The following is a 110,771-nucleotide window of genomic DNA, read 5'->3' as shown; positions in this document are numbered from 1 at the left end:
CTCATCTATTCAAACTTCAGAAGCTCCCTACCCGAATCATCAAGTATTTCAAACATCCATTCATTGCTTATGCTGCTTGAACAGATGTAGTCTCATTTATTGCCAGGTTAATAAAAACACAGTGGCAAAGAAGGGACCGAAGATTGCATTTTGCGTCATTGCTTTAGGACAGTCTTGAGATCAAAGCTAATATTAGGCAGAGTCTTTTACTGCTGCTAGTCCTCAATCGGGTACTCTTCAGTCCACATGATCTATGACAAGTTCTTTAAAGCTGCTATTTGAAGCGATTAGTCAGACCCAGAGTGAGCAGGACATGCGATCGCAAATCGTGCCAAAAATTGGTGAGTATTTTGCAGCTACACGCTGGGGAATTTTCTTCTTTGATCAGCTTCCGTTGGTAGATCGTAATCTTCAAGAGGCGCTCAAAGTCGGACTCTCAGTCAAACACAATCCCATCGTGCGATACCTGGTAGAACGTCATGCTCCTGTCCATGAAGCCTTGGTGACATCGCCAAAGGCTTGGTCAATCATCTGTCCTCGTCCCGATCACTGGCATGTAATGGCAGGACCCATTATTAATCGAGGTCAGCTTGTAGGGGTTGTAGGTTGCACTCGTGAAAAGTCAAAGTCTGCTTTTGATACGCAGAATTTAGCCGATCTAAGTGCGATCTGTTTGCACTTATCAGTCTGGGTCACAGCGGTGCGATCGCAAAGTACTTCCCCAGAACGGGCATCACTTTCTCGCGGCAAAGCTCCAAAAAACTGTTTAACCCCTCGTGAATTGCAAATTGCCGAACTGGTTGCCTTAGGGCGAACTAATGCTGAAATTGGCAGTGAACTTTGGATTACTGAAAACTCTGTCAAGCAGGCTTTAAAGCGGATGTTTCGCAAGCTTGAGGTTTCGTCACGGGCAGAGATGGTTGCACAGCTTACCGATTTTGCGTCCCCTCGCCTGGGGTAATAAACAACATCGAACTGGGCGAATGAACCTCGGCGGTATGCCACGTCCCACGCGGCACCAGCACAAAAGCTCCTGGAGTATCCAGGTGTATCGTCTTCTCAGCTTCGTTTTGTTTCAAAATTAGATCGACTTGACCTGAAAGTAGACACACAAACTCCTCACCCGCAGGATGCATTTCCCAAGTATCCCAGTCGCGGTCAAAGGTAAAGTGTGAAACCAGTCGCTTTCCCTTGAAGTCACCAAATTGGTTTTCTAAATCTGTAAAGAAGCGATCGCTCACAGCAATTGGAATCGTAGCACCATCTTCCCCAAGCACAACATAGGTAGAACTGATAGTGAATTGATTAGTTTCAGGGTTCATGAGACTTGGAAATGTGGGTTTTGAATAATTCCAAAAATGTTGCCCCAGGGGTCAGTGACAGTAGCCACTAAGATTTCATCACCGACATCTTGGATATCGGTATGTGGTTTTGCTCCAAGTTCTATTAGACGACTGTGTGTGCCGTGAATATCTTCCACACCCCAATAAGCAAAATTGCTGCCGCCTGGAGTGCTGTTTGACAAGTCAGGATTGAGTCCTAGCTCATAGCCACCTACGTTAAAGCCAACATAAAACGGCTGATCAAAGTAGGGTTGATAGCCCAGAATCTGAACGTACCAATCTTTGGCTTTGTCGAGATCAGCAACGTGATAAATGACCGTTCGTAATCCTAAAAGCATTCGCTTTGCCTCACTGTTGATTCAGCTTTCAGGTGAACTCGCGTTGTCTTGTGCTAGATGAAACTAATTCATTTGTACCACTCAGTCGCGGTCGCTTGCTACTTTAATTAATAGACTTGAAGTTCCGTCCTAAAGTCTTAAATAAAACTTATGCCAGTCTAAACCTGACTCACATAAGTTTGAAGCTGAGTTGCAAAGGATTAATGCTGAGTCATTAAAACTTACAGCCATTTTTAGATGGGTAAGCCATAGCGTAGGGGCGGTTCGCGAACCGCCCCTACCTACACCAACATTTTCAAATCAAATTGATATCACTTAGCACTAGATCTCCTGCCCAAAAGCATTTTGCTCTAGAATTTGCTCTCGGCGGTATAGAAAGAAGGGTAGAGAACAGGAAAGCCCTACTCCAAAGGTCAGTCCAACATAGAGGATGAGCCAGAGGCGAGAAACATTCAATCGTTTTAACTCTACCCAGGCAAAGCAAAAGAAGGCGATCGCCGAAATAATCAAATCATCGGCCAAGGCAGTCGTAATGTTGTTTGCAAAGGTCGCCTGTAGAAACAGAGTGGGAGACAGGAGTGCATCTAGGTCTTGTAACAGCCAAAACCAGGGCCCGACCGAACCCACAATTGTGAAGAGTAAATAGATCGGTTTCAAAGGGCTGGATGAACGTTTTACCGGAACCTCTGTTGATTTCAGCATCGTGATTTACCTCAATTGGGATGCTTCAATCGTGCCAACAGAAGATAATAGAAGCAATTACCTCCCAGGTAATAAAGGTTAAACGGATGGTTGTTTGTGGTAGTCAAGCACCAAACCGACTAGGTAATGAATCAGCCGTTCTTTAGAGGCGGGTATGATCAGTTTGCCGTGCAGAACTTCCTGACTGAGGATAAAGGAAATGAGAGAGCCGAAGAAAACCTGACAGGTCATCGCTGGGTCAGGTACGTCTAGTTCAGGACTTGACTTGAAATAGGCGCTCAAAACTTCTGTACCATGCTGAATCACTTCTCGTACGTAGAGTTGAGCCAGGTCAGGAAAGCGCCCTGATTCTGCGATCATCAGCCGCACAAAGGCAATGTATTCTGGGTCATCCATCCGAGCCAGGAGGATTTCGGCAAATCGCCGCAGAACTTTTTCGGGTGGCGCAGTCTCAGGCAAACCACAGCCAAATTCCACTTGAAAATGACGCAGCACTAACCGCTCGATTAAGGCAATAAACAGTCCTTCTTTTCCCTGGAAGTGATTGTAGATGGTGTGTTTGGAAACGCCTGCCTGAGCAGCGACCCGATCCATGCTGGTTCCGGCATAGCCGTGCTGGAGAAATACCTGAAAAGCACCTTGCAAAATCTGTTCGGGTTTGCAACTAGTCTCGGTTTCGTTGGTTGATTGATTGCTCAGCATGATTTTGAAGGCGATTTGTAAAAATCTTGAGGGCTTGGGGCATCAGAAGGGGCGATCGCCAGTCATTCTGGCAGCGGCAATTGTTAGTTGCTTTGCAGTGCAACAACTCTTCCAAGAAAACCAGTGCAGGAAGATTAATTTACACAGCTAATCTACAAAGTTTTATAGACAGAGCCAGACTGCACGGTGTAGTCTAATGGAAGGAAAGAATTACACTATACCGTGCAGTATACTCGCCTGAAGTTAGGAATCTCGTCCTCCCAGGCAAGAGACTCTCAATATTTCCTTCACAAAGAGCAAATCGCTCAAAGGTTGTACACCGTCATACGTCACTCCATCTAGCCTCAAAGAACGTAAGCCTTAATTGACGTAGCAATTAGATTGGAAAAATCTATAAATTTATGAGTGCAAGTAATGCTCAGCGCCCCTGGCAGGGACGGGGGCTATGGTTAGGAATTGCTGCATTAGTTTTGCTAGGAACAGGTTTTCTTGCCGTCAGGATGTTTCAGCAGTCTGCCCAGCAAGCCGCGATTGAGGAAACGGCTCCTGCTCCTCGTCAAGTGACAGTGGCAGCCTTGGGGCGGTTAGAGCCAGAAGGAGAAGTCGTTAACGTCAGCGGACCGCAGGGCGATCGCATTAGTGAGCTACTGGTGGCAGAAGGCGACTACGTGCGTCAGGGTGAGATTTTGGCTTACCTAGAGAGCCATGAAGAACGGCTGGCAGAGCGTAACTACGCCGCCAGTCAGCTTGCTGAAGCTCAGACCCGTCTAGCTACCGAAGCTCAATATGGCACTGCTCAGGTCGAAGAAGCCCGCACCCGTTTAGGGCAAATTGACCGCCCACAATCGCTAGAAATTGAGGCGCAGCAAGCAACAGTGCGCCAGCTAGAAGCAGAGCTAGACCTGGCAGAAACTGACCTGGAACGGTCTCGAAGCTTGCGAGCAGAGGGGGCAATTTCTCAGCAGGAGTTAGACCAGCAATTTACCGAAGTTCGGCGATCGCAAGAAGAACTGAACAACGCCAGAGCTAGCCTAGTACGTCTGGAAACGGCTCGCACCCGCGATTTAGAAAATGCGCGGGCACAGGTACAGTCTACTCAAGCCGAATCGACGCGATCGCAAGCTCAGATCGAAGTAGATTCAGCCGCGCGTAACCTGGAACTGGCAAATGCTAGCCTTGATCGCACAATTATTCGCGCTCCCAGTGATGGAGAAGTTTTGCAGATTATTACCCAGACCGGGGAAGCGATCGCTGAGACAGGCATTTTAGAGATGGGCGATACTCGCCAAATGTATGTGGTTGCTGAGGTGTATGAAACTGATGTGGGTTTGGTAGAGCTGGGGCAAAAGGCAACGATCACCAGCCGCAACGGAGCCTTTGACGAAACCCTAACGGGCACTGTTGAGCGAATTGGCACTCAAATTTTCAAAAACGATGTGCTGGATGATGACCCCGCTGCCAATGCTGATGCTCGTGTGGTTGAGGTGAAGATTCGCCTCGATCAGAGTGAACCCGTTGCCCGACTCACGAACTTGCAAGTTGACGTGCGAATTGATGTGGATGCATCCAATGGCAACTCAGCCCCATCCGTTGCCCCTGTAACCCCAACCCCCTCTCCCACAGAAGAGTAACTTGCACTACCCATGAGAACGCCTCTCGCCTGGTTAAACCTGCTGCATGAAAGGACTCGTCTGCTGGTGGCGATCGCTGGAGTCGCCTTTGCGGTACTGCTGATTTTTATGAATCTGGGCTTTCTGGGGGCACTCTCACTCACGGCAACCCAAATTTATAACCAGATGAATGCAGAAATTTTTCTGCGATCGCCCCAAACGCTAGAGATTAGCACCACGGAACCCTTCCCCATTGAGCGGCTGTATCAGGTGGCGGGTGTGGAAGGGGTCGATCAGGTGATGCCGGTGTATGTGGGCTACCAGCAGTGGCGCAACCCTGAAACGCGGCTGAGCCGTGCCATGTTTGTCTACGGCATCAATCCTCGCGACCCGGTGTTTCACCTACCAGAGTTGCAGACTCCAGAGGCGATCGCTGCCCTTCAGCGTCCCAATACTGTTCTGATTGATCAGCTTTCGCGGCCAGAATTTGGGCCGCAAACGATCGGACTGGAAACAGAATCCGACCGCAGGCGCGTAGAAATTGGCGGACAGTTTACTCTGGGAGGCGGTTTTGCCTCTGATGGCACGCTGATTGTGGGCGACCAAAACTTCTTGCGACTCTTCACGCCCCGTACCTTAAACCGAATTGATATCGGTTTGATTAAGCTTCAGCCTGGAACCAATATAGAAGCCGTTGCTAAGACTTTGCGGGGAATGCTGCCGCAGGATGTGGAAGTGTTGACTCAAGAGGAAATTATTGGGCGCGATCGCGACTTTTGGATCGGCACCACTTCTACTGGCTTCATCTTTAGCATGGGGGTAGTGGTTTCCTTCATTGTCGGCACGGTGATCGTTTATCAGATTCTTTACACCGACATCTCTGAACACATGCCTGAATATGCCACGCTCAAGGCAATGGGCTACCGCAGCCGTTACCTATTCCAAGTGGTGTTGCAAGAAGCAGTCATCTTGGCAGTGATGGGCTATGTTCCCGGTTTGATTCTCTCTTTAGGACTGTATGAACTCACCACTAACGCCACGAATGGGGGTTTGCCAATGGCAATGAACCTTGGACGACTGGTGTTTGTGTTACTCCTGACGGTGACGATGTGTGCGGTTTCAGGATTGATTTCTGTGCGTAAAGTGATTACGGCTGACCCAGCGGAGGTGTTTTCATGAGTCTTTTAAAGCGTACTCCGCTAGCCTGGCTAAACCTGACTCACGATCGCCGCCGATTACTCACTTCTCTGGGTGGAGTAGCCTTTGCGGTGTTACTCATGTTTATGTTCAACGGCTTTAAAAATGCCTTGTATGACAGTCAGGTACAGCTTTTACAGCTTTTGAATGCAGATATTATTATCACGAATACGCAAAAGTACAACATGTTTGTACCAGAGCCGTTTGCCCGTCGGCGGCTCTATCAGGCGCGAGCTTTTGAAGGGGTTGAGGATGCTTACCCGCTCTATATCAATACGGCAAACTGGAAGAACGCGGAGACGAAAGCTACCCGCCCGGTTCGAGTTTTAGCCTTTAATCCACAAGATCCGGTGTTGCGCTTACCTGAAGTGCAGACACAGCTTGCTAAACTGCAAGCGCCTGAAACGGTATTGATTGATTTGAAGTCCCGCCCAGAGTTAGGTCCAATTACCGCTGGTGTTGAAACGGAGTTGGGCGATCGCCATGTACGCGTGGTTGGCAACTATAGTTTGGGAACCGATTTTGCTTCCGGCAACGGCAACCTGATCATGAGTGACCAAAACTATCTCCGATATTTTGCTCAGGTTGACCCAGAAGATGAGGAACGTGACCTCAGTACGGTAGATGTTGGGCTGGTCAAAATTGCCGAAAATGCAGACCCGGAGAGGATCGCAGCAATTCTTAGTGAGAACTTGCCCAAAGATGTAAAAGTGATTACCCAAGAAGGGTTTGTACAGCAGGAACTCACTTATTGGCAAGAAAACACCAACATTGGCTTTGTGTTTAGCCTGCTAACTACAATGGCGTTTATCGTTGGAATTATTCTGGTCTACCAGATTCTCTACACTGACGTATCTGACCATTGGGCAGAATACGCCACACTCAAAGCGATGGGCTACCGAAACTTCTTTTTACTCGGTGTAGTTTTGCAGGAAGCTACGATTCTCTCGATTCTGGGCTTTATTCCAGGTTTTTGCATTAGTGTGTTGCTTTATAACGCGACTGCTAATGCAACCGGACTGTTGATGCAAATGACGACTGATCGCGCTCTTTCAACCCTGGTGGCGACATTTATCATGTGCTTGATCTCAGGGGCGATCGCCGTTCGCAAGGTTCAAGCTACTGACCCAGCGGAGGTGTTTGGATAATGGAAGCCAATGGCGCAAAACCAGTCACGCAGCATGGAAGTGTTGCGATCGCCGATAATTCTGATCTAGCGGTACAAATTCGTCATCTCAACTACTACTTTGGTCAGGGCGAACTTCGCAAACAGGCTTTGTTTGACATCAGCCTCGATTTTCCGCGTGGGCAAATCGCAATCATTACCGGACCTTCTGGTTCTGGTAAAACAACTTTCTTGAGTCTAATTGGGGCACTGCGGACGCTACACGAAGGGAGCCTCAAAGTCATGGGACGCGAACTCGTTGGCATGAACAATAGCCAACTGGTAGGGGTGCGGCGTGGCATCGGCTTTATCTTTCAGGCACACAATCTGTTTGAATCACTCACCGCCTGCCAGAATGTCGAAATGGCCGTTGAGCTAACGGGTAGTGGCTCCAAACGAACACAGGCGATCGCCGTCCTGGAACAGCTTGGTTTAGGGCAACGAGTGGACTACAAACCCAATTCTCTCTCTGGTGGGCAAAAACAGCGGGTGGCGATCGCCCGTGCCCTAGTCAACCAACCCCAACTCATTCTCGCAGATGAACCAACCGCCGCCCTTGATAAACAGTCTGGGCGCGATGTCGTCAACCTGATGCAACAGCTAGCCCACGAACAGAAATGCACCATTCTTATGGTGACGCACGACAACCGCATTCTCGATGTCGCTGATCGCATCATCAACCTGGTAGACGGTCGGCTTGAGTCAGATACCAGCATGACTGAGTTCGTCAGTACCCATGATCCTAAGAACCTTGATCCTCGCATGTTCATGCTTTGAGGATGGGCAAGAGGAATAAGCTGCCGTAGGGGTGGGTTTTGGCGTTTAATCTCCGCTTCATTCAGGTTTTGTCTGCTAAACCCACCCCTACCGTGTTGCTTACGCATCCAGATTGGTGAGATCAACTTGACGATTTCCTCGGTTTGGGTAGGTGCGTTCTGGCAGCAGTCCCCAAGCGGCAGCATCAGCAGCCCAGTTGCGAAAGATTTTTTGGCGAGCAAAGCACTGGGCAAAGTGCCAGTTGTAAGCCTGCTTTAAAGTCGGTGACCAGTCGGACGTGCGATCAGTGGATTGAAGCGATCGCACTTCTGCCTCCAGTGCCGCTGCGTGCCGCTGCATAATTTCCTCTAGCTGATGGAAATGATCTTGAGGAACCGTCAATTTTTCAAACCTCCAGGTACAAGGGACTAAATCGGCTAAAATCCTTTAGGAGTTGCTGCCAAAGTCGATAGATTGCGGATCGTAGCTGTTTAAAACTATTAATTAAATCCCATAACTAGAATTTGGACGAGCAGAATTCACAAATCAGAGATATCATCACTTCAAATCTGGTATGAAAACCATTACAGACAAGAATTGCATCGAGCAATTGCTCCCGCTTCTATATAAAGCTTCATATTTTAGAACCTTGAAGAAAATGGGTGTAAAAGGTTTTAGCAAAGTGGCAAAATAGCTGGGCAAAGCGATAGCAGGGTTTGTAAGATTTACCCAACGCGGTTTTTGGTCAATACGCTAGAGGTTGCAACTGATGGGGCGGCTAGACAATCTACCCGAAAATTCTGGCGCGGCTGATCCGAATGCAGCGCAGGACATCCTGAACACGGTGACACAAGATTTGCGTCAGCTTCAGCAGGAGTTAGTTTCTCAATTGCATCAGGACGTGCAGCGGCTTCAGGCTGAAAAAGCGCGGCTCCAGGGCGACATCGACAACTTGCAATCTCAACAGCAAGTCGCCCTATCGCAGCAGCAGCGTGCTCAACAGCAGCTTTGGGCCAAGCAACTGGCGCAAGCACTAGCCCAACACCTCCAGGGGGCACTGGTGCAGCGAATGGAGCAAACCAACTTACCCCAGCGCGTTGGGACAAATTTGCCTGCCGCTCCAGCCGCCAATAGTCATCATGAAAATGCTTATCGGCTGTTGGCTTCTCTAGACGCAACGCTAAACCGTACCCTGACCTCATTGCGGCAAGACCTGACGAGCTATCAAAGCTCCCTATCCCAGCAAATTAGCCGGATGCACAATCTGGAGCAGCAGGGAGAAGCAATTTTAGAAGCGCTAGTCAGTCGGCTCAGTCAGCAGCTTCAGGCAGAAATTGTCAGGGAACAAACGGGAGAATTTCAACCGCCGACTGGAGGAGCGGGAACAAACGGAGACCATAGACCGCCTTCCGGTGAGCAGCTTGTTCAAGGAAATGGGACTCAAGGAAATGGGATTCAAGGGAATGGGAATAGTGCAACGGGGTATCCTCGTGCCAATTTGCGCTCCTCCCATGAAGTTATGCAGTCTCCTCGGCAGCGCCCACCGTCAGTTTTGCCAGTTGCGCCATCAACTGCACCTGATCCGGCGGTTGCCCCGATGCGTCTGACGAGTCCGATGGGTCTGTCTCAGTTTCAAATTGGGCTGGCGTTGATTTTGCTCTCGACGATCGCCCTTTCCCTCCACAATGTTGTCGTTGGTGTAATCGGCAATCCAACTAGCGTTCTGGGAAGCTTTGAGCTTGGCGGATTTCTAAAGCTAGGCTTGGGCAATGCACTGCTGATTTTGCTGTTGCGGATGATGATCGTTGTGCCGCTGATGATCTGGATGGCGCAGAGGCTCTATCCGTCTGTGTGGCAGGACATTAAGAATTTTCTAACCTCTAACGATCGCCGCTTGCTGATGACGGTGATTGGCAGTGGTGGCTGTTTGTTTTTGTCGCAAGTGCTGATCTATATTGCGATCGCCGAAATTGGTCCTGGTGTTGCCGTGACAATCCTATTCATGTATCCGCTGATCACGGTGCCGCTAGCCTGGTTGTTCTTTGGCGATCGCCCTACCCTGTTGCGGTGGGTCGTGATGCTGGTCATCTCTATCGGCATTGTTCTGGCTGCGCTACCCCGAATTACTCAAACCAGTAGCGTGTCTGGAGCAGGAGTGGCGATCGCTGTTGGGTCAGGGATTGCCTTCGCCTGCTACCTGATTTCCATGCAGATTTGCTTTAGAAAGCTGCATCCTGTGCCTGTCAGCCTGGCCCAATTTTTGACCATTGGCTTTCTAGCAGCCGTCAGTCTGATTTTTCTGCCCGCTCTACCGTTGCCCGATCGCTGGTCTGCCCAAGTGAGCATCGACCAACCGTTGGGCTTTGCCATTGGCGGCATTTTTCTGGGTGTTTTAACTCTGGTTGGCTATCTTTCAAACAACTTTGGGGTGCGGTTTTTGGGAGCAGCCCGCACTTCGATTATTGCCTCAACAGGTCCAGTGCTGACTGCGCTTCTGGCTTTTCTGCTTACCCCTGGACCCTTCACTCAACTTCAAGTCGTGCAATGGCTAGGAATTATCGTGGTGACCTTTGGGGTGATTGCACTGAGTTTTGAGAGAATGTCTACGGCTCAAGCCAAATCTGTAAGACCTGTCAAAGGCTAGATTGCTGCAAATTAGGCGAAACCTGACCTCATTCGCACCTCAATGAATTTTTCTCCTGACTTTAATTCAGCCCCTTTACCTACAGCCGATACGCTCATGTTTTGGGGCTTCATTATCGGTAGCGGTATTCTGGTTGCTCAAATTTCTACAAAGCTGAGTGAACGGTTCTTTCAAGACGAAGACGAAGAGCTTGAGGATGTTACCGAAGCAGATGAGATAGGTGAAGCAGAGCAGCAAGCGGATCAGGAAAGTGAGAACGAAGAAGATGAGAATGAAGAAGAGACCCCTCAAATTGAAAGTGTTGGGGAAGATGGACTAGACAAGGATGCCTAGTGCTCGACCGCTTCTGTAAAGTTGTGCTGCGATCGCCTTGCAGATTTCCAATAATAGAAGGGGGAGTTGGTGTCATCCCGAAATTCACCGAGTTGAAGTGCTAAATTTAGCAAACAAATCCGGAGAATTACAGCGCGAAGTCGTAGCCTCTGTTAGATCAAATAGATGCGGCTGATGGGATTGGTGCAAACTACCGCAAATGTCAATCATCCTCAGTCCGAACGTTCTTACTGTTAGAGGAACACCCATGACTTCATTCAATGATAAGTTGTCTGCTTTTGAACCGCCTATCACACCTGGGACTCCTGCCCCACCGCCCCAGACTGGTTCATCTGCTGATAACCCCTCAGCGCCAGCATCGCCCGATTCGGAAGTGGCTGTACCCCACACCACTGCTTCAGTGCCGTTACGATCTGCAGCAGAGATTGACCTACAGAAGTTTAACCAACTGGTTGGCGATTGGGCTGGAAAACCTGTCGATGATTTGAAGCGGCTGTTCACCAAGCAGGTCATCTTGGATGATCAAACGACTGTCAACTCTGAAACGATTAAAGTGCCTGGATTCATCGGCATTACAGATGATTTACAAGTACAAAATGCCAATGGACAAACCGTCTCCGGGCATGAAGATATCACCAAGTTTCTAGACAGGGATGGACTATATATCTGCACCTACCAGTGGCATAAAGAACGGTATGGTGTGCCGCTAGATTTGCGTCAGCCCTTAGCCCAAGACATTTTTACCGAAGCGTTCATCAAGAATGAGGGACACCACTCTGGTGCAGTGGTACCTGCTCAGCGCAAAGACTCAAGCGGCAACTTGACCAAGTCCTACGCGACGTACAATGAGCCGGACAGCTATCACGGTGGGCTATATGGCAGCGATGGCTATGTTGCAGTAGCTCAGCGGCTAGTGTTTCCTGAATTTGTCACGCCCAAACAGGCACGCGGTTACACGGATTCGATCGTTTGCTGGATGGGGCTGTTAAATCCCTTTACCCAGTTTCCTAGCAATTACAATGGCGGTGACCCGACTCGCGTTTCTAATCGGGCAGCACTGACTGAAATTTTAAAGAATGGTCTGCTGGCAGCGTTGGGAGATCCAGGGGCGATCGCCTTCTTCAAAAATCCTGCCAACCTGACCTATTGCGCTGAGTTCATATTTGTCAACCTGAACACGCCGGTCTATCCTTTCAACAAACGCGGTTTGGCAAAACTGTTGAATGGAGACGAAGCAAAAGCAGCCAAGATCCTAGAACTGCGCGATCAGCACAACAGAGGACAGTCAACCGTTCTAAGTCGTCAAACGGGCAACCCAGAATTCAAGAAGTTCCACATTCAAATGCCCGTTGTGCCAGAAGAGCTGCTGCCTCTGGATGAACTGCTAGCAGCAAATGGGCAAAACGTTAAGCCAGACACGATTCCCGTGCCGCCTTTCAAAGTGTCGCAACTGATTCGCCGTGCTTTCCGCGTATTGCTCAAGCCCGAAGAGGTCAACAACGACCGGAAGCTAGCCGAAGCACGGGCAAAACTGTTTAAATCAATGGAGCCAGCCATCATTCAACAGCTTGGGTTGGAAAGCCTGCCGCCCAGCGCGTCTGAGTTGGTCGCAGTGCGTCAGTTTCTTGACATCGTGGTGCAAACTCTGTCCCAGCCAGCCTCTAACCGTGAGGAATTTGACCAGCAAATCAACGGGTTGTTGGCTAAAGCGGATGAGATGTTGGTGGGAGCAGGCGATCGCGCCTACTTCGTGCCCCCTCGCATCTACGTTGATTTGGGTCAACGGGATGGCGATCAAACCATGCCCAAGGGCTGGGGCTTCCGTTTGGAGACAGTCGGTGCTCTGGTTGCTAGAGGTGTAATTAAGGGTTGATTCTGATCCGTTGAGGACTGCCGAGATCTGCGAGTTCTTATAACCTCCTGCATGAATCGTTGCGCGGCGGAGCCGCGCAACGATTCATGCTTTTAAAACAGGATTCATGCAGGAAGTCTTCTAAGAAGTTGAGGACCTTGACCTGGTCAGTTTTGGAGCAGGCGTTAATCAACCAGGCAGTCTTTGAGTGCGTAGACAACCTGATCCTGCTGCTCGCTGGAAAGCTCTGGGAACATGGGCAGCGAGAGAACTTGCTGCGCCACCTGCTCTACAATCGGAAATTTTCCAGTCTGGTCGTTTAACCTGGCAAAAACGGGTTGCAGATGCAGCGGTACAGGATAGTAAATCATCGAGCCAATGCCCTGCTGCTGAAGCTTTTGACGCACCTGATCTCGATAAAGCAACTCTGAACTAGTAGCTGAATCTTGGGTTAGCCGGATCGTGTACTGATTCCAGACGTGCTGCCCACCTGCGAGCGGTTGGGGCGTAATAATTCCTGGCAGGTGTTTAAGCAGTTCGGTGTAGCGGTTGGCGATCGCCCGTCGCTTTTCATTCCACTCGTCTAAATAACGCAGCTTCAGCAGCAATATGGCTGCTTGCACCGCATCCAGACGGCTGTTTACGCCAATCTCCTCGGAGACATAGCGCTGCTGCTGTCCGTGATCGCGCAGGACACGAATTTTCTGAGCGATCGCTGCATCATTGGTTGTCACGGCTCCACCATCGCCACAGGCTCCTAGATTTTTGGTGGGGTAAAAGCTAAAACAGCCAATATGCCCGATGCTGCCAGTCTTCACGCCTTGCCATTCGGTTCCGGTGGACTGGGCACAGTCTTCAATCACAAACAGATTGTGGGACTGGGCGATCGCCATGAGCCGAGTCATGTCTACAGGCTGACCAAACAAGTGAACTGGCATAATCGCTTTGGTACGATCGGTGATTGCTGCCTCAACCTGATCTAAATCCAGGTTGAATGTGTATGGATCAATATCGACGAAAACCGATTTTGCTCCGGCTGCGCTGATCATTTCAGCCGTTGCGATGAATGTGAACGTCGTAGTAATGACTTCATCGCCCGCGCCAATGTCGAGCGATCGCAGCGCCAGGTAAAGCGCATCTGTACCAGAATTGCAGGCTATGCAATCCGCAGCACCAATGTAACTGGCAAACTGCTGCTCAAATTCTTTGACCGCCGGGCCATTGATGTACTGCCCAGAAGCCAGCACGTCCGAAACCGCTGTACTGGCTTCAGCTTGAAGCATTTTGTACTGCTGCGTTAAATCAAAAGGGGGAATGTGGGTCACTCGCTTACACCAGAAAATCTAAGAATTTTACGTAGAGGCGAGGTTTAGCTGCCCCTACAGCCAGAAATTAGACAAAATCTAAGTCTATTTAGAAAAGACTTGAATATCATCTTCCCTCAACTCCTAAGATTGATGAAGCCCTGTCGTTGTTTCAGGTGAAAATCGACCTAGAAGATGAAGAGAGGTCGGTGGGCAATGCCTCCCACGTATCCGACTCCTAGGTATTGGAGAGTTCTCAAGCAAGGTTGAACCCTTGTAGGGGTGAACGGAGTTTGCTCCTACCAAAGCCTTGCTAGTTGTGCGCCGTCACTTTATAGAGCTTTAACTGTGAATTCACTCATTCAACTGGATTTAGTTCAACTCAGCTGGGCGTTAGGAATGATGGCGGTCGCAATTGGTCTGTCAGCATGGCAAAAGCTGGGTTTGGAAGGCAGTTTGGCGATCGCCACTTTCCGCACGGTGGTTCAGCTTCTAGCGGTGGGTTACGTTCTCTCTTTTGTCTTTGAACTACGCGATCCCTGGTCGGTGCTGGCAGTGGTGCTGGTGATGCTGACGATTGCTGCTGTCGTTGCCCGTAACCGCATCAGCAAAAAGGTGCCCAATCTGCTGCCAATGGTGGGCGGCTCAATTTTCGTTGGGGCAGCGCTAACCCTGGCTTACACTAACCTGGTCGTGATTCGCCCTGAAACTTGGTACGAACCTCAGTACGTGATTCCCCTAGCGGGAATTCTTTTGGGCAACGCAATGAATGCGGCGGCTGTTGCCGGAGAACGGTTTGTCAGCACGCTCAATAACAGCCAGCTTGAAATCGAAACGCATCTGAGTTTGGGTGCAAAACCCTCGCAGGCGATCGCCCACTATCGTCGAGATGCAATCAAAGCAGGCTTAATTCCTACGATTAACTCCATGATGGTTGTCGGCGTGGTGACGCTACCTGGCATCATTACCGGACAGATTTTGAGCGGAGTTAGTCCTTTTGATGCAGCGCTTTACCAGATCTTGATTATGTTTATGCTGGCGATCGCTACCCTGATCACAACGCTACTAACCATTCAAGGAATATACCGACAGTTTTTCAACCAAGCGGCTCAACTCGTGCTGCATTAACGGAGGCAGGATGAAAAAAGAAGCAGTACAAATCAAATTTGCACTGCTTCTTCACAAGAATATGATTAACGAAAGTCAATTCAATCTAAGCTGCTGCCAAACCATAAGCAGACATTCTCATGATGTCGCGGGTCGTAAAGCCAATATTGCTTAGGGCTTCGCCATAGCTGATCATGAAGTCTTCGACTAACGCTTCTTTCTCCATGCCGAGTACATGAGCGTCGTCTTCAACCTGGCTTAGCATTCGCCAAACTAGAGGAAGGTTTTGCCGATTCGCTTCTTCCAGTTCAGCTCTAGCAGTTTCAAAATTTGCCTTAAGCCACTCTTCTCCGAAGTTTAGGTGCAGGTATTCATCCTTCACCACACCCTCAGTGATTTTGCGGGCAAAGTCATCTGCAACCGGAATGTAGATGTTGTAAGCCGAAATTGCAAAGCACTCAATAATCAAGGACTGAATCAACAGGCAGGTGACAACTCGCCCTGCCGCTGCTGCCTTCTGGAAGTTGCCATGCAATTCAGCAAAGAACTGCTGCCCAAACTCCATATCAGCAGTTACGGCTAAATTGCGACCGCAAGCCTGAAAGCCTTTTTTGTGGCGGTTTTCCATCTTTGCCAAGCTTAAAAGCTGATCTTTTAGCTCAGGCAGCATTTCAGCAAGCCGCTGGTAGTTGGCGTAGGCTTCTTCCTCGCCTTCAATTACAATCGCATTAATTCGGCTGTATGCGTCTTTATAGGTTTCACTACGAAAATCAAGTTCTGGGCTGACTTCAAGCTGCTGCATAAGTCGGTCATCTCCTCGCTGCTGTGGATGAGTCGATCATAATTTATCGACCTCAATCAAGTCGTGAGGGCACACACGACTTGGTAACTTCTAATCTACACCCTACTGTTTTCAAATAGGAATTTACAAGCGATCGCTCCCAAGAATAGGAACATTCCATCTTTGGACAGAATTTTAGGGGATGCTTGTTATCAGTGCCCAATTCTATCACCCATGCTAGATTCAACCCCAAAGGAAGCTCAACCTAGTCTGACTAGTCTGAATGATTGGCTATCCTGGCTAAACCCTCTGCTGCTGCTCGTTGGGGCAGGAGTGGTACTGGCTCCGCTGCTGATTGTGTTTCTCACCTCGCTAACGCCACCAGGCAGCGTTGCAGGCGTAGATTTGGCTCAAAGTGAGTGGACTTGGGCAAATTACCAGGAAGCCTGGAGACGCGGCAATTTCTTACTGGCGTTTGCAAACTCTACGCTGGTGGCGCTGGCAGTCACCGCCTTTCAGATTTTCACATCAGCTCTGGCGGGTTATGCGCTGGCGCGACTCCAATTCTGGGGACGAAGGGCAGTTTTGCTGATTGTGCTAGCAACGCTGGTGCTGCCATTCCAGATTTTAGTCGTACCAATTTTTTTGGTGCTGCGCTGGGGGAATTTAATCAACACCTATGGAGCGCTGATTTTGCCGACTGCAGCAAATGGGTTTGGCATTTTTTTGCTACGGCAATATTTTCAAACCATTCCGGTGGAGCTAGAGGAAGCGGCAGCGCTAGATGGGGCAAATCGACTGCAAATTCTTTGGCGGGTAATTTTGCCGCTGGCTCGTCCGGCACTGGTGACGCTATTTTTGTTTACCTTCATCGGCGAGTGGAATGACTTATTTAAGCCACTTGTGTTTACGACCCGACCTGAACTGCGAACCGTGCAGTTAGCGCTGGCAGAATTTCAGGAGCAGTTCACTAATGAATGGGCGCTGTTGATGGCGGCAGTGGTGATTGCGACGGTTCCAGTTGTGGTGCTGTTCTTAGTTGGTCAGCGTCAGTTCATTCGTGGCATTGCCGCAACGGGAATTAAGAATTAGGGCTTGTACTGTATTGATGCTCAGCTTCATATAGAAGCTGAGCATCAATCCTCTCTGGTCTTTAACTGGAGCGCAATTGAGACTCTTCTGTACTCAGAGATAAGCTGTACAAGCTGAGCTTCTGTGTTTTCTGTGGTACCCTGACGAGCAAGTTTCTCTAATTCTGCACACAGCTTGGGCAGCCGAATTGCACCCAGGGTTGCACTACTAGACTTGAGCGTGTGACTCGCATGACGGAGCACGATCGCATCTTTTTGGGCGATCGCCTTCTGGATCTTCTCCAACAGTTTAGGAGCTTCTATCAAATAGCAATTCACTAGCTCTACCAGTAAGTCTGGATCGCCTGCTTCGCTACACAAGGCTTCTAGAGCAGGTTCATCAATTGTTGTAGACAGCTTCAGCGAAGTCGGAAGATGGGTGGATTGCTCAGAGGCAAGGGAAATTGGGGCGATCGCCTCAACATAGAGATGGCACTGCTGCAAAGCCTGAACTAGCTGCTCATTCCGAATAGGTTTACTGATGTAATCATTCATGCCTGCGGTCAAACAAGCTTCGCGATCGCCCTGCATAGCATTAGCCGTAATCGCAATGATGTAAGGTTGCTGCGCAGCTGACCAGCGCTGGCGAATTTGCTCCGTGGTCATCAGCCCATCCATCTCTGGCATCTGCACATCCATCAACACCAGATCGTAGAGTTGCCGAGATAGCGCATCTAAGACTTCGAGTCCGTTGTTGGCAATATCTGCCTGATATCCCAACCGCTTTAGCAAATGCAAAATCACTTTTTGGTTGACCAGATTGTCCTCTGCCACCAAGACTCGGAGTGAATGTTGAGGCGATCGCTGAATCGGCTCTAATAGAACCGCTTTGTCGATCTGAGCCGACTCATCTGTCGCAGTGAAAACGTTGACTAACGCCTGATAAAGCTGAGCCTGTTGAATCGGTTTGTTCAGCATAGCGGCACACTCGACCGTTGTTTCCCATCCCTCCATTGGCTTGCTTGTCGTCATCAACAGCAGCGGCAACTGATTTTGAAACTGCTGTTGTATGACACCCGCAAGAGCCCAGCCATCGATCTCTGGCAACTGACTGTCTAAAATTGCCACATCAAACTGCCTTCCCTGACTAAGCGAAGCCAGAGCCTCTAGCCCTGACGCAACCGCACAAACACTCATGCCCCAAGCTCTTGCCTGAAGGGTCAGGTTTTGCCGATTGGTTGAATTGTCTTCTACAATTAGCAGTCGCTTTTGAGCGAGAGGCGTAGGGGCGGGTGACTGAGCCGGGTTGGGGGCGATCGCCTTGACTCGAATCGCACAATAGAATGTAGAACCGCTGCCCAACACACTATCTACCCAAATTCTGCCGCCCATCATCTCGCTCAAGCGCTGACTGATCGTCAACCCTAAGCCCGTTCCCCCATGCGTGCGGCTAATCGAAGAGTCAACTTGGCTGAAGGGCTTAAACAGGCGAGGCAACCGATCTGAAGGAATACCAATGCCTGTATCCTTGACTGCAAAACGGAGAGCATAGGTTGTCAGAGATGGATCGCTGTCTGACGAGGACGTGTTAGGTAGCGGACGAGCAACCACCGAGACTGTCACCTCTCCCTTTTCCGTAAACTTGACGGCATTGCCCAATAGGTTCACTAGAATTTGACGCAGTCGCGTTACGTCGCTCACAATCACCTCAGGCACCTGTGGGTCAATCAGGTAGGCGAGCTCCAGCCCTTTTTCGATCGCTTTAGGGGCCAGCAGATTTAGCGCGCTCTCAACACAAGTCCGCAAATCAAACGGATTTTCCTCCAGGTCGAGCTTGGCAGACTCAATTTTAGAGAAATCAAGAATGTCATTAATAATGCCCAATAGCGCTTCACCACTGTTGCGAATGGTGGCGATAAAATCTTGTTGCTGAGGGGTTGGGTTGGTATCCAGCAGCAGTTCAGTCATGCCGATCACCGCATTCATGGGTGTACGGATCTCATGGCTCATCGTGGCAAGGAAATCACTCTTTGCCCGGTTTGCGGTTTCGGCTTCCCATCGTGCCTGTTCTAGCGCTGCATTTTTCAGGATCAGTTCTGCTTCTGCCTGTTTTTGCTGAGTGATGTCAAAGATAATTCCGTCTAACCACATCAGGTTGCCCGCTTCATCCCAGGCTCCCCGCCCCTTTTCATAAACCCAACGAATGCTACCGTCTGGTCGAATGATGCGGTATTCCACTTCGTAGGGCTGTCGTTGCTGCAAGCTCTGCTGCACCAGTTGACTGATGCGAGGCGTGTCTTCGGCGTGTTCGATGCTGGCAAACGATCGCACCCGATCATCAACAAAATCAGAAGCCGGATAGCCAGAAATTTCCTCGATTACGTCGCTGATGAATTCTGTCTTCCAGGTTGGATTCTGCAAACAGCGAAAGACAGCCCCTGGAATATTCGCAATGAGCGATCGAAATCTGGCTTCCTGACGCAATGCTGCTTCATGAAGGGTATTGGGGTAGCGCCCCTCTTCTTGAGTTTTTGCCTCTGGCTGTTGCCATGCTTGCTCAGTCCGCTGAACTTCACTCATACCATTCATGCTGACTACCTCACTGCTTAGGGTTCCACAAACTGACCCAAAAGCATCGGTGTAGAGTGGATTGCGCCAGCAAATATGTTGATTTTGTGAGTACTGCTGATTTGAAGCATGAATTTTAGTGGGAATGTCGCACGGCACTTCCACTAAAATTCATACCTGGATTAAGCAACGCCAATTTTTTACTCTAAGGCTTGTGCAGGGTTTGCCCAGGGAATGAGTGGGTCTTGGGCAAGTCGCTTAGAGACTTCATAAGCTCCATAGCGGTTGAGGTGGCTGGGGTCAGAAAAGTAAGCATGTTGCTCTAGCCAGAGTTGTCCCAGATCTCGGAAGATGAATCCGGGTTGAGACACAGATAGCTCTAGCATGTACTGCTTAAATTCTTGCTCGTAGCCTGCCCGAACTGGGTCGAGATACTCCTGAGATAAGGGCAAATTGACAAAAACAATCGGAATGCTGCGTGATTGGGTGAATTGCAGCAGGGATTGCAGTGCTTCTGCCTGATTGCCCGCAATTCTAAAGGATTCGTAATCGTTGTCATAGTCTCCAGGAACTCTGGCATATTCCTGGTAGTAGGTGGCTGGATTAAATTGAATGGAAAGGGGTAAGAAGCCATCAAAATCCATCAGCCCTTGAGAATCGGCATTTGCGGTTTGAGGGCTGTTTTGCTGCTCCCCTCCCAGGGGTTCTGTTTCGGTCATCACCCCAATGGCTGTAGTGGGTTCGGGTTCTGGCAGGAGGGTGCTGACCTGCTGTTGAAAGAGAGATTTGAGGCGATCGCGTTCCTGATAAACGGTCGAAACGGTTCCTACTCGCTGACTGAGCCAGCGGTCAAATGCCTGATAGTTTGCGGTCAGGGTTGCAGCAATGCCGCCTGTCTGCGGTGTGGCTCCAATGCCGTTACCCGCAAATCGATAGCTGCTAGAGGTCGGGCTGGGCAAAGCGCCGCTGACCATCTGGCGGTAGCCTTCTGAGGCAACAATTCCGTCGTAGGTGACATCAACGCCGCCGCTGTTGAACGCACGAGCGCCATCTGCCCACAACACTAGTTTGGGCAATTGGTCTGGGGTTAGCATTTGCTGAAGAATCAGGTTGACCACCTGAGCAGTTGCGCCATTGACACCAAAGTTAAACACTTCGATGTCGGAGTAGCCGAGTTCTGCAAGCGATCGCCGCAGTGCTTCCGGATCAACTCCTCGCAATGCTCTAGAGCTGCCAATCACCAAAACATCAGGTGGGCCAGATTCGACCAACCGCTGATGATAAAGCGCAATCTTTTGGTCAAACTGTTGACTGTTGAAGGTGGGGTAGGGTGAACCATCCGCAAAGGTTAGCGCCATGTCTGGACTAATCAATGGGGCTGGATCGCTACTGGGTAGGTTAGCTGACCCATTGCTGGGTAAGTCATTGGGTAAACGGTTCGGCTCGATTGATTCAGGGTTAGCTTGGGTTGCTGCACTGACAAAGCTGGAAGTATCAAAAATATTCTGAGCATCTTGGTTCTCAGCATCTTCGCCTGCTTCAGGTAAAGGTTCTGCTGCATCCGCTTGTGCGTCAACAGCCACAGTTGGCAGATTAGATGCAGGAGGAACAGCAGTAGGAGATGCGGCAACGGGGGGCGTAACGGGAAGGGCTGGGGATTCAAGTAATTCGGGCGATCGCGCTTCTACAACAGACGCAGGAGCCGATTGCAGGACTCGACCTAGCATCCAGTCTGCCTGCACCATCAACAGTAAGCCGACCGCTCCCCAAACCAGGGCAATGCCAACTTGCCGGGCTGGGCTGGTGTCATGCAGCGCTGCGCCCTCTTGAGGAATGAAAAACTGAGAGCGCAGGAGTGTCTGCTGAATGGCATGAACGGCTTCCTGACGTAGCTTTGTCCAGGCGGTTTGAATATCCGTCGGGGTCAGGTCGGGACGGATGATCAAGTCGTCGGAACGGGTAATCAGGTCGCCTACATACGCATCGGTTGCAGCAAACTCTGGAGCCGCTTCGGGCACCAGGCGATCGCGCAAATTAAAGTCAGCCCCATAGCTCCAGCGCGGGCGCTTTTGCCCTGATCGCCGTCCATAGACACGCACTCCGGTGATGCCAGGAATTTCTAACGGACGCAGGAAACGAGCGATCGCTGAGCCAACCTGTTGCTGCTGTGGGCAAACCGGGGCATCGCTCATGATGTGCAGCAGATCTTGCTTGAGCAGAACCTGGAGCCGAATGCCGCCCGTCGCAAGTTGCTGGTCTAAATCGGGGTTGAGCAAGCGGCTGAGCAAAAATGCAATTGCGGGGCGATCGCCTTGCTTAGCCAGATCAAGCGTTGATTCAGCCAGGGCAGGATGCTCCGCCGCAGGCAGATTTAGCCAATTGACCCAGGCAGGAGCCTCCTGTCCTGGCACCTGACCATAAACTGTCACAGCGTGAATGCCTTGAGGGGCAAGAGTCGCTAACAGGGGTCCAACAGTCGCATTAATCGCTTCCTGGCTGGGAGCCGTTTCGCCAACTGCCGCCTGAGACTTCTCAGAATAGCTGAAAGACAGATGCAGCGTTGCCTCTTTTAGCGAAGCCGTCGCAACGTGAATGTTTGACTCTACCAGCGCCCGATTAACCAGTCGGGTTATCGCCTCGACGTCTCCCCAGCGCGCCCACTCTCGCAGCATTTCTTCGGGCGGAGTCAGGTCTACGCGCAAGACCCAATCTGGTTTCGCTTCTCCCTGCACCTGAATGCTGGTCAGCGCATCTCGATATCCTTCTAGCTGCAAGTCTCGCAGTAGTTTGGCGATTGGTTCGGCAATGAGGGAAGGAGAAGGACTGTAAGCCGCTTCACAGGTAATCCAGAGTCGCTGGGCAGGGTGAGCCGGAATTGCCGTCACTGCAGCAGGAATGGAAGTGGCGGCACGGCTGGAGTAAGGGCTGGCTTTAACGTGAACTTTGACTGCAATCCCCTGAGCACTGAGGGTTTCGCTTAAATAGCGGGCGATCGCATCAGGTTGTCCTTGCTTAGCTAGACTGCGATTTGAAATGGCGATCGCCGAACGCTTTGCAGCAGAAACGGGTGGCTTCAAGACCGTCGAAGTTCGCCCTGATATTCCTGAGCCTGAGTCTGGGCTAGATTTGGCAGCGGAGGACTTGCGAACTGGCTCAGCCAGCTTGCTGGGCAGCGTCGAAAATTCAGGAACAACAGGAGCAGGTTCTAGGGGGACGGGTTGAGAGGGATGCTGCTCTTCGGGAGGGCTTTCTGGGGCAGGGGGATACTTTTCTGCTAGTAGCGCTTCAAGATGCTGGTCAAGCTGATTGAGATGAATCGTAAACGTCCATTCAGGGCGATTTTGTCCTGCAACTCGACCATCCAGTGAGATTTGGTAAATTTGCGGCTGATCAACTGGAACCAGCTTGTTCAGGTCGGTGTGTTTGAGCGATTTGACCAGGCGAATTAGGGTGTCTATTCGTTCGGTCTGAGGCAATCCTTCACAGAGAATATAGAGACTGTTGCCCCGCAGCCGAAACTGAGTCCGAACTGGGATCTCAATCGTCTGATGAAACCACTGAGCCAGGGGCGATCGCCCTTTTGAACGAGATGCGTCTACTGGATGTGCCATCAGAACGTTACGTTAGTCTTACTAGTCTTAACCGATTCAAAACTTCTAATAATCTTGCTCTCAGGGATAGCATACTCTCACGCAGGTCAATTCAACAGTTCTCAACTGACCGAGCCACGAAATCTGTACCGCTCTAGTACCGCTAAACCCCCGTGAAGCCTGGTCTGTTGCAGAATTGTTGTGAAGCTGTGCTCCATTCAGTAATCTCAACTTTTGGCAATGTTCTAGCATAGGTTTAACTACACCTTGTAGTTCCAGTCGCTTGAGCACCAACTCTTCTCTCCTTGAGTTTTCTACAGTCCGATTCCCAAGCCTTGAATAGAGGTTTTGCTTTGCTATCTAGTCTGATCTTATCGATCACGCTTCAGAATCTTGGAGAATGCAATTGAGAATGCAATTTTTGTAAACTCAGCAGATTAACTCCAGTCGATCAACTTCGTTGACTATTTCGTAGACTAACTTGCGATCGCCCACAAATCTTTCCTTGACCATTCTTCCTCTGATAAACAGTTGGCTTAGATAATAATATGTTGAACCTTAAAATTTCTTCAGAACTTTTGCTTGGGTTAGCTACAGCACCTTTACTAGTCGGTCTATTAGCAGGTAAAGCACTGGCTGAGTTGATGCAAGATCTAGGACAGGCAAGCGAAGAGGTGTTTCGGGGCGATCGATTGCCTGTGCTTGACTTTTCTACTACTGCAGATAAATCTGACGTAGATGTAACAGAAGTCTAAATCTGCGATCGGTCAGTATTGACACAGTTGGGATTGCCAAGCCTGAAGAATCTGCTGTCAGGCTTGGATTAGCTTTTGATGCAACAAGCTGTTGAGTTCAATCCTCCGAATTCAGGATTAACTTATTTCGGAAAATGGCGTATGCCGTTTCTTATGCTGAAAAACTAGAATTTATCCCGCTAAAACCCATAGAATTATCGAGTATTCTTGCCAGGACAGACTATGAGTTCAACACTCCACTCATCTGATGATGCTTTTAGTTCCGGCACAGCAACAGAATCAAAGGCAGAACAGCCCGTTGCGCTGACCTCTACTTCAGATCTGTTTCTACGTCATCGCCTCAAGGTCGTAGAAGATTTGTGGGAGGCTGTTCTCTTGCAAGAATGCGGTCAGCAGCTTGTCGATCTGCTGCGCCAGCTGCGGGACATGTGCTCCCCCGAAGGACAAGCTCCCGAGTCCGTCGAATCTGAAGCTTTAAAGGTCGTCGAAAAGCTTGATTTGAATGAAGCAATTCGGGCTGCTCGGGCCTTTGCGCTCTACTTTCAGTTAATCAACATCGTTGAGCAACACTATGAGCAGCGCGGACAGCAACAGCAATATCGAGCCGCTTATGAAAATGCCAATGGCGCTAGAGAGACGATTCCGGGTTTTGCTGCCGAATCCTCTCTTTTGCCACAAGCCGATGAAACGAAAAGTGGTGGACCCCAGGCAGACCTGTTAGAGAAGAGCCTGCAAGAAATTTCCTCACGGCGAGAATCTGCCAGTCTCCAGGGGCTATTCCCAAAACTGAGGCAGCTCAATGTGCCGCCTCAGCAGATCCAGCGGCTGATCGACAATTTAGATATTCGGCTCGTTTTCACGGCTCACCCGACCGAAATTGTGCGTCATACCATTCGCGACAAACAGCGACGCATTGCTAAAATTTTGCGGCAGCTTGACCAGGCAGAAGAGGGTCTACAGGCATTTGGGGTAGCGTCTTCATGGGAAGCGATGACCCTACGTGAACAGTTGACCGAGGAAATTCGCCTGTGGTGGCGCACGGATGAGTTGCACCAGTTTAAGCCGACGGTCCTGGATGAAGTAGACTACACGCTGCACTATTTCCAGGAAGTGCTGTTTGATGCGATTCCCCAACTCTATCGGCGGTTTCGCCATGCGCTGCACACTACTTTTCCACGGTTACGGCCGCCTAGCTATAACTTCTGCAAGTTTGGCTCCTGGGTTGGCTCTGACCGAGATGGAAATCCTTCTGTCACTCCACAAATCACCTGGAAGACAGCTTGCTATCAGCGCAATCTGGTACTGGAGAAGTATGTTCAGTCGATCAAGCAACTGACGAATTTGTTGAGTCTGTCCCTGCACTGGAGTGATGTTTTGCCAGATCTGCTGGAGTCGCTGGAGCAAGACCAGATGCAGATGCCAGAGGTGTACGATGAGCTGGCAATTCGCTATCGGCAGGAACCCTATCGGCTAAAGCTGGCTTACATTCAAAAACGCCTAGAGAATACGCGCGATCGCAGCCTTCAGCTTTATAAAGGCGACTGTTTCCAGGATGAAATTCCAGAAATCAACCCGGCTGCAATTTACCGCTTTGGTACAGATTTTCTGGCAGAACTGCGGCTGATCCAGCGCAACCTGGAGGAGACGGGGCTAAGTTGCAAGGATCTGGAAAATTTAATCTGTCAGGTGGAAATTTACGGGTTTAACCTGGCTTATCTGGATATTCGTCAGGAAAGCTCACGCCACTCGGATGCGTTGGATGAAATCGGCAACTATCTACAGATTTTGCCTCGCGCTTACAACGAGTTGTCGGAGGAGGAGCGATCGCTCTGGCTAGCGACCGAACTGCAAACCCGTCGCCCCCTCATTCCAACGGAACTGCCCTTTTCTGAAAAGACTTGCGAAACGATTAAAACCTTCCGCATGGTGCGAAAGCTGCATCAAGAGTTTGGAGCAGAAATTTGCCAAACTTACGTCATCAGCATGAGCCACAACGTTAGCGACCTGCTGGAAGTGCTGCTGCTTGCTAAAGAAGCTGGACTTTACGATCCCTCAACCGGATCGGGTAGTCTTCAGGTCGTGCCGCTATTTGAGACAGTTGAAGACTTGCAGCGAGCCCCAGGTGTAATGCAACATCTGTTTGAGTTGCCGCTCTACCGATCCTATCTGTCGGGGGGCTACAAGCAGAATGAAGAAGGAGAAGAAAGCTCAGCTCCGGCAACCCAGCCGCTGTCGCTGCAAGAAGTGATGTTGGGCTACTCTGACAGCAACAAGGATTCTGGTTTTCTTAGCAGCAACTGGGAAATTCACAAGGCGCAGCAAGCATTACAGCGAGTGGCTGAGCGTTATGACATCTCCTTACGCATCTTTCATGGACGGGGCGGTTCTGTAGGTCGGGGTGGCGGTCCAGCCTATGAAGCGATTTTGGCGCAGCCCGGACGCAGTATTGATGGGCGAATCAAGATCACTGAGCAAGGCGAAGTGCTGGCCTCTAAGTACAATCTGCCAGAACTGGCGCTGTATAACCTGGAAACGATCGCCACTGCCGTGATTCAGGCTAGCGTGCTGCGAAACGGCTTTGATGATATTCAGCCCTGGCACGAAATTATGGAAGAAATCGCGGCGCGATCGCGTTCTCACTACCGCAATTTAATCTACGAACAGCCCGATTTTATTGACTTCTTCCATCAGGTCACCCCGATCGAAGAAATTAGCCAACTGCAAATCAGTTCTCGCCCGGCAAGGCGTGGCGGCAAAAAGGATTTGTCTAGCCTACGGGCAATCCCCTGGGTATTTAGCTGGACGCAGACTCGCTTTTTGCTGCCTTCCTGGTACGGCGTAGGCACGGCAATTCAGTCCTTTTTAGCAGAAGAACCTGAGGAAAACCTGAAGCTATTGCGCTACTTCTACTACAAGTGGCCCTTCTTCAAAATGGTGATCTCTAAGTGTGAGATGACCCTCTCTAAGGTGGATTTGCAAATCGCCAGTCACTATGTGCGAGAGTTGACTCATCCTGAAGATCGCGATCGCTTCCAACAGGTGTTTGAGCAAATCGCTACTGAGTTTCACCTCACCCGCGATTTGGTTCTGACTATCACCGGACATAAGCGTCTGCTAGATGGCGACCCTGAGCTTCAGCGATCGGTCCAGCTTCGCAATGGCACCATCGTACCGTTAGGCTTCCTGCAAGTCTCTCTGCTCAAGCGTCTGCGGCAGCACAAAACCCATGCAGCTTCCGGTGTGATTCGCTCTCGCTATAGTCGGGGCGAACTGCTGCGCGGCGCACTACTCACCATCAACGGGATTGCCGCTGGCATGAGAAACACAGGCTGATTCAGATAAACGCAAAATGGATGTGTGCTATGTCAGTCGTGCATCGCACGGCTGATATGGCGATGAGATGGTTTAAGATAGAACCGCTAAAATCAATCCAGCGTCATCAGGAGAGAAAAGGTGCCCCTGCCCACTCAGCGAACCTTGATCTGTACCTTTGTGGCTTTGGCATCGGGAGCGTTTGGCTTTTTGATCGGTGGACAGATGAGTGTCAACGCTCAGACCCAGCGCTGTCAAACTCAACCCTGGAGCTTGCGAAACATCTGTGAAGCCTGGGTCACTCCCGGAGCCGCGTGGCAGGGCAGCTTTACCGGGCTCTGGACGGGTATGGTTTTAGGTGGCTTTGCAGGTGGGTTGGCAACTCGGAAGCCGCAGCAAGAAGCGCCTATGGATGCTGCAAATCCTTCTGTCCAGGCTAATGAATCTGCTTTGCAGGCTAATGAACCTGACACGACAACTTTGGGAAACACAGGTGTAGAAGTTCCGCTTTCCTCAGATCTGAAGCTGACTCAAATGCAAAGAGAGGTGCTTCAGTGCCTTCTGATTCTGCTGGCAGCAACTTCCGATCACCAAAACCTTCCAAAACTGCCGTCTAGTAGCTCCGCTCACGCGCAGATCCTTTCCCCCGAACTGCAGGAATGGGCTAAAGTGACGGCGCGATCGCATTTCCTAGCAACTCAAAACATCACACTGGCTCAGGCAAAACAGCTTTTGGTCGAACTGGGCTTCTCAGAGAGGGCGATCGAGCAGGCGTGGCGAATTGTGCAGGTGGGAAGTTGAGGGTAAAGACTGATTAATCTGAATCCTTTGTTTAAGTATGCACTTTTGGAGGAAGTCTCTAGAGAATGTCATCATTGAGATGAATTGATATAAGTTAAGAACGCAATTTTGCGATCGCCCCACCTTATTTCTTTGCCATACTGTGCCGGAACTTGAGCCAGTGAATTTTCAAAACTCTGTTGAACTTGATCTAGAAACATTATTTCCGTTTGAGCTGGATGACTTTCAGAAGCAAGCGATCGTCGCCCTAAACGAGGGGCGATCGGTTGTTGTGTGTGCGCCTACGGGTTCTGGGAAAACGTTAATTGGTGAGTATGCAATTCATCGGGCGCTAGAGCAGGGTAAGCGAGTGTTTTACACTACGCCACTCAAAGCCTTGTCAAATCAGAAATTGCGAGACTTTCGCGATCGCTTTGGTGCGGAACAAGTCGGGCTGCTGACTGGAGATGTCTCCGTCAACCGGGATGCCCCCATTGTGGTGATGACCACTGAAATTTTCCGCAACATGCTTTACGGTACGCCAATTGGTGAAGTTGGCGTTTCCCTCACTCATGTAGAAGCAGTCGTGCTGGACGAATGCCACTACATGAACGACCGCCAACGCGGGACGGTCTGGGAAGAATCTGTAATTTACTGTCCACCCGAAGTCCAGCTTGTTGCCCTGTCTGCCACCGTTGCCAACAGCGATCAGCTCACCGACTGGATCGATCGCGTTCACGGACCAACCGAGCTAATTTATTCAGACTTCCGCCCAGTTCCGTTGCAGTTTCACTTCTGCAACCCCAAAGGGCTGTTCCCGCTGCTCAATCGTAACCAGAAGAGCATTAACCCCAACCTTAAGCACAGAGGCAAACAACGAGGACGGCAGGATACTCCTAGTTTGGCGTATGTTGTCAGCCAGCTTCAGCAGCGAGATATGCTGCCTGCTATTTACTTTATCTTTAGCCGCAAGGGATGCGATGCTGCCGTCAACGAGCTACAGCAAATGTCGCTGGTGAATGAGGCAGAGGCACAAGCGCTCAAAACCCAAATTGATAGCTTCCTGCATCGCAACCCAGAAGCCGGTCGTAGCGGGCAGATCGAGCCGCTATATCGCGGAATCGCAGCTCACCACGCCGGAATTTTGCCAGCCTGGAAAGGTTTAGTTGAAGAACTGTTTCAGCAAGGGCTAATCAAGGTTGTGTTTGCCACCGAGACATTGGCTGCCGGAATTAACATGCCTGCCCGTACCACGGTTATTTCCAGCCTGTCAAAACGTACCGATCGTGGTCATCGTCTGCTCAACGCTTCCGAGTTTCTGCAAATGGCAGGACGGGCAGGACGACGCGGCATGGATGAATTGGGACATGTGGTGACGGTGCAAACCCGTTTTGAAGGCGCATCTGAAGCGGCTTATCTGGCGACATCAGGGGCAGACCCGCTAATTAGCCAATTTACGCCCAGCTATGGCATGGTGCTAAATCTGCTGCAAACGCACACTCTGGGAGAAGCAAAAGACCTGATCGAGCGCAGTTTTGGGCAATATTTGGCAACGCTACACCTGAAGCCCCAGCAGCAGGCGATCGCTGACCTTTTTGCTGAGCTAGAACACCATCAGGCTCAGCTAGCCGCCTTTGATAGCACTCTGCTTGCCAACTACGAAAAACTTCAGGAACGGCTAAAAGAAGAACGCCGTTTGCTCAAAATTTTGCAGCAGCAGGCGCAGGAAGTGCAGGCAAGTGAGCTTGGCACAGCGCTATCCTTTGCGATCGCCGGAACGGTTCTCAGCCTCAAGGGAAAACACGTCCCCGTGTCGTCTCCCTTGCCTGCGGTGCTAGTCACCAAAGTGCCTGGGGCAGGTCAGTTTCCCTACCTGGTTTGCCTGGGTAAAGACAATCGCTGGTATGTGGTTACGGTTGCTGATGTGGTCCGGCTGCACGGTGAATTTCCCCGATTGGCAGGCGTAGACCACCTCAACCCACCCGCTGAAATGCCACCTAAACCGGGGCAGAGCCGCAGTGGCAATGAGGAAACAGAGGCGATCGCCACCAAAATTCCCCAACCCCCCTCTATGCTTGACGTTGCCCCCGAAATCCAGGCACAGCTAGAGCGAGTTCAAATGGTTGAGGCTCAGATTCAAAGTCACCCGGCACAGGAATGGGGTAACCCAACGGCACTGCTCAAACGGCAGCACCGAATTGAGCGAATACAGGATGAAATTGGCGATCGGCAGGGCAAACTCGGCAAACAATCCCAGCGCTACTGGCAAGAATTTCTCAGCTTGCTAGAAATTTTGCGGCACTTTGGCTGTGTCGAAGAAGTTACCCCCACTCCCATGGGACAGGTCGCCGCTGCTATTCGGGGAGACAACGAACTTTGGCTAGGGCTTGCTCTAGCATCCGGCGAACTCGACGACTTAGACCCTCACCATCTGGCCACTGCCTGTGCTGCCTTAGTCACAGAGGTATCGCGTCCTGACAATTGGATTCGCTATGATCTCTCGCCAACCGTTGAAGAAGCACTCAGCGGACTGCGAGGCATTCGTCGTCAGCTTTTTCAGCTTCAGCGGCGCTATCAGATTGCGCTACCCGTCTGGCTAGAGCTGGAATGGATTGCTTTGGTCGAGCAGTGGGCATTGGGTGTAGAGTGGGCAGAGCTTTGCACCAACACGAGTCTGGACGAAGGCGACATCGTTCGAATTTTCCGCCGTACCCTCGATTTTCTTTCCCAAATCCCCCATGTTCCCCACCTTCCCAGTGCGCTGAGAGCCAACGCTAACCGAGCGATTCAGCTAATCGATCGATTCCCTGTGAATGAGGGAATTGAGTAAGTTTGTGGTGATGCCGGATGACGAGGCTTTGCTTTGTACCCCTAGTCGCAAAGCTTTACTCCATTCCTCTTACTTAAGGCAGAACTGATTCCTTCATAGGATTTTTCAATTGCCTAAGCTACAAATTTTTTGCTGTGTGCTGCGCTCAGCAAGGTGCACAGCAAAAAACTAAACCTGCTCAAGCGCAAAGCGCGGTAGGTGAAGATTACTCTAAGTGAAGATTATATGTAACGACAGGTTGCAGGGTTTTCAGCACAAGGTGGAGACGGTAGGATCAGTGACGACGTAGCTCAAGGCTTATTTACTCTGCTGCAATGGGAACAATCAAAAGAATTATTCACTTTGCTGCAATCAAGCGCTTAGATTCCTGATAAAACTTTCTACCCCAGTAAAATCTTGTATCAGGGACATATCCAACTATGACTTTCCTGAAATAACTTCTCCACCACCAAGCTACTCACAAATTTCACTGATTGTGGCTGGCTTTGTATGGACTAGTTCACCATCCAGTATTTTTAGCAGATAGACCGGTTGCCTAAATATGAGATCATCCTTTAAGCAACTTCATATTTGGTTCAATCAGTTAACTGAAGCCTAAGACCCTATTCGTGCCCTGCAGATCACCATCTAAAAACTCAATCTTCAAAAGCCCAATTGAGTTTTAGATGGATTCCCAGCGCAGGAAGCCAACGAATTTAGCCATGCTTCTGCAAGGTGTTGACCGCATTTGGACGTGAGGAGTAAGTTTCATTGATTCATCGCTTTAGTCAGCCGCTCCGTCAAACCCAAGCGCGGCGCAACCATCGTACTGCCAGATGGAAGAGAGTTTTAGCCGGAACCTTATCTGGAACTCTGTTGTATGCTCCTACTCTGTTGTTGAGCGTTCAGGCTGGGACGGCACCCAGTTCTCGTGTAGCACAGGCACGGCGATCGCAGCCCCTCACGCTGGGCGTTGTTCGCAGTCAAGACAATGCATCCCAGTGGAATCAAGTGACAACTCGGCTGCAAGCCGCAGAACTGCCCTATCAGGTGATCGATTTGCAGCAGGTGCAGCGAGCTGCTGACCTGGAAGGCTTTACGGTAATTTTCTTGCCGAACGTGCAGACGATTACGTCGGCGCAGCTTTTGGCCTTAGAGTCTTGGATGAATCGGGGCGGCAGGCTGATCGTCAGTGGCCCGGTGGGTAGCTCTTCGTCTTATGGGGTACAGCAGGCGTTGCGATCGCTCCTGGGAGCCTACTGGGGCTTTCAGCTTGAGCAGCCTGCTGCACTGGAGCCAACTTCTGACGCAAACCAGGCATGGGTGAATGAAGCGGAAACATCAAGCTCTGTCCTGGGAGCAGCCGTTATTCCCGATGGGTTGTCGAGTCAGACGGTCGCCACCTGGAAGAATGTTGCGGGTAATGGTTGGTTTGAGCATTCCCAATCAACGGGCGGCAGAGATACGGTTCCAGCGGTGGTGATTACAGAGCGAACCACCTTTTTAGGCTGGCACTGGGGCGGGGATAGCTCCGGTTCAGTTGCGTTGGATAGCACCTGGTTGCGGGCGGCACTGGGTCGTCATGGCGATGTCGCCTCGATGTCTGATGAAGCACTTCCTGCCCCATCTGCCGTTAATCAACCCGATCAGGCTAACTTTCCAGCCGAGTTTTCATCTCGCACAGAGGCTCCAGCCGCCCCTGTTGCTGAGATGGCTCCTAACCCCACGCGACCTGGGCGATCGCCTTCTCCTAGTCCAGTCACTCCTAACTCTTTAGACCCGGCTGAGCAGGTTGCCCCGGCAGGCGTGCCGGTTGAAATGAGCGCTTTGCCGATTACGACGCTAGAGGCGATCGCCATGCGTCAGGAGCTAGAAAATCTGATTGGTCGATTTGAAAGTGCTTTGCTGTCGGCAAACTCAGCCAACAGCAGCGTCAGTCTGAGAGACGTTGATGCTGCCACGAATAGCGCTGGAAGTAATCCTGTGCTGACTGCCAGTGCCGACAGCACTGTTCTTGCGGAGAGACTGTCTAGCAATGGTGAATCGGTCAATGAAACGGTGCGTGAAGCGCAGCAAATTCTAGAAGAGTTTCCTCAGCTTGTTGCGGCACGAGACTATGCAACTGCACGACGGCAGTGGCTTCGAGCCAGAGAAATCTTGTGGGAAAACTTCCCCACCGATCGCCCCTCAGCACAGCCCGAAATTCGCGCTATGTGGCTTGACCGAGGCACGATTGTACGAGCGGGTTCGCGACGTGGACTAGAGCAAATTTTTGATCGCCTCGCTGCCGCTGGAATTAATACTGTCTTCTTTGAAACGGTGAATGCGGGCTATCCCATTTACCCCAGCGACGTTGCGCCTGAGCAAAACCCACTTACCCGTCATTGGGATCCCCTGGCAGAAGCGGTTGATCTGGCGCACGAACGTGACATTGAGCTACATGCCTGGGTATGGGCGTTTGCAGCAGGCAATCGTCCGCACAACACGTTACTCAACCAACCCGCAGACTATCCCGGTCCAGTAATTTCAGCGCATCCCGATTGGGCAAATTATGACAACCGGGGCAGTATGTTTCCGCCGGGGCAGGGCAAACCCTTTTTAGATCCTGCTAACCCTGCGGTGCGGCGATATTTGCTGCGCCTGTATGATGAAATCGTGACGCGCTATGACGTGGATGGCTTGCAGCTTGACTACATTCGCTATCCCTTTCAAGACCCTAGCGCTGGTCGCAGCTATGGCTATGGACTGGCTGCTCGTCAGCAGTTTCAGCGGTTGACAGGGGTTGACCCCGTTGAGATTTCACCCAGCGATCGCCAGCTTTGGCAGCGGTGGACAGACTTTCGCACTGAGCAGATTAATTCGTTTGTTGCAGATACTGCCCGCCAACTGAGGCAACGCAACCCTGACCTGGTTTTATCGGCTGCCGTCTTTTCCATGTCAGAACATGAGCGGGTGCAAAAGATTCAGCAAAACTGGGAAGTTTGGGCGCGGCGTGGCGACGTTGATCTGATCGTGCCGATGAGTTATGCAATGGACACCAACCGTCTACAAAGGCTGGCTGGTCCCTGGCTAGATACAGACGCAGATCTAGGTTCCATCCTGGTATTGCCAGCAATTCGCCTGCTTAATCTGCCCGAGTCGGCCGCCCTTGACCAGATTCAGGCCTTGCGTGACCTACCGGCCGGGGGCTATTCGCTATTTGCGGTTGAGAATCTGAACGAGAATCTGCAAGGCATTTTCAGCCGGACTCAGGGCGAAACTGATACTCCCATTCCCTATCGTCAGCCGTTTGCCACAGCAGTAACCCGATATAACGCCTTGCAGCGAGAGTGGAGCTATTTGCTAGAAAACGGGCAGCTTTGGATGCGCGACCAGCAGCTTGAGGAATGGCGCACCGAGGCAGAAGCTCTGGAACTAGCACTCAACGAGCTAGCGGATCAGCCCTCCCGACAAAAGTTAGAACGGGCTAGAGCCCAGTTGAACAGCTTCCGTTCTAATTTCAATCGGTGGATGTATTTGCAATCGTTAAACCACAGCTATCGGATTAGCACTTGGGAAAACCGACTAGCCGTTTTAGATACGTTGCTGAACTATGGGGAAAGGGTGGTGATTGAGCAAAGAAATTCCTCAACGACTCAGGCTACTTCAACTCCCTAAACTAAAAAGAAGGAGGAAAGCTTTGCCTTCCTCCTTCCCTTTAAAGAATTAGGGATGCACCCCCGCGTCGCGGGGGTGCATCCCTAATTCTTTTAGTGAGAAAGAAGTAAATCAGGTTTACAGAATTAGCGAACTCTACGCTTACGAATAGCAGCAGAAGGGTGAGGACGATTTTTGCGGCGACGGGTTGCTGCTCCGCCACTCACTAACCCCAATAGGGCAAGCGGTTGAAAGTTGCGGCTTGCGTGAGGTTTGTCGGGCTGGGTGATGCTGGCAGTTGGGCGATTGCCCTCCCTCATATGATTGGCATACACCTGATCCGCCAGTGAAAGTGCGCCTGTTGCAATGACAATTCCCAAAAACATGGGATTGTGTCCAGTCGATACTCCTTTCTTGATCACAAAAGAAGCATAGACAAAGTAGAGCGAAATTAATAAACAAATAACCAGCAAAATACCAATGACAACCGGACTGTTCGCAAAGGTGTAAATTGGACCTTCTGCTGCAGAAAACTCTTCAAAAGTCTCAAATGGACTAATCATTTTCATTCCTCCTTACTCAGGCGCTAGCTCTGTAGAACCGGAAACTGGTCGTGCTGCGGCAGTTGGAGCAGGTATTCGCTGCGTCACATAAGACATCATGGCGTACTCTGGATAGCCCTCAACGCCTAGATCTGACAGATCTAACCCCTCGATTTCTTCTTGACGAGAGACCCGCAGTAGATTCAGCTTCTTTAGAATCCAACTTGTGCCGTATCCCGGGATGAAGCCCAATAGAACGGTGCAGATAAACGCACCCAGAATTTGTCCACCCAAGTTGATTGCTGGAACTGACTCTCCTTGAGGGAAGCCCGCCGCTGCAATGCCGACAACCACAGAACCAAATAGTCCAGACCAGGCATGTACCCCAACGGCTCCTACCGCATCATCAATGCCAGCTTTCTCGACGAAAAGCGCCACTTTCGGCATGATGAAGGCACCGATGAAAGCAATGATAATAACCAGAGCTGGATGGTAGAGATCCATCCCGCCACCTGCTGAAATGATGCCAGCTAAGCCGCCTGAAATGGTGAAAAACGGATCTGCTTTAGAGGAGATGTAGGCAGCTATAATTCCTGCTGCTAGTGCCAAAGTGGTATTCACACCAATCGATGCCAGTGTCATCGGTGTGCCATAAATAGTTGTCTCCGCAGAGTAGCCGGGTAAGAAAATTAAGCAAGCTGCGAGGAATGCATAGAAACCCACAAAGATGAGTAACAGCCCCACCATTGTTAGCGGTAAGTTGTGCGGGAGAATGGGTCGAGGATTTCCTTGAGCATCATATTTTCCAATTCTTGGACCGAGGTTGATCAACACGCCTAGCGTGAAGAAACCTGCGATTCCATGTACCACGGCAGCGCAGCCAAAGTCGTGATAGCCAAAGGAGTTAAACAACCAGCCAAAATAATTCCAACCCCAAGCGGCTCCCACAACCCAGGTGAACCCTCCCAAGACAATCGACATGACGACGTATGCACCAATCTTGACCCGCTCAATGAGCGCACCCGAAAGGATGGAGGCAGTCGTCATAGCAAATAGCGCAAAAGCAAACCAGAATACTCCGGTGATATGGTCGGCTGTGTTAGGACCAAGGGCTGGCGACCAGGGGTAGGAAGCCTCTACGTAGGGCATTGCTGCAGCGATGGTTTCGCTGGCTTCTGGGTTTGTCCACGGACCTAAGATTCCGCCACTGACTGGAAATAGGGGAAAGGCATTGTAAACCCACCAGCCGAAGAAGAAAAACGCTAAACCTACGCTCGATAGCGTGATCAAGTTTTTGACCATCGTTGCCAAAACGTTTTTGGTTCTGGAGGCTCCCCCTTCGTAGGCAAGGAAACCTGCATGGATAATCAGCATGAATACAGAAGCCCAGTAGTAGTAGGATTCTGCAACAAAGGTTTCTAGAAATTGAGTTGATTTTGGCAAATCCTCAATGGCAACTTGTGCCAGAAGCAATGCATCAGAAAACATCAGCGGTTTCGCTCCTTCAAGAAATATTGGCTGGTCTGGGATTGCCTCATTTGGATATGTTTTCGCGGATGGAGAACTGATCCTCCAACACCAAAACATTTCCGAAGTGAGCGAAGTTGCAACTCCAGATAGATGATTTAAAGGTTACGGTGAGTAAGTTTGAGGATTAGTTTGCCGCCATTGTTATAACAAGTTTGTAGCTGCTACTACCGAACCCAGAGAAAAAATTGCACTCTCGGATGCATGAATGGATGTTTATTCTGCTCCATTGGAATTATGTTTCAGTAGGGGTAGCTTGCTAGGATGAAGAGGCAGTTTTGCTAGCAAGGGATTCCTGATAATGAGCGTATTTGAGGATTTCAGTCGGTTTTTAGAAACTCGGCTGGAGGAGTTTCTACGCAACAACCCGCATCTGGAACTGCAAGCGTTAGAAGAAAAATTGCGGGAGCAGGAAGAAGAAACAGTTCGCTTGTTGGCAGATTTGCGATCGCGCGAAAAGCGGCTGCAAGATCAAATCCTGGAAACGGCTCAGGAAGTGCAGCGCTGGCACATTCGGATTGAGAAGGCAAAAAATGCCGGAAGAACTGACTTAGTAAAACCTGCGGAAGAAAGGGAAGCGGCTCTACTGAGTCAAGGCAATCAGCTTTGGGGACAAATGGAAGTGCTCAAAGATCGCAGCAAGCAAACCATCGAGCTACAGCGGCAAATTCAGCTTCGGCGCAAGGAAGTGCAGACGAAAGTGGCAGAAGCGCAGGCAACCCGCGCCACTCAGCAAGCTGAGCAACGTTGGCAAACCGCTGGATGGAATCAAGATTACAGCTTTAGCAGTACTTCTACGGCGTATGATCCGCTGGAAAAAAGCTTTCAACAGTGGGAAACAGAAGAAGAATTGCAGCAGCTCAAGCGGAATATGGGGATGTAGCGGTGATGATGTCGTCGTAGCGGGTGGCGATCGCCGCCACCGACAGCAGACAGCTTTCTAACTCCAGCAAATCCATGTTTTCACCACCCAAAATGCTGTGGACAAATAGGATTTGTCCCGCTTCGTCAAGCTGGAATGCACCGAACCGCATTTTGCGATTTTCGGATAGCAAAAACTGAATCAAATCAGCATCTACGGTGCTGCCAACGGTGATATGGCTGGAGGCTCTGACGATCGCCACCTCCGAATCTTCCCAGGGGTGAATCTCCCAGGGCAGCACCTCTACCTCAATCAGCGTTGTCTCTTTGTAGAGCAGATTAAACTTAGGTTCGTCTTCCAGGACATGCATTGAGTCCTTGAACATGCTGGACTTGAGGTAGTCTAAGGTGCGGTTGTAGGTCAACTCTTGGGCGTGATTGACAAATGAGATTGCCATAAGGGTGTGAGGTGCAGAGATTATATTCTTAGTTTACAAATGTTTACTTTGGTTTAACATCGCCTGGGTGGACAGAGTTTCTCACCCTACTAGACAATTTTTGGGCAACAGTTTTGAACTAGGACTGGCGATCGCCAAATAAATCATTGAAGCTCACGGGCAGCTAACCAGTTTCACCTGTGCAGTGAGTTAAGGTTTTACCTTTTGATTAACCTGCCGCTGTAGGCTGTTGTCTTAATGATTAGTGAGGCGATCGCCCTTCCTTTTTTTACCTTTCTGGTCTGCGATCGCGGGTCAAGATGCTCATCACTTCACCGGAACTGGGAGCGGGTAACAGAGGACTCCACGCTCCCGCTTCGGCAAAGCCACGTCCATGTAAATCGTGAATCGTTTCGATTACACCATTGCGTGAGCCGATGATGAGAACTCGCAGTCGTTCGCGCTCAGGGAATTGAGCAGGAGATGTGTTCTCAACGGTTGGTGAGTTGAGATCTAGAAAACACTCAGGCATCAGTTGTGACTCCGTTTAGGGTTTGCAAGGAAACCCCAAAAACCTAGCCACCCCGCACGCGCTGCCGATGAAAGTTAGCAACGCTTTTTTGACATCACAAGTCGGGGTGGCTAGGGGAGTGTTAAAATTCTCCGTTAGCCGCCAGACTGCCGTTTCAGTTTGGGGGTTAGTCGCTCATTGCTGGGCCAACAGCTTTGAGCGGCGCTAGATTTTTGGGCGTAGTGAGGTTGTTTGCGTATAAAAAGACAACCTTAGCGTGACAGCATATCTGAGCAGACGGTATCTCGTCAAGGTGGAAAGTTACAGAGTTTTTGAGGAAATGGTAGTGGCGATCGCCCTTCGCGCAGGTATTTTTGCTTGAAATTGTAAACAAAAACAGGTTTAAGAGTTTAAAACCTTGTTTTTAAATTCAAAACAAGGTTTTGCAAGTTTTAAACCTGATTTTTAAATTCAAAACAAGATTTACAAGTTTTAAATCAAGTTTTGCGACTTTAAAACCTGGTTTTTAAACTCAAAATAAGGTTTTCAAGTTCTAAATCAAGTTTTTGAGTTCAAAACCTAATTCACAAACTCAGAATCAGATTTACGAGTTTGAAATTTCCTCCTATCCCCTCATTCTCAGGCTCCGCCTGGAAATGCTGATCATGAGGCTCTGCCTCATCCTCAATCACTAGAACTGCCAATGGGACGTAGCCGCTACCGCTTTTTAGACAAACAGCCTCATTTCCTGAGCTGTACTGTGGTCAACTGGCTTCCCTTGTTTAGCAATCCAGAGTTAGTTCAAATTCTGCTCGATTCTCTCACTTTCCTACACACTCACCACCGTATTGCGATACACGGTTATGTGATTATGGAAAACCATCTTCATCTGATTGCATCCTCCAGCAACTTGTCAAAAGAAATAGGCACATTCAAATCCTTTACCGCTCGTTCTATTGTTGACTGGCTCAAGGCAAATAACAGACGGCACTGGTTGTCTCAACTTGCGTTCTATAAGCAACTCCACAAAACCGGGCAAGATTACCAGATTTGGCAGGAGGGGTCGCATCCACAAGCCCTGTTGACGGCAGAGATATTTCAACAGAAGTTGGAGTATGTGCATCAGAATCCTATCCGTAGAGGATATATCGATGATCCGGCACATTGGCGCTATTCAAGCTACCGGGATTACCTGGATCAGCAGGGACTTTTGCCGATTGTGCAGTTAGAGATTTGATGAAAGGTGGAGGCAGAGCCTCCGGGTAGCATTTCCAGGCGGAGTTTGGAAACGAGAAAACACACGCGAGTTTGAACGGGTGGAAGGGTTGCAGGTTGAAGATTGGGAGATCGAGATCTAAACGCCCTAGTTAACTTGAGTCAAAGTAGGATGGGTCAAGCAAAGCTTGCCCATCAGGATGAGTCAATTATGAGGGATGGGCATAGGCGATTACCCCAAAGGGGGAACTGCTTCGCATCGCCCTGTGCCCATCCTACATTTAATTCTGCTGCATAGAATCAGGCGACTGCCTTCTTAAACCCCATAAACCAACCTTATAATTAAGTCAAAAGCAGAATTTATCTTCGCTGAAAGAGACTGAGATTGTGGTGGAAGAAGCGCTGAAGCTGTTTTTCTCTTACTCGCATAAAGATGAAGCGTTACGGGATGAGCTTGGCAACCACTTGAAAATCCTGGAGCATCAACAGCTAATTGCAAGCTGGCACGATCGCAAAATTTTGCCAGGGGATGAGTGGGATCACCAGATCACAGTCAATCAAGATACCGCTGATATCATTCTGCTGCTGATTAGCTCAGACTTCATTGCCTCTAAATATTGCTGGGATATTGAGATTAAACGGGCTATGGAGTTGCACGATTCGGGTAAAGCTTGCGTGATTCCAGTCATTTTGAGGAGGGCTGACTGGAGAGGTGCTCCTTTTAGTAAGCTTCAGGCTGTTCCTAAAAATGCCCAACCCGTAACCAGCTTTTCTGATCGGGATGAAGCTTTTGAGTTTGTCACCCAACAAATTCGACAAGTAGTGGAAGGTTTAATCGAACACCGCAGAAAGCTACGAGAGCAGCAGCAAAAAGATATTGCGATCGCGCTCTATCGCCAGAGATTTGAAAAATTTGCAGCTGATGGTGAGATTTCATTGGGTGAGCAATTCTTGCTAGACGAATTGCAGCAAGAATTAGGGCTGACCGATGCAGAGGTACAGGCAATCAAACAAGGCATCCTCAACCCTGTTGCTAATCCTCAACAGTTAGAGCGGTATCGTCAATTGTTGATGAAAGCGATCGCTCAATACGGCTATCCGTTTAATGACAAAGTTCGGGCTGACTTGAAGCTGGTGCAGACCCATCTGAAACTGAGTGACACTAACATTGCTCAGGTTGAAGCACCGATTATTGCCCAAAAAGTAGCAGAACAGCAGGAGCAACAACGGCAACCAGAAGCCCTCAAACAACAATCTCTGGAACAGCAGAATGCAGCAGACCTGAATCTGGGGCAACCTTCTAGTCCGTCACGATTTGTAGATCATGCGGGGTCAGAAGTTGGTACGGCGGAGCTAGACAGTTTAGCTGACCTGTTTAAAGGGGAAGTTCCCGATTTGGGGATGACCTGGCAAGCAGAAGCCCTTAAACAACAATCTCTGAAACAGCAGAGCGCAGCAGTCCTAAAGCACGAGCCAATTGCTCAAGAATCTATAACTGATGACCTCAGCTCAGAACGAGGAATCGACTACACCCTGTTGCGCGACCTGTTGAAAGCCCAGAGGTGGCAAGAGGCAGACCAGGAAACTTACAAGGTCATGATTCGGGCAGTAGGCAAAAATGAGGGTGATTGGTTTGACCCAGATGAGCTTTTGAACTTTCCGTGCACGGACTTGAAGACCATTGACTCTCTCTGGGTGAAGTACAGCAACGGCAAGTTTGGCTTTAGTGTACAAAAAGAAATTTATCTGGAGTGTGGCGGCCTTCCAGACGGACAGTATCATAGGGAGGCATTTAAGAAGTTTGGCGATCGCGTTGGCTGGCGAAAGAACAAACAATGGGTTCGTGTAACATATAGCACCTCATCCGGAGAAAGGGGATACCTCCCATCCTACTGGTGGTTGTGGGTGGGAAAGGGAGGAATAGGGTATTCTTCTCTCGCATCGAGACTTGTAAACTGTAGCAGATAAACGTTTAGCAGATAAACCTAGATAGAGCCAAAGCTCAACGGCAAAACCTACCCTACGGAAGCTCCGTCTCTAAATCATGAGGTAGAGCCTCAAAGGCAGCATCCCTGGTCAGAGTTCGGGAACGAGGAGTTTAATGTTGCGACTAATCGAATTACTTTTGGGCGATCGCCACTCACAAATGAATCAGGCGACCGACCCTCATCAAGCAACCTCAGCAAAAACTGGTGAAGGCGGACTGATACCCTCATGCTCATAGTATTCTAGATAGCTGGCGATCGCCCCTGGCTGAGCCTGCACTGCCATCTGAATTTCCTGCGCTGCCTGCCGAATTTCTGAATCTTCCTGAGCGGCGGCTTCGACTTTTGCAACCAGTGTCGCTACTCCATAATCCTCTGGCTTTTGCTCTGCCAGTTCCGGGGTTTTTGCTACCGTTGCGATCGCCGCTGCGGTTGCCTGATCCTTTCGCCTCAGCGCACTAAGAAATTTGCTTACCAACTTCCAAACTCCCTCACTAAGCTGCTCACCCGTCTTCTCAAAAGCTTTGGTGGCAATGAGAGTAGCGATTACTGTTGCGGTTAAAGGTTCCATCGCGACTCACATTTTATCCGTAATTTCCGTAGCCAACCTAACTTATCTTCGGGTTAGTTAAGAGCGATCGAGATCACGATATGTTGTGTTTTCAAATTCTAAAAAGGCTAGACGTACCTTACAATTCTTGCCCGTTCTGGTGATGCAATCTCGAATATGAATGATGTAAACTCTTAAATCTTTCATAGCGAGACAGCTTCTTGAAGAATACAGTCTTTCAAAAAGTAGTGCAGCGATTTTGCTGTTACAACATCTACTTTGCGGTGCAGCAGATTCTCCAAATCATGAATTAGCCCAACCGGGAACCAGGGAGTTATTTTCTCCAGTTTATAATCCACTAGAAAGTCAATATCGCTACTTTCTGTTGCTTCTCCCCGTGCAACTGAGCCAAATACCCGCACGTTGTAAGCTCCATGTTTTTCGGCAATAGCGAGAATTTGCGGTGCGAAGCAGTTCCCCTTTGGGTAATCGCTGCTCATCCAGTAATTCTTCAACGCCTAAGCCCATTTTCTCAGTATTACGGAAACTAATTGAGTCAAATTTACATCTATAAGAGTTATCGATGTTGTAATTCACCTCTGGTTTAAGTGGTGCTTCAAGGTAATTTGGTTTTATAGATGACTAGGAGCTAGGCATGAAAAATCGGATGATAGTTGGGTTAGTAGGTGCAGTTGCTTCTCTAACGATTTTGGGGCAAACGGCGATCGCCCAAACAGAGTTGCGGAGTGGCGTTGTGCAGCTTGTGCAGCTCAGAGAATTTGCTCAGCAAGGCACCAATACCGTTTCATACGGCACGCTAGCTGACCTTCAGGTTGACCCAAACTTTACAGGTGACTTTCAGCTCATGGTGAATACTGCTGCCACCATTCTGGATGGCTACACGATTGTGAATCGTGGCGGATATTTCCCTGAGAATGCTGGAATTCCCCGCAACCAGCAGTTAACTCCCTCGGAGGCAGTTTATCGAGTTTATTCACTAAACAACGACTACGAACTCGTGCTGTTCCGTACCCCAAGTGAGAATACGTCTGAGTATTTCATTCGCACGACTAACACTAGATTTTAGGAAGGGCTAGGTGCTGTTTTAAAGGTTGAATTTTCGTGCATTTCACCCACGAAAATTCAACCTTCTCATTAAGCTAAAAGGCTTACCTGCGACCCCTGTTGTGTTTTGCAAACCTCAATGCGGGTTTGGAATGCCTCTTTAAAGTGGGGCATGTGGGTAACGGTGAGAATGCAGGCAAAGTCAGGGGCGATCGCTTGGATAGAACTAATGAGGCGATCGCACCCTGCTTCATCCTGGGTACCAAATCCTTCGTCGATGATTAGCATTTGCAGAGCAGTGCCAGAGCGTTGAGCCAACAGTCGCGCCAGCGCTAGCCGAATTGCAAAATTAACGCGAAAGGCTTCCCCGCCAGAATAGGTTTCGTAGGGGCGAGTGCCCTGCACGTCACCAATCAGAATATCTAGCGTATCGATCAGCTTTGATGGATTGCGGCTGGTACTTTTACGTCGTCCTGCCCGCTGCGTGACAAACTGGACATGAAGCTGATTGGCGCTGAGTCTGCCTAAGATGCGGTTGGCTTCGGCTTCAAGCTGAGGCAGCACGTTTTCGATCATGAGTGCCTGAATGCCATTTTTGCCAAAGGCTTGAGCAAGTTCCTGGTAAACGCGATATTGCCGCTGAAGGGTTTTGCACTGCTGCTGCTGTTCCTGCTGCTGCTGTTTTAGTAGTGTGAGCTGCTGCTGCTGCTGTTCTAATCGTCCCAGGTGCGCCAGATGTGAATCTAACTGCGCTCGTCGATGTTGCATTTGCGCTTCGAGGGACTGCATCGCGGCGGTGCAGTCAGGAATTTGGGTGAGGTGTGAGTTTAGGGTGTTGATTTGAGTGGCGATCGCTTCTAACGCCTGCATTCTGCCCTGCAAGGTCGCTATCAGTTCACCAATACGCTGCTGCACCTGGGGATAGTGCTGTTGCGCCTGCCCCCATTCCTGGTAGCGCAGTTGCCAGGTTTGCGCCTGTCGCAGAGCATTTCGCAGGGCGGTGTGTTGCTCTAAATCGTAAGCAATTTCTGCAATGTGGCGATCGAGACGATTAATTTGTTGCTGAAGAGGTGATTTAGGAATTGCTTGAATTTCACCTTCTAGTGCCGCAAGCTTGGCTTCGAGTTCCGGTTTGCGTTGGGTAAGCTGTAGTTGTCGCCGCTGTGCCTGCTTGATTTCTGCCTGCTTGATTTCTGCCCAACGCCAGCGATCGACCTGCCCCCGTGCCAGAGCATGATCTTTGTCGTCATAGTGAAGCTGCTGCACGCTCTGGTCAAGTAGCCGCAGTTCTTCTTGCAATTCGGCGGCGTAGTCGTTGGTGTGGAGCGATCGCTCGATCTTTTGCTTTTCCTCCATCACCTGCTGCAGCCGAATTTGGCTGTCGGCACTGATACTGAGCTGTTCCTGCAACTGTCCTCGCCGCTCTAGCGCCGTCCCATAGCCTGCTAACTCTTGATCTAAATCGCGGTATTCTTGCCGCAATACCTGAATTTCCCGCTCGGAGACCGCCAACTGTTCCCGCACCACCCAAAGCTGGTCGCGCACTTCCTTTTGCTCTGCCAGATGTCGCTCCAGAACGAGTTGAAGGTGGTGTTCATCCAGAGGGCGATCGCAAAGGGGGCAGGGGGGGAAGGGAGATTGGGGATTGGGTGGGGATTGGGAGAGGAGAAGGGAAGGGGCAGTGGGAGTCGTATGACCATTTCTCCGGTCTAATTCTTCCAGGAAGCTGAGTTCTTCTATCTCTGCTACTCCCTCACCTCTTAACTGTCCTACTCCTTCTCGCCTCAGCATTTGAATCTTGTGATCCAGTTCTGCTAGCTGTAGTTCGCAGTCGCGCTGGCGTTCCTGGAGGCGTTCCAGGAAGCTGCGTCGCTCCAGTCCTTTTTCGCGCACGCGCTGCTGGTAGGTGCGCCGTCTTTCTAGATGCTCGATTCTTTCGGCAACGGCGATAACAGACTGCTGAAGTTGGGGCTGTCGCTGCTGTTGGGTTTCGAGTTGGCGTGAGAGAGAGTGCAGTTCTTCCAGTCGGGCACTTAGGCGGGTTTGGATGCGGTCAAGCTGGCTCTGAACCTGCTGCCGCCGCTGTAACAAGGGGGCAACTTTGACCTGAAGCTGGTCGAGTTCGCTTAACCTTAACCGTGCCTGGTTTAGCTGCTCTACAGCGGCTTTGACATCATCGGCTTTGCTCAGGGTGTGCTGAATTTCCTGCTCCTGCTGTTGCAGGGCTTCCAATTTTGCCTGCACCTGACGCAACTGATCTTTAAGTACATTTAACGCCTCGGATTGCTGCTGCTGAAGCTTCTGCCGCTGGGATTGGGCTGCCTGGTGCGCTTGAAATTTGGCGGTTTGTCGTTCTTCTTCCGCCTGAAGTGCCTGAAATTGAGTATATCCGGCAGCGATCGCCTCTCCTTCTGTTAGCACCAGTTCAAGCTGCTGTTGCTGCTGCTGTAGAGTCGTCAAATCCTTCTGCAAGCGCTGGCAGTCTTGGGTGAGATGGCGCTGCTGTTGCTGCTGCAAGGTGAGTTGCTGTTGCCAGGTTTGGCGCTGCTGCTGCTGGTTTGTGTAATGCTGCAAGGTGTTTGCATCGACTTCCTGCTGCTGCTGCATTTGAGACAAGGTAGCTTCGAGGTTGGCTTGCTCGACCGCCAGCCATTCTCCAGTTTGAAGCTGCGTTTCAATTCGCTCCAGGCTTTGTTCTAATAGCCCTAACTCGGCTTTGATTTGGCGCGATCGCTCCTTCGCCTGCTCTGCCAGGTCATCATACTGGTCTAGCTTGAGCAAGTCCGCCAAAATCTGCTTGCGCTCTCCTGGACGCTTTAACATGAATTCATCGGCTCGCCCCTGCCGCAAATAGGCAGAATTAACGAAGGTTTCGTAGTCCAGCTTCACATGCTGCAAAATCAACTGCTGCGTTGCCCGAACCCCTTTGCAGGTCAGCGCCCGAAAGCCTTCTGGAGTTTGCACCTGAAACTCTAGTGCTGTCGTTTGCCCCCTATAGCGCGTGCGAATGATGCGATAGATCTGCTGCTGACAGTGAAACACAAAATCCACCTGCGCCTCTTGAGTGCCCAGGTGAATCATGTCATCCTCAGCAATGGCGCGGCTTTGCCCCCAAATTGCCCAGGCGATCGCCTCTAGCAGCGAAGACTTTCCGGCTCCATTTGCGCCACAGATACAGGCAACATGCAGACCCCGAAAATCCAGGGTCGCCTCCCGATAGCTCAAAAAGTTTCTCAGCGTCAGTTGTTGCGGAATCATGCCGGTCAAGTGCGTTGCTTGATCTTAAATTAACAGTACGCTCGCACTTTAGTACCTCTGAACTTCAGTACATTCGCACTTTTTCCCATCATTTTCTGCAAATCATGTCAAACTCGATGCCCCATTCACTGCAAATTGCTTCCTATCTGGCTCCCAATTTGATGAGTCTTTATGCAGCGGTAGGGCAACATCTGGAACGGGCATTGAAGGTGAAGACACAGATTTGGCAAAGTGAGTTTGACCCCCTCGAAGACCCAAAATTACTGCACGACCAGATCGATTTAGCTTTTGTTTGTGGCTTGCCGTTTGCCAGACACACTCAAGTGATGCCTGATCAATTTGTGGCGATTGCTGCTCCAGTGATGCAAGCAGAGCGCTATCAAAATCGTCCTGTTTATTTCTCAGATGTGATTGTGAGTGCTACTAGTGAACTCACCTTGCTTGATCAATTGGCGGGAAAAGCCTTCTGCTATAACGATCCTGGCTCTAATAGTGGTTATAACTTGTTGCGCGATCGCCTGATGCAATCAGGATATCCTTCTCACTTTTTCGGCAAAGTAATTCAGTCCGGTTCTCATCAACACTCTATTGCCTGGGTTGCTGAAGGAAAAGTAGATTGTGCCGCGATAGATAGCACCGTGTTGGAGCAAGAATTTCGGAATTCACCGGAGCGATCGCTCCAACTACGCATTATCGAGTCGATTGGCCCATGCCCAATGCCACCCCTTGTTGCCGCCCAACGACTTGGTAACACTTTTCTTGACCAACTCCAATCTGTTCTATTAAATCCTGATGCGGAGTTACAGTCTTACATACAACAGGTTGGAATTCGTCGTTTTGCAGCAGTGAAGAGTGAGGATTATGAGGCGATCGCTCACATGTACAACGCTGCTCTTGAAGTAGGCTACGAAATAATCTGTTGATGAATTCTAGGCATAGTGTTACGGCTCCAAAGTTTTGACCAGAATGCAAATCAGGCTTTCTAAATCATCTGGCACTCGGTAAAGGGTAAGCCCCTACTCAATCTGCTTTTGCTCTCGGTGCAAAATTCCAAACTGCCAAATATCTCTAGAAATGGCTTCTTGCAGAATAGGTTGAGCCTCATCTGTCCACTTATTTAAATGTATAAGACTGTCCGGGTTGAAGAATGGCAGGTCTAGCCATAGAGAACTCTCTAGATAGCGCTGCTTCCAGCGTACCGAATAAAATGATTGAAGCAAGTTCTCATGAGGTATAGCAATAAAAGAGCAATAAAAGATAGACAGCGAGTAAAAAAGCCTTGTTTATCAAAGCTTATCCCTCATTCCTATTTCCCTGGAGGCAAAATGATCCAAACTTCCACCCCCTCCCTCACCCTAGAAGCATTTTTGCAACTGCCAGAAACTAAACCTGCCAGCGAATTTATTCATAATCAAATCATTCAGAAGCCAATGCCCCAGGGAGAACACAGCACTTTACAAGGGGAATTGGTTACTGCAATCAATGCAGTTGCTAAAGCTGAGAAAATTGCGATCGCTTACCCTGAACTACGCTGTACCTTTGGAGGAGCTTCCATCATTCCTGATGTTTCGGTATTTCGCTGGCAAAGAATCCCCCGTTCTCCATCCGGTCGGGTTGCTAACCGATTTGAGCTTCATCCTGATTGGGCGATCGAGATTCTTTCGCCTGACCAGTCGCAGACCAAGGTTTTAGAGAATTTGCTGCACTGTTCTCAAAATGGGACGGAGTTAGGCTGGTTACTTGCCCCAGATGATGAAAGCATTTTGGCAGTATTTCCTGAGTCTCGCGTCAAGTTCTACCGAGGATCAGAAATGCTACCAGTCTTAGAAGGCATTGCCCTTTCTCTATCTCCTGCTGAGATCTTTAACTGGTTAGCCTTACCTGAGTAGAGGCCTCAAACGATGAAGAATCTCTATGAAAGTGATTTCTATGCCTGGACGAAAGAGCAAGCCGAATTGCTTAAGAATAAAACCTGGGAACAGATAGACCTACCCAATCTGATTGAGGAAATAGAAAGTTTGGGACGGCAAGAACGGCAGGAACTCAGAAATCGTCTAGGAGTGCTATTAGGACATTTACTCAAATGGCAATATCAGCCGTCTAATCGAGGAAATAGTTGGTTGTCAACTATCCGAGAGCAGCGCCGTGAAGCTTCTCTTGTGTTGCGAGAAAATCCCAGCCTCAAGCCTTATCTTTCAGAAGCAGTGTGCTTGGGTTACGAATCAGGAGTAGATTTAGCTGTTCGAGAAACCGGAATGGACTACGATGTGTTCCCGGCAGAATGTCCCTACACTGAGGAACAAATTTTAGAAGAGACTTTTTTACCGGACTAACATAGTGCTAGTTCCTGGAAGGTTCTAGTGATCTATTTACTTAGTGCTGATTACTTGAGTGAGAACAAGAAGGAGAGGATTTGGGTATTGAATGAGAGTGCCAATCCTGATGGATACTGGAGTCTTTTTTGCTGCAATATTAACTCATTTCACTTATCACTCCGAGCAGGTATAAATTCCGTTGTTGTCATTTATCCAACAGCTTTGCTTACGGTGTATTGGGCGAAGGAGGGAGAGTAGGTAGTGCGGCTTTTTTCTGCTTGGTGCAGCGCGTGCAGGTAAATTTGTTGGAACAAGTGCCTTTGAGCATGACTGCCACCAACTGACCAAAGGTGAGGCAAAACGGGTTTGAGGAAAGCGATCGCCCCTTTCCAATCTTTGCTAGCGTGAGCTACCATGCCGTGCGCGGCGGGTAGGGTGACATTGAGCCAGGTATTTCGCTGAGTTGGTTCTAGCGTGTGGGCGTGAGCTTCCATACTCAACAGCATTTCGTGCGTTTGGCTAAACCATCCGGCTCTTGCCAAAGCATAAATGTAGTGCAAATCCTGAAAGGGTAAGGCGTGTTCGTGAACGCGAGGCAGCAGGTGAGTAACCAATTTCTGCCAGCGATCGCCCACACTCATTCCCTTTAACTCTAATCTGGAGAGTAGCGCGATCGCCCCGACCTGATCTTTTGGAGTTGATTTGCGAGCGCGGCCCCAGATGTGAGTGTCATAGAGCGATAGCACTTTTTGCCTATCTGCTTTTGCCAAGTAATACAATCCGACGTGCCACCAGTTGTGGGTATAAAGCATCGAGTTGCACTGTTCCCATGTGTCGGACAGGCTTTCCATCCAGGCAATGCCTTCATCGATTCGCCCCTGCATTTCCATCACATGAGCAACAGCATGGTGCGCCCAAGGGTTGTGGCGATCAAGAGCAGTTGCCTGTCTGCCAATTTCCTCAGCTTCTTTCAAGCGATGGCACTGCTCCAGACCAAAGGCAATCATGCTGTAGAGACAAGGATGCTCAGGGTTTGCGGGTAAGACAGCTTCAGCAATTTGAAGCAAGCCTGCTGTGTCGCCTCGATAAAAGTAGTGATATTGCCCCTGTTGCACAGAGAGTAAGTCTTGAGGAAACTGCTCAGCGATCGCCCAATGTATTGCAATCGCCCGCTCGATTGCTCCTTTCGCCCAGGCTGCGATCGCTTGAATGTAAAGCTGTTCTCGCTGAGTGACTTGGGGTAGAAGGCGTTGGGCAGATTCTAGATAGGGTCTTGCCTGTTTACGGGCAGCGGCACTTTCCAGCGAAAGATAATAGGCTGCGCTGTAGGCATGGGCAATTGCACAAGTTGGATCTGCGGTAATGGCGGTGAGAATAGCGGCTTCTGCTTCACGCCCATAGGTGAGAGACTGCTGCACGAATTGATTGATTGCGGCGATCGCCTTACTAGAATCGGTTGTAACGTCTAACCCCTGAGCGTCCTTCAATGGTCTAACTCCTCTGAATAGTCCAACAGCAAAAACAAATTTATTAATCTACGGTAAGTCGGTCAATTTTTAGTATTTAGTTTAAGCTTGAGTATGTCACAGCTTCTTTACAAAGGTCAAGAAAGACCAAAAAGGGAGGTAAGAACAAGATTCCTACCTCCCATTGGGTCCTAACCAGCAGGGCTAAAGCTACAGAGTTTGACTTAAGAGAAGTTCATGAAGGATTGAGGAAGACTTTGGACAATTGCCTCCAAAATTTCTTGCTTTCTTCATGACGAAACAGATATGAGCCTTGTTTAAGAAGGCACCATAGAAGCATCCTTTATCCTCACCTTATGAAAATTCAATTATTAATGGTGGGATTGCTAGCGATCGCCTCGACTAGCTGTGCCCCTGGAATTGCTACAAATGCTACGCCATCCGCTTCAACTACGACTTCACCGGCAACTGCGGCTCTGACCTCTGCTACAAACCCAGACAATCTTTCCCTTAAAGAAGAGCTAGAAGGTACTTGGTCAGCGGGCTTTATGACCGTTACATTTAATTGGGATGCTGGCACTTATTCTGGTGTAATGCTAGACGAACCATTCTCTAAAACTCTAGAGTTTGTCAGCGAAACAGGTAATGAAATTGTTTTTAAGGCAGACGGTTCTCTCATGGTGGGGCGATTTGATCCCAATGGAGAAGTGAGGCTGACTGAAAGCGCAGACAGCTCCTCAACGCTGAGACTAAAACGAATTTAGCTTGTAGTGGGTTTCAGTCAATTATCAAAACAAGTTTAAAGAAGCGCACTCTCTTATAGGGTGCGCTTTTCTCATAGCTTAAATTTAAGGAAATGAGTACAAAAGGCGAATGGGAAGAGGGACAAAGCTAATTCAGTGAAATTCCAGATAAGATCGATATCGGACTTCATAGCGATTGCAGCAATAGATTCTTGTACGCGAGACAGATAATATGCCCCATCCTCCAACCGTTGAATTTCAGGACTATTTTGATGTGGTGGTGGTGGGCGCTGGGCACGCTGGCTGTGAAGCCGCTTTAGCCGCGGCTCGATTAGGCTGCCGCACCCTGTTACTAACGCTGAATTTGGATAAAATTGCTTGGCAGCCTTGCAATCCAGCGGTTGGCGGACCAGCCAAATCACAGTTAACTCATGAAGTAGATGCGCTGGGCGGCGAAATTGGTAAGGTAGCCGATCGCACCTATTTACAAAAGCGAGTTCTGAATAACTCACGAGGTCCAGCGGTTTGGGCTTTACGGGCACAGACGGACAAGCGCGAATATGCCGCTGTGATGAAACAGATCGTTGAGAATCAGGAAAACCTGACCATCCGTGAAGGCATGGTAACGGATCTGGTTTTGGGAGCTAACGATGAGGTAATTGGTGTCCAAACTTACTTTGGCGTAGCGTTTCAGTGCAAATCGGTGGTGTTAACCACAGGAACGTTTTTGGGTGGCGTAATTTGGGTTGGTAATAAGTCGATGCCCGCTGGACGTGCTGGAGAATTTGCAGCAGTGGGTTTAACCGAAACGCTAAATCGGTTGGGGTTTGAAACTGGGCGACTGAAAACGGGAACGCCAGCACGGGTAGATCGGCGATCGGTAGATTACACTCACCTGGAACTGCAGCCTGGGGATGAAGAGGTGCGCTGGTTTAGCTTTGACCCAGAGGTGTGGGTAGAACGGGAGCAATTGCCTTGCTATTTAACTCGCACCACTGCGGAGACCCATCGGCTAATCCGGGAGAATCTGCACCTTTCTCCGGTGTATGGCGGTTGGGTAGATGCAAAAGGGCCGCGCTATTGTCCCAGCATTGAGGACAAAATTGTACGATTTGCCGATAAAGAGTCGCACCAAATTTTTATTGAACCTGAAGGACGAGATATTCCAGAACTTTATATCCAGGGGTTTTCGACTGGGCTGCCAGAGGGGCTGCAGATCCAGATGTTGCGATCGCTTCCCGGTCTAGAAAACTGCGCTATGCTTCGCCCTGCCTACGCTGTGGAATATGACTATTTGCCTGCAACTCAGTGTTATCCCACCTTGATGACTAAAAAGGTAGAAGGGTTATTTTGTGCAGGGCAGATCAACGGCACAACGGGATATGAGGAAGCGTCCGCTCAAGGACTTGTGGCAGGAATTAATGCTGCTCGGTTTAGTCGCGATCGCCCCATGATCATTTTTCCTCGTGAGCAAAGTTACCTGGGTACCCTGATTGACGACCTCTGCACCAAAGATCTGCGGGAGCCTTATCGGATGCTCACCTCTCGTTCTGAATATCGGCTGCTGCTGCGATCGGACAATGCCGATCAGCGGTTAACCCCACTAGGACGAGAAATTGGACTGGTGGACGATCGCCGGTGGGAATTGTTTACTCTCAAGCAGGAAAATATCACTGCCGAAAAAGAGCGCCTGCATGAAACTAGAGTCAAAGAGCACGAAGAATTAGGGCGCAAGATTGCTGCCGACACCCAGCAGGCGATTAAAGGGTCGATTACGTTAGCAGATCTGCTGCGTCGCCCTGGATTTCACTATGCTGCCTTGGAGCATTATGGACTCGCTAATCCAGCCCTGAATCTGCCGGAAAAAGAAGGCGCAGAGATCGATATCAAATATTCTGGCTATATCCAACGTCAGCAAAACCAGATTGACCAGATTAGCCGCCAGGCACATCGATCGCTGCCTCAAGATTTGGACTATGCCAAGATTGAGACGCTTTCTAAAGAATCACGTGAAAAGCTGGCTCAGGTGAAACCGCTAACGGTAGGTCAAGCGACTCGCATTGGCGGTGTGAACCCAGCGGATATTAATGCGTTGCTAGTTTATCTAGAGATTCGTTCTCGCCAAGAACAACCTGCTGCAACAGGGATCTAACGCCAATTCCAAAAATTAGAGCTAGTTAAAAGAGGCAGGGCAAAACCCTGCCTCTTTTAATTGAGACCTCTGTGTAGCTACAAGCTATGCAGGAGGTGCTGTTGTGCTAATTGATCGAGTTAGGGTTGATGAACTTCGGCAGAAATGCCCTGTTGCTCTAGCTCACTTGCCAGATCTTCTGCCCCAGCCCGATCGCGAAATGCCCCGACCTGAACTTGCGCCCCACCTTCTGGAGTATTACGGACATAGGCATCACCGACGGCTTGGCGGGCTTGCTCTAAACTGCGATCGCCATTGTAAGGAGTTGTGACGTAATAGTAGTCGTCTTGGCTGGCGGCAGGAGGGCTCGCAGGAGCGGGCGCTGTTGCTACGGGTGGGCTCGCAGGCTGAGCTTGCACCTGAGGAACAGAAGGCGTTGCGGTGTTTGCTTGAGCCGGAGCGCTAGGACGAGCAGCAGAGCTGGGACGAGCAGGGGCTGGAGCGCTAGCACGAGCAACCGGGTTGGGACGCGCCGGAGCCGGAGCACTAGCACGAGCAGCAGGGTTGGGACGCGCCGGAGCCGGAGCGCTAGGACGAGCAGCAGGGTTGGAACGAGCGGGGGCTGAAGCTTGACTAGGAGCAGAACGCCCATTTGGGCGCATGGAGACTGTCGCAGGCACGACAGTCCTCGGCAGGGTGGGAGCCGACTGCGGGTTAGGCAGGGGTGCGGTTTGGGCAGGAGTTGAAGCTGTTGGAGAGGGGACTGCTCCTGGAGTGACGGACACTGGAGCGGGAGCTTCACCCGTTGGCAAGGTGCTGAGCGTACTTAAATTTAATTCTCTAAATTCTTCGCTTGCCAGGTCGGGAGAGCCTGGTAGTGCGTTACTCGGTAAATCAGTTGAATCTGGGTTAGTGGCAACTTCGCCTGACAACTCTGAGTTGCGATCGCCCCTCGGTTCACCCTCACTAAAGATTCCAAGACTAGCTGGGTTCATAATCATATAGCCCAGGGTGACGCTGGAGAGCAGCAGCAGCAGCATGGAGCCAATTCCTAGCGGGGTTAACAAGCTTTGAATAAAGCTCGGCTCTTGCGGGGGAACCTCCTCCTGATCGTCCAGGCTTTTAAGCAACTCTTCAGAAGATTCTAGGTAGTCGTCTGGTCCCAGGTTAATGTCATCTGGGTTAACCAGCTTTTGGGTTGTTTCTGCCTCAGCACCAGGAGAAACTAGCCCTGACGGCTCTGCATTGGGGACAGTTGCAGCCGCAGCCGCGATCGCCAATTGGTTAGGAGTTGATGGAGGAGTCAGTGAAGGAGGAGTTGGTGAAGCGACACTCCGTTTGATCTGAGAGGGCGGTGGTGGTGGCACTGGGGAGGGCCTGCCTTTCGCAGTGGAAAGGGCGATCGCTCCAGCAGCGGCAGCCTGCGTCCTTCCCCCTTTCGCCTCCACATAAATTGTGTCCATCGGTTTAGCATCGCGGCTGCGGCTCCGCCGACTTTTAGGTTTTGTCGGTTTGCTCTTACGGGAGCGACGGTAGCGAGACAGTTCCTCCTCTAGCTGCATATCTAAACCACCCAGTGCAGTTTGCAGGACAGCGTGCAGAGGCTTAGAAGGAAGTGAAGTTGAAGATTCTTGTGAGGAACGTTGGCGCATTAAACTACTCCTGCCAGTACGTGAGTGACGACCCAGTAATACGTAAATGACTTATTCAGTGATGATTGGTTCAATGAATAATCGCAAAAGATGCCCCTGAATCTGTCTACACCGAGAAGTATCCCTGAAATAATCATTGTTAGCTTAATCTGAGCCGCTGTCAAAGATGGCGCAGCCTACAGCCCTATCTTGCGCCCAATTCTAATCTGAAATTTGGAGACTGATTTGCAGCCGATTCGAGCTTTTCCAGTTAAATTAAAGCCTGATTTTCATGGAAGAAAACCATCTTGAACGGCTTGTGAGACGCATCATACAGGGGTTAAGCTTCTCGCACAGTCTAGTTTAGGGCACCAAAGGTTCAGGACTCTGTAGGCTTTGTATTAGGACTATATATATGTCGCTTAAATCTCTGCATCACGTTTTAGGTGCTTTGCAAAGCCAGGAGGGTTGGCGATCGCGACAGCAGCTTCAACAACTGCTTGCCTGTTGGTTTCAGGTAGTTGGCCCGGCTGTCGCTGCTCAGACTCGTCCAGTTTCAATTCAGCGGCGGGTGCTGCATGTGGCTACCTCTAGCTCAGTTTGGGCGAATAACCTTACTTTTGAACGCCAGCGGATTTTAGAGAAATTGAGTGCTCACCTGCCCTACGCTCTTTCTGACATTCGTTTCTCTACAGCTCACTGGCAACCCTACCGGGGCAACAGTTCAATGGAGGAAGATGCATCCGAAATCTGGCAAAGACACCCTAGCCGAGTTGCTGATCCTTTTGCTGCGTCCAGGGCAAAGGCTCAGTCAGAACGTCAGGATGCAGATTCGGCATTTCGACATTGGGCTGAGGTAATGCAGACGCGATCGCAGCACTTGCCGCTCTGCCCTAGCTGCCGTTGTCCAACGCCCAAGGGAGAGTTAGAGCGATGGTCTATTTGCTCACTTTGCGCTAGTAAGCAATGGTAAGCCCGTAAATTTACACACCTCTTTTTTGAATAGACCCAGAATTAACCTCATAACGCTCGATTCTTTAAAGCAACAACCGTATTTTTTCGAGCATTTAAAGCAGAACATTTAGTTGCAAATAGACATCTCTAACGGGTGTGCTCTCATAAAGATTAAATTCAGATAAAGTTTGGTCCTGGATTTAGGCAATTTCCCCTTTTTAGGGTAGGTAAGAAATTAAAAATAAGGCTGGTCTTTCTGGTTTCCTATTGATCCCCATGAGGTTTAAGGAAGAACTGATAACCTTATCTACTCTGCTAAAACTGATACAAAAGTTTTTAATATTTCTGAGTTTTTAACTGGAACCTAAAAATAATCTAAATTCCATTTTTTGTTCGGGATCGCTACAAACTTCTCAGGCAAAGGCTTTAGAACTTTTATCTAGCTAAAACCAAACAAATTCAAAGATGAGAATGGGGGTGAAGAATAACCTCACACAAGATCCCATGGGAAAACAGGATTCTGCCATCTCAGCTTGTCGGCACTGCCAAAACTATGTGCCTCAAGGTCGGCGTGGTGGTCAATGTCGGCAGTTGGGTGTACTTGTTCACGGCGCTTGGAAGGCTTGTTCTCTGGCGATCCCACCCTTTTCTCCAGTCTGGAGTTTAGAGGATGTGGCGCTTTGGCAACCGGAGGCTTTTGAGCTCAACGAACTAGAGGCGATGCGAAGCAGTTCCCCTGTTGGGGTAATCGCCCCTGATCCTGTTCTTCCGACTTACGTTGCAAAAGTTGTTGTAACGCAAGACGTTGTGCTTTCTGAATAGAAAAGCAAATTTATACGAATTCTCCCTATACCGTTTCTACATGAAGCTGCATATTTTGGAATGTGCCCCGCGTACGCGGGGCACATTCCAAAATATGCAGCCATAGAGAGTCAGTATTAGAGCTATATATTCGCCCGCATCAGCGATGCCTACTGAACCGATTCAGGCTGGCGAATGCTGTAGTAAAAAGTCAGCGTGCGGGTGAGTGGTTGCTGATTTGCGGCAGGGGGAAGTGGCTCAAAGGGAGCAGATTGCTGGATTGCTTGGATAGCCGCTTCATCGGCGATCGCCAGTCCAGAGGGCTGCGTTACTTCCCACTCAGTCAGTTCACCTGACTGATCGACTGTAAATCTGACTTTTACAGAGCGCGTTGCATCGACATCGACCTGGATACGCTGCCACTGTTGCTCAATCTGCTGATTCATCTCAGCCAGATAGTCTCCCCAAATCGGGTCTTGCTCAGCATCAATGCCAAACTCATTAGAGGCTGTGCGGTTTGAATTTGCGATTTGGGCAAACTCTTGTCCCAGATTCAGAGCCGCTTCAAACGGGGCTGCAGTTTGATCTGCGATTTGATCTGGGGAAGTGGGCAAGTCTGATGCGGGTGAGTTTGACGTAGGCAAGTCGGAAGTTTGTGACGAGTCTGGCTGATTCGGCAAGTCCGATTCAGACGATGCGGTTTGTTCAAGCGGATTGAAACCTGGATCTGGCGCTGTAGAGTTCGGTGAGAACGAATCAGCTTCTAGCTGCGGCAATCTTGCAAAGGCACTGTCATTTGAATTAGCAGGTGCAATATCCGGAGCTTCAGCAGCTTCAGGGTTGGGGGTATCGGATAGCTCTGAAGTGGACTGTGGTGAATCTGGTTTTACTTCGGTTTCGGTTTCAGTGGCTTTCCCCTGACCGCTATTTGCAGGACTAGAAGCTGGAACAATTCTCCCTGGTGAGACGGGGGGTGGAAGCAGCGGCGCGATTGATTTGTTGTCTGTGGTGCTGTTTTCTTTTAAGGATTCTTCGATTCCGGGCTTTCCGGCTGCTATAGGCAGGTTTGGTTTCGCTTCACCGCCTGCGATCGCATCAATATTAGAGCGGCGATCGCTATTCTGCTCTGTCTCGGTTTCTGTTTCTAAATAAACAAACTCAATTGGTTCTATCGCTTCCACTGCCAAGTCTGGCGGCTCTATCGGTTGCCAAGGAAGGATGCCGCCTGCCACCATACCACCATGAAAAGCAGCAGCGACTGCTAAGTAGATTGTCAAACTCCCCCGCTGAGCGGCAAAGCGATCGCGATATTTCTGGGCTAGGCTCATGAGTTAGTGGGGAAGCCGGTAGAGAAAACGTGTGTAGCTAACCGCTATGAAAACATGAGTTCTACTCATTTGGCGATAGGCGATAGGGACGCTGAACTCTAAGGGAAGCGGCGAAAGGGCTAGCGATTTGAATTATGATAGATTCTGGAGAAATTCTGGATCTAATTCCAGATGTATTGAACCTTCACATTTTGGCTTCACATAACGCTATGGATATTTTGACTTTGGGTTGGGTTTCGCTGCTAGTCGTTTTCACGTTCTCCATCACGATGGTGGTTTGGGGCCGTAACGGATTCTAAGGATTAACAAAATCAACTGAGTTGAAAGCCAGTAATCAGCTATGGGCTTTGAAACGTCTCCCTTAGGGATTCTTGCTGTAACTGCTCTGGGGTTAATGGTTGCATTCACAGGTGGCATTGCTTACCTGACAACGATTGAATGGCGCGATCGCCGTCGCCGAGAGCGAGAAATGCGCGAGAACCAGAGTGTTTCCAAGAAGAAAAAGAAAAAATGACCAATTCCTCTACTAACTGGGAATTGCCTGAACCTCTGCAAGCCGTTTTTGCAGAAAATTCTGATTTAGATGCGGTGTTCGCAGCGTTAATGCCTGCTTTGTGTCGGGCGTGGCGCTGCGATCGCTGCTTTCTCTATCTTCGCAACCCCCAAACGGGACAGGGGCGAATCACTCACTGTTGGGGCACCAGTCCTGAATGGGCTGATTTGTCAGGCTCGGATTGGCTAGAAGAAGGCGATATTGCCAGTAAAGATCCGCTGATGGCGATCGCTTTTCGCACGGCTGAGCCTGTCTTTGTTGAAGATATTGAGACGGCTGGCCCTGAAATTGTCAATCTTGACTATGAGCGAGACGTATTTCAGCATCGAGCGTTGATTCACGCACCGCTCTATCATGAGGGACTAATGTACGGCATTTTGGAACCCTGTGTCTTTCAGCAGCCAAGGGTGTGGACAGAGGGCGATCGCCGTATTACTACCGAAATTCAAGACAGACTTGCCCCGCTAGCCGCAGCCTATGTACGGCAACAAGGGACTTAAGCCCCTTGTTCCATTAATAAGTTTGCTTTAACTCTGTAGTAGCACGTCGAGTTTAAGGTGTTGGGTTCCGCTCTGCTCCACCCAACCTACCAACTCATCATCTGGTGGTTGCGTAGGTTGGGTGCAGCGCAGCGGAACCCAACGTTCAAAGTTTGCTGCGCTACTAAAGCAACTAAACCCACTCTAATCTCAGCTATCGCCCTTTGAGCCCGGTACGACGCACAACTGCATCAGCGGTGACTGCCAGTAACAGCACGGCACCCTGAACAATATTCTTGACGCTTTGATCTTGGTTGAGTAGGTCTAGTCCGTTGTCGAGACTGCCGATTACCAATGCACCTAGAACTACCGCCCAGACGGAACCCCGACCGCCAAATAAGCTGACCCCACCAATGACGGCAGCGGCGATCGCATTCAGCAATAGGGTTGAGCTAATTTGCGTAGCAACGGCTGTACTGCGGGAGGTCATCATGATTCCAGCCAGGGCTGCCAATGTGGAAGCCAGCATGAAGACAGTGATCTTCATGCGAACGACCCCGATTCCAGCGCGACGAGCGGCTTCCGCATTGCCGCCAACCGCGTAGAGGTGCCGTCCGAACGGAGTTTTGCGTAGAACGATCCAGAAAACCAGCACCAGACCTAACGCAATCATTACGGCTTGGGGTACGCCCTGATAAGACTCAAATAGGAAGATCAGAATGATTGTGACGGCTGCTGCTCCAACAAGCTGTAGCGCTGTTTGGGAGGAATGCCGAACGGACAAACCAGCTTGCGATCGCTTGCGTCTTTCGTACCATACCCCCAGCGCATACAGCCCTAGGCACACCAGCGGAATTCCCCAGCCCAAAACTGGGTTGAGATAGGTTGGAGCAAGGGAACGAATGACTGGATCGCGCACGACTAACGTGGTTTGTCGTCCCATTACGACGAGCAACAGTCCTGAATAGGCGATCGACCCTGCCAACGTGACAATAAACGACGGCACTCGCAGCACGGCAATAAAGAATCCGTTAAGCAGTCCAATCAGTGCGCCTGCCAATAGCCCTGCTAGTATTGCTAGCCAAGGATTCCAGCCCTGATATACAGAGACCGTTGCCATGATTGCAGCACAAGCTTGCGCGACAGCCGCTAAACTCAGGTCAATTTCACCCAGCAATAGCACTAATACTGCCGCAATACTGAGAATGCCAATAGTGACAATTTGCTGGGTTAGATTAGATAGATTTCGGGCTTGTAGGAATACGCCACTGGTAGTGAGCTGAAAGTAAATCGTAATGAGCGCCAACGTCAGAATGACGGGAATAAAGCCCAAATCACCCTGCATTAGCGATCGCAAATTAAACCGGGCACGCGGAGCGGCTGTAGCTGGCTGATGTACCAGGGCATCCTGACTGCCGGACTGATCCTGATCTTGAGGGGTGTCCCGATCTAAGCTTTTCATAAAATTAATATCCTCTGTAAGTCGTGCTATCCCTAAACTGCTGCCTCAGACGTAGCTCCAGTAATCGCGCCAACTACCTGTTCACGGGTAGCGCTGCGGACATCAAACGTATTTGCCCGCTGTCCTAAACGCATGACGATGATGCGATCGGCGACTTCAAATACGTCATGCAGGTTGTGCGAGATCACTACAACCGCTAGACCCCGCTCTTTTAGCCGCAAAATTAGATTCAAAACTTGTCGAGTCTGAGCCACACCCAGAGCAGCGGTTGGCTCATCTAGCAGCACCACTTTCGGCTGGCGCAAGATTGTTTTGGCGACAGCAATGCACTGACGTTGACCGCCTGACAGAGAAGCCACGGCTGACCGCACTGAAGGAATTTTTACATCCAAAATTTTCAGTACGTCGAGCGTTTGGCGTTCCATCTCGGTTTCATCTAGCACCCGCAGCAAGCCAGGAACCAAATCACGGTAAGCTTCCCGTCCCAGCCAGAGATTTGCAACCACATCCAGGTTGTCGCACAGTGCTAGGTCCTGATAAACCGTTTCAATTCCTAATCGGGTTGAGTCTTGGGGACTGCCGATGGTGACGGGTTGACCATCAATTAACGTTTCTCCCTCGTCGGGTACATAGGCACCCGACATGGTTTTGATCAAGGTTGATTTGCCTGCGCCGTTGTCACCCACCAGAGCAACCACTTCGCCATCGTAAACCTCAAAATCTACGTGCTTGAGGGCGTGAACGCCGCCAAAGGATTTGCTGATATTTCTGAGCTGGAGGCGGGGAACTTTGCTGTTGACAGAAGCGCTATCCGACGTTGCCGACACTGAACTGGTCATTGTTTGTTAACCCTCCTGAGTAAGTTGAAACGAAAAGGCTTTACCCTTGCTGACTGCAAAACATAAATTCCCTCATCCTCAGATGTAGGTTGGGAGAGGTAGGTTGGGTGGAGCATAGCGGAACCCAACGTTCGTCTAACTTGATGCTGTTGGGTTCCGCATTCGCTTCACCCAACCTACGGTGGCCGTTCCATAGAAGGTTTGGAAAGTTGCACGCCCTGTTTAGAGGCGGGGATTGAGGATGAGGGTGAAGTCTTACGGGCAAACGCCGCCTGCACCAGAGGGCAATCCGCTGCAAATTTCTTCTTTGCTCAAGAAGCCATCAGCAATCACAGTTTGTTCAACATTGGTGCGATCGACGACAACGGGTGTTGCCAGAACGGAGGGAATCTGTGCGCCGCCAATCACTTCATTGGTGCCGTTGACGATCGAGTCTGTGTCTTCACCTTTGCTGAGGGCTGCGACCAGACGGGCAGTAGCGCGGGCTTCCTCAATGATTGGCTTGTAGATAGTCATTGCTTGGTCGCCCGTGAGAATGTTTTGGATTCCGGTGAGGGTTGCGTCTTGCCCAGTGACGAGAACTTTCCCGTTCAAATCTTGTGTCCGCAATGCTGCAATTACCGTATTTGCCATACCGTCATTGGCAACGTAAGCGATTTGAACATTATTCTCTTCCTTGGTTAGCACGCCTTCCATTAAGGATTGCGCTCTGGCGTTGTCCCAGTTGGGGGTGTATTGGTCAAACACGAGGTTGAGGTCGCCGCTGTCAACTAGCGGTTGCAGTTTTTCAACGGCTCCTTCACGGAATAGCAGCGCATTGTTGTCGGTTTGGGAACCGTTGATCATGACCAGATTGGCTCCCTCTTGCAGACCAAAGTTACCAGCATTGAGCTGGTCTACGATGTATTGCCCCTGCAATTCTCCGACGCGCTTGTTATCAAAGGAAACGTAGTATGCGAGGTCGGGATCTTGAATCAGGCGATCGTAGGCGATTACGGGTACGCCGCTTTGTTTGGCCTGTTGTACAATGACTGCTGCCTGTTCACTATCGTTGGGGTCAACAACGAGGATGCAAGCGCCTTTGGTTAGGGCTGCGTCTGCCTGGTTTTGCTGAGTTGCGGCGTTGTTGTTGGCGTTAGCGTACTGAATGGTGACTCCGGGCAGAGCCACTTTGATTTCTTGCTCTAACAAGGGGCGATCGTAGGCTTCATATCGAGCGGAGGAGTCTGATTCGGGTAGGAGAATGCCCACGTTCATGCAGTCTTTAGCAGCGGCGAATTCGCTCTCGGCGGCAGTTTCGGAGGTGTCGTCAGCGGGGGTGCCATTACTACAAGCGGCTAGTAAAACTACGCCAACGACAGGCAACCAGCGGCGGAAAAAGGGGTTTAACTTAGGCATGATTTAATTCCTTATTTTGGTGTAGTTTGGTTGGGCGTTTTTACCCGTTTCTTGAGCGCTTCTTGTGGAGAGGTTTGGATCAAGGACTTGGGGAGTTGGTGCTATTCCAAAAGGCTGAATGGGTGCCAATAAATTGGGAAATGCGATCGCCTCTTACAAAAACAAATCGCTCAGGTTAAACCCAATCATTCACAGCGAAAACTAGCAGCACAAACTGCTTGCTGTGGTGAATTCAGCAGCAAGTTAGCTTAAGCAGCTAAACCAATGCCTATAACAAATTGCTACGGCATTATTTGCGATCGCCAACATCAGCCCAATAGAAACTACTCGGCTTGAATGAAAGCAAATTAGCAGGTATCAAGTCATCTCGAAAGTTGAAGACGGCAAATAATGCAATCGGTCAACTTAAGCTCAGAAGGGCTATGAGGGGCAGCAATGAGGCGTTGTTAAGGCGTTAAAAAGTGACAATGTTAACGGACAAACATCAAGTGACGATGTTAATGATACTTAGCAGAGTCTCCCATTCTAGCAAAACTTTTACAAACCCACGGGGGGCGGGGATCAGGCAGCTATTGCGATCGCCTCTTAAAGCTCACTTGAGAATCTACAGATTTTTTACAGTTAAAAGAGACGTTGATCTTCTAACCCAACAAGAAATCTGCAATGACAGAATCGAGGGAACCTGACAGCATAAAAACTAAAAAATCTGTATTTCCCCAGTACGAAAAGCTACTGGGATTAGACTCCACACGGCTAATTTTTATTGAATAAACTAAGATTTTGAACTCGTTTTTTGTTCTCCCCCTTATTCCTAAAAATGCGCTATGAATATACTTTTACTTTTGCAGATTTGAATTACTCTTGTGATCTAAGTGAAATAAAATGTAACGCGAATTGACGTATTTGGTATTCAAGGCATCAGTAATTTGCAAGCTTTAGGTAATATCTTTACCTGCTTTTGTCTGCACCATCTCTACGGAACAACGCTGCGTAGACAGTTCTGATAAAGTTTGTAGAATCGCTACAGCAAGAATGGCACTGAAACCTGCCACAGAACGATATCTATTCGGCGACAAGATGACTCACTATGACTACCACCCATGATCTGGCTAATGTTTCCACTTTATCTACTACACCAGTTCACCCACTGGAGCCTTTGACTCCCGAAGAAATTGCCAGAGCGGTTGCAATTGTCAGGGCAGAACGCAAGTTGAGTGATCAGTTTCGCTTTCCGGCAGTGGTGCTAAAGGAGCCACCCAAGTCAGTAATTCTCAGCTATCAACCGGGTAATTCGGTTGAGCGAGAAGCATTTTTGATTTTGCTAGACAACGCGACAGGGGCGACCTATGAGGCGATCGCCTCCCTCACTAGCAACACGGTTACCTCCTGGCAGCACATTCCAGGTGTGCAGCCCAACATCATGCCTGATGAACTGTCGGAGTGTGAGGCAGCGGTGAAAGCCAACCCGGAGTTTCAGGCGGCGATCGCCAAGCGCAACATTCCTCTAGAGTCGGTTGTCGTTGACCCGTGGGCGATCGGTCACTTTGGTTTACCGGGAGAAGACGGCATTCGGCTATCGCGCTGTCTCTGCTACGTGCGAACCACGCCCAGCAGCAACTTTTACTCTCGCCCCATTGATGGACTTGTTCCCGTCGTTGACTTGAACAAAATGCAGGTCTTACAGATTGAAGACATGGGCGTTGTGCCTGTGCCGCCAGAGCCAGGGGAATATGCCGCCGAGTTTGTATCCCCAATGCGGACGGATATCAAGCCGTTAGAAATCACTCAGCCGCAAGGCCCAAGCTTTGAGGTAGATGGGCATCATGTGCGCTGGCAAAAGTGGCAATTTCGCATCGGTTTTACGCCGCGTGAGGGACTGGTGCTGCATACCGTCGGTTACGAAGATCAGGGCAGGCTGCGCCCAATTCTCTATCGCGCATCGCTAGCTGAAATGGTCGTTCCCTATGGTGATCCGCGATCGCAGCACTTTCGCAAAAATGCTTTTGACGTGGGTGAACATGGCGTAGGCGTATTGACCAATTCGCTTCGCTATGGCTGCGATTGTTTGGGCGAAATTCGCTACTTTGATGCGGCAATGACCGATAGCCGAGGCGAAGTGGCTATCATCGAGAACGCTATTTGTATGCATGAGGAGGACTTTGGCGTTCTGTGGAAGCATACAGATTGGCGATTGGATAACGTTGAGGTGAGGCGATCGCGTCGTCTCGTTGTCTCTTTCTTCTGCACCGTAGATAACTACGAATACGGTTTCTTCTGGTATTTCTACCAGGACGGCACGATTCAGTATGAGGTAAAGCTGACGGGCATTCTCCTATGTGGTGCGTTGGGAGATGTTCCCAAATATGGCACGCTTGTTGCGCCAGAGGTAAATGCTCTCAACCATCAACATTTCTTTAGTCTGCGGCTAGACTTTGACATTGATGGTGGCAACAACTCCGTTTACGAGGTGAATACCGAAGCCGAGCCCATGGGAGCAGACAATCCCTATGGCAATGCCTTCTTCGCCACCTCAACCCTATTTAAAACGGAACTGGAAGCACAGCGAATTATTGATCCGCTAGCAGGTCGCTACTGGAAAGTCGTCAATCCTTCTGTGCAAAACCGTTTAGGGCAACCCGTCAGTTACAAAATCATTCCCGGTGACAATATCTTGCCGTTCGCTCATCCCGAATCCCCAATTCTGAAACGAGCCGGATTCATGACGAAACATTTGTGGGTTACGCCTTACGCCGAAGATGAGCGCTTTTCGGCAGGTGATTACCCCAATCAGCATCCTGGTGGTGAAGGTTTACCTAAGTGGACACAGGCAAACCGTTCAATTGAAAATACAGATGTAGTGGTGTGGTACACCTTTGGACATCACCACATTCCCCGTCCCGAAGACTATCCGGTGATGCCGACTGCTTACAGCGGTTTTATTCTCAAGCCAGTCGGATTTTTTGATGCAAATCCTGCATTAGATGTGCCGCCGTCTGAATCAAAGCACAGTTCTTGTCATTAAGATTGCGAATTATCTCGTTACGAGGCTTTGCCTCGTAATGCCATCTAGAGGCTTTGCCTCATTCATGGAGGAGGCAGAGCCTCTGAGTAGCATCCCCAGGTAGAACCTGGGGACGAGGCTAAACTTACAAACCTAGATTCAAAGATGCAAGCTCTGTAAGGGCATGGCATTCGGCAGCTATTCTTAAAACTTTCAACACAGGCTTTGCCCGAATACCACGCCCCTACCCATCCAAGGCGATCCTTCGGGGTGCCTGCCGGTTGAACATTGCTAATGTGAAAGCAAACAATGCTTCTGTGTCGCCTTGCATTAACGATGTAAAGGCAAACAATGCTTCTGCATCACCCCACATTGCTAACGTGACGAACAACAATGCTTCTGTGTCGCCTTGCATTGCTTCTACGGGCAATGACTAACGACTCGCTAAAACTACCCCTGCCCTTTTGCTGCCATTTGCCGAACAGCGCTGTGCAGATGGGGGTTGCCTTCGTTCCAGAAAACGATCTGCTTGATTTTGCTGATTTTCCAGCCTTTAGGCGTTCTCGTTAGCGTGTGGATGTAATAGCCGTGCGTGTTAAAGCGATTCACACCCGTGTAATGGGGGTGAAATCGGTTAATGACAACACAGGACACACAGGTCGCTTCGTCTGTTTCAATCGTCAGATTGAGGTTAGTCAACTGATGCTGAGTTTTGAGACTGCTAAGGGCAGTGCGTCTTGACGCGACAAAATCGTCGGCTTTGACTCTGATCGCAGGCTCGTTTCGTAGGTCGGAGTAGTCAGCTTCGATTTCATCCAAGAAACAAGAACGAAACTGATTCCAATCTTGTAAATCTAGACTGCTGGCAAACCGATTGACCACATTGCTGATTTCGGCGTGATCGAACATCAGTTCTAGTTTGGTGTCCATTCTTTTTCCCTGAGACAGGCGGTTTAGCAGGACTCACTAGCAGTGTAATCTACTGGCAGCAGATCGTCCTTTCCTTCTCTACGAGTACAGAGTGAGCCTGTCCGGTAAATGTGAAGGGCGGTTGCCCCTCAGAAAGCAAAGTTTGCTAACGATGCGATCGCCCCATTTCACTTTGGCAAAAATTCAGAATTCAATGCTTGCTCAGGAGTGTAAGGACAGTTCAGAGGAAATCTAGCTGCGGTGCCAGGTAGTGATACCGCCTGGTTGGTCAACCAGGATGATGCCTTTAGCTTTGAGTTCATCACGGATGCGATCGCTCTCTGCAAAGTTTTTTGCCTTCCGAGCTTCCTGCCGCTGTTGGATCAGGTCCTCAATTTCAGCGTCAGTTGGGGAATCGGCTTGTTGCAGCTCTGCACTGGGTTTTGCTTCCAGTCCTAGAACTTGAGCAAGGCAGACGAGCATTTGCCATTGTTCGCGAATCGCTTGAGCATCAGTGCTGGCTTTGCCTTGATGAACGATTAGGTTTCGTTCTTTTTGTAGAGATTTAGCTAGCTCGAAGAGGATGGCGATCGCCCCCGGTGTATTAAAATCGTCATCCATTGATTCCTGAAAGCGTTGAACAGCTTCGCTTTCAGAAGGAATTCGCATATACTCTGGGTTGCCAAAGGAAGAATCGTCTGTGTCTGTCCAGCCCAGTTGGCTACCGTACTGGTAGCCAAATAGCAACCCGTCCTGGAGAGTTTCCCAGCTATTTTTGGCAGAGGCGATCGCCTCCTCCGTAAAGTCAATCGGCTTGCGATATTGCGCCTGTAACACAAACAGCCTCAGCGCCATTGGATCTGGTGCATTCGGTGCATCTAGAAGCTGGCGGATCGTGGTGAAGTTGCCCAGCGACTTAGACATCTTTTCGCCGCCCACATTTACCATGCCGTTGTGCAACCAGTACTGCGCCAGCGGTTTTCCCGTGACGGCTTCCGATTGGGCAATTTCATTCTCATGGTGCGGAAACACCAGGTCAGCGCCACCGACGTGAATATCGATTGTGTCTGCTAACGTTCCGTCTGGAGTTTTAAACGCCTCGCGCACCATTGCCGAGCATTCAATGTGCCAACCCGGCCGGCCTTCTCCCCAGGGAGATTCCCAGGCAGGTTCTCCAGGTTTGGCTGCTTTCCATAAAGCAAAATCAGACGGGTCTTGTTTCTTTTGTGCTTCGGGGTCAGCCTCAACTCGACCGCTTGCTCCGGCTTTCATATCTTCGAGCTTGCGTCCCGAAAGTTTGCCGTATTCGGGAAAATTTCGCACGGTGTAGTAAACGTCGCCCTCTGCAGGATAGGCATAGCCCTTTTGCTCTAGTTCGTGAATTAGGCGCTTGATGCCGTCGAGCGTATGCGTGGCGCGGGGATACGCGTCGGCTTCAAGAATGTTGAGCCGCGCCATGTCTTCAAAGTAGGACTGGGTGTAGCGTTCTGCTACATCCTGCATAGTGGAGCCTTCTTGCCGCGCTCGATTCAGAATTTTGTCGTCGATGTCGGTAAAGTTTTGTACGTAGCGCACGTCATACCCGCGCCACTGTAAATAGCGCCGCACCGTATCCCAGACGATATAAGAACGGGCGTGCCCCAAATGGCAATAGTCATAGACCGTCACGCCGCAGCAGTACATCCGCACCTTGCCGGGTTCTAGCGGTTCAAAGGATTCTTTGTGGCGGGTGAGAGTGTTGTAAAGCTTTAGGGGCATGGCGGATTAGAGAGTGAAAGGGTGGAGTAGGGAAATTGGGAATGAGGGAGTAGGTATTTTGAGAAGGACTGCAATTTAAGGCTAGCAACCGAGAACAGATCAGTGATAATGATCAGTCATAATGGAGAGTGCAGATCAAACAAAGATTCATAGATTAGTCTTTGGCGATCGCTCAGCTTTTCACCATTCTCCTAACTTTTTGACGTTTTCTACCACTGTGCCATGACATCTGTAGTCACTCCTAACCAATCTGAAACGATGGATGACCTCAAGCGAGGGTTGCCCGTCACCATCATCACAGGCTTTCTGGGCAGCGGTAAAACCACTCTCCTCAACCACATTCTGACCAACCAGGAAGGACTGAAGACCGCGGTCTTGGTCAACGAATTTGGCGAAATCGGCATCGACAATGAGCTGCTGATTACCACAGGCGACGACAACATGGTGGAGCTGAGCAACGGCTGCATCTGCTGCACCATCAATAACGACCTGATGGAAGCGGTCTACAAGGTTTTAGAGCGTCAGGATCAGATTGACTACCTGGTCGTTGAAACAACTGGATTGGCAGACCCGCTGCCTGTTGCGCTGACGTTTTTGGGAACGGAACTGCGCGATTTGACCCGACTTGACTCCATCGTTACGGTAGTTGATGCGGAGAATTACAGCCTTGACCTGTTTAACAGTCAGGCGGCGCACAATCAAATTGCTTACGGTGACATCATCCTGCTGAATAAAGCTGACCTGGTTGATGAAGCTGACCTGGATTTGCTGGAAGTCAAGATTCGTGAGGTCAAGGAAGGCGCTCGGATTTTGCGGACAACTCAGGCGCAGGTGCCGCTACCTCTCATCCTAAGCGTTGGGTTATTTGAATCTGACAAATATTTCAACTCGAATGGTTCAACGTCTGAGCACGACCACGACCATGATCACGATCATGGGCATGAAGCTCACGACCATGACCACGCTCACGAGCATCACGACCATTCAGAGTGCGATCACGATCATGGGCACTGCGCTCATGACCACGACCACGACCATCACCATCACTCAGACCATTTGGCGGTAGATGGGTTCACCTCAATTTCTTTCCTGAGCGACAAGCCGTTTGCGATCAGGAAGTTTCAAAATTTCCTGGATAATCAGCTTCCCGCCAGCGTGTTTCGGGCAAAGGGGATTCTCTGGTTTGATGAAAGCCGGGATGAGCAGGGCAAGCCGAAGCGCCATATTTTCCACCTCAGCGGTAAGCGGTTTTCGTTGGACGATGATGAGTGGAAGACCGCACCGAAAAATCAGCTTGTGCTGATTGGGCAAGATTTGGATCATGAGAAGTTGCGATCGCAACTCGAAGCTTGTGTTTGTATGCCTTCTACCAATCGCGGTCGCGGTTTTGGCAGGTAGACAATCAGTAAAACTTTGCGAGTCGTTCTTCAGTGAGTTACCCATTCCCAAGTCGTGGTCGATGGTGAGGTCATCGGTCTGATTGGGCGTGGGTTGAACCTGCTGGTTGGCATTGCTGATTCTGATACTGAGGCAGAACTGGAGTGGATGGCGCGAAAGTGTCTGGAACTGCGGATTTTTCCAGATGCAAGCGGCAAGTTCGATCGCTCAGTTTTGGACATACAGGGTGAACTGCTGGTCGTAAGCCAGTTCACTTTATATGGAGATTGCCGCAAGGGTCGTCGCCCTTCTTTTGACAAAGCTGCTGCCCCGGCGAGCGCTGAATCTTTGTACAACCAGTTTGTAGAGAAGCTGCGGCAGAGCGGCTTAAAAGTTGAAACTGGAAAGTTTGGTGCAATGATGCAGGTTTCGATTGAGAATGACGGACCTGTGACGCTGCTGCTGGAAACTCCGTCAGCGCAAGTATGAGACATATTAGAAATACTAATATAGTTTTGCTGAAAAATTGTTGACGGCTTATGACTATTCGACTAGTGTGAAGAAGTATTTCACGATGATTGCTATAGGTAACATTAAATGACAGGTGTTGTAGCTTCGGGTTTGTCTCAGTTTCAGCGTTGCCGAGATCAATTCGCCCCAGCGTTAGCACCTGGTTCAACGGTTTTCTGCGATTTTGATGGGCCGATTGTAGACGTCTCTGAGCGGTATTACAGCACCTATCAGCTTGGGTTAGCAGAGGTACAGGCAATTTACCAAGCTGAAGGAATAACGCTGCCAATTCGGGTTTTGAGTAAGGTGCAATTCTGGCAGATGAAGCAAGATCGGGTGCCCGACCTGGAAATTGCAATGCGATCGGGTTTGCAGCAGGCGCAGATCGATTTGTTTTTGCAGCGAGTCAGCCAAATCGTAAATCAGCCGACGCTGCTACATAAGGATCAGCTTCAGTTGGGTGTGCGCTGGGCCCTGGCAATGCTTCATGCTAAAGGGATTCGATTAGTGTTGGTGACGCTGCGCTGTCAAACGCAGGCAATTCAGATTTTGCAGAACTATGGGCTGACTCACCTGTTTAGCGCAATCTGGGGTACTCAAGACGAGACAGCAGCTTATCGCAACTACGCAGACGAAAAAACGCGGCTTTTGGTATCGGCTTTGGAGTCTTCCCAGCAAGAGAGAGCGGCTTCAGAGCTGTCGCGGTGTGCCTGGATGATTGGCGATACTGAGGCAGATATTCTAGCTGGACAGGCAACAGGGGTTCCGACGATCGCCCTCACCTGCGGTATTCGTAGTCGCACTTACCTAGAAAAATTTACCCCAACCTGCATTTACAGCGACTTGCTTTCCGCGACTCGCTATTTAATTGGAGAATAAGCAGGTTCTGTCGCTTCACTTTGATAAACAAGCTTGATAGATAAGAATGCTCGTCAACGTACCCTTACGCTTGGAGGGGCAAATCTTCTCAACGGCTGGAAAAAGCGATCGCCCTGATTGCTATCTGATAGCGGTAAGCTTAATATTGCTGATTTCAGCTTGATCACCCAGTAAAACCTAGGGTGGCACAGTGTAAGTGAGGAGATTATGAAGCGGCGACAGTTTGTTCGATATACAGGAGCAGTGCTGACAGCAGCAGCAACCACCGGGGCGATCGCTCGGTTTCAGCCTGTTCAGGCTCAGTCTAATGAGGCGCTTTCGGTTCAGTGGTTAGGACATACCTGTTTCCGGTTCACGGGCGGCGGACGACGCATTCTGGTTAACCCATTTCGTCCCATTGGCTGCACGGCAGGATACCGTGCTCCTCAGGTAGACACTGACCTGGTGATGATCAGCAGTCGTTTGCTAGACGAAGGAGTGGTCGAAGGCATTCCTGGAAACCCACGTTTACTAGCTGAACCAGGCGTTTACCAATTTAACGGACTTGAAGTCTCAGGCGTCAGCACTGAACACGACCGCTTAGGCGGACGGCAATTTGGCACCAACGTGGTGTGGAAGTGGAATCAATCTGGAATTAACGTCGTTCACATGGGCGGCATTGCCTCCCCAATCACCGTTGAACAGCAGATTTTAATCGGTCGTCCTGACGTAGCGCTGATTCCGGTGGGTGGTGGCCCAAAAGCTTACACTCCCGAAGAAGCTGTGCAGGCAGTGCGAACGCTCAACCCCAAAGTTGTCATTCCGACGCATTATCGCACCCAAGCAGCCGACGCGAATGCTTGCGACATCGTAGCGATAGATGGATTTCTGACTTTGATGGAAGGCTCTACCATTCAACGGGTGAATAGTGACACAACTTCCATTCGTCGCTCTGATTTGCCCGAAAGCGGTACAAGAGTAACAGTCCTGAGCTACAGCTTCTAGTTCACTGACTAATAGTCATACATCACGTCAACCCCTAATTTGCACTTAATCTGCACTACCTCAGCACATGGCAATGCAACAGGAATATGCTCAGCGGCGTGAGCAATTAATGGCACGAATTGGCAAAGGAACGGCGGTGTTTCGCAGTGCGCCGATGGCAGTGATGCACAATGATGTGGAGTACAACTTCCGGCAGGACAGCGATTTCTTTTACCTGACTGGCTTTAATGAACCTCAGGCAGTCGCAGTTTTGGCACCGCACCATGAAGAGCATAAGTTTGTGCTGTTTGTGCAGCCGAAAGACCCGGAGCGGGAAACCTGGACGGGCTATCGGGTAGGGGTTGAGGCGGCAAAGGAACGGTTTGGCGCTGATGAGGTTTATCCGATCGCCGAATTGGATGAAAAGCTGCCCCAATATCTGGAAAAAGCTGACCGAATTTACTATCGGCTAGGGCGCGATCGCCCTTTCAACGACACCATTCTGAAGCACTGGCAGCGCTTGATGAGGAGTTATCCCAAGCGCGGTACTGGCCCAATCGCCATTGAAGATCCGGCTCCAACGCTGCATTCTCTACGGCAAATCAAAAGTCCGGCTGAGCTAGAGCTAATGCGTACAGCAGCAGCTATTTCAGTGGATGCTCACAATCGGGCGCGGGAGTTTACTCAGCCAGGGCGCTATGAATACGAAGTGCAAGCGGAGATGGAACACACCTTCCGCTTGCGAGGTGGAATGGGTCCTGCCTATCCCTCAATCGTGGCTTCGGGAGCGAACGCCTGTGTGCTGCACTACACCGAAAATGAGCGCCAGATGCAGGACGGTGAGCTATTGCTGATCGACGCAGGTTGCGCCTATGACTACTACAACGCTGATATTACCCGCACTTTCCCGGTAGGGGGTAAGTTTACGCCAGAGCAAAAGACGCTGTATGAGATTGTGCTCAAGGCTCAACTGGAGGCGATCGCCCAAGTTCATCCAGGCAAGCCCTACGGTCTGATTCATGACACAGCCGTGCGCGTGATTGTGGAAGGGCTGATGGAGTTGGGACTGCTGCAAGGTGACATTGAGGAAATCATTAAAGAAGAAAAATACAAGCCTTTTTACATGCACCGCACTGGGCACTGGCTTGGTTTGGATGTGCATGATGTCGGGGTGTACCAGCACGGTGAAACGCCCCATAACCTGGAACCTGGACAGGTTCTTACTGTAGAACCCGGAATTTACATCGCACCTGACATCAAACCCGTTGAGGGACAGCCAGAAGTTGACCTCCGCTGGCGTGGAATCGGTATTCGGATTGAGGATGATGTGCTGGTGACTTCAGCAGGACATGAGGTGCTAACGGCAGGTGTGCCGAAGGCGATCGAGGAGATAGAGCGTTAGAAATGGGATTGTGAATTAGATTGTGTCAAGTAGGAAAAATTAAATCGGAAACCTGCTTTCGATTAGGTGGAACGCAAGCGATCGTGCACCAAAATCGAACGCCCGTTCACATACAGTAGCTTCTTGATGGGCACGAGTTGATGCTCTTTGCCCATACTACGTTTGATCATTCTTCTGATGTCTGAAACCATCCAGTAATGCCTGCGGCGATCGCCTCCGCCAACTGCTCCTGTTCCTCTGGGTCAACGATCCACTCAAATTCTGTGGGGTTGATCATGAAGCCGAGTTCTAGCAGTACGGAGGGAGCAATGCTGGGACGGGTGAGTGCCAAATTATTCCAGAAGATACCATAAGAGGGGCGATCGCGAGTTTCAACCAGATGGTTGTGCAGAAATACGGCTAGGCTGTGCGCTTGAGGGTGGTACCAAAAGGTGCCGATTCCGGCGGTGTTGGCTGCGTCACCAGAATCGGGTAAGGCATTGTAGTGGATGCTGAGAGCGATCGCTGGCTCCAATTGGTTAATCAAATCTACTCGGTCTTGCGGATACAAGTCTGCGTCACCTTCACGGGTCATGTAAACCGTGGCTCCGCGTGCGATTAAGCGATCGCGAATCAGGTTCGCCATCACCAGGTTTATCTCTTTTTCGGGATAGCCCGTTGGCCCGCGTGACCCTAAATCTTCAGGTCCACCGTGCCCTGGATCGAGTAGGATGCTGATTCCGGCTAGGGGCTGGCTTCTGTTGTCCGCTATTTCGGGTGGATGTCGTAGGGACAACACTAAACTGGTGCCTTCATACGCCAATTCGTAGCCCCACTGCTGTTTGGTTTTGAGCTGAAAGGTGTATTGGATTTGGTCAGGGGAAATCTGCTGCCAGGCCAGCCGTTCAATTAAGGGATCATCGTTGAGTAGAATGGTGTCCGTCTGAGCAGTGGTGTTGTGGAGCGTCAGGGTAAAGGTGTCGCTGCCCTGGTTGACGCTAACGGGGACGGGCACCTGGAGCGGAAAGGTAATCTGAGTGCGATCGCTAAGCTGTTCAGCCCGAATACTGCGAATCAGCGATCGCGGTGGCACGGGACTCTCGGAAATCTGGATTTCTGTTGCTCGAATCCAGGCTCCGTAGTCGAGGCGATACCATTCGCCTTCTCGTCCGGTGACGGTGGCTCTAGTTCCGGTGGGTAGAGGGGTAAGGCGGGAATGGTCAGTGCTGGGTCCAGTACGGGCGGTGCCGGAAGCGGCAGTTACTTCCACGACCTGAAATTGCACAGGGGAAAGGATTTCTACGGTTCCAGGGGCTTGCTGGCGAACGGTTTCGCCGTTCAGGGTTAGCTCAAATTGGGGTTGCCCTAAGTTGCCCATCTGGGTTGTTGCGCCACATCCCTGATAGGTATTGGTGGTAGCTGTGACAGGCTGGTTTTGCAGCGTTAGAACGGCAGAGTTGGGCGGTAGATCGGTAGTGTTTTGGAGCAAAAGCGGAATGGTTTGATTGCCCAAGCTGACGGAAACGGTGGCGTTGGTGGGGGCGATCGCACTAAAGCAAATCGGTTCGTTGGGCTGTCGGGAAATATCCACGGCAGGGGTAAGTGATCCTTCGGCAAAGGCTGTTCCGACGGGTGCAGGCGGATCGGCGGAAACGCGATTAACCCGAATCACTAATTCCTGATCCTGGTAGCGCAAGGTAAACACGTTTTCGCCAAGCTGTAGCGGCAAGCTGGGGGCAAAGTGTCCGGCGGGGCTGCGGGCGATCGCTTCCCCATTTACCTGGACTTCACCTTCGGCTGGGGCAGTGCCAATGAGGAAGATTTGGTTGGCGGTGGTTTCGTGGTTATCGGGTGGGTAGACAACAGATAAAGGTTGATTGGTTTGGGCGATCGCTGCTGTTCCTGCCATTCCCATCATCATGAAGCTGATGCTTGTATTCCACGCAATGCTGCTGAACCTGCTCATACCAAACCTGCCTGAACTCATGATGGACTATAAACCAAAAGGCATCGCTTAAGCTAATAGCGATCGCCATAAAGCCTAATCAAGATGAAAATCGCAAATCAAACACCCGATTGTCTACAGTTTCGAGGTGTAGGGATTGGCTGGGTGGTGATCAGTTGTTTAGGTGGACTGCTATGTTGGGTTGCAGGATATCCCGGTTTGCGTTCAGGGCACTTCTTTGGACAGCTTGTCGGTGCAGGGATGTTGCTGGCTGGCAGTGTGTTTGAGGCAGCAGTATATCTTTTACGCTAAAACTATTCGACGAAGGTTGCAGGATGTAGCGGCTGTGAAGGTGACTGAGCAGGAGGATAGCGATCGCTCTCTTTTCTACGAAATTAACCTTGTGTTGAAATCAGGGGAAAAGTTGTCTCTTCGGGAAGGCACTAATAACTCTGACAAGCAGGAATATGAGCAAGTTGCAGCTCAGATTCGTCAGTTTTTGCAGTTGTTCTAAGCGGGATGCATTATTTGCCAATTAAAGTTTTAGGCCTCATCACAAAAGCTATGATCTGCTCTAACGTTGGACTGTAACCATCAGTCGTATCTACAGTTAAAGTTGGCAGATCCATCTCTGGTGGATAGTATTTCCCTACCAGAAGCTCAATCCCTTCTTTGCTTGAAAGAGTAGCTTTGTCGCCATGAAAGCGTTCTCGTGTGAAGTTAGCCAGTCCGCGCTCAATGAAACGTGCCTTGGCTAGATAAGGATCTACTGTGCATACGACAATCGAATTGACGTAGCCCTCCTTGAACTCATCCCGGCAGAGCGCTGTGCAGTGTATTTGTCCTACCAACTTGTGAGCAAGTGTAGTCTTTCCTGATCCAGGGCGACCTGTTACCACAACAACGAATGGTTTGGTCATGGGCAAAACGGTAAGTAACTTTTTTTTTCCACCCTACCACTATTAATCAGTAGAGTTATTTAGCAAGAGAAGCGTGTCCGAACAAAGTGATTTGGAGTTAGTTCTTCTTTCACAACAGGGAAACAAAGCTGCATTTGGTCAGCTGGTGTTGCGTTATCAACCCATGGCACAACGCCTTGCTACACAAATCATCGGTGATGGAGACTTGGCTCAGGAGCTTGTGCAAGATGTAATGCTACAAGCCTATGTTTCGCTGGAAAAACTAAATGATCCAACATGCTTTAAGAGTTGGTTATACGGTATTGTCCTAAATATTTGTCGGAACAATTTGCGTCGTCGTAAGGTAATCTGTTTTTCCTTTGAGGCAATGGTAGGGAATTTAGCAGATGAGCTGCCAGTGACTGGAGGTAGTTCATCGGACCCTCAGTTAGTGGCAGAACGGGAAGAACTTTACACTGCGTTGCTAGAAGCAGTTGATACTTTATCCCCGAGGAATCGCTCGGCAATTCTACTCTTCTACCATGAGCAGTTCAGTCTGCAAGAAGTGGCAAATCGTTTAAAGATTTCGATTAGTGCTGTGAAAGGGCGTTTACATAAATCTCGTCATCAACTGAGAGAGCAGTTATCGCTTCTTCAAGATCAAAGCCAATCTGGCTCATTCCAGGAGATTCAAACTATGACTACAAATACTTCTTCCCAACCTAAGCTGGAACCCTGCTGTTCGTTTTGTCGCAAAAATAGTGAACAAATTGATACTCTGATTGCAGGGCCAGGTGTTTTCATCTGCAACGTATGTGTTGATATTTGTAATCAAATTCTTAGTGGCAAGATTCCTCCATCTCCTCTGACGCAGGAGGAAGTTGCGAAACTGATGGATTCAGGCAAGTTGAGTGACTGAATCCGGTTGCTCTCCTTGTCGTTAACCCGAAATTGTGATGATTGTTGACCCGCAAAATGTTCCAATTAGCCAAGGTTCCAATTATCCTGACTTGTTTAAACCAAGGGTGGCAGGGCGTTTGAAGCAGCGTCTAGGAGATGCGGTGGGTTTAAGCAATTTTGGGGTCAATCAGGTGACGCTTCAGCCGGGAGGTCAGTCTGCGCTGCGACATTGGCATACCAAGCAGGATGAGTTTATCTATGTGTTGTCTGGGGAACTGACGTTGATTACAGATGCGGGTGAGCAAATTCTCACGGCTGGAATGGCGGTGGGGTTTCCGGCGGGTGAGGCGAATGGCCATCATTTGGTGAATCGTTCTGAGCAGGTGGCGGTTTATTTGGAGGTGGGCGATCGCACGCCTGATGATCAGGGGGTTTACCCGGATGATGATTTGATGGCAAAGCACGGCGATCAGGGGTGGGTCTTTACACGCAAGGATGGAAGTGTGTTTGAGGATTAAGCTGTTGCTGTTTAGAAATTGTTGACTCTAGCTAAGTCCTTTTTTGGGGGCTAGCCCCCAAGCCCCCACTGAGGGACGAAGCGCGTCCCCCAGACCCCCTCCGCAAAGGATTGGAGATGGGTGGCATGGCGCGCTTCGCATCGGTGGGCGGCAAGGTTTTGCTGTGCTCTGTTGCATAGGTGAATTCAAAGAAAAGCTGTCTGTTTCCTGGCAATCAGAAGCGCCTATGGCACAATGAATGGGTTATAGACATGGTCTGAATTTCTTAAGCTTTGTCTACCAGCTCTGCATTTTTAATTCCTAACTTCTCACTTCTATGACTAGGTTTGTATTTGTTACGGGCGGCGTGGTTTCCAGTATTGGAAAGGGGATTGTGGCGGCGAGTTTGGGGCGGTTGCTGAAGTCGCGGGATTACTCGGTGTCGATTCTGAAGCTTGACCCTTACATTAATGTTGATCCGGGTACGATGAGTCCGTTTCAGCATGGTGAGGTGTTTGTCACGGAGGATGGGGCGGAGACTGATCTGGACCTGGGTCACTATGAGCGGTTTACGGATACGTCGATGTCGCGGCTCAATAGTGTGACGACGGGTTCGATCTATCAGGCGGTGCTCAATAAGGAGCGGCGGGGTGACTATATGGGGGGCACGGTGCAGGTGATTCCCCATATCACGAATGAGATTAAGGAACGGATTCTGCGGGTGGCGAAGAATACGAATCCGGATGTGGTGATTACAGAAATTGGGGGGACGGTGGGAGACATTGAGTCGCTGCCGTTCTTGGAGGCGATTCGCCAGTTTCGGAAGGATGTGGGACGGCAAAATGTCGTTTATATGCACGTGACGCTGATTCCCTGGATTCCGTCGGCGGGGGAGATGAAGACGAAGCCGACGCAGCATTCGGTGAAGGAATTGCGTTCGATTGGAATTCAGCCGGATATCTTGGTTTGCCGCAGCGATCGCCCCCTTCCACCTGGACTCAAGCAAAAGCTGTCGGAGTTTTGTGATGTGTCAGCCGAGTGCGTGATTACCTCACAGGATGCAGGCAGCATTTATGAAGTGCCGCTGATGATGGAGCAGGAGGGCTTGGCACAACAGGCTTTGAGTTTGTTAAATTTGCCGCAGCGAGAACCAGAACTGACGCAGTGGCAAACGCTGGTTGATCGGCTCTATCGTCCTAAGCACCCGATTGAGATTGCGATCGTGGGTAAGTATGTGCGGCTGAGTGATGCTTACCTGTCAGTAGTGGAGGCGTTGCGCCATGCGGCGATCGCGATGGGCGGTGATCTCAACCTGCGCTGGGTCAACTCAGAAGAACTGGAAACGCATGACGCGGCTGAATATTTGCAGGGTGTTGATGGGGTTATCGTACCTGGTGGGTTTGGCACTCGTGGCATCAATGGCAAGATTGCTGCGGTTGAATATGTGCGCGATCGCAGAATTCCATTCTTAGGATTGTGCCTGGGAATGCAGTGTTCGGTAATTGAATGGGCGCGCCATGTCGTTGGGCTGGAAGATGCCAACAGTGCCGAGTTTGACGCTGAATCTAGAAACAAAGTCATCAACCTGCTGCCCGAACAGCAGGACGTGGTAGACCTGGGTGGCACAATGCGATTGGGGCTTTATGCCTGTCGTATTGCTCCCAATACTTTGGCAGACCGCCTTTACCAGGAAGAGGTAATCTATGAGCGGCATCGCCATCGCTATGAGTTCAACAACGCTTACCGCAATCTGTTTTTGGAATCAGGTTATGCCATCAGTGGCACCTCACCTGATGGGCGGCTAGTTGAAATTGTTGAGCTTCCCGGTCATCCGTTCTTCATCGCCACTCAGTTTCACCCAGAGTTTCAGTCACGCCCCAGTCGTCCCCACCCCTTGTTTAGAGGTTTTGTGGAGGCGGCGATCGCCCACACCGGAACAGCCCAGCTCTCCTTAGAACCCTCCCTCAGCGCTGAGCTTAGTTAACAAACGAGGTTAAGCTTTGCCGACTCCCCGCCGCCCTTCCAAAATCGATGCTAAAAAGCAGCGCTTGCTTCGTCGTCGCTTGCTGCTGGTGTCTTTGTTGCTGCTGGCTCTCACCCTTGGGTTGTGGTTAAGCGGCTGTACCCACGACTCAGCCGATCCGGCTGGCAAACTGGTAGTCGGCATTATTAGCTACGACACAGATAACACAGTAGAAAAATACGAGCGCTTTAGAGAGTACCTGGCAGGACAAACCCGCGCCATCGTAGAACTAGAACCTGCGTTTAACGAACTTGCTGCCGTCGAGCAGATTCAGCGGCAGGTCTGGTCAATGGTGTTTGCTTCACCGGGGTTAGCAGCGATCGCCATCGGCAGTCAGCAATACGTTCCCATCTTCACGATGCAAGGCATCAACAACCTGCGCTCGGTCATCGTCGTGCGGGACGAAAGCCAGATTCAAACCCTTGGCGACCTCGCCAACCGGACAATCGCATTAGGAGAACCCGGCTCCGCCGCAGGCTACTACCTACCGCTCTACGACCTGTATGGCTTAACCCTAGCTGAAGTGCGCCTTGCCCCCACTCCAAAAACCGTTTTGGAATGGCTAGATGAAGGGGCGATTGCCGCCGGAGCCCTATCCGAAGACGACTTTCAAAACCTCCGAAGCCAATTTCGCGACACCAAATTTCGAGTCCTGCATACCAGCCGCCCCATCCCCCCCGGCTCCGTTTTGCTAGCGCCCACCGTCGAGCGCAACCAGCAGCAGCAAATCGAAACCGCCATGCAGCAAGCCCCCTCCAACATCATCGGCGACTCCGGCTACATCCCCAACGTCCCCCTACCCGACTACAGCCAACTGATCGAACTCGTCGAAAAAATTCAGCCAATCGAATCCCGCATTCGAGAGAAACCAGCAGTTTTGACGGCGAAAGGTATTAGGGGCTAGGGGTGTAGGGTATGAATTCTTAGGTGGGGGCAATGCAAAGGACCCTTGCCACCCACCGATGCGAAGCGCGTCATGCCACCCATCCTAGACCCTTGCGGAGGGGGGCTGGGGGACGAGCCCGTCCCCCAGTGGGGGTTTGGGGGCAAAGCCCCAAAAGCTTAAATCGAGAAACAGAATTCAAAAAATCGACTTCAGAACACCATCAGTCCTGCGACTGAAGACTCGCCACACTTGCCCGATCAACAAACCGCCGCACCACCTGAAGATATTCCGAACCCGCCACATCCGCCACATCATTGTGTCCCGCATTCGGCACCAGCCAGATTTGCTTTGGCTCCGGTGCAGCAGCATACAGCGCCTCACTCATCACAGAAGGCACCTGAGTATCAGCAATTCCGTGAATGAACAATACTGGCACTTGCAGCAGCTTCTCCCCAGATGAGCCATCCGCCTGTAGCTTTTGCAAAGAGTCAAACCGCTGAGTCAACAGTAGATCCAGCGGAAAAATCTCCAAATTTTTGGCATAGCTTGCCATCTGGCGCATTGAAGTAAACGAGCTTTGCACAATTAACCCAGCCGCATTAGAATTTTGCGTCGCCAAGTTGATGGCGATCGCCCCCCCCAACGAATGCCCATAGATAAAAATTTGCTCCGGCGAAATTCCTAATTGAATCAGATGATCCCAGGCAGCTTGAGCATCTGTATAAACAGAAGCTTCCGTTGGAAAATCGCCATCACTCTTGCCATAGCCGCGATAGTCGATCAGCAGTACCGAAAAACCCAACTCGTGAAATCGGTTTGCCTGAGCCACATTTGCGCCAATGTTAGACCCGTTCCCATGCAAATAGAGCAAAACCCGCTCCGACTGCGCCGGAATCCACCAGCCATGAATTCTCTCGGTTTCATCCCCATCCCCAGTAACCGGAATCCAAACCTCCTCGTAGGGCAGGTTAAACTCCCTCGGCGTCGTTTGGATATAGGGCGACGGAAAAAAGATCATACGGGTCTGCCGCATGAACAAATAAACACAAGTCGCAGTGTAGGCGATCGCCACAAGACTCGCCACAGCCAGAAAAACCTTCAGGAACGGTGACAGTGCTTTAACCATGATCCCGATATGTAATGGCTTTGGGTTTAGGGTCCAGATTACAAACTCTTCTAATCTAAAGCGTTCTAGCTGAAATTGGGGATTGGGGTCAAGGCTTGGGAATCAAGGATTCCCGGTTCCCAACCCTCAGCTTGGGAACTAGCAAAAATGACCCGTTGCTCCTTAGAGCTGAGGCGATCGCTGATGCCAGGAAGTCGATTGCTCATAGCAGTAAGCAACCTCCAGCAGCAAGTCTTCACGGAGTACATTGCCAATTAGCTGCAGCCCAATCGGCAACCTCTGATCGTCAAATCCACAAGGTAAGCTGATGGCGGGCAACCCTGCCAGATTTACCGGAATCGTCATCAGGTCAGTTAGGTACATGCTCAGTGGATCAGCGGTCTTATCACCAGCCTTAAACGCGGTGGTGGGACTGGTAGGACACACTAAAATATCCACTTTCCCAAACGCCTGTTCAAAGTCCTGTTTGATCAGCGTTCGTACCTTTTGCGCTTTCAGGTAATAGGCATCGTAATAGCCAGCTGAAAGCGTGTACGTGCCGATCATAATTCGCCGCTTTACCTCTGCCCCAAAACCTTGAGCGCGAGTCTCGGTATACATCGACAGCAAGTTATCTGGATCTTTTGTACGGAAGCCATACTTTACGCCGTCATATCGTGCCAAATTTGCTGACGCTTCTGAAGGCGCAATGATGTAATAGGTCGGCAAACCATAGCGAAACTGCGGACAAGAAACAACCTGGATCTCTGCCCCCAGCGATTGCAATTGTTCTACTGCTTTTGTTACTGTCGCCTCGACTGTTGGATCTAAGCCTTGCCCAAAAGTTTCTTGGATTACACCGATTTTAAGCTTGCGTCTGGGCTTTAAGTCAGGCTTCAGCGCACTAGCATAGTCAGGAATGGGAACCTTGAGGCTGGTTGCATCCCTGGGATCATGTCCGGCGATCGCCCCTAACAAAATCGCTGTATCTTCCACCGACCGACCAAACGGGCCAATCTGATCCAGTGAAGACGCATAGGCAACCAGCCCATAGCGCGACACCAGCCCATAAGTTGGCTTCATCCCCACAATGCCGCACAACGACGCAGGTTGGCGAATCGAGCCACCCGTGTCAGACCCCAGCGCTACCACACATTCCCCGCCTGCGACCGCTGCCGCCGAGCCACCCGAGGAACCACCCGGTACCCGCTCCAGATCCCAGGGATTCGCCGTCACTTGAAACGCCGAGTTTTCGGTAGAGCTACCCATCGCAAACTCATCCAGGTTCGTCTTACCGACCATCACTGCCCCTGCTGCCGTTAGCTTTTCAGTGACAGCAGATTCGTAAGGCGGCACAAAATTCTCTAAAATCCGAGAGGCGCAGGTTGTCGGAATGCCTCGCGTACACAGGTTGTCTTTGATCCCAATCGGGATTCCAGCTAGCGGCGAAATTTCCTCACCCGCTGCAATTTTGGCATCTACCTTTCGCGCCTGCTCCAGTGCGTGGTCTGCCGTCACATGCAAAAAACTGTGCAGTTTTGGCTCTAGTGCCTGGATGCGCTCTAGAGCTTCCTGCGTAATTTCGACAGCAGAACGTTCCTTATGGGTTAGCTGGCGATGCAGTTCGCGGATCGATGACATGCGACAACCTCAATTAGCGGTTCAGATTTAACAGTTTAGGGCAAGCATTCAAAGCAATTTTGGCTCACGGTCAACTTGCAACAGCAGAGCCAATCGTTTCGCCTATACGGATTCGACCTGTTTCAGCCGCAAATGCCGTATTCCAAACTTCACTCTAGTAGATTTTGGAGCCAATTAGGGGAACTCTGGTTAGCGTTTAGAAGTTCTTAAGTATGCGATCGCTCTCCGGATGTCAGAGTTGGAGGAATAGAAACCAAATTCAATACCAATCTGCGATCGCAAGTCCCGGTACTCTGCCAAATTCATTGATGTTGTGAGTGACGAGAGTTGCCTGAAGTGCTATGGCTGTCCCTGCGATTAAAACATCTATTTTGTCCAATCGGAATTCCTTGTTGCTCTAACTGAGCGCGAATCGTAGCAGCATAAAGAGCCGCCTCTCGATCGAATGAAATTAAGCTAACGTGACTTAAAAGCTGTTGAAGTTGTTGAATGCGTTTCGTAGGAGAAGTCGATTTTGCAATACCAACTTGCAGTTCAAAGAGAACGATTGTCGGAATACCAATTTGTTGGGGAGCGACTTTAATGAAATTCTGAGCAACTTGCCCCTGACCCTTGAAGTAATAAATCAAGGTATTGGTATCCAAAACATACATTTAGAGGCTCTCCCGCAAGATGTCCTGCTCAGATACAGCACGAATGTCTTCCAGCTTCGGAAAGTCTTCGCCCCAACTTCCAGCAAGAGATTCAACTAGCTCTATCCAAGCATTTTGAGTCGCTGTATCGGTTGATTTGTTGACGTTTAGGTGTCTAGCTTGAACGGATTTAGCGAAATCTAAGATCTCACTGGCTTCATCTGGACGAAGGGCTTTGACGAGTTCGTAAATTTGTTCAGCAATGCTCATAGTTGAAACTTTGAAGGACTGATCATTCTTACTTCGATCCTATCTGCGAAATTGATTGCTGTAAAAGCTTTGCATTATCTGTAGCGCTTGAACTCACTAGTGTGGTCATCTTCTGGCTTTATGTACGGATCAAGACCATTATCCTCCCGCTCTACATTCTGAATCATTCTATCAAGCCAGACATAGGCTTCCTCATCAGGATTCTCGTAAATCACTTGATTTGCCATATCATTTACGAGAGTTAATGGCTGATCAGGTTCAAGTTCTCGATTCTGAATAATTGAGACAAAATCCGCCCATCTTTCTGCAATGATTGGATTATTCTTTATCGATTTTTTGATGCTTTGGATACCTTCTATATAACCAAGAGCGTCAAATCTTATAAGAATTGATACAGCGTTCTGGTAGTTATTCATAGTTTTTTCTCCATATTTTCTTTTTGTTTTGACACTTTAATAGAGCGTTTCGCGAAACGCCCCTACAAGAGTATCTATGTGTAGTTCAATTTGGAGAATTGGTATTACTTCGATCCTATCTGCGATCGCCCACCTTCAACCTTCTACAATTGACTGCGCGCTTTCAGTTGTAGATAGCGATCGACCAGTTGTTCCGTAATCTGATTAGCAGGTGCATCCAGAATTAACACGCCTCTTTGCTTGAGAGTTGCCAATGCTACCTGACGCTGTGCTAGCAAATCTAAAGCAACCGCACGGGCATAGGTGCCAGGAATATCTTGAGTCAAGGTGTGAGCCTGCACATCAATTTGGGGATCGCGCAGGGTGACGCAGAAGGGCAGATAGCGGGGAGCTAAGCGACCCATCGAAAGCAGCAGTTCTGATGATGCGGTTTTGTCTACCAGATCGGTGATTAAAACGACCAGGGCGCGGCGAGTGTGCTGACTGGTGATGTGGGTGATGGCTCCAAGATAGTCGGGTTCTAGCAACACAGGGTGAATGGGCGTGAGGCGTTCGATGAGTTTGGTGAGTTGGGTTTGTCCGCGTTCCGGGGGCACCCAGACCTGCATCTGCCGATCGAATACGCCGATACCGACGCGATCGCCTCGATTCAATCCCGCTAATGCTAGTGAAAGAGCTGCGTTCAGCCCCCAGTCAAATCGAGCCAATCCCTTCACCTGAGCCGTCATCAGGCGTCCCCGGTCAAGCAAGATCATCAGCGTTTGTTCTTGCTCTGGTTCCAATACGCGCAGCAGCAGCCGACTTCGACGAGCAGTCGCTTTCCAGTCAATTAGGCGGGGATCATCGCCTGTGCTGTATTCTCGCAACTCCGCAAACTCGGTGCCCATGCCCAACCGTTTTGCTCGACGAATGTTGCCGCTGTTTTGCAGGGACAAGCGCAGGGAGAGCGATCGCAACCCCAACAAATCGGGATAAACGGCTACCGTTTGCGGTTGAGGAATGCGCCAACTGTGCCATGCCAGTCCCCAGGCTCCGAGCTGCCGCACCTGGATATTGCCAAACAGATATTCGCCTCGCTTTGCCGGAAAAACGGTGTAGGTGAGTTCTTCCTCGCGGTCGGGCGGTAGCGTCAGTTCCAGTAGCGGTGGAGTGGCAGTAAATTCTGGTGGGTAAAAGTCACGGATTTGCAAGGTAGCGGGGCGATCGCTCGATTTCACCGTTAGCCGAACTGGATTCTCCTGCCCAATTGAGAGCCGCTGAAGTGACTCACGGGAGACTTTCACCGGACTAGATTTAACCTGCCGACTGTCCCAAAAAGCCAGCCCCAGAACGAGAACATCCCAGGTCAGGGTGAGCCCTAACGCAACCAGTAGCAAAGCAGGACGGGTATTGCCACTGCCAAAAGCAGCTAGACCCAGCCCTACCCCAGTTCCAAGCAAGAGCAATTGGTAAACGCGAGGAGCAGGGATCATCGCGGCACGGCCACCTGATTCAGCAAAGAAGACACCACGCCATCCAACTGGAGTCCGTCAAGTTGGGCTTCGGGACGCAGGATCAGACGGTGACGCAGTAGGGGAGAGGCGATCGCCTTCACATCATCGGGCGTGACGTAGTCTCTACCCGACAGCCAGGCCCTTGCTTTGCTTGCCTGAAGCCACGCTACTGCGGAACGGGGAGACGCGCCCAACGCCAAGTCGGGATGTTTGCGGGTGCGGTGTACCAGTCCCAGCAAGTAGTCCAGCAAATTCTCAGCGACTTGGATCGAGCGAATTGCCTGACGTGCCGCTAATACGTCTGCCACCGTTGCCAGGGGCTTTAGCTCTACCAAGTCGAGCCGCTTGGTTTGTAGTCCCGCCTGGGCATTGAGCAGCATTTGCTTTTCGGCTTTTGGCTCCGGGTAGTCCACGATTAACTTAAACAAGAAGCGATCGAGTTGCGCTTCGGGCAAGGGGTAGGTGCCTTCAAACTCCAGCGGGTTTTGCGTCGCGATCACCCAAAACAGATCTGGCAGGGGCAGGCTTTGCCCGTCGAGCGTCACCTGCTGTTCTTCCATTGCTTCTAGCAGGGCTGCCTGAGTTTTGGGCGGAGTGCGGTTAATCTCATCTGCCAGCAGAATTTCGGTGAAAACGGGCCCTTGCTTTAGCGTGAAGTTACGCGTATTCAGGTCAAAGATGTTGGTACCCAGGATATCAGAGGGCAGCACGTCAGGCGTAAGTTGAATTCGCCGGAAATCTGCCTTTACCAGTCGCGCCAGCGCCCGAACAAGCAGCGTTTTGCCTGTACCGGGTACGCCTTCCAAAATCACATGCCCACCTGATAGGAGCGCAACCATTAGTTCTTGAACCAGATTGGGCTGACCCACCACAATTTGGCTGAGGGCTTTACCGAGACGAATAAAGGTCGTGTTGGAGTCGTTCACAAGCTGGATTCTAATTTGAATAATTGATCTAAATAACTGAATTAAATAACTGAATTGGGTAGGTGACGACGCATTGTCCTCACTTTATCCAACCAAACTAGCAACTCCCGTTCGCTGATCTGAGCATGATTATCAGCTAAATCGAAGATTTCTGCTAACTCGGCGGCGGGTCGTCCAGTTTGCTGGGTCCAGGCAGCAGCAACGACCTTTGGCTCCAGTAAATCGTTGCCCAAGCCGAGCGATCGCTGCACATTCAGTTGCTCTGCCTTGCCGACCATTTCTACCACAAACTTGCTGGAGTTGACTTTTTGTAAAACGCCTGACATTGCTTGAATGTAAGCTTTGCTGTTGTCTACAGGGGGAGTTTCCAGGGCGATCGCTGGTCCCAGCCGCCGATGACCCAAAATCAATGCCAGCAGTATGATCCCTGCCTGCACAGCGATCAGCATTAGCGGTGTTTTTGCCAGATAGAGGAGGATGTTTTCTGAATTTTCCTGGGCGATCGCCGCTTCGTCTTTGTAGCCGTGAGAATATTCGTCCACCCAAATCGGATTGCCGATTTCCGTTAGCAGTTGCGCCAAAAACTCAAAATTTCCTGGCTCATCCTGGTAGGCATTGGCAGCAAGATGGGACGAAATAGAAAGAATGATGCGCCCCCGTCCCACTGTTTCTTGCCAGACGACGGCTCCGTGGGCATCTCTCAGCAAATCCTCAAATTCCCACTCCTCCATCCCAGGTGCGGAAAAAGATTGGGTTTGCAGCGAACGGCGGCTCGTCTCAACTTTGACACCACCTGCCGAACTTTCCAGCATCGAGCTAAACGGAGCCGCTGTAACCGTTCCCCTTACGCCTAACAGCACCAATACATTGCCTTGAGCGATCCAATCCCAGTCAAACAGATTCAAAGGCAATCCACTGCTGACTTGCACCAATGTCATTGAGGTAGCCGGTGCTGATTGCGCTAGTGTGCCATCCATTCCCAGATCATCAACCGTGGGAAAACGAATCGGCACCATATCAGGATTGTCGGTTCCAGGCTGACGCGGCTTAAGCAATTCCTCAAGCGGTCTTTGCCAACGCTGCACGGGAGTGCCCCGCTCTTGCATATAGGCATACCAGGCTCCATAGCCATCGGGCGATCGACTGTAGGTTGAGCCTTGCATCAGGCGGCTAGTGCGGGGAGCAAAAACCAGAGTGATCACGATCAGAACCAGCACAACGCCCAACCACAGCCGATATTTCTTGATCATGGCTGAATCTCCTGGTAAGCCTGCCAGCAGCGCTCAAATGTGTCGGATGAGATTGCTGCATCACTAAAGCAGAGTTGCTCATGGGTGCGAATCAGCGTTTGATAGGGCTGAGGTGGGTTGAGCGTCTGCACCAAATGCAGATATTCGCCATCGGTGCGGCTCAACTGCTGCGGGATCAGTTCTTTGTCATTCAAGTTTTGCAGCATTGCCATGTAGAGACAGCGACAGGCTTCGCGGTAGTCTCCTTGCTGCTGGGCAGTGCGCGATCGCCCCAACCACTCTGAGATGGTTAATGCTTGAGGTTGAGAGTTTGTTGATGGAGCAGGCGATCGCCGCAGTCGCCCAGCAGGAAAAAGGTAAGGATTGAGCAATTTATAAAGCTGCCAGCCAGCCCAACCGACTAGAGCAATCACGAGCATCCAAAATAGCCCTTCTAGCAACCAGTCAGGCAATGACCAATCAAACGCTGGTTTTCGATTTGGGTCATTGCCAAACAGCAATCGCTCGATGAATTCTTCAACCCGTTGCTGCACCTGCTGAAGTTGCCAACCCAGACTATTCTTTTGAAACTCGCCCGCTGTCTCAGTTCCGTTCGCTCCGACCATATTGCAACCGCTAATTTACACTAGGCGTGAGAAATATTCCTGCTCCAGCATAAACATAAGAACTAGCGAAGCGGGCTTCCTAACTGAGAATGAAATCGACGTGCTTGAAGGTCCCTATTTGCAGCTTCATAAGAAAAAGATATTGCGAAGAGCGTCCAAATTTTAAGGATATTTACAAAAGGAGTTGGTTTGTATAGTTCCTAAGGCGAATCTACTACTATGGATAGAGAAAGACAGATAAGTTCTATTCACTTCTCCATCAAAAGATGGCTGCATGAGATGAATCTAAGCATCTCACTCACCGTGTGCCACTTCTCTTCCATTTTTCTTGTGCCACTCGTCTGGTGATTGAGCGATCGCCCTTTCCCTACAGTTTGACTCACCGTTTCTGACCCTTCCTACAGGCTGCATCTAAAACAGACGTAGAAACAGTCAGCGGTCAGTTCGCCCAGTGCTCCTTTGATTCATTCGATTCGCAATAGTATCTGTTCTACCTGGTTTTGTTAGTCTCCTGAGTTTGACAGTTTTGCCCCATCTACAAAATTCTCAATCGGGAGAGCAATTGCTATTAAGTTCTGACAATTTCTAATAGCAATTTCGACTGCTTCTAAACACAAGTTTTTCCAACACAAGCGAATGAAAACAACCCAGCCTCACGAGATAGCGGCGAGGCCCAACCCCTTGCTTCAGCATCGCATGTTCAATGAAACTCACTACAGCGAGAAAATTCAGGCAGAAATTCAGCAGCGGTTTGGATTTGTTCCGCCTTTCTTTGCACCAGCGATGCAGAACCCTCTGGTGCTAGAAAATTTGTGGCATCAGACTCTTCAGCTTTATGTCAACAATCCACTGCCTGCCTTATTTAAGGAAAAACTTTCTGCTTATTTGTCTCGCTTTTGTGCGGTTCCGTACTGCATGATCTGCCACAGCTGTTCCCTTTTTGAATTGGGGATGGAGTCGTGCCAAATTCTAGAATTGCTGGAGTCTTCTCCCCCCATCGAAACCGAAGTTGACCAGCATTTAGACTTTTTGGCAAAACAATCTGCTCTATTAGAGTTTCCGGAGCCAAATTCTGGACTGGAAGCTAGCATCCTAACCTGCGCAATTTTCATTGCCCTGCAACATGATCGGGCTGAGTGTTGTCGCACTGAGCTACGCCGATTGTTGGGAGCGACCCTCTATCAATATCTAACTCTTTTTATTGCTTATATTAAAACCTGCCATATTTGGATGGAGTCTAATCCAAACGTGGTTTATGAGGCTGATCGACGAGTCCAGAACTACTTTAAAGATTTAACGGAAGGTGAGCCTGCACTGGCTGACTTCTTTGTGAACTATTGGGAACGGGTGCAGCGCGATCGCCAAACCTGGGCAGCACAGCAAGCGGCGATCGCTGAACGCAAACGCAGTGAAGCCGCGATACGAGACATCGCAGTCGAAAACCTGCGCCTAGCTCGCGTAGTAGCTGCCACCTCAGAGGGCATCCTGATTACTGATCCCAACCAGCCCGATAACCCAATCATTTACTCGAATCCAGCCTTCTCTCGAATCACAGGATACGAGCCAGAGGAAATCATCGGGCGCAACTGTCGCTTTTTGCAAGGCGCAGACACCGACCCTCAAACAGTTGCTCAGCTCAGGCAGGCAATTCAGCAGCAGCAAGAGATCAAAACCACACTGCTGAACTACCGCAAAGACGGACAACCCTTTTGGAATGAGCTAAAAATTTCTCCGGTTTTATCAGAAACGGGTGAACTGCTCTACTTCGTTGGATTCCAAACTGATGTAACTGAGCAAAAACAGGCAGAACAAAAAATTTGTGAACAGGCTGCTCTGCTCGATGTCGCCACAGATGGGATTTTTGTCCGTGACTTAAACCATCAAATTCTGTTTTGGAGCAAAGGCGCAGAACGGCTCTACGGCTGGAAAGCAGAAGAAATTCTAGAGCAAAATGCGATCGAGTTACTCAATCCAGTCACCACACCTCAACTCACTACTGCCTTCAAAACCGTTGTTGAAACTGGGGAATGGCAAGGTGAGTTACAGCAAGTGACTCAAACCGGCAAATCAATCATGGTTGAAAGCCGCTGGACATTGATGCGCGACCAGTCTGGGCAGCCTAGGGCCGTTTTGGTGGTCAACACCGATATTACCGAGAAAAAACAGCTTGAAGCACAGTTTCTCCGAGCACAGCGGATGGAGAGCATCGGCACCTTGGCTAGTGGCATCGCTCACGATCTGAACAATGAGCTAACTCCGATCTTGGCGTCAGCACAACTGTTGCTAATGCACTCCAAAATTCAGGAGAACAAACGCCAGCAGCTGTTAGAAAACATTCAAAACAGCGCCAAACGGGGTGCAACTTTAATTAAGCAGGTTCTCTCTTTTGCACGAGGTGTAGAAGGCAAGCGAACGGTGCTGCAAATCCGACATTTGATATCAGAAATTCGGCAGATCGTTCAAGAAACTTTTCCCAAATCGGTTGAGGTTCATTTAGATTTACCGAACGATTTGTGGCTAGTGTCTGGAGATGCAACGCAACTCCACCAGGTACTGATGAATCTCTGTGTGAATGCTCGGGATGCGATGACGGACGGGGGAATGCTGAGCCTGAGTGCAACAAATCTGTGGATTGATGAAAACTATACGCGAATGAACCTAGATGCTCAGATTGGTGCATACGTGATGGTTTCAGTCGCAGATACGGGAATGGGCATTCCTCCAGAAGCACTGGATCGAATCTTTGAACCCTTTTTCACTACAAAAGAGTTAGGTAAAGGAACAGGTTTAGGACTTTCTACGGTGCTTGGCATTGTCAAAAGTCACGGCGGTTTTGTGGAGGTCTTAAGTTCGGTTGACAGTGGCACCCAGTTTAAGATCTATATTCCTGCGGTGCAGGATGTTGAGACACTGTCTGTCCAGGAAGATGAACCTGTGTCTGGTGAAGGTGAGTTAATTTTAGTGGTGGATGATGAGGCTGCTATTCGAGAGGTGAATCAAGCTTCGTTGGAAAGCCACAATTATCGAGTGTTAACCGCTTCTGATGGGATTGAGGCGATCGCCCAATACGTTCAGCGCAAAGATGAAATCAATCTGGTGTTGATTGATATGATGATGCCCTCAATGGACGGCATGACGGCAATTCGCACACTCAAAAAAATTGATCCGCAGGTAAAGATTATTGCAGTCAGCGGGCTTTTGTCTAACACCCAAATTCCTGAACCTGTAAACTCCAATATTCAGGCATTTTTGCCCAAACCTTACACTGCCAAGGAATTGGTGAGAACAATTCATCAAGTGTTGCAGCAAAAATAGGAGCGAAGCATTCGGACAATTACTTCCGCTATTTTCCCAAGTCGCCTGCCGAATGCTTTGCCCCTACAGGGTTTTGTTGCCTGAGATAGATCATTAACCCAATAAATAGCCCCGTCCCCACAATATATTTCAGCAAATCGGGAACTCCGGGATTGGGTGAGAAAAAGCCTTCAATGAACCCGGCGATCACTAGCATCGGCACCACACCAAAAATCAACTCAGCCGCTTGTTGGGCGTAGAGCTTCAGTGCATCAACTCGACGATACTGTCCTGGAAATAGGATGGCTCTGGCAAGCAGCAAGCCTGCTGCGGCTGCTAAAAAGATGGCGGGAATTTCTAGAGAACCGTGTGGAAAAACAAATGCCCAAAACGGATAAGCCAAATTGTTTTGCCCCACCAGAGCAGCGATCGCCCCAATCAGCGCTCCATTCAGCAGCAAAATGTAGGTGGTCAGCAGTCCAGCCGTGATTCCGCCTGCCAGAGCCATAAAAGAGACTTGGATGTTATTGATCAGAATATTGGTTGAGGCAAACGGCTCAATTCCAACAATGGAACCCATCCAAAGTTCCTGGCGATCGCGCACCTGTACAATCAAATCCTGCGGCACAATCAGCGATAGAAAAGTTGGGTCTTGCCACGCCAGCCACCAGCTGACTAACCCTGCAAAAATAGCCAAAGCCGCCGCCAGCGCAATGTAACCCGCCGATCGCTGCACCGCAGCCGGAAACCCCCAGCGATAAAACTCTAAAATGGCTTGCCATTCCTGCCGCCGTGACCCCTGATAGATTTGAGCATAGCTACGGGATGCCAAACTCTGTAAATCTTGCAGCAGCAACTGTCCGACGTTTTGGCTGCGGGCCCGCGCCAAGTCTGCTGATACTGAACGATAGAGGCTGGCTAACTCTCGAATTTGATGTGCCTCAAGCGTCTTTAGCCCGCGCTTCTCAACCTGGTTAAGCAAGGCATCTAGCTGTTTCCAGCTTTTTTCCCGGCGGGCAATCCAACGCTGAATGTTCATATTTTTTTACTACTGTTGGAGGCTTGTCTCAGCGTAGCTTAGGATAGCGTCAACTTCCGCCTTCACTTCTACATACGACATTATTAAAATTACGGGTAGATTGTTTATGACTGCTAACCCCAATCCTCAAAATCTGGTGCAACCGCTCGACGTCGGTAATGTGGTCAGTGCCGGAATTCAGCTTTACCGAACTCACTTTCAGCAATACATTGGCATTTCTCTAATCGCAACGCTGTGGGCACTATTGCCCTTTTTGTTGATTATTCCAATTATCTTGTTTTACACCGCAGTTCAAGCATATTACGGCACTTTAGGATTAGTGATTCCAGCTTGGATAGTCTTGACGATCTATTGTTCGGCTAAATATTTTGCTGGAGCAGGAGCGATCGCCCGCCTCGCCTTCACCACCTTAGTCAACCAACCTGAAAGCGTTGAAAGTGCAAAAAGATATGCCGACTCTCGCATGTGGAGCTTTTGGAATATCAACTTTTTGCTGTTGCTGATGTACTTAGGAGTGTACTTTGTGGCAGTGATTGCACTACTCATTGTCTTGGCTGCAACTGGAGCGTTCAGTTTACTCACCAACCCTGACCCATTCGCTCTTGCCAGCAATCCAGGACCACTGATCCTCACTGGTTTGTTTGTCTTACTCCTGGTGCTAGCAATTGTGTTTGTGTTCGTCTGGCTCAGTTCTCGACTGGCAGTTGCCGATTTGCCACTTGCAGTCGAAAGCGGCTCGAACGCTACACAATCCCTTGGACGCAGCTGGAATTTAACTCACAAAAGTGCTTGGCGAATTGCTCTAATTCTTTTTATTGCGTTTTTGATTACGATTCCTCTGCAGGCTCTAGCTCAGATATTAGTTAGCACATTTGACTCAATCCTAGCTGCCTCATTTCCACGAGAGTCTCCCACTTTTGCGCTGTTATCCTTCTCGACTAGCTATATTTTAGGGTTGGTTGCAGGTGTGTTAGTGTTACCTCTCTGGCAAGCGATCAAAGCAGTGATTTACAGCGATTTGCGCAGCCGCCGAGAGGGGTTGGGGTTAAAGTTACGCGATTCGTAATAGGACTCCTGCGTGAATGGTAGTGCGGCTTCGCTGCGCTACTATTCACGCCTCAAAAAGTGATTCACGCAGGATGTCTAATTCACTAAAGTCTAGAAATTGCCTATTCAGGACTACACACCATGCGCCTTTTCAATCGAATCACACTCTTAACTCCAGAAAGTGTAGAACTGGAGTTTACCCTAGCAGGGATTGGCAGCAGAGCCTTGGCATTGCTGATTGACTATCACATTGTCGCGTTTACGCTGATTGCTTTGTGGCTGCTTCTAGCATTGATTGCAGGGCAACTGCTTAGTTACCTGGATACCTTGGGATCAAATTATGCGGATTTACCCATTTGGCTACTGGCGATCGCCATCCTCATCACTTTTGTGATCGCCACTGGCTATTTTGTCTTCTTTGAGGTGACCTGGCAGGGACAAACCATCGGCAAACGGTTCGCTAAAATTCGCGTCATTCGAGATGATGGTAGACCTGTAGGTTTATCTCAGGCAGCACTGCGTGCTCTGTTGCGTCCGATTGATGACATTCTGTTTATTGGTGCTTTCCTGATCCTATTAGGACAAAAGGAAAAGCGAATTGGGGATTGGGTCGCAGGAACGCTGGTGGTACAGGAAGTTCGTCCAGTGGTGAAGGCAGCAATCGCTGTTTCTCAAGAGGCAGAAAAACTGGCCGCCGAATTACCCCAAATCACTGACCTATCAAAACTGTTGCCGGATGATTTTGCCGTGATTCGAGAGTATCTTCAAAGGCGAAACTTTATGGAGCGCAACGCCAAAAGTGAGTTGAGTTTACAGTTAGCTCGACAAGCCAGAAACTTGATTAACCTTGAAACCATTCCTGCTGGACTCACTTCAGATGAGTTTTTGGAAGCCGTTTATTTGGCTTATCAGCAACAGGAGAGAGGAATCAGGGATGAGGGATGAAAGACCGTCTGCTTCGCTCATTATGCGTTCCTAAGTTTCATCTGGATGCCGCTCAGGAGGCTCTGCCACTCGTTTTCAATAAACAGAGCCTCTGCATTCCCAGGCAGAGCCTTGGAACGAGTTCTTCCCTAATTCCTAATCCCCAACCCCCAGCACACAGCCACTGCGACCAGCAATCCTTAAAGCAATCCCTTGCTCTGATCGGTTGGTTTCGGCGTTTCCATGAAGTACTCGAAGCTGGTCCGGGGATAGGTTAGTTTCAGCGATCGCCAAATTAACTTCCGCAGGAGTTGTTCCGGCGTTAACCGCAACGATTACGGACTCGTTAGCCAGCGATCGCACGAAGGCATACACCATTCCTTCGGTGAGCAAGACCTGATAGGAACCGGTTCGCAGGGCAGGATAGTGATGGCGCAGGGCGACCAATTCCCGATGGTACTTAAGCAAGTCTAGATCCCAATTTGCTTCTGGGGGAAAGCTGCGACGAGAATCGGGATCAATGCCACCAGCCAAACCCACCTCATCGCCATAGTAAATGCTGGGTGCCCCCGGGAAGGTGAGCAGCAGCAGCGTTGAGAGCTTCACGCTATCGACATCGCCGCCTGCAATTGTCATGAGTCGAGCCGTATCGTGACTAGCTAGCAGGTTAAGCTGAGTGAGTTGAATCTCCCAAGGATAAAGCTGAAGCAAAGCCTGAATCTTAGCCGCATAGCCAGCCGCATCCAGTGCTGGATAGGGATGATAGTTAGGCGACTCAACATATTGTCGCTGGACGCGATCGCCTGCTGCAAACGCAATGGTCGGGCCAGTAAACAGATAGTTCATCACGCCATCAAACTGAGTCCCGTCAAGCCACTGGCGTGAATCCTCCCACACTTCTCCCACAATGTAAGCTTCAGGATTCACGGCTTTGACGCGATCGCGAAATTCTTGCCAAAAGCCTGGAGTCTTAATCTCAAACGGCACATCCAAGCGCCAGCCATCAACGCCAAATTTAAGCCAGAATTCCGCAATCTCCATGATGTATTCCTTGACGGCTGGATTGTCATGGTTAAACACGGGCAGCGCTCGGTTGCCCACCCAGCCTTCATAGTTAGCGGGGCGATCGCCATCATAGGGAGCTAGCGGCCAACCCTGTATCTTGAACCAGTCCAGCCAGGGTGAATAGGGCCCATTCTCCAGAATGTCATTAAAGAAGAAAAAGCCCCGACTGGCATGATTAAACACACCATCCAAAACTACTTTAATGTCGCGCTCATGAGCTTTTTCGAGCAAAGTTTTGAGCGCCAAGTTACCTCCCAACAGCGGATCAACCTGGTAATAATCGTGCGTATGATAACGATGATTACTAGCCGACTGAAAAATTGGGGTAAAGTAAACTGCATTAACTCCCAAGTCCTGCAAATAATCTAACCGCTCAATTACGCCCCACAAATCACCCCCTTTGTATCCTTGCAGGGTCGGTTCTGCTTCCCAAACTTCAAACGGAACGGTTTCCAGCACTCGTCGCAAAGGCTGAAGTCCTTTGGCAAAGCGATCGGGAAAAATTTGATAGAAAACAGCGTGCTTAACCCAGTTTGGAGTTTGAATTTGCATACGTTCAATACCAGTAATCCACTGTCCACTTGCGTCACAGCCATAGTACAAAGTCTTTTGCAGTCAGGCAGCATCCAAGAGGTAGAAGTGGAGAGCGAGTAATTCCCTTACTCTTTCACTCCCCTATTCCCCATCCCTCCCCATTGGCTCTACGATAAACTGACAGGCAGTCTCCCTGTTTCTCCTGGTAAGAGCTATGAAAGTAGAATTTCGCGAATATGATCCGTTCGATGTATGGATTTGGCTGGAATTTAGTACAGTTCCTTCGACAGCGGAGCAGCAATATATTGAGGAAGTGTTTAACTCCTGGTTTTTCCTGGGTAAGCTGGGCGGCTTTAATGCTGAGAATCTTCAGGTACAGGATACGGGTCTGGACATCAGCTACATGGACTATGACGGGGATGTAGCTGACAACAGCATGATGTCACTGATGCACAACATGGCTGAGTTTGAATATCAGGGTAACTGGGCCCGCTGCTGGTTTGACCTGGGGACTTCTGATGCGATCGCCCTCGACATTCTAATCAACACGCTCAACCAATTTAGCAAAGACTATGTCACCGTTGAGCGTTTGATCGTTGGTGGTGAAAATTCAGATTGGCCCATTCCTGCTACCAAGCGATCGTCATTTGCTGATAACAATTAGATGTCGGTTGGGTAGAACAAAGTGAAGTCCAATACTTGCTGGGATCTTGGCTGAGGTTCTGTCGGGTTTCGCTTTGCTGCACCCAACCTACAACACGGTTGCCATCTACATGGTTAAATGGATGAGTTTAATTAATGAATAAGCCAGGTCGGATTCGGGTGATCACTTTAGGGTTGATTCAGGATGGCGATCGTGTCTTCGTCTCGGAAGGATACGATCCTGTCAAGCAGGAAACCTTTTACCGAGCGTTGGGTGGCGGTATAGACTTTGGCGAAACCAGTCTAGATGCACTGAAACGAGAATTTCAGGAAGAACTTCAAGCAGAGTTGACCAATATTACTTATCTGGGCTGTGTAGAAAATCTGTTTGTTTATGATGGAAAAGCTGGACATGAGGTGATTCAAGTTTATCGCTGTGATTTTGTTGAACCAAGGTTTTATCAGCTAGAGTCAGTCACTTTCTATGAAGGAACTCATGCTCATCAAGCACTGTGGGTAAAGAGCGATCGCTTCAAAACAGGAGAATTGAGACTCGTACCGGAAGCATTTGTGGAATATCTGTAAGGCATTCGTCAGCAAGAGCCATACACCCTCAAAGACTGGTGATCATCACCGGTGCGCCCTCATGTCTTTGAGGTGCTGTTGCATCTTCTACCGTGATAGCAACCTTTGAAACCAGTTCTTCAGAGCGATAGACTCTAGGCACCGTAATAGTCTGAGAGACATTACCTTGAGCATCGACGTTTAATACCTCTGTTAAAATTGCCGACTTCGCATCCACCGTGAATGGTGCCCCGTGCTCTAGCACTGTCCACAACACATACACCTTCCCGGCAGGCAAAGGCGGCAAGTTCCTGACCGTCAAGGTTGCTTCCAGGGTGTCTGGGTTGACCACAACCATTGCTGAAGCATCCTCAACCGTTTCTGTTTGCAGCACATAGGTGAGTGTTTCGGACGGCATTTCGGCTTGGCTTGCCTGGAGCGCTTGCCGTAACTGATAATTGTTGATTCCCAAAGCGACAATCACCATAGCTGCTGCTGCACCCATTGCCTGATTCCAGGGAAATCGTCTCACTGGTTTTGCCACAGTGGTGCTGGGTCTACGCTGGGGATTCATCCCAGTAGCCTGTGCAGCCATAATTGCTGAGCGCAAATGGGGCGGAGGTTGCACTTCGACTGGCGCATAAGCTGTCTCCAAGGTACTTTGCATCTGTGCTACCTCGGCAGCGATCGCGGGGTCATTAGCTAAAAGCTGCTCAAATTCCATCGCCTCATCTGCATCGAGATCGCGCAGGACATAGCCTGCAATCATTAACTGTAAGTGTTCTGAATATTCTGAAGGCATCGACCTCGCCATAGCTGTGACTATTCCATGTAAGTTGTGAGAGATTGACGCAATTTAAGCAGTCCTCGCCGCGCTCTAGCCTTGACGGTTCCTAAAGGAATTTCTAGGCGCTCAGCAATCTCTGACTGGGTAAATCCATCGTAATAAGCCATCTTGAGAATTTGCTGCTGGCTCTCTGATAACTGCGCCAGCGCCATGCGGACTTCTTCCGATTGCTCACCCTGAAAGACATATTCCAATGGAGTATTGGAGTCCGTTTCCTGTGGATTTCCAGATTTCCAACGTCCTAAAAAGGAAAGAGTCGTATTGCGCGATCGCACCCGGTCAATCGCTCGCGATCGCGTCAAAATCGCTAGAAACGTCCTCAGCGACCCTCGCCTGGGTTCATAAGAAGTGGATCTAGTCAGGTTCAGAAAAACATCCTGGGTCAAATCCTCAGCCTCTTGAAGATTGCCCAAGACCTTAAACGCCAGCCCGTAGACGAGTCCAGCATGGCGATCGTAGAGAACGCCAAGAGCCTCTGCACGACCTGCCTTCAAAGACAGGTACAGTTCTGCATCGGTCTGACCTGACAGAGATTCTTCTGTGCTACCAGATTGCTCAGAATGCATGACGCATATTAAGAAAGTGGGCTTTGATGGGGCTACAGCTATCCTATGCGAATTGTGACTTCTAGCGATCATTTTGAGTTGTGCAAGCAAACACAACCTTAGTACGCAGTACACAGCAAATTGGACGCACTAATTTTCTAATCTCGCTAATTAGAATGATCTGACCTTCCCTGACTTTTCAATACCGACATTTGAAACTACCTCAATTAATTTAGTAAATATCAGGTTAAAGGATATCCAAATTTCTTGAACCTGAGTTCATCCAATACATCTCGGTGCTTCAAACGAAAAAAGCTACTCTCTACACTTCGTTTGAGATATCTAAATCAAGGAGTTCAAATTGTGCAGCTAAACTATCGTCATCAACTTACTTCAGACAACGTTGCTATCCCCGATCGTATCAGCACTTCAGACCTTCACTCAAAACTCACTTCAACTCACTACACCCCATCCAGACAACCCAACTTAACCGCACAGTGGATTGTTGAAAACGGCAAGCTAGTCTGTAAATGGATCGTGAATTAGTTCTGACAGTGACGAAGTATCTTGCAGGATAAGTAGGTGACTTAATTAAACGTAGGATGGATTGGCAAAGCGAAATCCATCGCATCACCCTTATCCTGAAAACATCTTTTGGCTAATTGAATACTCCAATTTCAGCTTGACCAAAGATCTGGAAGTGAAAACTACAGTTTATGCTCAGTCAAATATCCCAAAGTATTGGGTAGTTGATTTGCGCAGCGATCGCAGTCTCACAGGTGATAGCTTGAGGCGACAAAAGTTGCCTTCATTACAGACTCCCGAACCAACGAGAGAAAAAGATGATCGGCAAGCTTTTGTACTCCAAGATCATACAAGTCTAGCAAGAAAGCAATCTCATTCTCTTGGATAAATGGCGTTTTGAGGCCATGCAACCCCGTCGAGCGTGTTACCCAGTAATGTGGTGAAGGGAGTAACTGTACATTCAGAATATACGCCTGCACGATAGTAGGGTGAGTTTTGGATTAGTTCTAGTGCTGCTTCAGGATCTTGCTGCTGAACGAAATACAGGCGATCGCTCGGTGTGTTTGCTCTGCCATTGCCATAGAGCTGTCCTGCATAGCTGATGTGGTCTAAATGCAGTTCAAGATAGCGGAGATATCGGGGTCCAATGGTTGTGCGTAAATTCTCTGTATTAGGGGCAGTCGTACATTGAACCAGTTGAGTTTCAATGGCTTCCACCTGCCTTGGGCGACCCATCCAGTCAAGCGTAGCTTCTTGCGGAATGCCTAATTCGCCAACGTCCAATTGCACCAACTCTGGTTCAACAATATCTTCCTCTGAACTTGCCGAAAAGATGCCCCCATCTCCAACCACATAGATGCTATGGCGATCGCTTTCATTCACTCCAAAAGCTAGCGCCGTACTTCCAGTTACGCCTTGCTCGGCTGTGGCAATGGTGCGGTGGTTGCCATCCGGTGACAGCACTACAACTGAGTTGAAAATGTGGGTCGTGCCGTAGAGATTCCCTGTTGCAGAAAAAGCAAAATCATCCAGCACAATTCCTGAAAAAATCACTTCTGGTTCACCTGGAGAACCATCATCCTGAATCGGAACGCGAGTGACTGTTCCCTGACCCGAATTGGTGATATAAACTGCACCCTCAAAAAGTTTAATGCCGTTTGCACCCGGAATTGTCGGCATATCAGGGTTGGGGTTAAGGCTATCATGTCGTAACCAGGGCACAACCTGTTGAGTTTGTCTGTCAAACTGCCAAACCGTCCCGGACGTAGAGTCGGCAATCAGGAAAACTCCCGGACGAAACAAGGCTAACCCATTTAAAAAGCCTGCTTCTGGAACGGCTAACTCATACTCAAGGGTGCCATCTTCTGCAAACTCAAAAATATATTGCTCTCCTGTTTCTGCATGTCCTGTCGCGATTAGGGTTCCGTTGACATCTATACCTAGTCCAGCTAGCCCAACGTCTACTTGGCTAAAGATATCTGCCTCACCATTGAAGGTGCGACGAATAATTTGTCCTGTTTTGTTCTCTGTGATGTAAATCGTGCCGTCTACATCAATGACAATATTTTCAAGAAAGTATCCCCTGGGATAAGTTGCTAATGTCCTGGCAGGAACAAGCTCAACTGGAGGCTGAACCAAAGGTGGTGAAACATTCTCTTCCGGCTTAGAGGCTAGGGAAAACGGTGATAACGCGATCGCCAGACCTACTGCGCCTAGCATCAGCACAACATTATTGCGAAAATTCATAGATTTACCTGATAAAAGTTATTTTTGATTACTACAGTGCTGGAAAACCCTGGCGAGATACAAGCTTGGGTTCTAGCTGTGTTTCTATAGCAAAGTAAGTCGAGATGTGGCGATCGCTAAAGTTCTTCAACTTTCCTTAAGGAAGTGAACTCATTTACTTCATTGCGGTTGAAATCCTAATCAAATGATAAGGATGAAAGCTAGCAAAATGATAGAACTCACTGCTGGCTCTAGAGTTAGGTAGAAGTCTGGTCAGGTAGCAGGCATGACGTTTATGAGATTTCCCTATGATGAACCCAGCTTTGCTAACCGTGGGATGATGGTTATGATTTTTATTTGCACCTTTACTCCCTCACTTCCATGTCAATCCTTCAATTGGTCGAACCCGAGATTAAAGACTTAGGCGGATTTATTGCTCGTCGCAGTCTGCCTTATCCCAATCATCAAATGGTTGGTCCGTTTATCTTTTTTGATCAGCTTGGTCCGTCTGTATTACCTGCGAGTAAAGGCATTGATGTGCGACCGCATCCCCACATCAATCTAGCAACGGTGACTTACTTGTTTGAAGGAGCGTTGATGCACCGCGATAGTTTGGGCACGGTGCAGGAGATTCAACCAGGTGCAGTGAATTGGATGACTGCAGGAACCGGGATCGTTCACTCAGAGCGATCGCCCGATGCAGATCGTCGCCAGGAAGCTACGATTCACGGTATCCAAACCTGGGTTGCTTTGCCTGCTGAGCACGAAGAAACCGATCCCGGGTTTACTCACTATCCGGCTGAGGTCATGCCCACCTGGGCAGAAAACGGCGTAGTGATAAAACTCATTGCTGGACAGGCATCCGGCTATACCTCGCCTGTGAAAGTCTTTTCACCTATCCTCTACTTGGATGTGAACCTGTCTGCCAACACTCACTTTACTATCCCCACAGATTACTCAGAACGGGCAGTTTATGGTGTGACTGAAGGGCTTAGCCTGAATGATGAACCGTTGGCTCCCTATCACCTCGCTATTTTAGAACCAGGAAGTGAAGTAATCATTTCTTCCACAGCTGATGCGCGATGTGTGGTGATTGGAGGAGAACCATTGGGCGATCACTACAAATGGTGGAATTTTGTTTCCAGCCGACCTGAGCGAATTGAGCAAGCTAAAGCCGACTGGCGTGATGGTCGCTTTGCGACTGTACCTGATGAGACAGAATCCATTCCTTTACCCGAAGTGGTGACAGAGGCAAATCCTTTCTCCTAAAAGGAACTATGAGTTGGATACTTCCTGCGCCGAAAGCTCTGGCAGTGGGCAAACCCCATTGACTTCAAAGATGGCATTCCAAAACTCGCGAGAGCCGAGTTCTTTACGCTGGTGAGTGGCGATCGCTTGAAATAGCTGAGTCGTCGTCACCAGACAATAACCAAACAACTGCTGAGCCGCACGAATGCAATTAGAGGGAAAAGGTTCATTCCTTTGCTCAGGGGGGTGAGTGTAGTATGTATTGGCGATCAGAATGCCTTTGCCGCGCCAGTTTTGGTTTAGCATCAGGTCACGCACATATTGGTCAAGCTGACGCAAATCGTTGAGTGGCAATTCGCCTGCTCTGGTTTTGACCAGCAACATTCCTTCTCGACCTGACGGATCGGTCAGGTGCATGATGCCTCCACTAGAAGTGCTATCAGCCCCAATTTTGGCATCGCTCACCTGCGCCCCTAGTTCCCGCAAGGCATCACACACAATTAGCGTCAGTGCTTCCTGGTTTTGCTCATACAGCAATCGGTTAAGGCTAGTGGTAGCTTCAAGCTGCTTTTGCGCTAAGGCGATTTCTTGCTGGAGCCGCTCAATTTCTTTTTGGCGCTCGTTTACTTGGGCAGCGATCGCCTGCTGTTGCGGCAGTTGATAGGTCGCTACCCACTCTGGCGTAGCCACGTCTACCGACCGCCGATAGCGTTCGCGCAAAATCAGGCTAATTGCTTCGTCGGCTGAGATCTCAGTTGGTGGCGGTAGCCAGACCGCAACTCCAGAGGTGAGCAGTGGCTCCACCCCAGCATCCTTTCCTCTACGAGCTGGTAACGCTCGACTGCGATCGACATAGCCTGCCCGAAAAATTAGCTTAAAGGCGATCGCCTGGTTGAAGCGAGTGTGGGCGATCGCTCCCATACCCACCTGCAAGTTGTTTGCCCAGGGATGCACCACTCGCAGGTAGCCTGCTAATCCCATAAAGTGAGATTTGAATGAAGGCGTAGCGTAAAAAAACCAGCGCCGTACATGCTCAAAATAGTAGGCAAACTCTGGTTTGATATTGCGAATCACCTCTCCAGAATTAAACACAAACTCAGGAGTGACGGGCAACCACCAGCTCGTAGATTGATACAAGCTATTGTTGGCATCCACGCCCGGAAGCCCAATGCAAATGACTTCACTATTGGGGCTAAACAACAATCGAGCAATCTGCTGCCAGGTGGGAAGCCGTTCTGCTCTGATGCCAAAGTTAGATTGTTGCTCTAGAAATGAAACCAGGTTGAGGATGATGACATCGTAATCGCCCACGTTCAGATATCCTGGCAAATCATTCCAGGCAAACGCATCAACAGACTGCGTATGCAGCGCTGAACCGAGTACCAGAATTCGCTTTTGAGCAAGCTGAAGGGTTCGGGGTTGAGTTGGCGCGACTGTCGATACCTGCACCGGAGTAGCTCCAAACGAAGTGTCTTAGCCAACAAATGTTACAGCATAGACTCTAATTTATAAAATCGTGACACTCAATTTTATTTTGTTTATTCAGAGAATTTTTGATATGACAGAGTAGCAGGGACGAAAGGCGATCGCCCCTTCAGCAGCTTTACTCCTTTCCCACTAAAAGAGCAGGGATGCACCCCCGCGACGTGAGGGTGCATCCCTGCTCTTTTAGTACCTAATCTCAACCGGGAAGGGAGTAACTATAAGGCGCTATAAAATTACATCTCTACTAGTTGGACTGATGGCGATCGCCTCTCTTCCTTCCCATAAACATTGCACCCATTGCCACTAGCCCAAGGGTCAATGCAGGTTCTGGCACCACAATAGGGGAGTAGGTAATGCCGATCGGACGTTTCAAATTTGGATTTGTGGATACAAAGATAGGTCCAGTTTCACCCGTACCAGGCAACGGATCGCCCGTCTCTCCATCAAACCGCAGAATTGCGCCCTGGTTGCCTTTAGTAAAATCAAACCCAACGCTGTATAGCGTCCCGCTTGGGTCAAAGGTAAGACCCCCAACGAAATTGTTGCTCGGGGTTGTCCCCGTATAATTGGTTGATAGAGTATCGACTAAACTGCCCGTAAGCAAGTCATAGCGGCGAATATCATTTGCAAAATCGCTGACAAAGAGATCTCCATCTGCGCCAAACTCCAAACCTAGGAAACTCACGAAGCCAAAACTATCTGGCGATGGTGTAGGTTGTGGCACAAACACATCTGGTTCTGGTGCAGCCGCGAAAATGTTGTAGCGCAACACCTGACTTTCAAACAAGAATTCAATTCCACCTTTACCATCGGACACGCTGCCCTGAGTCGTGACGTAAAGGTTGCCATCTTCGTCAAACAACAGATCGTTTGGTCCATTCAGCCCATTCGCTGTACCCGCACCAAAAGCAAACACATCCAGAAACTTACCCGTGGTGCCATCAAAGCGCAAAATTTCATCGGAACGGAAACTGCTGACGTAGAGATTGCCGTCGGGACCAAAAGCATTGCCGTAGGGGCGGAGAAGGACTCCTCCCTGGTCAAATCTGCCTAAGAAATCTCCTGTCTTGCCATCAAACTTCAAAATTGCGCCAGAGGTTTCGGTTCCACTGCTGACATAAAGGTTGCCATCGGGACCATAGGTCAGGTCATCTGGGGACGTTAAGCCCCCCGTACCCGCAGCGATGAACTCACCGCCAAATCTACCTGTGCGTTCGTCAAAGATGACAACGTTGTTGCCCTCCGTATTGCCAACCAGCAAAGCTGCGTTTGCGCCTGACACACCACAGGTTAATGAAGCTAAGGTTCCTAAAAAGATAGAAGTTTGGACGCTAAGTAATTTCTGGTTAATTAAACGCATTCTTTCTAAAAGATGACAGCGCCCAATTATCCAAGCCAGTCAAAGTTATGAGTGTTTGTCGAGCTACAAATTTCTAGAAATTCACTGATGCTTCATCTTGTGTGAAGGTTATACCAACCCTCTTTCAAAGCTACATATTTTGGGACTGTCCGTGCACTTCGGAATACGGCACTGCTGCTCTAATGTATGAATTCCGTAGGGGCATGGCATTGTGTTACCCGACAGAGGGAATTGAGATCCGTGAATCGTACCCGCATTCAAGGACGCCCAAAACAAATAGTTTCTACAGAAACTTGCTCCGTAGATGAGTAGCTTAAAGCCAACTATATGAAGCCGCTAGAAACGTAACGCTAAGAACCCCAGATTCTTGGAGAATCTGGGGTTCTCAAACCTACATTAGATATGGGATGAGCGTTTTCCCTTCGAGTTATTCGGCATATTCGCTGAGGAACAGCTGATAACGATAGGTACCCTGGCTGGGACCAGCAAAATCGCCAATCCAGATGCGGTAGGTACCAGCGGGCCAGGCACCAGAGACTTCAGGCATCAAGCCATTCACATCATCTGAGCAGTAGCGACCATCTGGGCCTTCAACTAGCATCGTTACATCTCCCGGAGCTTCTACAAAGGCACGGAGATAGCTAAAGCCTTCGTTGACGGTGAGAACGTGATCTGGAGCGTCGGCAGAATCTACGTAGCCGCAGTCAGAGGTAGAACGACCGCCCCCAGACATGCCTGTGCCGATCTGTGGATCAGGCAAGAAACCTGGAGTCAGGTTGAAGGAACCGTAATCCTGAGCTTTAGCTTGTTGGGGTAGAGCAAAAACAATGCCAGCACTCAAAGCACAGGTGGTTAAAGCGATCGCAGAATTCTTGAGGATGTTCATAGTTCGGGAAAGTTGTCTTAAGAATCAGGTGTTCATGATTAATAGCACAGTAAAAAACAGGTAGGTGTCGTTTGTTACAATTGCTGCGTGATGATTTGGTTAAGCAGCTTGAAGCAAACGTGAAGCTAAAAAGTCAAATTGTTGACCATCTTTTTGCAGTTAGAGTTTGAGAATAAGTTGAACTAACGCAATTCGAGATGTTCCTTCTTTTGACTTTTAGTAGATGGTTGATTGTCCTGCTGTGCTATTGATATTGGGAACTACACTGGCTGCCAGAGCTTTTCCGGTGGCGTAAAACATCCAATAAAATTGCAGTTTTATGCAATGCATTAGAAGAGATTTAGATATATTTTGGAAGAAGAATTATTTTTTATATAAAGGCTTGTTGAAGTCTTTATCTACATAAAAAAATACTGAGGAAGCGATCGCCCCTCAGTATAGATAAAATATTGTTCTATTCAGTTAACAGCGATTCATCTTGAACCCGGTGTAATTACGGTTAACCGAGAATAAACTATTTGCTTTTTGCTTTGACTTTCTCTTGGATAGTAGCCCCATCCTTGCTGGCAGTCTCAGGAGCCTGCAAGTGAGCTTCCAGGAACCAAAGGCGCTTATCGATTGTGCGGGAAACCTCGGTGTAAAGGTCAGCTGTATCGGCATCCCCCAAGTCGTCAGTTTGGGCGATCGCTTCCCGCAAAGACTTAGCATAAGGGGCAAAGCGATCGGCCAGCGCCACAATGTGGTCTTTCCCGCTTAGGATGTCAAACGGATATTCTGGCAAGGTTGACTGACTGGCAGCAACGCGAGCCGTTCCAAGCGCCAAACCGCCCAAGGCAGTAACCCGCTCAGCAAACATATCAGTGTACTCTTCCAACTCCGTGGCCATCTCATCAAATAGCTCATGAAGCTGATAGAAGTCCATCCCTTTAACGTTCCAGTGAGCCTGTTTGACCTGAGTCTTGAGATCGAGTGTAGAAGCCAGGGTCTGATTTAGAATGGCAATGACTTGAGTACGAACCTCAACGGAAATATCAATGCGAGTCGGATAGAGAGTCTGGCTACGACCATTAGTACTCATACGCCTGTGTCCTGGTAAGACGGTTAGATCATCAACATTAGTCGAAAAGCAGGCGTTGACGAAACCGTATGCTTAGAGGACGTAGGTCAAGGAGCGATCTTTCTTTTGGTAGCGGCTGATAGGGAGGTGGGAGTGATAGGGTGATGCGTTTATCTACTCCGTTATCCTACTTCCCCACTTTATCTACGGGAGGCTTTCCCAAGCCTGGGCAACAATTTCACTCAGCCACACCCTGCTTTGCCAATCGAGTAGACTGTCATCCGCTAAAACTTCGGCTCTCAGATCTTCTAAAGATTGCCCCTTAGACCGAGCCACGCCGATGACTCCAGCGATCGCCGCTGCAATTAATTCTTCATCTACACGCTGCTGTCTAAGAGCAACAACTTCTTGAGGGCTAGCCGGAATGGGATAATTCATAGCTGGTTAATAAAACGTTCACTCCTTTAACAAATATGAGAAACCTGTAAAGTTTTTTAAGCTATTTCATGGTAATCGGAAGTGTAGCGCACTTTCAAACTTTGTCAACCTGCTTTCAGCATTAAACTGATTGGAGTTAATATCAGCGAAATGAAAGAGATTCTTTATATCGAGATCCCCACCCCTAATGTTGCGGCTGTTCGAGCGTGGTTGCAGCAGCAGTTTGAATTTAAATCTGGAGAAAAAGTCATCACTCCAGATGGCTTTTGCCTCAGATATCCTAAAGCTACACTTCAAGCTGCATCCCTTTCAGAAACGACTGAAAAATTACCATCTGAGCTTTCTGTTTTTGTTTGGTCAGTTCAGCGAACGGCCTATCTAAAGGTGTTTCGCTGGGCAAGCCAGCCAATCGCAGACGAGCGCCTGCTGGTGCAGCAGTTGACGAAAGGATTGCGGGTTCAGTTTCCCAATCAGTATCCGGTGCCCCCGGCGATCGCCCCTGGACAATCTATTTTTGAGGCGTTAGCGGCAAACTACCCCAAAACAGTGAAGTACTTCCAGGACATGCCCAACGGGGAATATGACCTGAACCGAGCCTATTGGTGGGAACAGCGCTGGCGGGAAGGCGTAAAGAATCCGAAACAGCCCAAACAGGTAATCTTTGCAGCGTCAGAAGGACAAGGTCAACAGGATGCTGAAACTGCCCATCAGTCGTCTACAGAATCTCCTTACGATTTAATTTATATTGGCGGTGCGCTTGGGGTGATTCATGCTGCAGTGATGGCGCGGTTGGGCTACCGGGTGCTGCTGATCGAACGGCTGCCGTTTGGTCGAATGAATCGGGAGTGGAATATCTCCCGCGACGAGTTTCAAAGCCTGATCGACCTGGGTCTGTTTACCCCCGCCGAGTTTGAAAGCATGATTGCGCGGGAGTATGTAGACGGGTTCCACAAGTTTTTTGATGCAAACAATCCGCCCCAGTGTAAAGCCCCAGTTCTTAAAACTCCAACAGTTCTGAATGTGGCGCTAGACACGGAAATACTGCTGCGGCTGTGTGGCGACAAGCTAAAAGCTGCAGCTGGCGAAATTTTGGATGAGACAGAGTTTATTCGGGCAGAGGTGACTGGCGATCGCGTCACCGTTCTAGCTAAATACCTGCCAACTCAGGCAACCCAAAAGCTAGAAGGACGACTACTCGTAGATGCAATGGGCACAGCTTCCCCGATTGCCTGGCAGCTTAATGGCGGACGAGCCTTTGATAGCGTTTGCCCAACTGTCGGAGCTGTGGTTGAGAGCGGATTTGAGCCGCAGGTCTGGGATGCCCACTATGGCGACGTGCTGAACAGCCACGGCGACATCTCGCGCGGACGACAGTTAATTTGGGAACTGTTCCCAGGTGCAAATGATGAGTTGACGATTTATCTATTTCACTACCACCAGGTGAATGCCGAAAATCCCGGTTCGCTCCTGGAAATGTATGAGGATTTCTTCACCATTCTGCCGGAATATCGCCGCTGCGACCTGAGCAAACTGAAATGGCGAAAGCCCACATTTGGCTACATTCCGGGTCACTTCAGCACGAGTGGGAGCGATCGCCAAATTGCCTTTGATCGCCTCGTTTCGATTGGGGATGCTGCCTCTTTGCAATCGCCTCTTGTGTTTACCGGATTTGGTTCTCTTGTGCGAAACCTGTCCCGCCTCACCGATTTGCTCGATACGGCGTTGTGCCATGACTTGCTCAAAGCCAAACACCTGAACCAGATTCGCGCTTACCAGAGCAACATTTCTGTCACCTGGCTATTTTCCAAGGGCATGATGGTGCCGACAGGTCAATTTCTGTCGCCGCAAAAGGTTAACGCTATGCTGAATACCTTCTTTGGCATTTTGGCAGGCGAATCGCCCGCTGTGGCAGACAGCTTCATCAAAGACCGGGGAAGCTGGCTTGACTTTAACCGTATGGCAATCAAAGCCGCCTGGAGAAATCCGTCTCTGCTGCTGTGGATTTGGCAGCTTGCAGGCGCAAAAGACCTGGTGCGCTGGCTTGGCAGCTACCTCAACTTTACGATTAGCGCTTTGATTAGCTGGTTATTTCGCTGGGTACCTGGCTTTGCCCAACAGATTCAACCCTGGCTAGAGCCTCGCTATCCCGCAGTTTGGCTGTGGCTGCTAGCCCAAAGCTATGCCCTTACTTACGGTATGGGGCGACCGCTTGCACGGATCAAGGCGGGGGGAGAAGAGGGGCGATCGCTTACACCTTCCACTTCCCTCAAATCAGTAGCCGACGTCAGCTCAACCCAAGCTAAACCTGACCCCTAAAAGGTGCATCAACTCTAGTAGTTCTAAATTAGTTGTGGAATGATGTGTTGTGAGAGATACACCTCAGAACGGTGTGCTCACAACACTTTTGAGATCGCTGTAGAACTTAGGAACTACTAAATGCTGTTCATGATTGTTGAGCGATTCAAAGACAACGATATGCTGCCAATTTATAAGCGTGTCCGCGACGAAGGCAGAATGTTTCCTGAAGGACTTAAATACATTGATAGCTGGGTAGAGCCAAATTTCAGCAGATGCTTTCAACTCATGGAATGTGATGATCTGCGGTTGATCCAGGAATGAATTTTGAAGTGGCGTGGTTCAGGCGCAATTTTTGAAATTGTCCCAGTCGTAAGCAGCAAGGAAACTCAACAGGTTGTTAGTCCATTTCTTGACCACTTGTGAACTGGTCTGAAATATCAACCCTTTGCCCAAATAAGTCTATCTAACGTCAATTCGGCTTAAGCAAACGCAGGCAGAGCAGTGTCAATGAGCAGGGAGGGCTTCTTGGGTTGGTGGCAGTAGGCGATCAAGCCACAGACTAAGTTTACCAGGCAGT

General features: G+C 49.7%; 94 protein-coding genes and 5 pseudogenes. 51 read left to right on the top strand and 48 right to left on the bottom strand.

The features are described 5' to 3' along the window. Nucleotides 1-253: 253 nt before the first annotated feature. The gene (locus H6F88_RS15250; protein ID WP_190643605.1) at nucleotides 254-961 is read left to right on the top strand and encodes a LuxR C-terminal-related transcriptional regulator; all 708 of its coding nucleotides are present in this window, start codon (nucleotides 254-256) and stop codon (nucleotides 959-961) included. Here the strand turns inward: H6F88_RS15250 and H6F88_RS15245 are convergent. From H6F88_RS15245 to H6F88_RS15230, 4 genes are all read right to left on the bottom strand, one after another. Then, nucleotides 930-1,322 carry a WxcM-like domain-containing protein gene (locus H6F88_RS15245; RefSeq protein ID WP_190643604.1) on the bottom strand — a complete coding sequence of 131 codons (393 nt, stop codon included), beginning with the start codon at nucleotides 1,320-1,322 and terminating at the stop codon, nucleotides 930-932. The genes H6F88_RS15250 and H6F88_RS15245 overlap by 32 nt on opposite strands. Next, on the bottom strand, nucleotides 1,319-1,681 hold the full coding sequence (locus H6F88_RS15240) for a VOC family protein (protein WP_190643603.1): 363 nt from the start codon (nucleotides 1,679-1,681) through the stop codon (nucleotides 1,319-1,321). Before H6F88_RS15240 ends, H6F88_RS15245 begins: the two co-directional genes overlap by 4 nt. 321 nt (nucleotides 1,682-2,002) lie before the next feature. After that, on the bottom strand, nucleotides 2,003-2,383 hold the full coding sequence (locus tag H6F88_RS15235; RefSeq protein ID WP_190643602.1) for a DUF2834 domain-containing protein: 381 nt from the start codon (nucleotides 2,381-2,383) through the stop codon (nucleotides 2,003-2,005). A 78-nt stretch (nucleotides 2,384-2,461) separates the two neighbouring features. Continuing rightward, nucleotides 2,462-3,085, bottom strand: a complete 624-nt coding sequence (locus tag H6F88_RS15230) for a TetR/AcrR family transcriptional regulator (RefSeq protein WP_190643601.1) — start codon at nucleotides 3,083-3,085, stop codon at nucleotides 2,462-2,464. A 401-nt stretch (nucleotides 3,086-3,486) separates the two neighbouring features. On the opposite strand from H6F88_RS15230, the gene H6F88_RS15225 reads away from it, so the two are divergent. From H6F88_RS15225 to H6F88_RS15210, 4 genes are read left to right on the top strand one after another with little or no spacing between them, the layout of a single operon-like run. After that, complete coding sequence (locus tag H6F88_RS15225; protein WP_190643600.1) at nucleotides 3,487-4,716, top strand: HlyD family efflux transporter periplasmic adaptor subunit; 1,230 nt, start codon at nucleotides 3,487-3,489, stop codon at nucleotides 4,714-4,716. A 12-nt stretch (nucleotides 4,717-4,728) separates the two neighbouring features. Further along, nucleotides 4,729-5,874, top strand: coding sequence for an ABC transporter permease DevC (gene devC / locus H6F88_RS15220; RefSeq protein WP_190643599.1), 1,146 nt, complete (start codon nucleotides 4,729-4,731; stop codon nucleotides 5,872-5,874). Next, nucleotides 5,871-7,040, top strand: a complete 1,170-nt coding sequence (gene devC / locus H6F88_RS15215; protein ID WP_190643598.1) for an ABC transporter permease DevC — start codon at nucleotides 5,871-5,873, stop codon at nucleotides 7,038-7,040. The genes devC (H6F88_RS15220) and devC (H6F88_RS15215) overlap by 4 nt, the downstream gene beginning before the upstream one ends. Beyond that, a complete protein-coding gene (locus tag H6F88_RS15210) occupies nucleotides 7,040-7,834 on the top strand; it encodes an ATP-binding cassette domain-containing protein (protein WP_190643597.1) in 795 nt (264 codons plus the stop codon). The genes devC (H6F88_RS15215) and H6F88_RS15210 overlap by 1 nt, the downstream gene beginning before the upstream one ends. Nucleotides 7,835-7,933: 99 nt before the next feature. On the opposite strand, the gene H6F88_RS15205 is transcribed toward H6F88_RS15210, so the two are convergent. Continuing rightward, on the bottom strand, nucleotides 7,934-8,215 hold the full coding sequence (locus H6F88_RS15205; RefSeq protein ID WP_190643596.1) for a hypothetical protein: 282 nt from the start codon (nucleotides 8,213-8,215) through the stop codon (nucleotides 7,934-7,936). Nucleotides 8,216-8,582: 367 nt separating this feature from the next. Between H6F88_RS15205 and H6F88_RS15200 the strand changes: the two genes are divergently transcribed. The 3 genes from H6F88_RS15200 (at nucleotide 8,583) to H6F88_RS15190 (ending at nucleotide 12,663) form a co-directional block, all read left to right on the top strand. After that, nucleotides 8,583-10,457 (top strand): EamA family transporter, encoded by a 1,875-nt coding sequence (locus H6F88_RS15200; protein WP_190643595.1) that lies wholly within the window; start codon nucleotides 8,583-8,585, stop codon nucleotides 10,455-10,457. Nucleotides 10,458-10,499: 42 nt separating this feature from the next. After that, nucleotides 10,500-10,790 (top strand): hypothetical protein, encoded by a 291-nt coding sequence (locus tag H6F88_RS15195; protein WP_190643594.1) that lies wholly within the window; start codon nucleotides 10,500-10,502, stop codon nucleotides 10,788-10,790. Between the two features lie 247 nt (nucleotides 10,791-11,037). Further along, entirely contained in the window at nucleotides 11,038-12,663 is a 1,626-nt protein-coding gene (locus H6F88_RS15190) for a hypothetical protein (RefSeq protein WP_190643593.1), read from the top strand. Nucleotides 12,664-12,827: 164 nt separating this feature from the next. Here the strand turns inward: H6F88_RS15190 and H6F88_RS15185 are convergent, their stop codons facing one another. Then, nucleotides 12,828-13,925, bottom strand: coding sequence for a DegT/DnrJ/EryC1/StrS family aminotransferase (locus H6F88_RS15185; RefSeq protein ID WP_190643612.1), 1,098 nt, complete (start codon nucleotides 13,923-13,925; stop codon nucleotides 12,828-12,830). A gap of 369 nt (nucleotides 13,926-14,294) precedes the next feature. Between H6F88_RS15185 and fetB the strand changes: the two genes are divergently transcribed. Then, nucleotides 14,295-15,074 (top strand): iron export ABC transporter permease subunit FetB, encoded by a 780-nt coding sequence (gene fetB, locus H6F88_RS15180; RefSeq protein WP_190643592.1) that lies wholly within the window; start codon nucleotides 14,295-14,297, stop codon nucleotides 15,072-15,074. An 85-nt stretch (nucleotides 15,075-15,159) separates the two neighbouring features. On the opposite strand, the gene H6F88_RS15175 is transcribed toward fetB, so the two are convergent. Then, on the bottom strand, nucleotides 15,160-15,855 hold the full coding sequence (locus H6F88_RS15175) for an aldehyde oxygenase (deformylating) (protein ID WP_190643591.1): 696 nt from the start codon (nucleotides 15,853-15,855) through the stop codon (nucleotides 15,160-15,162). Nucleotides 15,856-16,068: 213 nt separating this feature from the next. Between H6F88_RS15175 and H6F88_RS15170 the strand changes: the two genes are divergently transcribed. After that, on the top strand, nucleotides 16,069-16,926 hold the full coding sequence (locus H6F88_RS15170; protein WP_190643590.1) for a carbohydrate ABC transporter permease: 858 nt from the start codon (nucleotides 16,069-16,071) through the stop codon (nucleotides 16,924-16,926). A 44-nt stretch (nucleotides 16,927-16,970) separates the two neighbouring features. On the opposite strand, the gene H6F88_RS15165 is transcribed toward H6F88_RS15170, so the two are convergent. Further along, a complete protein-coding gene (locus tag H6F88_RS15165) occupies nucleotides 16,971-19,637 on the bottom strand; it encodes a PAS domain-containing hybrid sensor histidine kinase/response regulator (protein ID WP_190643589.1) in 2,667 nt (888 codons plus the stop codon). 35 nt (nucleotides 19,638-19,672) lie between these two features. Next, nucleotides 19,673-23,083 carry a DUF1574 domain-containing protein gene (locus H6F88_RS15160; protein ID WP_190643588.1) on the bottom strand — a complete coding sequence of 1,137 codons (3,411 nt, stop codon included), beginning with the start codon at nucleotides 23,081-23,083 and terminating at the stop codon, nucleotides 19,673-19,675. 527 nt (nucleotides 23,084-23,610) lie between these two features. Here H6F88_RS15160 and H6F88_RS15155 point away from each other — a divergent pair. The 5 genes from H6F88_RS15155 (at nucleotide 23,611) to H6F88_RS15135 (ending at nucleotide 34,375) form a co-directional block, all read left to right on the top strand. Continuing rightward, on the top strand, nucleotides 23,611-23,817 hold the full coding sequence (locus H6F88_RS15155) for a hypothetical protein (protein WP_190643587.1): 207 nt from the start codon (nucleotides 23,611-23,613) through the stop codon (nucleotides 23,815-23,817). A gap of 222 nt (nucleotides 23,818-24,039) precedes the next feature. Next, nucleotides 24,040-27,150: a phosphoenolpyruvate carboxylase gene (gene ppc, locus H6F88_RS15150; protein WP_190643586.1), complete on the top strand. Its 3,111-nt coding sequence runs from the start codon at nucleotides 24,040-24,042 to the stop codon at nucleotides 27,148-27,150. A 120-nt stretch (nucleotides 27,151-27,270) separates the two neighbouring features. Further along, entirely contained in the window at nucleotides 27,271-27,930 is a 660-nt protein-coding gene (locus tag H6F88_RS32665) for a hypothetical protein (RefSeq protein ID WP_199333622.1), read from the top strand. 160 nt (nucleotides 27,931-28,090) lie between these two features. Next, nucleotides 28,091-30,739 (top strand): DEAD/DEAH box helicase, encoded by a 2,649-nt coding sequence (locus H6F88_RS15140; protein ID WP_190643585.1) that lies wholly within the window; start codon nucleotides 28,091-28,093, stop codon nucleotides 30,737-30,739. Nucleotides 30,740-31,489: 750 nt separating this feature from the next. Further along, nucleotides 31,490-34,375, top strand: coding sequence for a family 10 glycosylhydrolase (locus tag H6F88_RS15135; RefSeq protein WP_199333621.1), 2,886 nt, complete (start codon nucleotides 31,490-31,492; stop codon nucleotides 34,373-34,375). A 125-nt stretch (nucleotides 34,376-34,500) separates the two neighbouring features. Here the strand turns inward: H6F88_RS15135 and H6F88_RS15130 are convergent, their stop codons facing one another. Together H6F88_RS15130 and H6F88_RS15125 are read right to left on the bottom strand one after the other, a co-directional pair. Continuing rightward, nucleotides 34,501-34,917, bottom strand: coding sequence for a hypothetical protein (locus H6F88_RS15130; protein ID WP_190643584.1), 417 nt, complete (start codon nucleotides 34,915-34,917; stop codon nucleotides 34,501-34,503). 12 nt (nucleotides 34,918-34,929) lie between these two features. Then, nucleotides 34,930-36,384, bottom strand: a complete 1,455-nt coding sequence (locus H6F88_RS15125; RefSeq protein WP_190643583.1) for an ammonium transporter — start codon at nucleotides 36,382-36,384, stop codon at nucleotides 34,930-34,932. Nucleotides 36,385-36,724: 340 nt separating this feature from the next. Here H6F88_RS15125 and H6F88_RS15120 point away from each other — a divergent pair, with 340 nt between their 5' ends. Beyond that, complete coding sequence (locus H6F88_RS15120) at nucleotides 36,725-37,306, top strand: TIGR04376 family protein (protein ID WP_190643582.1); 582 nt, start codon at nucleotides 36,725-36,727, stop codon at nucleotides 37,304-37,306. Here the strand turns inward: H6F88_RS15120 and H6F88_RS15115 are convergent. Continuing rightward, complete coding sequence (locus tag H6F88_RS15115) at nucleotides 37,284-37,742, bottom strand: hypothetical protein (RefSeq protein ID WP_190643581.1); 459 nt, start codon at nucleotides 37,740-37,742, stop codon at nucleotides 37,284-37,286. The two genes, H6F88_RS15120 and H6F88_RS15115, sit on opposite strands and share 23 nt — an antisense overlap. A 268-nt stretch (nucleotides 37,743-38,010) precedes the next feature. Continuing rightward, nucleotides 38,011-38,253, bottom strand: coding sequence for a hypothetical protein (locus H6F88_RS15110; RefSeq protein WP_190643580.1), 243 nt, complete (start codon nucleotides 38,251-38,253; stop codon nucleotides 38,011-38,013). Nucleotides 38,254-38,935: 682 nt separating this feature from the next. Between H6F88_RS15110 and H6F88_RS15105 the strand changes: the two genes are divergently transcribed. After that, entirely contained in the window at nucleotides 38,936-39,469 is a 534-nt protein-coding gene (locus tag H6F88_RS15105) for a transposase (protein WP_190643579.1), read from the top strand. 368 nt (nucleotides 39,470-39,837) lie between these two features. Beyond that, nucleotides 39,838-41,415: a GUN4 domain-containing protein gene (locus H6F88_RS15100; RefSeq protein ID WP_190643578.1), complete on the top strand. Its 1,578-nt coding sequence runs from the start codon at nucleotides 39,838-39,840 to the stop codon at nucleotides 41,413-41,415. A 201-nt stretch (nucleotides 41,416-41,616) separates the two neighbouring features. Here the strand turns inward: H6F88_RS15100 and H6F88_RS15095 are convergent, their stop codons facing one another. Together H6F88_RS15095 and H6F88_RS15090 are read right to left on the bottom strand one after the other, a co-directional pair. Beyond that, nucleotides 41,617-42,003 carry a hypothetical protein gene (locus tag H6F88_RS15095; RefSeq protein WP_190643577.1) on the bottom strand — a complete coding sequence of 129 codons (387 nt, stop codon included), beginning with the start codon at nucleotides 42,001-42,003 and terminating at the stop codon, nucleotides 41,617-41,619. Between the two features lie 182 nt (nucleotides 42,004-42,185). Further along, a complete protein-coding gene (locus H6F88_RS15090) occupies nucleotides 42,186-42,482 on the bottom strand; it encodes a nucleotidyltransferase family protein (RefSeq protein WP_190643576.1) in 297 nt (98 codons plus the stop codon). Nucleotides 42,483-42,637: 155 nt separating this feature from the next. Here H6F88_RS15090 and H6F88_RS15085 point away from each other — a divergent pair, with 155 nt between their 5' ends. After that, complete coding sequence (locus tag H6F88_RS15085) at nucleotides 42,638-43,069, top strand: hypothetical protein (RefSeq protein WP_190643575.1); 432 nt, start codon at nucleotides 42,638-42,640, stop codon at nucleotides 43,067-43,069. Between the two features lie 68 nt (nucleotides 43,070-43,137). On the opposite strand, the gene H6F88_RS15080 is transcribed toward H6F88_RS15085, so the two are convergent. Continuing rightward, on the bottom strand, nucleotides 43,138-46,305 hold the full coding sequence (locus H6F88_RS15080) for an SMC family ATPase (protein WP_190643574.1): 3,168 nt from the start codon (nucleotides 46,303-46,305) through the stop codon (nucleotides 43,138-43,140). A gap of 104 nt (nucleotides 46,306-46,409) precedes the next feature. Between H6F88_RS15080 and H6F88_RS15075 the strand changes: the two genes are divergently transcribed. Next, nucleotides 46,410-47,228, top strand: a complete 819-nt coding sequence (locus H6F88_RS15075) for a PhnD/SsuA/transferrin family substrate-binding protein (protein ID WP_190643573.1) — start codon at nucleotides 46,410-46,412, stop codon at nucleotides 47,226-47,228. A gap of 93 nt (nucleotides 47,229-47,321) precedes the next feature. Here the strand turns inward: H6F88_RS15075 and H6F88_RS15070 are convergent, their stop codons facing one another. Continuing rightward, nucleotides 47,322-47,525, bottom strand: a complete 204-nt coding sequence (locus H6F88_RS15070; protein WP_190643572.1) for a hypothetical protein — start codon at nucleotides 47,523-47,525, stop codon at nucleotides 47,322-47,324. Between the two features lie 105 nt (nucleotides 47,526-47,630). Between H6F88_RS15070 and H6F88_RS15065 the strand changes: the two genes are divergently transcribed. Next, nucleotides 47,631-48,194, top strand: a complete 564-nt coding sequence (locus H6F88_RS15065) for a Uma2 family endonuclease (protein ID WP_190643571.1) — start codon at nucleotides 47,631-47,633, stop codon at nucleotides 48,192-48,194. Between the two features lie 12 nt (nucleotides 48,195-48,206). Next, the gene (locus tag H6F88_RS15060) at nucleotides 48,207-48,638 is read left to right on the top strand and encodes a DUF29 domain-containing protein (RefSeq protein WP_190643570.1); all 432 of its coding nucleotides are present in this window, start codon (nucleotides 48,207-48,209) and stop codon (nucleotides 48,636-48,638) included. A gap of 191 nt (nucleotides 48,639-48,829) precedes the next feature. Here H6F88_RS15060 and H6F88_RS15055 read toward each other — a convergent pair whose 3' ends face one another. Further along, a complete protein-coding gene (locus H6F88_RS15055) occupies nucleotides 48,830-50,107 on the bottom strand; it encodes a tetratricopeptide repeat protein (RefSeq protein WP_190643569.1) in 1,278 nt (425 codons plus the stop codon). A 335-nt stretch (nucleotides 50,108-50,442) separates the two neighbouring features. Here H6F88_RS15055 and H6F88_RS15050 point away from each other — a divergent pair, with 335 nt between their 5' ends. Together H6F88_RS15050 and mnmG are read left to right on the top strand one after the other, a co-directional pair. Next, nucleotides 50,443-50,850 carry a hypothetical protein gene (locus H6F88_RS15050; RefSeq protein ID WP_190643568.1) on the top strand — a complete coding sequence of 136 codons (408 nt, stop codon included), beginning with the start codon at nucleotides 50,443-50,445 and terminating at the stop codon, nucleotides 50,848-50,850. Nucleotides 50,851-51,061: 211 nt separating this feature from the next. Continuing rightward, a complete protein-coding gene (mnmG, locus tag H6F88_RS15045) occupies nucleotides 51,062-52,981 on the top strand; it encodes a tRNA uridine-5-carboxymethylaminomethyl(34) synthesis enzyme MnmG (RefSeq protein ID WP_190643567.1) in 1,920 nt (639 codons plus the stop codon). A gap of 119 nt (nucleotides 52,982-53,100) precedes the next feature. On the opposite strand, the gene H6F88_RS15040 is transcribed toward mnmG, so the two are convergent. Beyond that, entirely contained in the window at nucleotides 53,101-54,612 is a 1,512-nt protein-coding gene (locus tag H6F88_RS15040; RefSeq protein WP_190643566.1) for an SPOR domain-containing protein, read from the bottom strand. Between the two features lie 394 nt (nucleotides 54,613-55,006). Here H6F88_RS15040 and H6F88_RS15035 point away from each other — a divergent pair, with 394 nt between their 5' ends. After that, a complete protein-coding gene (locus H6F88_RS15035) occupies nucleotides 55,007-55,564 on the top strand; it encodes a DciA family protein (protein ID WP_190643565.1) in 558 nt (185 codons plus the stop codon). Nucleotides 55,565-56,049: 485 nt separating this feature from the next. Then, the gene (locus H6F88_RS15030) at nucleotides 56,050-56,367 is read left to right on the top strand and encodes a hypothetical protein (RefSeq protein WP_190643564.1); all 318 of its coding nucleotides are present in this window, start codon (nucleotides 56,050-56,052) and stop codon (nucleotides 56,365-56,367) included. Between the two features lie 149 nt (nucleotides 56,368-56,516). Here H6F88_RS15030 and H6F88_RS15025 read toward each other — a convergent pair whose 3' ends face one another. Next, nucleotides 56,517-57,674: an energy transducer TonB gene (locus H6F88_RS15025; protein ID WP_190643563.1), complete on the bottom strand. Its 1,158-nt coding sequence runs from the start codon at nucleotides 57,672-57,674 to the stop codon at nucleotides 56,517-56,519. Between the two features lie 209 nt (nucleotides 57,675-57,883). On the opposite strand from H6F88_RS15025, the gene petN reads away from it, so the two are divergent. From petN to H6F88_RS15010, 3 genes are read left to right on the top strand one after another with little or no spacing between them, the layout of a single operon-like run. Further along, the gene (gene petN, locus H6F88_RS15020; protein ID WP_190643610.1) at nucleotides 57,884-57,973 is read left to right on the top strand and encodes a cytochrome b6-f complex subunit PetN; all 90 of its coding nucleotides are present in this window, start codon (nucleotides 57,884-57,886) and stop codon (nucleotides 57,971-57,973) included. A gap of 41 nt (nucleotides 57,974-58,014) precedes the next feature. Continuing rightward, nucleotides 58,015-58,188 carry a hypothetical protein gene (locus tag H6F88_RS15015; RefSeq protein ID WP_190643562.1) on the top strand — a complete coding sequence of 58 codons (174 nt, stop codon included), beginning with the start codon at nucleotides 58,015-58,017 and terminating at the stop codon, nucleotides 58,186-58,188. Continuing rightward, nucleotides 58,185-58,727, top strand: coding sequence for a GAF domain-containing protein (locus tag H6F88_RS15010; RefSeq protein ID WP_190643561.1), 543 nt, complete (start codon nucleotides 58,185-58,187; stop codon nucleotides 58,725-58,727). Before H6F88_RS15015 ends, H6F88_RS15010 begins: the two co-directional genes overlap by 4 nt. Nucleotides 58,728-58,920: 193 nt before the next feature. Here the strand turns inward: H6F88_RS15010 and H6F88_RS15005 are convergent, their stop codons facing one another. From H6F88_RS15005 to H6F88_RS14995, 3 genes are all read right to left on the bottom strand, one after another. Continuing rightward, nucleotides 58,921-60,168 carry an inner-membrane translocator gene (locus H6F88_RS15005; RefSeq protein ID WP_190643560.1) on the bottom strand — a complete coding sequence of 416 codons (1,248 nt, stop codon included), beginning with the start codon at nucleotides 60,166-60,168 and terminating at the stop codon, nucleotides 58,921-58,923. Nucleotides 60,169-60,200: 32 nt separating this feature from the next. Continuing rightward, complete coding sequence (locus H6F88_RS15000; RefSeq protein ID WP_190643559.1) at nucleotides 60,201-61,007, bottom strand: ATP-binding cassette domain-containing protein; 807 nt, start codon at nucleotides 61,005-61,007, stop codon at nucleotides 60,201-60,203. A gap of 255 nt (nucleotides 61,008-61,262) precedes the next feature. After that, entirely contained in the window at nucleotides 61,263-62,405 is a 1,143-nt protein-coding gene (locus tag H6F88_RS14995; RefSeq protein WP_190643558.1) for a sugar ABC transporter substrate-binding protein, read from the bottom strand. A 1,087-nt stretch (nucleotides 62,406-63,492) separates the two neighbouring features. Between H6F88_RS14995 and H6F88_RS14990 the strand changes: the two genes are divergently transcribed. Beyond that, entirely contained in the window at nucleotides 63,493-65,427 is a 1,935-nt protein-coding gene (locus tag H6F88_RS14990; protein WP_190643557.1) for a primary-amine oxidase, read from the top strand. 223 nt (nucleotides 65,428-65,650) lie between these two features. Here the strand turns inward: H6F88_RS14990 and H6F88_RS14985 are convergent, their stop codons facing one another. From H6F88_RS14985 to cysS, 3 genes are all read right to left on the bottom strand, one after another. Beyond that, nucleotides 65,651-65,821 (bottom strand): hypothetical protein, encoded by a 171-nt coding sequence (locus H6F88_RS14985; RefSeq protein WP_190643556.1) that lies wholly within the window; start codon nucleotides 65,819-65,821, stop codon nucleotides 65,651-65,653. 35 nt (nucleotides 65,822-65,856) lie between these two features. Further along, nucleotides 65,857-66,336 (bottom strand): nuclear transport factor 2 family protein, encoded by a 480-nt coding sequence (locus H6F88_RS14980; protein WP_190643555.1) that lies wholly within the window; start codon nucleotides 66,334-66,336, stop codon nucleotides 65,857-65,859. 231 nt (nucleotides 66,337-66,567) lie between these two features. Next, entirely contained in the window at nucleotides 66,568-68,073 is a 1,506-nt protein-coding gene (gene cysS / locus H6F88_RS14975; RefSeq protein WP_190643554.1) for a cysteine--tRNA ligase, read from the bottom strand. 222 nt (nucleotides 68,074-68,295) lie between these two features. Between cysS and H6F88_RS14970 the strand changes: the two genes are divergently transcribed. From H6F88_RS14970 to H6F88_RS14950, 5 genes and pseudogenes are all read left to right on the top strand, one after another. Beyond that, nucleotides 68,296-69,471: a GTP-binding protein gene (locus tag H6F88_RS14970; protein ID WP_199333620.1), complete on the top strand. Its 1,176-nt coding sequence runs from the start codon at nucleotides 68,296-68,298 to the stop codon at nucleotides 69,469-69,471. Nucleotides 69,472-69,486: 15 nt separating this feature from the next. Then, nucleotides 69,487-69,939: pseudogene (gene dtd, locus H6F88_RS14965) on the top strand (D-aminoacyl-tRNA deacylase). Between the two features lie 108 nt (nucleotides 69,940-70,047). Continuing rightward, the gene (locus H6F88_RS14960; protein ID WP_190643553.1) at nucleotides 70,048-70,839 is read left to right on the top strand and encodes an HAD hydrolase-like protein; all 792 of its coding nucleotides are present in this window, start codon (nucleotides 70,048-70,050) and stop codon (nucleotides 70,837-70,839) included. Nucleotides 70,840-71,046: 207 nt separating this feature from the next. Continuing rightward, nucleotides 71,047-71,823, top strand: coding sequence for an MBL fold metallo-hydrolase (locus tag H6F88_RS14955; RefSeq protein WP_190643552.1), 777 nt, complete (start codon nucleotides 71,047-71,049; stop codon nucleotides 71,821-71,823). Nucleotides 71,824-71,896: 73 nt separating this feature from the next. Then, complete coding sequence (locus H6F88_RS14950) at nucleotides 71,897-73,204, top strand: aminopeptidase P N-terminal domain-containing protein (protein ID WP_190643608.1); 1,308 nt, start codon at nucleotides 71,897-71,899, stop codon at nucleotides 73,202-73,204. 166 nt (nucleotides 73,205-73,370) lie between these two features. On the opposite strand, the gene H6F88_RS14945 is transcribed toward H6F88_RS14950, so the two are convergent. Next, entirely contained in the window at nucleotides 73,371-75,104 is a 1,734-nt protein-coding gene (locus tag H6F88_RS14945) for an N-acetylmuramoyl-L-alanine amidase (protein WP_199333624.1), read from the bottom strand. Between the two features lie 129 nt (nucleotides 75,105-75,233). Here H6F88_RS14945 and H6F88_RS14940 point away from each other — a divergent pair, with 129 nt between their 5' ends. Together H6F88_RS14940 and H6F88_RS14935 are read left to right on the top strand one after the other, a co-directional pair. Next, entirely contained in the window at nucleotides 75,234-75,440 is a 207-nt protein-coding gene (locus H6F88_RS14940) for a hypothetical protein (RefSeq protein ID WP_190643550.1), read from the top strand. Beyond that, nucleotides 75,412-75,642, top strand: coding sequence for a hypothetical protein (locus tag H6F88_RS14935; RefSeq protein WP_206756447.1), 231 nt, complete (start codon nucleotides 75,412-75,414; stop codon nucleotides 75,640-75,642). Before H6F88_RS14940 ends, H6F88_RS14935 begins: the two co-directional genes overlap by 29 nt. Before the next feature lie 10 nt (nucleotides 75,643-75,652). Here H6F88_RS14935 and H6F88_RS14930 read toward each other — a convergent pair whose 3' ends face one another. Beyond that, nucleotides 75,653-76,048, bottom strand: coding sequence for an ATP-binding protein (locus H6F88_RS14930; protein WP_190643548.1), 396 nt, complete (start codon nucleotides 76,046-76,048; stop codon nucleotides 75,653-75,655). A 73-nt stretch (nucleotides 76,049-76,121) separates the two neighbouring features. Between H6F88_RS14930 and H6F88_RS33400 the strand changes: the two genes are divergently transcribed. The 4 genes from H6F88_RS33400 (at nucleotide 76,122) to H6F88_RS14910 (ending at nucleotide 80,351) form a co-directional block, all read left to right on the top strand. Continuing rightward, nucleotides 76,122-76,946, top strand: coding sequence for an RNA polymerase sigma factor (locus H6F88_RS33400; RefSeq protein WP_190643547.1), 825 nt, complete (start codon nucleotides 76,122-76,124; stop codon nucleotides 76,944-76,946). 37 nt (nucleotides 76,947-76,983) lie between these two features. After that, nucleotides 76,984-77,445 (top strand): cupin domain-containing protein, encoded by a 462-nt coding sequence (locus tag H6F88_RS14920; protein ID WP_190643546.1) that lies wholly within the window; start codon nucleotides 76,984-76,986, stop codon nucleotides 77,443-77,445. 316 nt (nucleotides 77,446-77,761) lie between these two features. Continuing rightward, on the top strand, nucleotides 77,762-79,408 hold the full coding sequence (locus H6F88_RS14915; RefSeq protein WP_190643545.1) for a CTP synthase: 1,647 nt from the start codon (nucleotides 77,762-77,764) through the stop codon (nucleotides 79,406-79,408). Between the two features lie 16 nt (nucleotides 79,409-79,424). Next, on the top strand, nucleotides 79,425-80,351 hold the full coding sequence (locus H6F88_RS14910) for a PhnD/SsuA/transferrin family substrate-binding protein (RefSeq protein ID WP_242050563.1): 927 nt from the start codon (nucleotides 79,425-79,427) through the stop codon (nucleotides 80,349-80,351). 202 nt (nucleotides 80,352-80,553) lie between these two features. On the opposite strand, the gene H6F88_RS14905 is transcribed toward H6F88_RS14910, so the two are convergent. From H6F88_RS14905 to H6F88_RS14865, 9 genes and pseudogenes are all read right to left on the bottom strand, one after another. Continuing rightward, nucleotides 80,554-81,459, bottom strand: coding sequence for an alpha/beta hydrolase (locus tag H6F88_RS14905; RefSeq protein WP_190643544.1), 906 nt, complete (start codon nucleotides 81,457-81,459; stop codon nucleotides 80,554-80,556). A gap of 162 nt (nucleotides 81,460-81,621) precedes the next feature. Continuing rightward, nucleotides 81,622-83,079 carry an Asp-tRNA(Asn)/Glu-tRNA(Gln) amidotransferase subunit GatA gene (gene gatA, locus H6F88_RS14900; protein WP_190643543.1) on the bottom strand — a complete coding sequence of 486 codons (1,458 nt, stop codon included), beginning with the start codon at nucleotides 83,077-83,079 and terminating at the stop codon, nucleotides 81,622-81,624. A gap of 259 nt (nucleotides 83,080-83,338) precedes the next feature. After that, nucleotides 83,339-83,732 (bottom strand): annotated as a pseudogene (locus tag H6F88_RS14895) (type II toxin-antitoxin system VapC family toxin). Further along, on the bottom strand, nucleotides 83,733-83,981 hold the full coding sequence (locus H6F88_RS14890; RefSeq protein WP_190643542.1) for a DUF2281 domain-containing protein: 249 nt from the start codon (nucleotides 83,979-83,981) through the stop codon (nucleotides 83,733-83,735). 74 nt (nucleotides 83,982-84,055) lie between these two features. Beyond that, nucleotides 84,056-84,397: a hypothetical protein gene (locus H6F88_RS14885; RefSeq protein WP_190643541.1), complete on the bottom strand. Its 342-nt coding sequence runs from the start codon at nucleotides 84,395-84,397 to the stop codon at nucleotides 84,056-84,058. Between the two features lie 143 nt (nucleotides 84,398-84,540). Beyond that, entirely contained in the window at nucleotides 84,541-85,869 is a 1,329-nt protein-coding gene (locus H6F88_RS14880) for a DUF58 domain-containing protein (RefSeq protein ID WP_190643540.1), read from the bottom strand. Further along, nucleotides 85,866-86,816, bottom strand: a complete 951-nt coding sequence (locus H6F88_RS14875) for an AAA family ATPase (RefSeq protein WP_190643539.1) — start codon at nucleotides 86,814-86,816, stop codon at nucleotides 85,866-85,868. The genes H6F88_RS14880 and H6F88_RS14875 overlap by 4 nt, the downstream gene beginning before the upstream one ends. 41 nt (nucleotides 86,817-86,857) lie before the next feature. Next, nucleotides 86,858-88,066, bottom strand: a complete 1,209-nt coding sequence (locus H6F88_RS14870; RefSeq protein WP_190643538.1) for a DUF4350 domain-containing protein — start codon at nucleotides 88,064-88,066, stop codon at nucleotides 86,858-86,860. Further along, complete coding sequence (locus tag H6F88_RS14865) at nucleotides 88,063-88,671, bottom strand: DUF4129 domain-containing protein (protein WP_190643537.1); 609 nt, start codon at nucleotides 88,669-88,671, stop codon at nucleotides 88,063-88,065. The genes H6F88_RS14870 and H6F88_RS14865 overlap by 4 nt, the downstream gene beginning before the upstream one ends. 636 nt (nucleotides 88,672-89,307) lie before the next feature. Here H6F88_RS14865 and H6F88_RS14860 point away from each other — a divergent pair. Then, complete coding sequence (locus H6F88_RS14860) at nucleotides 89,308-91,986, top strand: PAS domain S-box protein (RefSeq protein WP_242050561.1); 2,679 nt, start codon at nucleotides 89,308-89,310, stop codon at nucleotides 91,984-91,986. Nucleotides 91,987-92,014: 28 nt separating this feature from the next. Here the strand turns inward: H6F88_RS14860 and H6F88_RS14855 are convergent, their stop codons facing one another. Next, nucleotides 92,015-93,004 (bottom strand): stage II sporulation protein M, encoded by a 990-nt coding sequence (locus H6F88_RS14855; protein WP_190643536.1) that lies wholly within the window; start codon nucleotides 93,002-93,004, stop codon nucleotides 92,015-92,017. A gap of 106 nt (nucleotides 93,005-93,110) precedes the next feature. Between H6F88_RS14855 and H6F88_RS14850 the strand changes: the two genes are divergently transcribed. Together H6F88_RS14850 and H6F88_RS14845 are read left to right on the top strand one after the other, a co-directional pair. Then, nucleotides 93,111-94,070 carry a glycerophosphoryl diester phosphodiesterase membrane domain-containing protein gene (locus tag H6F88_RS14850; RefSeq protein ID WP_190643535.1) on the top strand — a complete coding sequence of 320 codons (960 nt, stop codon included), beginning with the start codon at nucleotides 93,111-93,113 and terminating at the stop codon, nucleotides 94,068-94,070. A gap of 122 nt (nucleotides 94,071-94,192) precedes the next feature. Next, nucleotides 94,193-94,996, top strand: a complete 804-nt coding sequence (locus H6F88_RS14845) for an RDD family protein (RefSeq protein WP_190643534.1) — start codon at nucleotides 94,193-94,195, stop codon at nucleotides 94,994-94,996. Between the two features lie 135 nt (nucleotides 94,997-95,131). Here the strand turns inward: H6F88_RS14845 and H6F88_RS14840 are convergent, their stop codons facing one another. Beyond that, complete coding sequence (locus H6F88_RS14840) at nucleotides 95,132-96,592, bottom strand: glycoside hydrolase family 13 protein (RefSeq protein WP_190643533.1); 1,461 nt, start codon at nucleotides 96,590-96,592, stop codon at nucleotides 95,132-95,134. 196 nt (nucleotides 96,593-96,788) lie between these two features. Here H6F88_RS14840 and H6F88_RS14835 point away from each other — a divergent pair, with 196 nt between their 5' ends. Both H6F88_RS14835 and H6F88_RS14830 read left to right on the top strand, forming a co-directional pair. Continuing rightward, nucleotides 96,789-97,238, top strand: a complete 450-nt coding sequence (locus tag H6F88_RS14835) for a DUF3531 family protein (RefSeq protein ID WP_190643532.1) — start codon at nucleotides 96,789-96,791, stop codon at nucleotides 97,236-97,238. Nucleotides 97,239-97,372: 134 nt separating this feature from the next. Next, complete coding sequence (locus H6F88_RS14830; RefSeq protein WP_190643531.1) at nucleotides 97,373-97,801, top strand: NUDIX hydrolase; 429 nt, start codon at nucleotides 97,373-97,375, stop codon at nucleotides 97,799-97,801. Between the two features lie 28 nt (nucleotides 97,802-97,829). Here the strand turns inward: H6F88_RS14830 and H6F88_RS14825 are convergent, their stop codons facing one another. Both H6F88_RS14825 and H6F88_RS14820 read right to left on the bottom strand, forming a co-directional pair. Next, nucleotides 97,830-98,594, bottom strand: a complete 765-nt coding sequence (locus H6F88_RS14825) for an anti-sigma factor (RefSeq protein ID WP_190643530.1) — start codon at nucleotides 98,592-98,594, stop codon at nucleotides 97,830-97,832. An 8-nt stretch (nucleotides 98,595-98,602) separates the two neighbouring features. Beyond that, nucleotides 98,603-99,193, bottom strand: a complete 591-nt coding sequence (locus H6F88_RS14820) for a sigma-70 family RNA polymerase sigma factor (protein WP_190643529.1) — start codon at nucleotides 99,191-99,193, stop codon at nucleotides 98,603-98,605. 342 nt (nucleotides 99,194-99,535) lie between these two features. Here H6F88_RS14820 and H6F88_RS14815 point away from each other — a divergent pair, with 342 nt between their 5' ends. Then, nucleotides 99,536-99,718, top strand: a complete 183-nt coding sequence (locus H6F88_RS14815) for a hypothetical protein (RefSeq protein WP_190643528.1) — start codon at nucleotides 99,536-99,538, stop codon at nucleotides 99,716-99,718. Between the two features lie 82 nt (nucleotides 99,719-99,800). Next, nucleotides 99,801-99,932, top strand: a pseudogene (locus H6F88_RS34490) (Uma2 family endonuclease); the annotation flags it as partial. 137 nt (nucleotides 99,933-100,069) lie between these two features. On the opposite strand, the gene H6F88_RS14805 reads toward H6F88_RS34490, so the two are convergent. Then, nucleotides 100,070-101,443, bottom strand: a complete 1,374-nt coding sequence (locus H6F88_RS14805; protein ID WP_190643526.1) for a hypothetical protein — start codon at nucleotides 101,441-101,443, stop codon at nucleotides 100,070-100,072. A gap of 360 nt (nucleotides 101,444-101,803) precedes the next feature. On the opposite strand from H6F88_RS14805, the gene H6F88_RS14800 reads away from it, so the two are divergent. Beyond that, on the top strand, nucleotides 101,804-102,691 hold the full coding sequence (locus tag H6F88_RS14800) for a pirin family protein (protein ID WP_190643525.1): 888 nt from the start codon (nucleotides 101,804-101,806) through the stop codon (nucleotides 102,689-102,691). Nucleotides 102,692-102,697: 6 nt separating this feature from the next. On the opposite strand, the gene H6F88_RS14795 is transcribed toward H6F88_RS14800, so the two are convergent. The 5 genes from H6F88_RS14795 to H6F88_RS14775 form a co-directional block, all read right to left on the bottom strand. After that, complete coding sequence (locus H6F88_RS14795) at nucleotides 102,698-104,119, bottom strand: hypothetical protein (RefSeq protein WP_190643524.1); 1,422 nt, start codon at nucleotides 104,117-104,119, stop codon at nucleotides 102,698-102,700. 280 nt (nucleotides 104,120-104,399) lie between these two features. After that, nucleotides 104,400-105,515, bottom strand: a complete 1,116-nt coding sequence (locus H6F88_RS14790; RefSeq protein WP_190643523.1) for a PEP-CTERM sorting domain-containing protein — start codon at nucleotides 105,513-105,515, stop codon at nucleotides 104,400-104,402. A gap of 427 nt (nucleotides 105,516-105,942) precedes the next feature. Further along, complete coding sequence (locus H6F88_RS14785; RefSeq protein ID WP_190643522.1) at nucleotides 105,943-106,401, bottom strand: hypothetical protein; 459 nt, start codon at nucleotides 106,399-106,401, stop codon at nucleotides 105,943-105,945. 514 nt (nucleotides 106,402-106,915) lie between these two features. Then, nucleotides 106,916-107,479 carry a DNA starvation/stationary phase protection protein Dps gene (gene dps / locus H6F88_RS14780; RefSeq protein ID WP_190643521.1) on the bottom strand — a complete coding sequence of 188 codons (564 nt, stop codon included), beginning with the start codon at nucleotides 107,477-107,479 and terminating at the stop codon, nucleotides 106,916-106,918. A 183-nt stretch (nucleotides 107,480-107,662) separates the two neighbouring features. Next, on the bottom strand, nucleotides 107,663-107,896 hold the full coding sequence (locus tag H6F88_RS14775; RefSeq protein WP_190643520.1) for a hypothetical protein: 234 nt from the start codon (nucleotides 107,894-107,896) through the stop codon (nucleotides 107,663-107,665). A gap of 150 nt (nucleotides 107,897-108,046) precedes the next feature. Between H6F88_RS14775 and H6F88_RS14770 the strand changes: the two genes are divergently transcribed. Together H6F88_RS14770 and H6F88_RS34485 are read left to right on the top strand one after the other, a co-directional pair. Continuing rightward, on the top strand, nucleotides 108,047-110,212 hold the full coding sequence (locus H6F88_RS14770; protein WP_242050559.1) for a flavin-dependent dehydrogenase: 2,166 nt from the start codon (nucleotides 108,047-108,049) through the stop codon (nucleotides 110,210-110,212). 120 nt (nucleotides 110,213-110,332) lie between these two features. After that, nucleotides 110,333-110,617 (top strand): annotated as a pseudogene (locus H6F88_RS34485) (DUF3303 family protein). 56 nt (nucleotides 110,618-110,673) lie between these two features. On the opposite strand, the pseudogene H6F88_RS33390 reads toward H6F88_RS34485, so the two are convergent. After that, a pseudogene (locus H6F88_RS33390) lies at nucleotides 110,674-110,771 on the bottom strand (IS982 family transposase); the annotation flags it as partial.

This window comes from Oculatella sp. FACHB-28 (assembly GCF_014696015.1).
In the GTDB taxonomy this organism is placed as follows: Bacteria; Cyanobacteriota; Cyanobacteriia; order Elainellales; family Elainellaceae; genus JAAUTN01.
Note: the sequence above shows the minus strand (reverse complement) of the source record. Positions and strands in the feature narration are given on the sequence as shown.

Bases quoted from the DNA above. Each gene is read 5' to 3' on its own strand.
- H6F88_RS15250 (WP_190643605.1), top strand. From the start codon at position 254: ATGACAAGTTCTTTAAAGCTGCTATTTGAAGCGATTAGTCAGACCCAG.
- H6F88_RS15245 (WP_190643604.1), bottom strand. From the start codon at position 1,322: ATGAACCCTGAAACTAATCAATTCACTATCAGTTCTACCTATGTTGTG.
- H6F88_RS15240 (WP_190643603.1), bottom strand. From the start codon at position 1,681: ATGCTTTTAGGATTACGAACGGTCATTTATCACGTTGCTGATCTCGAC.
- H6F88_RS15235 (WP_190643602.1), bottom strand. From the start codon at position 2,383: ATGCTGAAATCAACAGAGGTTCCGGTAAAACGTTCATCCAGCCCTTTG.
- H6F88_RS15230 (WP_190643601.1), bottom strand. From the start codon at position 3,085: ATGCTGAGCAATCAATCAACCAACGAAACCGAGACTAGTTGCAAACCC.
- H6F88_RS15225 (WP_190643600.1), top strand. From the start codon at position 3,487: ATGAGTGCAAGTAATGCTCAGCGCCCCTGGCAGGGACGGGGGCTATGG.
- devC (WP_190643599.1), top strand. From the start codon at position 4,729: ATGAGAACGCCTCTCGCCTGGTTAAACCTGCTGCATGAAAGGACTCGT.
- devC (WP_190643598.1), top strand. From the start codon at position 5,871: ATGAGTCTTTTAAAGCGTACTCCGCTAGCCTGGCTAAACCTGACTCAC.
- H6F88_RS15210 (WP_190643597.1), top strand. From the start codon at position 7,040: ATGGAAGCCAATGGCGCAAAACCAGTCACGCAGCATGGAAGTGTTGCG.
- H6F88_RS15200 (WP_190643595.1), top strand. From the start codon at position 8,583: ATGGGGCGGCTAGACAATCTACCCGAAAATTCTGGCGCGGCTGATCCG.
- H6F88_RS15195 (WP_190643594.1), top strand. From the start codon at position 10,500: ATGAATTTTTCTCCTGACTTTAATTCAGCCCCTTTACCTACAGCCGAT.
- H6F88_RS15190 (WP_190643593.1), top strand. From the start codon at position 11,038: ATGACTTCATTCAATGATAAGTTGTCTGCTTTTGAACCGCCTATCACA.
- H6F88_RS15185 (WP_190643612.1), bottom strand. From the start codon at position 13,925: ATGCTTCAAGCTGAAGCCAGTACAGCGGTTTCGGACGTGCTGGCTTCT.
- H6F88_RS15175 (WP_190643591.1), bottom strand. From the start codon at position 15,855: ATGCAGCAGCTTGAAGTCAGCCCAGAACTTGATTTTCGTAGTGAAACC.
- H6F88_RS15170 (WP_190643590.1), top strand. From the start codon at position 16,069: ATGCTAGATTCAACCCCAAAGGAAGCTCAACCTAGTCTGACTAGTCTG.
- H6F88_RS15160 (WP_190643588.1), bottom strand. From the start codon at position 23,083: ATGGCACATCCAGTAGACGCATCTCGTTCAAAAGGGCGATCGCCCCTG.
- H6F88_RS15155 (WP_190643587.1), top strand. From the start codon at position 23,611: ATGTTGAACCTTAAAATTTCTTCAGAACTTTTGCTTGGGTTAGCTACA.
- ppc (WP_190643586.1), top strand. From the start codon at position 24,040: ATGAGTTCAACACTCCACTCATCTGATGATGCTTTTAGTTCCGGCACA.
- H6F88_RS15130 (WP_190643584.1), bottom strand. From the start codon at position 34,917: ATGATTAGTCCATTTGAGACTTTTGAAGAGTTTTCTGCAGCAGAAGGT.
- H6F88_RS15125 (WP_190643583.1), bottom strand. From the start codon at position 36,384: ATGTTTTCTGATGCATTGCTTCTGGCACAAGTTGCCATTGAGGATTTG.
- H6F88_RS15120 (WP_190643582.1), top strand. From the start codon at position 36,725: ATGAGCGTATTTGAGGATTTCAGTCGGTTTTTAGAAACTCGGCTGGAG.
- H6F88_RS15115 (WP_190643581.1), bottom strand. From the start codon at position 37,742: ATGGCAATCTCATTTGTCAATCACGCCCAAGAGTTGACCTACAACCGC.
- H6F88_RS15110 (WP_190643580.1), bottom strand. From the start codon at position 38,253: ATGCCTGAGTGTTTTCTAGATCTCAACTCACCAACCGTTGAGAACACA.
- H6F88_RS15105 (WP_190643579.1), top strand. From the start codon at position 38,936: ATGGGACGTAGCCGCTACCGCTTTTTAGACAAACAGCCTCATTTCCTG.
- H6F88_RS15095 (WP_190643577.1), bottom strand. From the start codon at position 42,003: ATGGAACCTTTAACCGCAACAGTAATCGCTACTCTCATTGCCACCAAA.
- H6F88_RS15090 (WP_190643576.1), bottom strand. From the start codon at position 42,482: ATGAGCAGCGATTACCCAAAGGGGAACTGCTTCGCACCGCAAATTCTC.
- H6F88_RS15085 (WP_190643575.1), top strand. From the start codon at position 42,638: ATGAAAAATCGGATGATAGTTGGGTTAGTAGGTGCAGTTGCTTCTCTA.
- H6F88_RS15080 (WP_190643574.1), bottom strand. From the start codon at position 46,305: ATGATTCCGCAACAACTGACGCTGAGAAACTTTTTGAGCTATCGGGAG.
- H6F88_RS15075 (WP_190643573.1), top strand. From the start codon at position 46,410: ATGTCAAACTCGATGCCCCATTCACTGCAAATTGCTTCCTATCTGGCT.
- H6F88_RS15065 (WP_190643571.1), top strand. From the start codon at position 47,631: ATGATCCAAACTTCCACCCCCTCCCTCACCCTAGAAGCATTTTTGCAA.
- H6F88_RS15060 (WP_190643570.1), top strand. From the start codon at position 48,207: ATGAAGAATCTCTATGAAAGTGATTTCTATGCCTGGACGAAAGAGCAA.
- H6F88_RS15050 (WP_190643568.1), top strand. From the start codon at position 50,443: ATGAAAATTCAATTATTAATGGTGGGATTGCTAGCGATCGCCTCGACT.
- mnmG (WP_190643567.1), top strand. From the start codon at position 51,062: ATGCCCCATCCTCCAACCGTTGAATTTCAGGACTATTTTGATGTGGTG.
- H6F88_RS15040 (WP_190643566.1), bottom strand. From the start codon at position 54,612: ATGCGCCAACGTTCCTCACAAGAATCTTCAACTTCACTTCCTTCTAAG.
- H6F88_RS15035 (WP_190643565.1), top strand. From the start codon at position 55,007: ATGTCGCTTAAATCTCTGCATCACGTTTTAGGTGCTTTGCAAAGCCAG.
- H6F88_RS15030 (WP_190643564.1), top strand. From the start codon at position 56,050: ATGGGAAAACAGGATTCTGCCATCTCAGCTTGTCGGCACTGCCAAAAC.
- H6F88_RS15025 (WP_190643563.1), bottom strand. From the start codon at position 57,674: ATGAGCCTAGCCCAGAAATATCGCGATCGCTTTGCCGCTCAGCGGGGG.
- petN (WP_190643610.1), top strand. From the start codon at position 57,884: ATGGATATTTTGACTTTGGGTTGGGTTTCGCTGCTAGTCGTTTTCACG.
- H6F88_RS15015 (WP_190643562.1), top strand. From the start codon at position 58,015: ATGGGCTTTGAAACGTCTCCCTTAGGGATTCTTGCTGTAACTGCTCTG.
- H6F88_RS15010 (WP_190643561.1), top strand. From the start codon at position 58,185: ATGACCAATTCCTCTACTAACTGGGAATTGCCTGAACCTCTGCAAGCC.
- H6F88_RS15005 (WP_190643560.1), bottom strand. From the start codon at position 60,168: ATGAAAAGCTTAGATCGGGACACCCCTCAAGATCAGGATCAGTCCGGC.
- H6F88_RS15000 (WP_190643559.1), bottom strand. From the start codon at position 61,007: ATGACCAGTTCAGTGTCGGCAACGTCGGATAGCGCTTCTGTCAACAGC.
- H6F88_RS14995 (WP_190643558.1), bottom strand. From the start codon at position 62,405: ATGCCTAAGTTAAACCCCTTTTTCCGCCGCTGGTTGCCTGTCGTTGGC.
- H6F88_RS14990 (WP_190643557.1), top strand. From the start codon at position 63,493: ATGACTACCACCCATGATCTGGCTAATGTTTCCACTTTATCTACTACA.
- H6F88_RS14985 (WP_190643556.1), bottom strand. From the start codon at position 65,821: ATGCAAGGCGACACAGAAGCATTGTTGTTCGTCACGTTAGCAATGTGG.
- H6F88_RS14980 (WP_190643555.1), bottom strand. From the start codon at position 66,336: ATGGACACCAAACTAGAACTGATGTTCGATCACGCCGAAATCAGCAAT.
- cysS (WP_190643554.1), bottom strand. From the start codon at position 68,073: ATGCCCCTAAAGCTTTACAACACTCTCACCCGCCACAAAGAATCCTTT.
- H6F88_RS14970 (WP_199333620.1), top strand. From the start codon at position 68,296: ATGACATCTGTAGTCACTCCTAACCAATCTGAAACGATGGATGACCTC.
- H6F88_RS14960 (WP_190643553.1), top strand. From the start codon at position 70,048: ATGACAGGTGTTGTAGCTTCGGGTTTGTCTCAGTTTCAGCGTTGCCGA.
- H6F88_RS14955 (WP_190643552.1), top strand. From the start codon at position 71,047: ATGAAGCGGCGACAGTTTGTTCGATATACAGGAGCAGTGCTGACAGCA.
- H6F88_RS14950 (WP_190643608.1), top strand. From the start codon at position 71,897: ATGCAACAGGAATATGCTCAGCGGCGTGAGCAATTAATGGCACGAATT.
- H6F88_RS14945 (WP_199333624.1), bottom strand. From the start codon at position 75,104: ATGATGATGGGAATGGCAGGAACAGCAGCGATCGCCCAAACCAATCAA.
- H6F88_RS14940 (WP_190643550.1), top strand. From the start codon at position 75,234: ATGAAAATCGCAAATCAAACACCCGATTGTCTACAGTTTCGAGGTGTA.
- H6F88_RS14930 (WP_190643548.1), bottom strand. From the start codon at position 76,048: ATGACCAAACCATTCGTTGTTGTGGTAACAGGTCGCCCTGGATCAGGA.
- H6F88_RS14920 (WP_190643546.1), top strand. From the start codon at position 76,984: ATGATTGTTGACCCGCAAAATGTTCCAATTAGCCAAGGTTCCAATTAT.
- H6F88_RS14915 (WP_190643545.1), top strand. From the start codon at position 77,762: ATGACTAGGTTTGTATTTGTTACGGGCGGCGTGGTTTCCAGTATTGGA.
- H6F88_RS14905 (WP_190643544.1), bottom strand. From the start codon at position 81,459: ATGGTTAAAGCACTGTCACCGTTCCTGAAGGTTTTTCTGGCTGTGGCG.
- gatA (WP_190643543.1), bottom strand. From the start codon at position 83,079: ATGTCATCGATCCGCGAACTGCATCGCCAGCTAACCCATAAGGAACGT.
- H6F88_RS14890 (WP_190643542.1), bottom strand. From the start codon at position 83,981: ATGAGCATTGCTGAACAAATTTACGAACTCGTCAAAGCCCTTCGTCCA.
- H6F88_RS14885 (WP_190643541.1), bottom strand. From the start codon at position 84,397: ATGAATAACTACCAGAACGCTGTATCAATTCTTATAAGATTTGACGCT.
- H6F88_RS14880 (WP_190643540.1), bottom strand. From the start codon at position 85,869: ATGATCCCTGCTCCTCGCGTTTACCAATTGCTCTTGCTTGGAACTGGG.
- H6F88_RS14870 (WP_190643538.1), bottom strand. From the start codon at position 88,066: ATGATCAAGAAATATCGGCTGTGGTTGGGCGTTGTGCTGGTTCTGATC.
- H6F88_RS14865 (WP_190643537.1), bottom strand. From the start codon at position 88,671: ATGGTCGGAGCGAACGGAACTGAGACAGCGGGCGAGTTTCAAAAGAAT.
- H6F88_RS14860 (WP_242050561.1), top strand. From the start codon at position 89,308: ATGAAAACAACCCAGCCTCACGAGATAGCGGCGAGGCCCAACCCCTTG.
- H6F88_RS14855 (WP_190643536.1), bottom strand. From the start codon at position 93,004: ATGAACATTCAGCGTTGGATTGCCCGCCGGGAAAAAAGCTGGAAACAG.
- H6F88_RS14850 (WP_190643535.1), top strand. From the start codon at position 93,111: ATGACTGCTAACCCCAATCCTCAAAATCTGGTGCAACCGCTCGACGTC.
- H6F88_RS14845 (WP_190643534.1), top strand. From the start codon at position 94,193: ATGCGCCTTTTCAATCGAATCACACTCTTAACTCCAGAAAGTGTAGAA.
- H6F88_RS14840 (WP_190643533.1), bottom strand. From the start codon at position 96,592: ATGCAAATTCAAACTCCAAACTGGGTTAAGCACGCTGTTTTCTATCAA.
- H6F88_RS14835 (WP_190643532.1), top strand. From the start codon at position 96,789: ATGAAAGTAGAATTTCGCGAATATGATCCGTTCGATGTATGGATTTGG.
- H6F88_RS14830 (WP_190643531.1), top strand. From the start codon at position 97,373: ATGAATAAGCCAGGTCGGATTCGGGTGATCACTTTAGGGTTGATTCAG.
- H6F88_RS14825 (WP_190643530.1), bottom strand. From the start codon at position 98,594: ATGGCGAGGTCGATGCCTTCAGAATATTCAGAACACTTACAGTTAATG.
- H6F88_RS14820 (WP_190643529.1), bottom strand. From the start codon at position 99,193: ATGCATTCTGAGCAATCTGGTAGCACAGAAGAATCTCTGTCAGGTCAG.
- H6F88_RS14805 (WP_190643526.1), bottom strand. From the start codon at position 101,443: ATGAATTTTCGCAATAATGTTGTGCTGATGCTAGGCGCAGTAGGTCTG.
- H6F88_RS14800 (WP_190643525.1), top strand. From the start codon at position 101,804: ATGTCAATCCTTCAATTGGTCGAACCCGAGATTAAAGACTTAGGCGGA.
- H6F88_RS14790 (WP_190643523.1), bottom strand. From the start codon at position 105,515: ATGCGTTTAATTAACCAGAAATTACTTAGCGTCCAAACTTCTATCTTT.
- H6F88_RS14785 (WP_190643522.1), bottom strand. From the start codon at position 106,401: ATGAACATCCTCAAGAATTCTGCGATCGCTTTAACCACCTGTGCTTTG.
- dps (WP_190643521.1), bottom strand. From the start codon at position 107,479: ATGAGTACTAATGGTCGTAGCCAGACTCTCTATCCGACTCGCATTGAT.
- H6F88_RS14775 (WP_190643520.1), bottom strand. From the start codon at position 107,896: ATGAATTATCCCATTCCGGCTAGCCCTCAAGAAGTTGTTGCTCTTAGA.
- H6F88_RS14770 (WP_242050559.1), top strand. From the start codon at position 108,047: ATGAAAGAGATTCTTTATATCGAGATCCCCACCCCTAATGTTGCGGCT.